Source organism: Brevundimonas sp. NIBR11, assembly GCF_027912535.1.
In the GTDB taxonomy this organism is placed as follows: domain Bacteria; phylum Pseudomonadota; class Alphaproteobacteria; order Caulobacterales; family Caulobacteraceae; genus Brevundimonas.
Map to the genome: position 1 here is coordinate 1,711,077 of NZ_CP115465.1, position 108,188 is coordinate 1,819,264.

Here is a 108,188-nt window from a genome sequence, read left to right on the forward strand (position 1 = left end):
GGAAATACTCGAAATGCGTCTCTAGGCGGGTGACGCGCTCTTCCATGCCATCAGAGGTGCCACTGCCACCTCCCGTTTTCAAGGGGCGGCGGGCGGTGTCGAACCAGTGAGGGGCCTTTCGGCGAATGTCGTCCTCTTCGATCATTGGCCAGCCTCATCAAGTTCGTATTTGTCCTCCAACGCCTGCGCTAATTTCAGAAGGTGATCGGGCACTTGGTCCGGATCAACTTCCTCTCCCTTGGATATCTTGTTGGCGATGATTGTCAGCTCAGACGCAGCAACCATCGCGAACTCGGCCAGATCGCGCACCGCCGAGCGTAGATCGCCCCATGTCACCGGGCTGTCGTCTAAACGATCGCTCAAGATGCTTCCCCCTGCCCCAGCATGAGAGGGGTCAATGCCGTTGAAGCGCCGCTATGCGCTGTTGGTATTCGTCCTGCAGCCTGTTGATCTCGTCGCCCTTGGCATTTGCTGCCTGCGTTGGTCCCGGCGCCCAACCGGCAGCCTCGGCGGCAGCCAGAAGGCTCTCGCGTTCCGCTGACAAGGGGGCGCGCTTCGCTTCCATCTCCAACTGAAGCCTGTTGACCTCGGCAATGTTTGCGTCGGCGCGATTAATGAGTTCGATCGCCTCGGCGACCGTTGATGGATCCTTGCCCGCCTCGTTTACGAGGGGCGGAATGCCCATAGCGTTACCCATTGCGCGGCCGGCCACATATCGAGTGAAGGCTGCCCGGTCGGTAGGCTCCAAACGGTTGGCGATCCGCTGAACTTGGGCGCCATCCTCAAGCAGCTCAGGCGTGATGGGCGTCGCTTTCGGGTCGCCTGCGCCAGATCCACAAGCCGCAAGCATCACCGTGAGCGCGATCGGTGCCAAGTATCTCATCCGTCGGTCCCCGTCCGTTTGAATACTCGAAGCATCTCTAGCGCCCTGGGCCTATCCTCTGGAGCAATGTCAGAGAAGAGTTCTGCCGCCTCAACGTTGACGTCGTCTGGGTCGGTCCTGAGCCGTCCCTGTCCCACCCCAAACGCATCGGCAAAACGGGCCAAGACCTTCGGTGAAAGCGGAATCTCGCCGGCCTCCACACCGCGGACGTAAGCCTCGTCCGATCCGATCTTCTCCGCGAGCTCTGCCTCGGTCCAGAAGCGCGACAGCCGCCAGGGGCGGATGAAGTTCGTGGGCGACGGGCTGCCAAATAGATCCTCGATCCGCAGTCCGACTGCGCTGGCTAGCTGGGCCTCGGTATCACCCCGGAGGCTACGCGTCGGCGAGCCGGACGACTTCGTGTAGCTATGCAGCGTCGTGTACGGGATGCCCGCGTGCTCAGCGAGCGACTTGGCGTTCCAGTCGGACGTGTCCAGCCAGTCAAGGAAATGCGCGCGCCGGCGCTCCGCGAGTTGCATGGACCATTCTATGGCATGCGCTACGACAAATCGTAACTTCGATGTTTCGTATTTCGCTTGCTTCAAAATACGAGCTTTCGTATTACTTGGCTTATGGACGACCTCAGCCGCCTTATCCGAACTATCGAAACCGTCGCGAATGAGGAGGGCCTGCCCGCTCTCTCTAAGCGAAGCGGCGTTCCGTACACGACATTGATCGACTGGCAGCGCGCTGGTTGGCGGCCGAAGGCGGTCCAGACGCTCGAACGTATCGTTGCTGCGGCCAAGGCTGACCCCGCCAACGACACCCTCCCCCAATCAGAGGCGGCGTGAGCCATGCCCCTCGCTGAGACGCGACACTCTTCCCGCCCCCTCCAGGGTGTCGCCAGCCCCGGCCGTCGACTAGCTCCCCACGGTCGGGGCTGCCTTCTCATGGGAGGCACCGGTGCGACGGTCTGAGGCCGCCGCCATCTTCAACGCGCGGGCCGCCTTTCACTGCCTTGTCCTGATCCAGGAGGCGTTTGTTGACGGCAACGAGGTGGGGGCGCGGGAAGCGCTCGCGCATCTCGCAAAAATTGTCGCTCCGTCGATACCGCTCCTGGACGAACTCCTCGCCCAGGATCAGGCCGCACAGGCTCTGCACCTCCAGAAGCGGCCCATGCGCGTCATCTGCGCCATCGGCATGCCCCAGCCACATCCTGACGCCGCGAACCCGCACGTCTCGCCTCCTGAACAACCCAATCCGTCTGTCGCCTGAGGGCGGCCCCGCCGTCACGCCAATAGAGCCTGAGAACAAAGCATGGCCGAACGTCTGACCTTCCTGGAGCACGCCGCGCTCGCCCGCCGGCTGATCGACAACCTGGGCGGACCTAAGAAGGCGGCGAAGCACTGCCGCGTCGGGGAGAGCGACCTGTCGCTGTATCAAAACCCCAATCGGCCCGACCGCATCATGCCGGCGGACGTCATCAGCGCACTGCAGATCGTCGGGGGCACGACCGAATACAGCGATGCGCTCACGGCGGAAGTCGATCAACCCGACCTGGTCGTCGCCGATCCGCTGCACCATGCCTGCGGCCTGATCCGTGAAGCCTCGGACGCCCTGAGCGCCATCGAGAAATCGGTCGCCGACGGCATCGTCTCTCCCGCCGAGTTCACCGTCTGCGAGACGGAGCTCGCCGAGCTAGAGGCCCGCCTCCCCATCATCCGCGCCGGCCTCCGCAGCAAGATGCTCGCTGCCCACGACGTTCGCCGCGCCGCCTGAACCACCAACGGGACCGACCGGCCCGCTGACCGGTCGAACAGGAGGGCCAGATGGCCAGGAAACTGAAAGAGACCCCGCCCGACGCCGGTTCGTCCCCGTCGATCCCCAATGCGAACGAGGAAGCGAACTTCCTGTCGCACCTCAACAAGCTGAGGGGCCAGGAGAACAAGGTCGCCATCGCCAAGGCCGCCTACGACGCCGAGAAGTCGACGATGACGGACATGTTCCGCGACGCGAAGGCCGATGGCTTCAAGCGCAAGGAACTGCAGTCCATCCTCGACGACGGCAAGGCCAGCCGACGCGACCTGGTGGCCGAGGAGGAGCGCCGGGCCCAACTCCGCATCTGGGCCGGTCTGCCGGCTGGAACGCAGCCCGATCTGTTCGGCCTGGGCGACACCGCCCGCGATGCCGTCGACGCCGACGCGCACGGCTATGCCATGGGCCGCCGGGGTGAGGACGAGATCCCGCCGGACTGGATCGCCCCGCCGCATCACCCCGACTTCTCGCAGGGCTGGAAGAGGGCGCAGGCCGAGCTTGCCGCCAACTTCACCAAAACGCCTGACACCGCCAACGACGACAGCGCCGCCCCGGAAGCCGAGGCCGCCTGATGTACCTCGCGCTCGACCTGGCCACCTGCACCGGCTTCTGCTTCGGAGAGCCCGACACCGGCGAACTGCCGACGATCGGTCATATCCGCCTGCCGAAGACCGGCGAGGACGTCGGCTCCTTCCTCATCGCCTTTGAGGTCTGGCTGACGGAGAAGGTGCGCCAGGTCGAGCCGAGCCTTCTGCTCTTCGAGGCACCCATCCTCGCCTCCAGCGTGACGACGCACGTCACACGCAAGCTCCACGCCCTCGCCGGCATCACCGAAATGGTCGCGAACCGCGCCAAAGTCGAATGCGCCGAGGTTTTCCCGGTCACGGTCAAAAAGGCCCTCACCGGCTCCGGTCGGGCGGACAAGGACGAAATGGTCCGCGCCGCCCGCGCCTACGGTTTCAACCCAGCCGTCCCCGACGAAGCGGACGCCTTCGGTCTGTGGCTCCACGCCGTCAGGACCCGGTTCCCCAAGGATGCCGGACGCTGGGATCCCCTGAACTTCACCCCGAGGGCAGCATGACGATCGTACACTGGACCAAAGACATGGACGACGTGCTCGATGAGCAGTGGGCGCTCCTGACACCAAGCGAAGCAATCGCCGCAATGATCGGCGTAAGTCCGGATCAACTCCGCTATCGCGCGCGCCGCCGCGAGCTGGCGAAACGCCCAGCCGGCAAGCCGAAGGTCGATCCCGAGAGCACCTGGGGCGACCCTGCTAAAGTGGCGGAGCTTTCCAAGATGTGGATTGCTGGTCTGTCCGCTTCGACTATCGGCGCAAAGCTGAAGGTCGGCCGGGCTGCTGTTATCGGCAAGGTTCACCGGCTCGGGCTGTCTCGCGTGGGCCGGGAGCCAGCTTCAGCCCCGTCACGCCTCCCGAAGGCTCCGATCGTTGCGCGTGACCGTCACGTCGGCAGGACTGGCGACCGATTCAAGCCCAAGGCCCCAAAGCCCGCCGATCAGTCGCCTTTCGCTGGCCGGGCTACATCACCCTCTGAGGCAGCAAAGAAACGAGCCGATGCCCAAATGGCCGGTCTCCAGTCCATCCTCCAGGCAGCCGAACCAGCGAACGACGACGCAATCCCCCTGATCAACCGCCGAGCCTTCCAATGCTCCTGGCCAGTCGGCGAGCCGGACCGCCGGGCTGAACAACTCTGCTGCGGCCAGCCTGTGATCGGCGAGCGCACCAAGTCCACCCAGACCTACTGCGACAGACACCGCCAGCGGGCTGCACCGAACGGCATCCCTATCGCACGCGACCTGATCCGCTCAGTTCGGAGGGCGGCATGACCGAGCCCGCTGCCCGCGCCAAGAACATCGCCGCGACCATTGTGATCGAGACCAGCCGCATCGAGGGAAGCCTCCGGGTCATCCGTGACGTCGGTGGCATCAGCGCCGCCCAGACGGCGGCGACCGTCGCTCTGCGTCGCATCACCCGCAAGGCCATGAACGACAACGAAGCCGAGGGGTGGATCGCATGAGCCGCGCCGAGAACCGCATCATCGACCGGATTGACCGCCGCCGGGAGCGAAAGGCCGAGACCCAAGTCCGCGAACTCCGCAGGCTCCAGATCGGAGAGGACGCCCGCGCCCGCGTGAACTGCGCCGCGCTGAACTTCGACGACCCGGCTGAACGGCTGGAGTGGCTCAAGGCAGCTGCCTGGAAAATCCGCGCGCTGTTCGTCTCCGTACAGGACGATGCCGGCGCCGTGGCGTTCTTCGGCTCTCTGGCCGCAGCGCACGATAGCGTCCTGCCTCGGGCGATCAGCAAAGCCAATGCAGAGCGGCTGTTCACCAAAGCGGCCAACGACGGAGGGCCGGAGTGAACCGGAAAGACCTCGTAGCCTTCGAACAGCACTACGCCTCGATGCTTCGCCGGGAGGCGAAGGCTCGGGCGAAGCGATACCCGGCGATCGCTGACCAGCTGACGCGCTGGGCGGACGCTGCTGTTGCCCGTGCTGAGACCGTCCGGTGTGGCCCCCTGTTCTCGGGAGCACCCGAGTAATGGATCCACGCGACCAGAACCCTGGCCTCTCTCTCCCGGCCAACCTTGAAGCGGAGCAGGCGCTGCTGGGCATCCTGCTCTATGAGCCGACCGCGCTCCGCGAGGTTCAGGACCGGGTGTCGGCGGCTGACTTCTCCGAACCGTTTTATCAACGCCTCTTCGCCGCGGCCTGCGAAGGCATCCAGCAGCAGGGCCAAGCCGATAGCGCTCTTCTGTCCGGCAAACTGGCCAACGATCCCGCCTGGGGTGACTTCGGCGGCGCGGCGGGTCTTGGTGACCTGATCGAAAAGGCCGGATCGCCGAAACTCGCCGCAGACTATGCTCTCCAGATCGCCGACGCGGCCATCCGACGGCGCTTGATAACCATGGGCCATGAGGCCGTGACGCGCGCCTATGCCGACTATCTGTCTGGGTTCGAGGCGATCGCCGCCACCCGTGCCGCGCTGGAAGACGCCGAGCGCGGCTCTGCCCCCGAGGACGCACTGTTCGTCAACGCCAACGATGCCGCCCTAGCTCGCATGGACCGGCTCGAGATCGAGGTCGCCACCGGGAAACCCAAGGGCATCCAGACCGGCCTCTCCAGCTTCGACAAGCGCCTCGGTGGCCTGATGCCGGGTTCGGTCATCGTCCTCGCCGGGCGGCCAGGCATGGGCAAGACTGCCTTGCTGGGCAACGTCCTCTACGGCGCCGCCATCATGAACTCGAACAAGCTGTTCGCGGGCTTCTCCCTGGAGATGGACACCGACCAGCTCAACGACCGTGCCCTGTCCCGCCTGACGGTCGACGAGGATCAGCCAGTGTCGTTTTCGGACATCGCCAAGGTGCGGCCGCTCACATCGTTCGACCTTGCCGCACTTCATCGCGCCAAGAACCGCATTCCTCGAAACCTCTGGCTCCGCGATCGGGCCGGGGTGTCCGTCGAGGACGTAGCTCGCGCCGTCTGGGCGATGAAGCGCCGCGGCGACCTTGGCGCCATCGGGATCGACTACCTGCAGCTGATGAAGCGCCCCGCCCTCGCCGGCCGGAACGAGGCTAGCGCCATCGCCGAGATGACCGGGGCCCTGAAGAACCTAGCACGCGAGGCCAAGATCTCGATCCTCCTGCTGTCCCAGCTCAACCGATCGGTCGAGAGCCGCGACGACAAGCGTCCGATGCTGTCGGACCTGCGAGAGTCGGGCTCCATCGAGCAGGACGCTGACGCCGTCCTCTTCCCCTATCGCGAGGTCTACTACCTTCAGAAGGCAGAGCCGAAGCCTGACCCGACCGGGATGAACGGCGCGCACTTCGAGTGGGAGATGCAGGTCGAGAGCTTGCGGACCCACATGGACGTCATCGTCGCCAAGAACCGCCACGGCTCGGAGGGCGCGGAGCCGCAGTCCTACCGCGCCGAGATCGACCTCATTGAAGACCGGAGGGCCGCATGAGCCTGAGCCTTGCAGCCCTCCGCGAGCTTGTGGACCTCGGCCTGACGGCCGAGCAGATCCTCCGCGTGGCCGAAGCCCAAGGCGAGCCAGCCGCTGCTGTCGCCCAGGTTCGCCAACGGTCGAAGGGTGCCGAGAGGCAGGCCCGTTACGAGGAGCGTCAGCGTCAGAAAGCGTCAGCGAGCGTCAGTTCTGACGTCAGTTCTGACGCGTCAGGCGAACCGGCCTCCCCCTCCCTCTCCCCTTCCCCCCAGACCCCCCAACCCCACACCCACCCCCGCGTAGATAATACCCCCCTACCCCCCGAGGGCCGTCAGCGGCGGAAGCCCGAAACGTCGTTGCCGTCCGGATGCCCGTCTGCCGAGTTGGTGTCGTTGATGCAGGCCGAGGCCCGAGAAGCTGGGGCTAACCTCGACCTGGCCCACGAAGCCCGCCAGTTCCGCGACTGGTGGACGGCAAAGGATGGCCGAAACCGGGATTGGGACGCCTGCTGGCGGACCTGGGCGCGCCGAGCCATCGCCAAGGCGCCGCGCACCGCCGCCGCGTCGCTGGCCGGTCGCCGGACGACGCCGGAAGCCGACCGCTGGCGCCGCTGGGTCCGGGAGTTTCGGTCGAACCGTTACTGGCCCACCGACGACGCTGGACCGCGCCCAGGCTCGCCCGACTGCCGTGTTCCGCCCGAAATCCTCGCCGAATTCGGGATCACCCCGCCGGCCGCCAACGACCCCAAGCCCACTGACCTGTTCGCCCAAGGAGCTGCAGCATGACCTCCGCCCGCCAACGCAAGAAGCGCCAGCACCGCAAGGGCCCGAGCGCACCTCGGGTCATCGGGGCGAACGACAACCACCTGTTGGGCGCGAACGATGACGAGGTGATCGTCGTCCGGGGCGTCTCGCTGACGAAGAACCAAGCCCTGCGGATGCTCAAGGCTGAAGCAGACCAGGCCTCGAATGACCTCGTCCGCCGCAAGGCCGGTCGTGACGCCATGGCGGCCTTGAACGCTGAGATCGACCTCGCCGCCTTGGTGGTGGAGCGAGGCGCCCAGGCTGACGAGACCGTGGCCCTTGAGAACCGTCGGGGCAACACAGCGTCGGTAGAGTGGGTCCAAGGCAAGGACGACAAAGGCAAGCTGGAGCCGCGCCCTCTCCCCCGTGTGAAAATCACGTCGCGCGACGGGCTGGAAACCCTGCGGACCTCGCAGTCCATCTCGGCGATCCAGCACGCGGCCGGCCTCCGCTACCGGACCGATTACGAGGCCATCGACCCGGAGAAAGGCCTGACGCCGCCGTCGATCGACCAGACGCGAAAGCCCAACCACGGCGGCGACGGATACGCGGCCAAGCGTCGGGAGATCGAAGAGCGGGTCTTCGGGATCCACTGCATGATCTGCGGGGTCGACGCGCCGACCGGGGAGCAACGGGCCGCCCTGCCCTCATTCCCGGCGGGCCACCCGGCCTCGCGCGCCATATTCGCGCTCAACTACATCGCAGGCCGAGGCGATAACCTGAGCGACATGACCACATCAGGTTCGGTGAAGGCGCGCATCCGAGAGGACTTGATCTTCGCGCTAGACGCGTGCGCTATCACTTACGGTTTAGAATAGGAGAAGAACCATGGCAGCTCACGACCCCGCGGCGATTGGTATTGCCGGAATGGCGCTCAATGCGGCGATACTCCGAGGCCTGATCAAGGCTGGCGCCCTCACCGAGGACCAAGCGAACGAGATCGCAAGGGACGCAATTTCTCAGGTGCAGGCGAACCCCAACGCCCTGACGCGCGAGCAGGTCTTGGAAGTTTACCGTGACGTTGGGATGCTGAAGCCTTGACGCCGGAACGGTAACCTGCGCAGAAGGCCATAGCGCAAGACGCGCCCCAGATCGGCCCCTCCCTCTCGGCGGGGCCTTTTTCGTTTCCGGCGCCGACCATGTTCTGACCTGCGGGGATGGCTGGATCAGTGCTTTCGACGAGGAGGCTAGTCGCCGGTGTAGAGGGGATCGCCTTTGCCGGTGACGAAGTCGAAGCCCGTAATGAACGACGACGTCCAGCTGTAGAGTTCCATCTCGTCAACTTCGGCCGGGCGCTCGCTGTTGCGGCGCGAATATTCGGCCTGATCGAGCCGAGCCAGGAATCGGCGCTGAAAAGTTGGATCAGTCTCGTTCATCGTATGGACGAGCGCTGTGATCATGGCGGCAATCCCGCGCTTGGTGTTGTCGAGTTCCGGGTTGATGACGCGGTTCATGGTGTCGCTCCAGTTGTGAAGCTCTCACCCTTTGCCGGAATCACCTTCGGCACAATGCACCGCACCGGACGATCCACAGCGAGGTCAGTATGGCGCGTCCCAGCCTCTTCAGCGAAGCAGTCGCCGACGAGATATGCATCCGCATAATGTGCGGGGACAGCCTAGCTGAAGTCTGCCGGGACGAGGAGATGCCGGCCTATCGCACAGTCATGCGGTGGCTGAAGGACAACGAGCCGTTTAGGCGCAACTACGCGTCCGCGCGCGAGGACCAGGGTCACGCCGATGCGGATGAGATCGGCGACATCGCTCGGCGCATCCTGAAGGGTGAAGTCGACCCGGCCGCAGGTCGGGCCGCTATCGACGCCCTCAAGTGGACCGCCGGCAAGCGGATGCCAAAGGTCTACGGGGACAAGATGGCCCTTGTCGGCGGAGGCAAAGACGACGCGCCCATCAGCCATTCGCACGCCTTCGACCTGAAGGACGCCAGCGACGAGGAGCTTGAAGTCATTGAGCGCTTCGTTCGCCGTCGAGCTGCCGACGCTGGAAGAGATCAGGGCGGAACGGGAGAGGCGGAGGGCTGAGACCGAACGTGCCCGCCTGATCAAGGACCAGGGCGCAATCCGGGCGCGATGCGACAGCCTTCACGGTTTCATCGAAGAGCACTGGTCCATCCTGGAGCCCAAACGCCCGTTTGTGACGGGCTGGGCATTGCAGGCCATGTGCCGGCATCTTGAGGCGGTCACCGACGGCAAGATCCAGTTCCTGCTGATGACAGTCCCGCCAGGGATGATGAAGTCCCTGCTGCTGGTCTTCTGGACCGCATGGGAATGGGGACCGCGGGCCCGGCCCGACCTGCAGACCTTGGCCACCTCCTATAGCCAGGCCAACGTCCTCCGCGACAACCTCAAGCTCCGGCGATTGATCGAGAGCGACCAGTACCGCGCGCTCTGGCCCCTGAACCTGCGGGCCGATCAGAACGCCAAGGGCAAGTTCGAGAACACCGATAACGGGTTCAGCGAGGCCCGCCCCTTCAGCTCCATGACTGGCGGCCGGGGTGACCGGGTCAAGGTCGACGACCCCCACTCGACCGAGAGCGCCGAATCCGACGCTGAGCGCGAGACCGCCGTCCGCATCTTCCGCGAAGGCATCTCCGACCGGATGAACGACGTCCAGACGTCGGCCATCGTCATCATCATGCAGCGCCTGCACGCAAAGGACGTCGCTGCCGTCGCGCTGGAGCTGGACATAGGCTTCGTCCACCTGAACCTCCCGATGGAGTTCGAGGCCGAGCGGGTCGGTGACGACGGCAAGGTGAGCGGTGGACCCTGCCGGACCTACGTCGACGGCGTACTGTTCTTCGAGGATCCGCGCACCAGGGAAGGCGAACTGCTCTTCCCCGAGCGCTTCCCCCTCGCCCAAGTCGCCAAGCTCAAGAAGGCCAAGGGCTCATACGCATGGGCCGGGCAGTATCAGCAGCGGCCCTCCCCTCGTGACGGCGGCATCTTCCTGCGGGAGTGGTTCAAGGTCGCGGCATTCCTGCCGGCCGGTCCGAAACGCACGGTCCGGGCATGGGACATCGGCGCCACGGAAGGCGGCGGAGACCCCAGCGCCGGCGTTCGATGCACCCAGGTCGGGACCGATGAGGAGGCTGGCTACTATTTTACGAATAGCCGGACCGGGCAGTGGAGCCCCGCCCAGCTTGAGGCAGAACTGAAGCTCACCGCTGCCGCCGACACCCAGGAGGTGACGGTCCGTCTTCCCCAGGACCCCGGCGCCGCTGGCAAGGGCTACGTCCAGACCTTGGTCAACAAGCTCCGAGGATATGCGGTCAAGACCGCCCAGCCGACCGGATCCAAGGTCACGCGCGCCACCGCCTTGGCGACCCAGGCCGAGGCCGGCAACGTTTTCATCCTGACGACCGGCGACCCGACCCGAGATGCCTGGATTGAGCCCTTCATCGAAGAGCTGTGCTCATTCCCCTCGGGCACTCACGACGACCAGGTGGACGCTGCGGCTGATGCCTTCAACGAGTTGGCGCTGAACGTCCCTGCGGTGCTCGACATCGACAGCCTGCTGTGAGGTCCGAACCATGGGCGACGTGATTTCCCTGAGCGACGGCCTGGCCAACACCCTCTCCGGCTTGAACACCGAGCGGGACAAAGCGGCGCACAGCTACTACGGCGAGCCAACGCTCGACGCGCACGAGCTGGTCAACGCCTATCGCGGCTCGTGGATGGCCCGGAAGATCGTGGACATCCCGGCGCTGGATAGCTGCAGGAACTGGCGCGCCTGGCAGGCCTCGCAGCCGCAGATCGAAGCCATCGAGGCCGAGGAGAAGCGCCTCAACGTCAGGGGTCGCGTTCTGGAGGCCCGGAAGAAGGCCCGTCTATTCGGCGGCGCCGCGATCTACATCGACCTGGGCGACGACGCGGCGCAGCCCTTGGACGTGACCAAGGTCAAGCAGGCCGGAATCCGCTTCCTCACGGTCTTCACCCCGCGCCAACTCGTGCCGGGCGAAATCGACACCGACCCGATGTCGGAGTTCTTCGGGATGCCGAAGGAGTTCACCGTTGCTGGCGGAGCCACCGGCCAAGCCCGTATTCACCCGTCCCGGCTGACGGTCTTCTACGGCAACGACCTCCCCGACCGGGACATCACCGCCAGCGCCTTCGGATGGGGTGACAGCGTCCTGCTCGCGGTCATGTCGGCGGTAAAGCAGGCTGAGAGCGCCTCGGCCAACATCAACAGCTTGATCTACGAGGCCAACGTCGATGTCGTGTCGATCGAGGGCCTAGCCGAAATCCTCAAGATGGCCGGCGGCGAGGACAAGGTCCGCGACCTGTTGAAGCTGAACCTTGACGCCAAGTCGAACCTGCGGGCGCTCGTCCTGGACGCCAAGAATACCTACGCCCGCAAGGCCGTGAGCTTCGCCTCCCTGCCCGACCTGATGGACCGCTTCGACCAGCACGCCGCCGGCGCCGCCGACATCCCAACGACCCGCTTCATGGGCATGTCGCCCGGCGGGATGAACAGCACCGGCGAGAGCGACCTCCGTAACTACTATGACCGGGTCTCCGCCGGTCAGACGCTCGAGATGGGCCCGGCCATGATGCGTTTCGATGAGGCGCTGATCCGATCGGCCACCGGGATGCGCGACGAGGTTATCCACTACGAGTGGAACCCGCTCTGGCAGCTTGGCGAGACGGAGAAGGCGACGATCTTCAAGACCAAGGCGGACGCGGCGCGCACCATCGCGGGCACGGGCGGTTCCTCGGAGCCTCTGATGCCGCTGGAGGCCCTGTCCGACGCCCTGGTCAACGAACTGATCGAAGACGGCACACTCGCCGGTCTCGAAGGCGCGATGGAGGAATACGGCAAGCTTTCAGAACAAGAGGAAGACCGTGAAGCTGAGGAGGCCGCTATGGCTTCTTCAATCCCCGAAGGCGATCGACCAAACTCTGATACTGATAAACAGCCTTGAGCAGTTCCTTGGCGAGCTCAACGGCGAGGCTGGCCTCTGCTTCGCCGATCTCGTCATAGGATTTGGCTTCAATGTGCGCGGCATCGTTCCCGAGCAGCCGGAGCTCGTCTGCGGCGTCGAGAAGTTCCTTTGGCACGACCACATTGGTGCCGAGGTTTCCTAAACGGTCTTTGAGTGTCTTGCCGGTAGCGGTTCGATCCTCGCATAGCTCTTCGAGAATCCTTCGCACCATCAGCGCTGTAGCCCGATGGGCTCCCGCGGCGTGGCAAGAGATAGCCTCCTCAAGCGAGCTCAGGATACGCGCGGGTAGAGCGGTTGCGTCGAAGTCTATCGTCTCAGGCGGATAGATATGTCGCCCGCCCCGCGGTCCATCTTGGATCATCACCACTCCGAGGCACTCTTGGTTCGGACACACTCTGGCACCTGCCCAGAACCCCGCCTGCGTCGTCTTCTGGCCTGTGGTGAGCGTGAACGGCTCGCTCCAACCCAAATCCGCAACGTTTCGGTTTCGCGCAAACGCGCCTTCGTGACGGCAGTGGGGGCACCTAACGCTGACTGTTCCCCCGTCAGACGCCTCGCCGCCATTTAGAACTTTTCTCATAGGGCCCCCCTTGAGCTCGTGAAGCTGTCGGGATTCGGCCGCAGCCACCACAGGTTAGCCATGCAACTGTTTGACGCCGTCACCCTCGGCGAGCCCAGGCTCACGCGGGACGGATACCTCGTGGCCGATGCCAAGATCGCTCGGACCGGAATCCAGATCTACTCGGGCAAGGAAGTCGATCCAGAGAACAAGCAGGGCTACCGCGACCGTGCGGTTGTGCGGGTCTTCCGGCCTGAAAGCGAGGTCTTCTCGACCGACGCTCTCGCCAGCTTTGCGCACCGCCCGGTCACAAACGACCACCCCGCTGAGGCCGTCTCCGCCGCCAACTGGCGCGACCACAGCGTAGGCATGACCGGCAACGAGATCGCCCGAGACGGCGACTACATCCGCGTCCCGATGGTCGTGATGGACTCCGCCGCTGTCGCCGCCTGGAAAGACGGCAAGCGCGAACTGTCCTGCGGCTACGAGAGCAAGATCGTCTTCGACGCAGGCACGACGCCCGATGGGCAGGCCTACGATGCCATCCAGACCAACATCCGAGGAAACCACCTCGCCATCGTGGCGCGAGGCCGGGCCGGATCGGAATGCCGCATCGGGGATCAGGACGCCCCCGAACGCGGTCGCTCCCCTGCGTCCCTCAACCATGGAGACCGTCATATGACGCTCAAGACCATTACCGTGGACGGCCTCCCGGTCGAGACCACGGACGCCGGCATCGCAGCGATCGAGAAGCTGCGCGGCCTGCTCACTGTCGCCGACACGGCCCGGGCCACGGCCGTCAGCGATCACGCCGCCGCCATAGCCGCCAAGGACAAGGAACTGGCGGAGAAGGACGACGAGATCGAGAAGCTGAAGAAGAAGGTGGTCGAAGACGCTGCCCTCGACGCTCTGGTCGCCGACCGCGCCGCTGTCGTCACCAAGGCAAAGGCGCTGAAGGCTGATGTCGTCACCGACGGCAAATCGATCGAGCAGATCAAGCGCGATGTCCTTGGCGACGCCGTCAAGGAGAAGTCGGCGGACTACGTCGATGCAGCCTGGGATCTGAAGGCGGCCGACACGGCCAACGACAGCATCCGTGACGCCGTCCGTCACCAGGACCAATCCACCAACGATGCCTGGAACGACAGCGTCTTCGCTGCGGCGGGCGTCGATCAGAAGAAGGCGGCCTAACCCATGGCTCTCATCGAAACGCGGGGCACCGCCAACTTCCTCGTCTCCGAGGCAAACGGTATGTATCGCTCGCGCGATGCGGTCACCGTCGCCGCCGGCGCCGCGCCTGGTCTCCTGGCCGGCACGATCCTTGGCAAGCTGACCTCGGGCGGCAACTACGTTGCCTATGCTCCGGGCGGCTCCGACGGCTCCCAGACCATCGCCGGCATCCTGTGGGAAGCCGCCGTCGGCACGGTCAAGAAGACCGTCGTCACCCGCGACGCCGAAGTGAACGGCGCTCATCTCATCTATCAGTCCGGCGCCAATGACGCTGCGAAGGCCACGGCCAACGCTGCGCTCAAGGCCCTCGGCATCATCGTCCGATAAGGGGGCCCACACCATGGCATCGATGGACATCTTCAACTCGTCTGCCTTCTCGATGACGTCCCTCACGGGCGCCGTCCGGAAGGTGGGCTTCAAGCCCCAGCTGCTGGGTGAGCTGGGCATATTCGAGCCCATGCCCGTCCGCACCCGCACGGTCTTCGTCGACCGCCGGGAGGACAAGCTGGTCCTGATTCCGTCCAGCCCGGTCGGCGCTCCGCCGAAGGAGCTGGTGGTCGATCCCCGCAACGCCGTGCCTCTGAAGACCACCCGCCTGGCTGAGGGCTTCACGCTCTACGCCGAAGAACTGCAGGGCATCCGCGCCTTTGGTACGGACTCCGAGTTCGCCCAGGTCCAAACCGAATACCTGAAGCGCATGGCGTCGGTTCGTGACGACATGGAACTGACCCACGAGTTCCACCGCCTCGGCGCCCTGCAGGGCCTGCTGCTGGACGCGGACGGCACCTCGGTGATTTACAACTACTTCACCGAGTTCGGCGTCGCCGAGCCGACCGAGATCGATTTCGATCTGGACAACGCATCCCCGGCCCAAGGCGCGATTCGTCTGAAGTCTGCGGCGCTGATCCGGTCGATGCGTCGTTCGGCGGGCGGTTCGTTCACCCCGGGCACCACGATCCACGCCCTGGCCGGCGATGCGTTCTTCGACGCGCTCGTCACCAGCGCCGAGGTCGAGAAGTCCTACCTCAACTGGGCTGCCGCCGCGGACCTCCGCACCGACAAGTCCTTCACGGCCTTCACCTACGCCGGGATCACCTACCACAACTACCAGGGCACAGACGACAACTCGACCGTCGCCATCCCCACCGACAAGGCGAAGTTCTTCCCCGTCGGCGCCAAGGACGTGTTCAAGAAGGCCATGGCTCCGGCCGAGTTCGGCCCTTACGTGAATACGCTGGGTCAGGACACCTACGCGATGAACATCGTGGACCGTGACCGTCAGGCGTTCACGCGCGGCGAGCTCTACAGCTACCCGCTGTACTTCTGCCAGCGTCCCGACGTCCTGCGCACCGCCCGGAGAACCTGATCATGACGACCTACACGATCGACAATCAGTCCCCGGTCGATAAGGCCTTCACCACGGTCGACGGCTTCCAGATCGTCGCGGCCGGCAAAAAGGCCGACGTTCACACCGCCCAGCCCCTCACCGACGAGTTCATCGCGGTGCTCGAGGCGGACAACGTCAAGGTCACCAAGGCCAAGGGTCAGAAGGACCCGCTGGACCACGATGACGACGGCAAGAAGGGCGGGGCCGCTCCGGCTCCCGCTCCGAAGCCCGAAGACCAGAAGGCCTGACCGATGGCCGGGCATGGAACACCAGAGGGCTTCACAACGTGGCTCGCAGCTCGCGGCCACGACCTGCCCGACGACGCCCCCAGCCCGGCCATTCTTCTCCAACGTGCCGACGACTATCTTGACGCGGTCTACGGCGCGCGGCTGGCAAACACCGAGCCGTCCGACGCCCTGAGCCTCGCCCTGGAGCGGGCAGCCTACGCCGCTGCATGGCATGAAGCCCAGAACCCCGGCTCCCTGTCGGTCTCCGTGGTCGCCTCCCAGCAGGTGAAGCGCGAGAAGATCGACGTCATCGAGGCCGAATATTTCCAAGGGACCGGCGGTGCGCTGGCCACGGCCACGCCGCAACTGTCGTTAGTGGACGGCATTCTCACCCCGTTCCTCGACAAGCCCGGCCTACCCACCATCTTCGTGGTCTGATGACCGCCTTCGAATATTCCCGCCCCCTCGCCACGGCGAACCGTCTAATCGAGCGCTTCGGCCAGCTTGGAGCCATTGAGAAGCCCGGCGAGCCTCTGGGCCCGACCTACGACCCCGGCGAACCGGTCCCCATCACCACCCCTGCCCGCTTCGTCATCATCGGCTTCGAGGCCAAGGAGATCGACGGGACACGGGTCCTCGCCACCGACAAGAAGGCTCTGGTCGCACCGGGCGTGCTGACCGCCGATCCGACGCCCGCTGACCGCTTGGTTGAAGCGAACGGCGTCTCGTGGTCCATTGTCGCCGTCGACACCCTTCGACCGGCGGAGACGACGTTGCTTCACACCCTGCAGGTCCGACGTTGAGCGAGCACAAAGCTCCGACGGAGCGCGCCACGGCAGCATTGCTCGAGATCATTTCGATCTCACAGCATTACCAGGCGGCGATCATCCGTGGCGGAAGCGCCGGGGAAGTCACTGCGATCAGAGGAAAGGCACATGACATGTTGGACGCCTTCCTCGATCAGAAGTCCGAAGCGGCAACCGTAGTCCGCGCCATGATCGCGGGCCACCCCGACGTAGATGGCCTTGCCCAAGAGGGCGCTCGCAGGCTGCTGGACGAATAACCTTATGGCCAGAACCCGGGCGCAACGGCAGGTCTATGCCGACCTGCTGGAGCGCTATGGGCGGGCCGTCGCTGATGCGTTCTTTCGGGCCATTGACGACATCCGGAAGGCCGCATCTCTCCAGGCGGTGACCGCAGCGATCGAAGCCGGCGACATCGAGGGCGCGCTCGACGCATTGGACATCGATCCGGCGGCGTTCAACGACATGCTGGACCGGATCAAGGACGCTCAGACCGCAGGAGGCAACGCCGCGACCGAGGCGATGCCGAAACGCGGGCGGGACGGAACAGCGCTGCAAGTTCGCTTCGATGGCCGGGCATACGCCGCTGAGGCCTGGCTCCGGCAGCACTCATCGGAATTGATTAGCCGGACCACGACCGACATGCGCGCCGCCGCTCGCGCCTCGCTCACCGACAATCTGGCCCGGGGTCGCAATCCCCGACAGGCCGCACTTGACATCGTCGGGCGCCTCAACCGGGTGACCGGCAAGCGCGAGGGTGGCGTCTTGGGCCTATCAGCACCTCAGGAGGCCTATGTCCGATCCGCCCGGGAAGAGCTGGCGTCCGCGGATCCTGCGGCCCTCCGGCACTATCTGACTCGGACCCGTCGGGATCGGCGCTTCGACCGGACCGTGACCAAGGCGATCCGCGAGGGCGTCGCCCCGCCGAAGGAGATCGCGGCGCGGGCGCTCACTGCCTACGAGCGTCGCCTCCTCCAGCTTCGCGGCGAGACCATCGCCCGGGTCGAGACCATGACCGCCCTGCAGCGCGGCAAGCGGCAGGCGTTCGAACAGGCGATCGCGGCCGGGAAAATCAGCGAGGCTGACGTTCGGAAGGCCTGGCGCTCGGCCGGCGACCTTCGCGTCCGCCACACCCACGTGATGCTCAACGGGGACAGCGCGGGCTTCAACGAGCCGTTCAGGTCTGCCTCGGGCTCGCTGATGCAGCATCCCATGGATCAAAGCCTGGGCGCCGGCCCTGACGAGATCGTGGGCTGCCGCTGCGACTGCGAATATCAGATCGACTTCTACGCCAACCTGAGGTGACGCTATGGCTCAGGGCTCGTTCTCGGCGCAGATGAGCGCATGGACCCGAGAGACCAAAGAGCGGATGCGCGCCGTTCACAGGGGTAGCGCTCAGGCCGTCGTGGAGCTGATGCAGACGCCTCGCGGCACCGGCGGCAACCTCCGGGTCGACACGGGCTTCCTCCGCGCCTCTCTCGTAGCGACCACAGGCGCGGCCCTGCCTGCCCAAACTTTCAAACCGGATGGGGTCAAGGCCTTCGCTTATGACGCGGGCCCGATCAACCTGGTCATCGCGAACGCCGACATCAAAGACCCCATCACGGCCGTCTATACCGCCAACTACGCCCGGCCCCGCGAATATGGGGCGCGAGGGCACGCCGCGGATCGCTGGGTCGCACTCGCCGCACAGCGCTGGCCGCAGGTAGTCCAACAGGAATGCGCGAAAGCCCAGGCCTCGGTCGCGTCGCGCTCGGGAGTATAGCCCATGGCCGATCCCGCCGTCGTCACAGCGCTCCTGCTGCAGCAATGCGAGTCCCTCGTTATCTCGTCGCCGGCCATGCCGATCGCCTACCCTGACGTCGCCTTTTCGCCGCCGGCTGATGGCAAGTACCTCCGCGTCGAACTCTTCAAGAATGCACCGTTCTGGGAGGGCCTCGCGTCCGGCCGGATCGACCAGGGGCTGCTTCAGATCATGGTCGTCTGGCCGCGCAATCGTGGGATCATCAAGCCCGCCGAAGTCGCCGCCCTCGTCGAGGAGCACTTCAAGAAGGGCACTCGGATGACGGGCTCTGGCGTGACCGTGAAGGTCAACCGGGAGCCCTACTCCAGCTCTCCGATCACGAGTCCGGACAAGTCCGAGACGCCCGTCACCATTCCGTGGATCGCAGTCTAGCGCCACGGCCCGCCCTATCCCGCGTGGGCTGCGGACCTCTGAAAACAGGAGCCACCCATGGCAATCGGCACGTCCGAGGGCTCGACCGTGTTCATCGGTCCGGTCACCACGGCAACATCGCAATCGGCGCTCGCCGCCCTCACCTACGTCGAGATCGGCAGCGTCGAGAGCATCGGCGAGTTCGGCCCCCAGGGTCAGGATGTCTCGTTCACGCCCCTGAAAGGCCCTAGCGTCCAGCATCTGAAGGGCGCGATCGACAACGGCATGCTGCCGATCGTTTACGCTGCTGATCCTCTGGATCCCGGCCAGATCGCCCTCAGCGCCGCCGCCGCGACGAAGTTCGAATACGCCATCAAGATCGAGCTCAACGACGAAGCCGACGGCAACGACACCCCGACGATCTTCTATGCGCGGGGCCCGGTCTTCGGAAAACGCATCAACGTCGGCGGCGCCAACGACGTCCGGAAGCGCACCTCGAACGTCGGCCTGAACGTCCTGGTCGAGGTCGCCGGCGCCGCGGTCACCTAACTCCTTCTCCCTAAACTTAACGCCGTGGGTCGCGCCCCGGCGTCCTTTTGCAGGACACTCCTATGGACCTCTCCACCCTCGACACCTCAGCCTTGGCCAACGAAGGCGCGGTGCTTCATCTGAACGGCCCCACCGGCCAGCCGCTATTCCAGGACGACGGCGAGACCCCCGTCACGCTGACCCTGCTTGGCGAGGACAGCGATGTCGTCACCAAGGCGAACAACGAGGCCGCCAATCGCTTCCTGACCTCGATGGGCAACGCCCAGGCCGTGACGGCCGAGGTCTCCAAGGCCAACGAGCTGAAGAAGTTCGCTGCGGCCACTGTGGCGTGGGACGGTGTCGTGGTCGAAGGCAAGCGCCTGGACTGCAACGCCGCCACGGCCGGCGCCCTCTACCGGCGCTTCCCGTGGATCGCCGATCAGGTCCGCGTCTTCATCCGTGACCGTGCCCATTTCTTGAAGGCCTCGCCGACGGCCTGATCAGCTTCGCCGAGGCGGTCTCTGGCGGGGTCGATCAAAAGAAACTGCCCCACCTCCCGCCAGCCGCTGCGCGGATTTGGCTCGCCTTCGTTGACCTGCAGGCGACCCGCGACCGGGGCATGGCTGTCGGGCCGATCACCTGGGCCGAGATCAATGCCTACGACGCCGCCACCTTCGCCATGCTGACGGCATGGGAAAAACGCCTGATCCGGCGCGCCGACGACGCCTACGAGGCCGTCCGCCTCGGCGTGAAGCCCAAGCCGACAAGCGTCGCGACGATGCGAGCCACGCTCCGGGCCGCCATCGCCGCGCGAAACGCTAAGAGCCCGCCAGGGGAGGCTTCGAATGACTGACCTCGCCAACCTCGGCATCCGCATCGAAAGCCAGGAAGCCGATGTCGCCGACAAGCGCCTCGACGACCTGGCGGCCTCGGCGGACCGGGCCGAGAAGAGCGTCGACTCCCTCGCGATGGCGGCTCGCCGGGCCGATGGTGCGACCTCGACCATGAACGTCGCCGTTCGGGAACAGGGCCGCATGCTCAACGTCTCGCGCAACGCCATGGGGCTGACGGCAGCGGAAGGCCTCAACCTGTCTCGCCAGTTCGCCGACATTGGCGTCACGGCCGCCATGGGCATGAACCCGCTGATGATCGCTCTTCAGCAGGGGCCGCAGCTGCTGGATATCTTCCAAGTCGCCGCCGTCCGAACGGGGATGACGGTTCGAGCCACGATGATGGCCGCAGCTACCGGCGCTTGGGCTCTGGTCGCACCCTTTGCACCTCTGATCGCCACGGTCGCTCTGGCGGGCGCTGCTATTGGCGGAGTCCTCGCCCTCTCTGCTCGCTCGGCGAACAAGGAGTTTGGCGACTTGAAGGACGGGCTGGGTCTGACCGACGACCAGCTGAAGAAGGTCAAGGACTCGACCATCAGTTTGGGGGACATCGTTGTCGCGACGTTCCAGGAAGTCGGCGAAGCGATCATGGACGCCTTCGACGGGCCGATTAAGTCAGCCCAGAAGCAGACGACATCTTTCCTTGACGAGCTGAAGGCGAACACGATCAAGGAACTGAAGGCCGTCGTCGGCGCATTCGTCGGATCCTACGATGTGATCCGGGGGACGTGGCGCATGCTCCCCGCCGCCATCGGCGATGCCGCGGTCACGGCGGCCAACATTGTGATCCGATCGGTCGAGGGGATCGTCAACGGCGCCGCGTCTGGCATCAACCGAGTCCTTGCGGGCATCCGCGCGCTCGGCGCGATCAACCCAACCTTCGCTTGGGCGTCGGCAATCCGGGACATCGGATCAGTGAGCCTGAACGGGCTGGCGAACCCCTATGGAGGGGCCATGAATGCCATCGGCGCTGCGGGCCAGAACCTCTACGCCGATGGCAATGCGCGGGGCGCGGGCTATGTCGATGCTGGGATCGACGCCGTCGGCAGGCGGGCTCGCGACAATGAGGTCGCGAACATCCGGCGGCAGGCTGGGGACTCCGGCGACACTGACGCCCAGCGGGCAGCGCGTGCTGCTCGGGAAGTCAGTGAAACGATGTGGGCGATGGAGCGCATCGACCTCCAACCCCTGAACATCCAACTGATCGAGCTCGTCGATCCTCTCAAGCTGATCGCCGACGAGGCTCGCCTGATCAATGGGCTGGCTCAAGAGTCGGCGCAGGGCCTGGCCGAGGCATTCGGTGAGAGCGGCCGCGCGCTGGGCGACCTCCTGGTCGGCATGACCGCGTATCAGTCTCGCATCGCTGAGATCAATCTGGCGGAGAAGGAGCACCACCTCAGCGCCATGCAGGCCGAGCGCGAGCGGGCTTATGCTCAGGTCGCCAACTACGGCGACATGCTGAGCGCGGCCAAAGGCTTCTTCCAGGAAGGTTCGGAGGGCTATCGGTTCCTGCAGGCAGCGGAAGCCGCCTACCGCGTCTTCCAGTTCGCGATGTCGGTTCAGGCGATGGCCCAGACCGCAGCGGAGACGGCGGCCAGCGTGGCGGCAAGCGGCACCAAGGCGGCAGCCTCGACGGCGGCCGGCGCTGCGAAGATGTTCGAAACGCTGGGCCCGTACGCCTTCCCGATCGTCGCCGCGATGGTCGCTCTCCTGGCCTCTCTTGGGATGCGTGGCGGCGGTGGCGGCGGCTCTTCCAAGGCAGTGAGCGCTTCGGTGGGCACCTCGCAGGGAATGAACCAGCAGGCCGATCAGAACCGGACCCTCTTCGCTTCGGCTGTGGCTCAACAGGTTGAGGTAAAAGTCACGGCCGACCGGGATGGTCTGAACGCCTACGTTCAACAGACGGCCGGCGAGGTTGCCCGCCCGATGATCGCGCAAGGCATGGCCGCCGCCGCCGGCGCCACCCGGGCCCAGGTATTCTCCGACCTCGACAAGAGCCGAACCTATGATCGAACGGCTGGCTGATGCCTAGGACGCTCCCCACCCCGCGCCTGATCAGCGCCGAGCCTACGATCATCTCCTCGAGCATCGACCAGAGGAGCGCGACCGGATCGAACCGGCAGAAGGGCATGCGGAAAGGCTCGCACTACAGTTACGAGTTCATCCTCGAGCCGACAGACCATGCCGAGGGGTTGGCATGGCTGGACCTGCGCACGGAAGCCGACACGGTCGTCGTCGCCATTCCGCAGATGGGGCTGGAGATTGGCACGCCGGGCACGGCGCTCGTCAACGGCTCCGGGCAGTCAGGCTCTTCGCTGTCCATCAAGGGCTTCGTTCCCGGCTACCAAGTCCGCAAGGGTCAGGCCTTCAACCACATTGGGTCTGATGGAGTTCGCCGGATCTACATCGCCGACGCCGCGGCCACGGCCAACGGCTCCGGCGTCGCGACGATCACTCTGGAGACCATGCTGAACTGGCCGCCGGCCAACAACGAGCCAGTCTCATTCAGCGACGTGCGCATCGAGGGCTTCGCGGCCGTGGAGCGGGGCTCGTTCCTGCAAGACGGCAACGGCTACTACAACATCCGTTTCACGGTCGAAGAGTCCGGCTGATGGATGCCGCCCTCTCTGCCGCCTACAGCCAGCGGGTTTGGACGCGGGCGCTGTTGGTGCGCTTGGACCTGCCCGGCGGGACTTATGCCCTGACCGACGGCGGCTTCGTCGTTCACGAGGGCCAACTGTATCTGGGCGCCGAACCCTCGCTGGGCCTGTTCATCGGTGTCTCCGGCCTGGCCAGCGGAACCGGCAACCAGACGACCCGTGTCGATCTCCGCATCGCGCCTAAGAACAACAGCGCCGCCTCCATCTTGGGGTCGCCCAGCACGCAAGGCAGCCGGGTCCGGGTCTGGCGCGGCGCCATCGACCGAAGGACCGGGCTCCTGATCGGCGAGCCCGTCCTGCGCTTCGACGGCGAGATCGATCAGCCTCGGTTCTCGGTCGGCTCGGATCGTCAGCTCACCATCGCCTGCGGCACGCAGTCCGCTCGGCAGCTTGAAGAGAACGCCGACTGGCGCGCCAACCACGGCTTCCACTCGACCCGTTGGGCCGGTGAGAACGGGATGGTCCGCGTCGCCGGCATTTCGAAGATCACTCAGGACCTGGGGACGTGGCGCACATGATCGACGACCGTCTCCGCCGGGCCGCCGCGGCCGAGGCCTGCCGCCAGCGCTTCTACGGCAAGGCCTATGACCCCGGCGTCCGCGACTGCGTGAAGCTGGCGACCCATGCCCTGGTCAAGATGGGGCACGGCTCGGGCCCGGTGAAGGGCCTCCGCTATGACACGGAGGCAAAGGGCTATCGGCTCTTGCTGAAGGCCGGTTTCAAGACCCTGCCTGAGGCGCTCGATGCGATGGGGCTGCCTCGGATCGCGCCGGCCATGGCCATGCAGGGCGATCTGATCGCGATGCACGCAGGTGACGACAACCCCTTCGGCGCATCCATGATGGTCGCCATGTCGGACGGCCTAGTCCTCGGCTTTAGCGAGGGCGTCTGTTCGACTTGGCGTCCCCTCGCCTATCAGGCCGCCTGGCGCCTCTGATGCCGCAGGCCATCCCCGCCGTCATCGCCGCGATTTCTTATGTCGGCACAGCGACGACGGCTGTGGTCGCGGGAACAGCAACCCTCGCCCAGATCGCGACGGTTGCTGCCGTGGGGATCGGAGCTGGTGTCGGCAGCATGGCGCTGTCGCAAGCGCTGACGCCCCAGATCGCCAGCCAGGGGGCTGCTGTTCAGTGGGAGGCCAACCCTGACGCTCCGTTGCGTTTCGCCTTCGGGCGGGTGGGCGTGAAAGGCAGCATCAAGGATGCGGCGGTTTATGGCCCGGACCGCATGTACGTCAGCTTCGCCTGCACAGTTTCCGCGGCGGGGCCCATCAAGAGCTTCGTCGCGTTCCGAGCTGGCGATTACTACATGTCCTTCAACGGCGCGGGCATGGCGACGACCGAGCCCTACGCGGGTGAGATGTGGCTTTCAACGCGTCTCGGTCTGCAGCCCGACACCGCGCTATCCCTGCCGTCCGGGCTCAAGAACGGAGCCACCTTCCCAGGCTGGAGCAGTGATCGAAAGCTTTCGGGATCGGCGGGCTACCTGATCACCCTCGGCGAGAACTCGAAGCGCACGGCCTACGACGGCAAGATCCCGGCGTTCGTCGCAACGATCGAGGGCCTGTTCTGCTACGACCCCCGCCTCGACAGCACCTATCCTGGCGGCTCCGGTTCCTGCCGGCTGAACAACCCCGCGACGTGGATCTGGACGCAGAACCCCATCTTGTTCGGGCTAAAGTGGGCGTTGGGCCTCTGGGAAGGCCCGACCGGCAAGGGCGCGCCGCAGATCGACTATCAGGTCGGCGGCATCGGCGCGAAGGTCGAGGGCATCCACCTCGCCTCGTTCGTGGCGGCGGCGAACGTGTCGGACGCCAATGGCTGGACCAGCGCCGCCTACCCCTCCACCGACGACGACAAAGCCCAAGTCCTGGACGGTTTCCTGAAGGCGGGCGGCGCCATGTACGCGGAGATCGCGGGCAAGATCGCCTGCATCCACCGCGCGGCTCCCCGGGCAACGGTCTTCACCGTGACCGTCCGCGACACCGCTGGCCCGGTCGAGATCGACACCGCCTCGTCCAAGCTCAACCGCATCAACACGATCCGGCCGCGATATTGGGCAGAGGATCAAGAGTGGGAGATGACCGCCCTTCCGGAGGTGACGTCCACTGTATGGCAGGAGGAAGACGGGCAAGGCGTCGCCGTGAAGCGCACCCGCGGCGCGGACTACACCTTTGTCCCTCAGGCCAAGCAGGCCCGTGAGCTGGCCAGTCTGGAGATTTCGAACAGTCGCGAGGGCATCCGGGGGCGTGTTCCGCTCCGCCCCTACATGGACCCGGAGCCCGGCAACTGCTTCATCTTCGACGAGCCCGACTTCGCCCTTTCGAATGTCAAATGCTTCGTCCTCAACGTCGAAGACGACACCGAAAACGACACGGTCATCGTCACCTTCGAGACCGAGACCGACGGCAAATATCCGTTCGCCTATGGCCAGACAGGCAGCCCACCGCCGCCGCAAGAGCTGGACCCGATCGACCCGCGAGAGGTCACCCCGCCCGCTCCTTTGGATTGGACCGTCGTCGTGCGCCCTCCAGCGCCAGGCGGCGGCCAGCTGCCCGGCTTCGACGTTGCAGGGGTCGTCAACAATGCGACAGCTCACCGGGTTCTTGTCGAAACCGGGCCCGGCGAGGACGGCCCGTGGACGCAGGCCTATTCCGGCCCGCCGACGGCCGAGCGGATCCAGATCACCGTTGATCCTGGCGTCGCCTACTACGTCGCTGTCAGCTACTTTAACGCGGCCGGAAACCAGTCCACGCGATCCGTCTATGGGCCCTATGTCGCCGGCAACCTTGTATCCGACGACACAGCCGGCGTCGGCGGAACGCCCGCGGCGGAGCTGATCAGCTTCTTCCGGGAGGCGCAGGGCCTGGTCGCCGAGACCGACAACGCCGCCGAGACCCTGATCCGGGAGACGCTAGACCGTCACGCGCGTGTGGTGGCGGAGAAGGAAGCGCGGATCGCCGACATCCTCGACGAGGAGACGGCGCGGATCGCGGCGATCACGGCCGAACAGGCGGCGCGGGTCGCGGGTCTGCTGGCTGAAGCCCAGGCGCGGGGCGAGGCCATCGTCGGGGTGTCGACCACGGTAACGGTCGTCGCGTCCGCTCTGTCCGCCGAAGTCACGACGCGGACGGAGCAATATGCGGCGACGGTCAACAGCGTCGCCCTGGTCGACGGCCGGGTCACGACCGTGGCCGGGAACCTGTCGGCGGAGACGGCGACGCGGCTGACGCAGATCAGCGCGGTGAACGCCTCGATCGCGGGCGTCGACAGCCGGGTCACGACATCGGCTAACGACCTCGCCTCGCTGACGTCGTCGGTGACGACGCAGTTCTCCTCGGTGAACGGCACGCTGGCGGAGGTGGTCACGCTGGCGAACACGGTCTCGACCGGGCTGGCGGCCGAGACCTCCACGCGCGCGCTGCAGATCAGCAGCGTGCAAGGCTCGATTGCCGGCGTTGATGCGCGGGTGACCACGTCCGCGAATGATCTGGCCGCCCTGACGACGTCGGTGACGTCCCAGTTCAGCACGGTCAACGGCACGCTGTCGGCGCACACGACGTCGATCACCACGAACGCCTCGGCTATCTCAGCCGAAACCACGGCGCGCACGTCCCAGATCAGCAGCATCAACGGCTCGCTGTCCGAGGTGATCACCCTGGCGAACACGGTCAGCACGGCGCTGGCGGCAGAGACGACGACGCGGAGCGGTCAGTTCAGCACCCTCGGTACGTCGATCGCGGGCGTGGACGCGAGGGTCACCACCAACGCGACGGACCTCGCCGCCCTCACCTCCTCGGTGACCAGCCAGTTCTCGTCGGTCAACGGCAACCTGTCCGCCGTCATCAGCCTGGCCAACACGACGGCGACGCTGAACGCCGCGCTGACCCAGACCGTGACCGATCTGACGGCCTCGACGACCGCAGGGCTGGCGAACGTTAACACCACCCTGACCGCGCTTTCGGACGCGGATCAGGTCCTCGCCTCATCGATCTCGACGGCCCAGACCACGGCCAACGGCGCAAGCGCCAGCGCAACCTTCGTGCTGTCGGCGCTGAATGGAAACCAAGCCTACGCCGCCCTGCTGACCGACGTGAACGGTCGCTTCACCGGCATGCGGATCAACGGCGCGACACAGGCCGTCGACTTCCTCGCGGAATATTTCAACGTCACGGCCGGGTCGGGCGGCGGCATCAGCTACAGCGCGGCCTCGAAGGTCTTCAAGATCTACGACGCGACGTCGAAGACGGTGCTGCGGGCCAGCGGCGACATCCGCATGTGGTCGGGGCCGGCGTCGGTCGCGGACGGCTCCGAGACCGCAGAGAACGGGGTCCTCGCCATCGGGCCGGGCGTCGCATCGGGAGGCCGCTTCAACGGTCAGACGCTATCCGGCCCTTTTGACTCCGGCGCACCGGGATCGGGGATCACCGACCTGACCACGACGTATCAGACACTCGCCTATGTCGAGCGGCCGATGCGGGACGGCGGCTACGTCACGCTGCGGGTGCAGGGCGAGGCCTCCGGCAACGCCAACCCGGACGGCGAGGGGGTTCGCAACTGGACCATCGACTATCGCCTCGTTTCGACCGCGCTCGACGGGTCGGACCTTGAAACGATCCTGACGGCCTCGTTCGGCGGATCGCACACCGGAACGATCAGCTTCGTCGACGCGGGGCTCAGCAGCTGGGACCCGTCGGTCACGGCGAAGAACGGCCAGCGCCGACTGGCGTGGCAGGCCCGCCGCGCCTCGGACGGCGTCACCACGGCGGCCAGCGTCCGCAACATGCGCATCAGCGGCTTCTACGCCGGCTGAAGCAGGGAAGCGCCAGAATGAGACGTGTAACGACGACGGAAGCCACCAATCTAACAGGTGTTCGCTGTGTCCGGGGGAGCTCCAGCCTATGGGGCCAGAGTGAGTTCGACGATACTGGCCTTCACATCGATGGTGAGGCTGAAGTTCCGGATGAAGTCCATTCCAAGGATCGCTGCGAAGGGATGGCCGGAACCGATAAGGTCGCTGACACACAGATGGCCCCGGTGTCGAACAGGTCCGACCAAAAGGACGCCATCGATCACGTCCTGACGGCCAAGGGCGTTTACACTCAGCGAGTTTAGGCTGTGGACCACTGCATGGCCGGCCGCCCAGCCCTTGTCGACAATCACGAACTCAGCTCCGGTATCGACCAGGGCGCGGCCACGATGTTGGCGACCGCCAGGGTCGCCGAAGATCACGTCGACCACGGGCATGAACTTCTCGCCCCCTGAACCCATCGTGGTCTTCAGAAAATAGCCTGTGATCCTGACTGACTCAGGCATTCGCCCCTCCGCGCAGTGACGGGCGGACACTGCCCGATGCGCACGACGTGCGCGAATTCATTGCCCAGGAGACTATCATGACCAAAGCCCCCACGGCCGAGGAGCGCCGCACCGCGCGCCAGGCCGAACTCGCCGAACAGGCCCGCCGCGCCGCAGAACAGGCGATCGACGATGCCGACATGAACCTGCCCGTGCTCAAGGCGGCGATGAAGGACGTCGAAGCGCTGGCCAAGCTGGTCGAGAAGCTGAAGGCGCACTCCGCCGATCTGCTGCCGTCGAACAACGGCGTCGCCACCTGGCAGTTGTCCGTCGAGACGCTGGCGCAGGTCCAGGGCAATCTGCAGACCATCGGCGAGGCGCTGGTCACCCACTGCAACACCGTCCTCGACGCGCCGGCGGCCTGATCCGATGGCCCTGACGGACGCGGAATGGTCGGCGGCGGCGGCGGACATCTTTGCGCGGCAGATCGCCGGCACGATCACCCAATCGCAGGCGGCGACCGAGCTAGCGGCGGCCACGGCCAACTGGCCCACGCGCACCCTGTCTAACGCCGACCTCTCGGCGCGGATCGTCGACCTCATCGCCTCGATCAACAATCCGCTGTCCGCTGTGAAACTCAGCGCCGGGGCGCCGGGGACCAGCTTCGGCGATCCGGGCGAGCTGGCGCTCGATTACGTCAATGGCGCGATCTACGGGCCGAAGGCGACTTCGGGGACGATCTGGCCGCTGCAGACTTCGCTGAAAGGGCCGAAGGGCGACACAGGTGCGACGGGCCCGCAAGGGCCACAAGGGGTGAAGGGCGACACTGGAGCCACCGGACCGCAGGGGGCGACTGGACCTCAGGGTCCAACCGGGGCGACTGGCGCACAGGGTCTCACAGGCCAGACGGGCGCGCAGGGTGAGCAGGGGCTGACCGGCCCACAGGGACCGGACGGACCGACCGGCCCACAAGGTCCGCAGGGGGAGGAAGGCGCGACGGGACCGACCGGCGCCACAGGTCCGCAAGGCCCGCAGGGGGACACCGGTCCGCAGGGCGCGGTCGGGCCGACGGGTGCGACAGGGCCGGAGGGACCGCAGGGCGAGAAGGGCGATCGAGGCGAGGCGTTCAGCGTGGATGCTACCGGCCCTCGCGCGGATCGCGACGACCACGATGCGGAGCCCGTCAACTTCGCCTATTTTGCCTCGGACGAAGGTCTTCTTTATTTCCGCCAGGGCGCAGCCGGGGGTTGGTCCGCCGGCATAGCCTTCGGCAAGGGCGACACGGGCGACACCGGGCCACAGGGTCCGGCCGGTCCGACCGGGCCGCAGGGTCCTGCCGGCAGCCAGGGGCCGCAGGGTGAGATTGGTCCGCAGGGTCCGACCGGCGCGACGGGGGCGACTGGCGCGCAAGGTCCGGCCGGGCCAACCGGTCCGACAGGCTCGACCGGTCCGACCGGAGCCACCGGCCCTGCGGGGTCGGATGCGACGGTGACCAGAGCTTCGGGCTCTGATCTTCGCGGCCTCTTCGATGACCAGAAGGTGCTGACGCCGAAGTCGGTCGCGGATGCGGCCGCGCTGGTGACCCTCACGGACGCCGCGACCATCGCCGTCGATCTGGCGACCGGTGTGAATTTCGTCGTCACCCTGGCCGGCAACCGAACCCTTGGCGCGCCGTCAAACGCGAAGCCGGGGATCACGGGGACGATCCTGGTCAAGCAGGACGCAACCGGTTCTCGGACGCTGGCCTTCGCCTCGGCCTGGATGCCGTTCGGCTCGACGCCCAGCCTGACCACCACTGCCAACGCCGTCGATCTGCTGACCTTCATCGTGGAGACCAGCGGCAAAGTCCGGTTCAGCTTGGCCAAGGGCGGGGCGGCCTGATGCTGCATATGCCCTCCCCGACGCTGATTGTTCCTGAAATGGCGACCCCTACCGGCCAGGCGCTCTTCTCCGCGAACAGCAGCTGGGTCGTTCCGGCGGCCGTTACCCTCATCTGTGGGGTCGCGGTCGGAAATGGCGGCGGCGGGTCAGGGACCGGGGCCGGCGGCGGGGCCGCCCTCGCGTGGTCCAACGACATCGTCGTCGTTCCGGGCGAGACGCTGACCCTCTCCATGTCCACCGCTTACGAAGGCCGGGTGGGGGCGGCGATCATTCGAGCTTCGTCGGGCGAGGTGCTGCTGTTCGCTGAGCGGGGCGGGAGTACGTTCGACAGCAGCGGCGCGGCCGGCGGCTCATACATATTCGGCGCAGGCGCGACCTCCGGCGGCGGCGCTGGCGGATACGGCGGCAACGGCGCGGGCTCTGCCAACGAGGGCGGCGGCGGCGGAGCGGGCGGCTATTCAGGTCCTGGCGGCAACGGCGGGTTCAGTGGGGCTCCTACGGGTGGCGCAGGTAGTGGCGGCGGCGGTGGCGGCGGCTCCTACGGCGGGTTCGGCACGCGCGGCGGCGGCGTCGGACTGCTGGGCCAAGGCGCAAGCGGCGGGCCGGGCGAGAACGGCTCCGGCGGCGATTTCGGCGGCGGCGGCAACAGAAACATGAGTGCATCCGGGGCGGGCATCCGCCTGATCCACGGACCCGGTCGGGCCTTCCCCACTACTAACACAGGAGACCTGTGATGCCCTTTGTCCTCGACGGCCAAACCCTGCCGCCGGGCCAGCCTTTCACGACGGGCGACGTGCAGTATCCGGCAAATGTGCTGGACCTTTGGACGGCCGAGGAACTGGCCGAGATCGGCGTGGTCTGGGTCGAGCCGGAGCCGCAGCCCTTCGACCGGCTCGGCCCCGCCAAATCGGCGCTGGCCGCCTCGGACATCACGGTGCTGCGCTGCTTCGAGCAGGGCCAAACCGTTCCGCCTGAATGGGTCGCCTATCGCGAGATCCTTCGCGCGATCGTGAGCGGCGGAGACAACCCTCAACCGACCCGTCCGGACTGGCCCTGAGCCGTCCTAACTGGCCCAAGCCCGCGCCCTGCGTCGGCTGCCTTGTATCGGCTGACCATCTTGGAGGGGCGGATGATCGACCCGCGTGACTACGCCGCCTTCTGGGGCCTTTGCGGCGGGCTGTTCTACGGCGCCATCGGCCTGATCACCGCCTATTCGGCGAAGGTCGGAAACCCCGTCGCCCGCCGGAAGGCGTGGCTGGAGATGATGATCGCACCGGTGTTCGGCCCGATCTGCGCCGAAGCCGTGACGGTCGCCGTCTTGGCCGTCATGCCCGGCCTCGGCATGCCCGCCGTCGCTCTGACGACCGGGTTTCTCGCCGTGCCGTGCGGCCCTGTCCTCTTCAACCGGCTGAAGGAAGCGGTCCTCAAGCGCCTCGGAGCCAACGACCAATGACCCTGCAACACACTCTGGCCCTGTACTCGGGGCTGACGTATCTCGCCGCCGCCGGCGTCTGCATCCCGATCCTGAAGGTGCTGGGGCCGCTCTACCCGTCGCGGGTAACCGCGCCGAAATGGCTGCTCATCTGCGGTGCGGTCTACATGGCGGTGTTGGTCTTTCGGGGCGTGACCATCCTATTCCCCGGCCAGATCGTGACCCTGTCGGCGATCAGCTGGGTCTCGCCGCTAAAGGCGTCGGCGGACCTGGGCCTGATGCTGATCCTGCTGGACGCCGTGCTCCGCTGGCGGTCGCCTCCGCCGCTGATCTCGCGCCTGCTGGCCATCGCGGCACGCAACGGGGTGTCGGACAAGGGGCTGGTCCAGATGGGGTTCGAAGCCCCGGCCGTGGCGGCCGCCGATTATTCCGCCAGCGAAGATCCCCACCACGCCAATCTAGGGCCGCGCTGGATGCGTCTGACGACGTTGATCGGGGCGGTGGCGCTGATTGCGGCTATCGTCGCAACGATCGTCCTGAACAGTTCGGCGGCCACGTAGGCGCGAACCGGGTTCGCCAGTCTTCCACTCGGCGGCCCGCATTGGAGGTTCAGGAGATCTCCAACGCGAGCCGCCTCTTGGGATTCCAGAGCCGAGGCTCTGATTGGAAGACGGCACCCGCGCAGCATCACCTCAAAAATCGGCGGACGCGAGGTCGCTTTGCTAGGGCCAGATCGCGACGAGAGCGATCACAGCGGCGCCGACCATGACGCAGGCCCAGAAGATTTCCCGCTTCGAGAACATGACTACGGAAGCCCGACCGGCTTCCGTAGTTGCGTTAAAACGCCGACAGGTCAGGGACCGTCAGCCCGCGATGGAAGTCCAGAGCACGGCGGCCGCCCAGGCGATGCCGACGACGACCAGAGCGACGATCACGACGCGAGGCCGGTGCGACGACGCTGAAGGTACAGAGCCGCACCGCCCGCGAGCACCGTGCCAAACAGGATCATAGCCCATTCGGACATGGTCGGGACGGCTGCAGCTGCCGTGATCAATGTCGGACCCGTACCGCTCGTCAGAGCGCCGTTTCGGAATGTCCAGGTTGAGCGGTACGCTGCCGCGCCGGCCGGGAACTGCGCAACCCCGGCGCGGCCCGCGTTCGCGTTGTCGATAATGAACTGCCCGCCCGCATTGGATGCTCGATTTAAGCCCTGGGTGTTGACCTCAACGTCGAAATCGCCTGCGGCCAAATCGGATCGATCAATCAGAACGAACTGAACGCTCGACCGCCTCCCGTCGACACCGCAGCAAAGACCAACGTTGGCGTACGTGGCAATGAAAGCGGGTCTGCCGCCCAACGTCGAAGTTCCGTAGTTGGCCTGCCCCGTCTCCGATCTGGCCTCGAGATCGTCGAAAAACGGCACGATCGTATCGGTATTGTCGGCTTTGAGCAGTGTTGCATTCTGGGTGATCAGACCGTTCGTATATGACGCCTCCGCTCCAACCTTTATGGCGAACGGCAGGGTGACAGCCATGGTGTTGTCATCACCCAAAGGCAGCGGAGTAGTTACGGTTGGAAGAGGCCGGAATGATTGGGCCGTGGCGCCCGTCGCGATGAGAGAGGTCGCCAAAGCGACAACGGTGTACAGCTTCATGCAATAGTCCCCGGAATGAGACCAGGGTTCTGGCAGTAACCGGCGCGCCCAGCAAGCGTCTCTTTTAACAATACTTTTTCCAACGGGCTGGTTTTGGTGGTCTAAGCCCAAGGTTGTCAGAGCAGCGGCCACACCGTCAGCCCGACCATCGCCGCCACGGCCACGATCATCAGAGCGATCCAGAACCATTCCTCGCGGTCGCGGCGTCGGCTCATGCCATCGTCCGGCTGATCAGTTGGTCGGTCAGGTCTAGGTGCGCTTCCAGCGCGGCGATCGCGTCGTTGCGCGCACGTTCTGCCGCTGCGCGATCGCCAGCCATCAGGTGCGCCCCGAACTCGGTGATCTTCGCCGACATCAGTTGTTCGGCGCCCATGGCGCGCCGCTCCAGCATCCCGTCGTCCATCCGTCGTCCCGTGACCTGACCAGCCCCGCGACACCTTAGCCATAAGCGCACGCCGTGCGCATCCCCTGACAATGGAGAGAGACCATGACCACCACGCCAGCGGCGGGGTTCGATCCCGCGCGCTTCTTCGCCGGGGTGCGCAGGCGCTTCGGCCGCCTGTCCCAAGGACAGGTCGAAGGCTTCAACACCCTGCTGACCGCGCTCTCGGACTGGCCCGTCAGCTGGGTCGCCTATGCTTTGGCGACGACCTGGCACGAGACGGCGATGACGATGCAGCCGGTGAAGGAAAATGGCGGCCTCGCCTACTTCCGGCGCATGTACGACATCGATGGCGACCGGCCGGCCAAGGCGCGCGAGCTAGGCAACCTGACGCCGGGCGACGGGGCCAAGTATGCGGGACGCGGCTACGTCCAACTGACCGGGCGGACGAACTACGCCCGCTATGGCCTCGCCGATCGGCCGGACGACGCGATGAAGCCGGACGTGGCGGCGTCGATCCTGAAGGACGGGATGGCGCACGGCCGGTTCACCGGCAAGGCGCTGAAGGACTATCTGCCCGGTGACTATGTGAAAGCCCGTCGGATCATCAACGGGACCGACAAGGCCACCGAGATCGCCGGACACGCCGTCGGCTTCGAGGCCGCGCTCCGGGAGGCAGGGCGGTGAACGTCCGTCCCGTCCTGCTGCTGATCGCAGGCCTCGGCGTCATGCTGCTCCTGCTGCTCGCCTACTGCACGGTCACCGGCCCCTCGCGCCAAGCCGCTCGCCAGTCCCGCGATAACGCCACCATGGCCCAGACCCGCACCGAATCCGCTCTTGAGGCCATCACCGAGATCGGTCGCCTCGATGATCGCGGCCAAGCCACCTCCACCCAAGTCCAAGAGGCCCAGAATGCGATACGCCAAGCTCCTCCTGCTGACCGCGACCGTGTCGCTCGCTTTCAGCTCTGCCGCCTGCAGCACCGTGCCGATTGCGACCGGCTGCTCGGAACTGGCCCGGTCGGTCCTGACGCGGTCAACCCCGCACGCTGAGATCGGCGACAGCGGAGACCCGACGCTGGACTGGCAGCTGTACGGGGCGGCTGAGACCGGCCAGCTGAACAAGGCCAACGACGACAAGGCGACGGGCTTCGCGATTATCAACGCATGCGAGGTCAGGGATGCGGAGGTGACCGCGAGGCTCGCCCGGCCGTGGTATCGACGGCTTTTGCCGGGCTAGCGCATCGCTCAGACCACCTCTCTTCGCGTCGAGCCTCGGCTTCGCCATCACAGTCCGCCGGTCCTTCGGGGCTAGCGGACTTTCGTCGGTTTGCGACACAGGTCGTCTGCACCTTGTGCGTCGCTTTCTACGTGTTATCCCATCGTCGTCTTGAAGGGGGATTCCATGAAACGCATTGCAGCTGTTGTCGTCGGCGGATGCCTAACTTTCTTGAGCAGCGGGGCGTTGGCGCAGACTGCCGACCTCGCCGTGACGGTGACCGACAGTCCTGACCCTGTGACGGCAGGAACGAACCTTGCTTATTCAATCACGCTGATCAACAACGGTCCCAACCCTGCTACGACGGTGCAGATCTCTGACAATCTGCCGGCAGGTACAACTTTTCAGTCTATTTCTGCGCCGGGCTTGTGGAACTGCACCGTCCCGGCAGTTGGAACCGGCGGCACCGTTGCCTGTACAAGCGCCTCGCTGGCCTCAGGATCCCAAGCGGCATTCACTCTAACAGTTCAGGTCAGCAACTCACTCGCGAACGGCACCGTTATCTCCAACACGGTCATGGGTTCAGCGGCCGAATTGGACGGAAACCCGGGTAACGAAATAGCCACAACGACGACCACGGTGTTCGCTCCGCCGCCCCCAGCCCCCGTTCCTACACTGACCGAGTGGGCCATGATCCTGTTCGGCACGATGCTCGCCGGCGGCGCAGCGGTCTATCTCCAGCGCCGGCGCCAGCTCATCTAGATTAGCGCGGTCTGCCATCAGAGCCCCGTCGTCCCCTCACCAGGGCGGCGGGGCTTTTGTCGTTCCAGCGACACAGGAACGGCGCCACCTTGCCCGCATTGATCCATCGGAGCCGGCCTATGAGGAAGGTGGCCCGGCGTATGCGCCTCCCCATCCTCTGATTGTTGAAACCGGGGACCCCCGTTGGCCTAACACTGGTGGGGGTCTTCGTTCGTTAGGCAGTCAAAATTTCCAACATCCCGTCAGGCAAGGGCCGCTGGAGCGCCTTCGCCTCATCCCACGGCGCCCGCATCCAGACGTCGCGCTCCTCTTCGGTCAGCAGGATCACGGGCATGGCCTTGCGGTGATAGGTCATCACAGGCTCGGCGCTGTCGGTCGTCAGGAAGGCGAACAGGTCGCAGGTTTCGGGACCGGTCTTCACCTTGCGCACGCAGGTCCAGGACAGGGCGTGAACTCCAGCGAAGAAGGCCAGCGGCTGATCCTGTGTCAGAGCGAACCAGATGGGTTTCTTGGTGCCCTGATAGTCCTGGTCCGGTTCGCTGAAGGCGTTGAACGGTACCAGGCAGCGATTGGCCGGGGAGAGCCACGGCTTCCAGTGCGGCGATGCGACGTTGCGGACGTTCGTGGTGCCCTTGTCCGGCTCCAACTCCAGATATCGTCTGAAGCCTTCGTCATCGACGACTGTGCCCTTGGCGCGGATTTTCTCGACGCGCTTTACCGTGGCGTCGAACAGTGCCTTTTTCGACGACGGCATCCCCCAGCGTGCTGTCGTCAGGATGCGCTCGCCACCTTCGTTCAGCCGGACGATCGGCGCGGCGTAGTCCGGGTAGATGTCGCGGGGCTCGAGGTTGCCGACGTCCGAGACCATCGCCCGCGTCATGGCGAGAATGTCGCCGGGGCCGGACTTCGCGCGGTACAGGTTGCACATGGGCTGACGCTGGCCCGGACGTCAGTCCTTGTCCAGCCTAACCCTTCAGCCCTGACGAAGGCCCTCATCCTCGTGAGACTGCTCGTTCGGGAGCTTATCTTCCATCGGTTGCTGGTGCTTGGGCTTGCCGATCGTTGCGCCGTCACCAGTGCCGGGCCCTCCGGCCGAAGGAGGCAGATGAGGCTGGCGCGGGTCCACGCCGGGATCGGTCACATCCACTTGGCCGATCCCCCGATTGGCTTCCCCGGCATCGCCTAGAATTTTCGTCATCAGTCGCTCGTTGATCGGGATCGGGAAAAGATCAAAACGTCCTGGCGCCGTACCTCGACACCGCGGCGGCTGGGCATCGCCATCAGCTCCCTGACCCCACGAATGATTGCCAGGGCGTCGTTACTATAATCGGCTCTCTCGATGGCGGGGGCCATCGACTGCCCGTACTGAAAGCGGAACTCGTATTGCATCACAGTAGGCTAAAGGGTCGAGAGCGATGTCGTTCCTATGTCGGTGCGCCGACCCCCGGCCGACTTCTATCCTTTGACGTCGTTCATCGGACGGGCCCTGATTTGGAGGGTGGTAACGGTTAGTCACGGGGCTCATCGGGCGGCCGCAGCGGCGGCCGAGCTTCATTCTCCATGCTGGAGGTGATCACTCGAGTGGCGAACCAGCCCATCGCCACGAGAGCAATGATGGCGATAACGTAGTGCCAGCGCAGGACCCGTTTCATGCGCAAAAGCCTGCCACGATGAGCCGGTCCAAAATTAGCCCGTCAGGGTCCTCCGGCGATCGCCCCGATAACAGCCATCGCTAGCGCTTCCATGTCGACACGACCACTGACCTGCAAAGCGTCCGGGAGTTCGGAGACGGTGAGCTCCCCGGGAGCCGCTTCGGCCTGGCGACGAAACTCGGAGCGCATGGCCTCTGCCACCTGGGCTTCGGCGTCCATCAGCGACTACCATTCAGGTCCGCCTCGACGTCAGCCGCACGGTTGCCAACCCGCGCGACAGCTTCCCGTAATCCATCCTCGGTCACACCGAACTTCTTTGCCCAGTCTCGGACCTCGTAGTCTTCAGAAAGGCTGATCAGCTCGCGGTCTCGGCCGCCGGATTTGGATTTGTCGTCGCTCATTGGGTGGCCCTCCGCTGACCAGTTGTTGATCCGCCCTTTCGGCCAGCTTCACGCGCGAGCTCAGAGTTCTGCGAAAAACTACGCTTCTCGGAAGGTACTGCGGCCCCGCCCTTACGTGCGATCTCGCGCTGACGTTCGGGGTTCATCGAGCCAAACCCTCTTTGTGGGATACGGTTAGAACCGGTGTCGGGATTGTCCATGGCATCCTCCACTTTCACTGAGTGGCGAATCCCGAAGCGCCGACGTCAGTTCCTGTGTCGGGTCGCCGACGCCAGCTGGTATGTCGGCAATCCGATTGACTGAACTCTGCCGTTTCTGGGACGTTCAGTTCTATCGCGAGCTGGACAGGGCGTTCGCGACTGGAAGAGATCGGTAGCGTACGCCGCAAACTCCCGCCCGCCTGCGAGGAGAGCGACATGGCTTCTGGAAACTATCTCATCGACGGTTTGGATACGGCGACGAGCGACGCTCTGCGCGCGATCCTCAAACCGTGCCGCATCACAGCCGGCGAAGTTCTGATCGACCAAGGGGAGCGGATCGAAACGATTCACTTCCCGACGACCGCCTACCTCGTCAATCGCATCAGCAACGGGCGGGGTCAGACCCTACAGGTCACCTTCGTCGGCAGAGAGGGCGTCTCGGGTTTGGCGCCGTTCCTGGCGGACGCACCGTGCAGTTGGTCAGTGGTCGGACAAGGCGATGGCGACGGCTTCTCTGGTTCGGCGCAGGCCGTACGCCAGCTCGCTCAGGAGATGCCCTCGCTCCTGCACAGACTGCTGCAACTCAGCCACTTTTATCAGGCTGAGGCGCATCAGTTGGCGCTGGCGGCGACGTATGAGTCTATCACCGCTCGTCTCGCATCCTGGCTGCTTACCGCCTTCGACGCAGCCGGGCGGAATGAGATCAAGGTCACCCAAGATGAGATCGCTCATCATCTGGGCGTACAGCGTACCAGCGTCGTCAGTTCCTACTCGGAACTGTTCAGGATGGGTGCGGTCAAATTGATGAGAGGTCGCGTTACCCTTACGAACGAAGGCTCACTTCGTCGTGCGTCCTGCGGAAGCTATGAGCTGATCCAGTCCATGGGAAGGGATCTCGGAGTCCTGCCGCGCGAGGATGAGCAAGCGGCCTAACGCGACTTTTCACCGACCTTGGACGGTAAGCCGCCAAATCTCTTGGCCGACCCCGTTGGTCACCACCACGGAGAAGGGGCCGCCTTTTACCACATAGGCGGAGTGCTCACGCAGTGTCTCAAAGATCACCGCCACAGCCGACCGCCTTGCGGCCTCATCGTCGGCAAGTTCCTCGCCGTCGGGGTCAGGACGGTTTTCGCCGTCCAAGACATTGAAGAAGTACCGGGGCACCAGCCGCTCTCCCAATCTGAAGCCCCATCCACCAACACCATATCGTCTAGCCAGTTCCTAAGTCGTTTTGCGGACGGTGTTTTTCCTCATTACCGAGCTAATACTCAGGATTCAGACCGACGGTGAGCCAGAGTTAATCCGAGTTTACGGAACCGTACAAAAGCCGGAGCGCTTAGGTTCACAGGGCGGAACAAAAACCATGGCCGATACTGTCTGCGTCTTCGTCGTCGATGACGACCCTCTTATTGCCATGACAATCGAACATGCGTTGGAGGACGGCGGCTTCGAGGCACGCTCGGGGAACTCGGCTGCCGATGCGACCATCCTATTCGAGCAGCATGGAGACGCGTGCCGAGCTCTGATCACAGATGTGAACCTCGGTCCCGGACCCAAGGGCTGGGACGTCGCCCGCGAGGCCCACGCTCGATTGCCGGACTTGCCAGTTGTCTACGTGACCGGCGATAGCGCCCACGAGTGGACAGCTCAGGGCGTACCCAACAGCATCCTGGTCACCAAGCCGTTTGTCGGCGCACAGATCGTCACGGCAGTGACTACGCTCCTAAACGGCGGTTGAGCTGCGCCTAGTGAAGCGATGGCGCCCGCTGAAGCTCCTCCACAAGCTGGTCCGATATCCGCCTGCCCGACAAGTGTTCCAGCTCGTCTCGACTATAACCCTCCCGCGCGAGAGCCTGCGCAATCTCCCGCTTGGAGCGGCAGCGGCCTGACTGGGCGAGCTCGAACGCCCGGGCGACGACGTGAGCAGGCTTGATCGTATGACTGATGCTCATACGTAGACAAAACGTGGTCTTAAATGGCCTCGTTCCTGTGCTCGCTACGCGACATTGAAACTAGTTAGCGCATTTGCCTTCCTTGCCCGATAAGCGATTCAAATGAATCACTTAATCGACGGATCGAATCACTTCGCGCGGGGTTCGACTCGTCGCCATGCCCCGCAGAAAGCAGGACCTGGAGCGGACGCCGAGGATGCCGGCGAGCTTCCAACCGTTGTCGCATCCGACGCTCGAGGCGAAGCCGCCGGCAGGGCGCGGGTGGATTCACGAGATCAAGTTCGACGGCTGGCGGGTGCAGCTGAACGTCTCGGGCGGGGTGGCGACCTGGTGGAGCCGGAACGGCAACGACCTGACCGAACGACTACCTCGGCCATCGGCTGATGCGGCCGGGCTGGAAGACTGCATCCTCGACGGCGAGCTGTGCGCGGTCGACGCAGACGGGAACCCAAACTTCTCCCTGCTGAAAGGCTCGATGAACGCGCGGGGCAGCGGCAAACTGGTCTACTTCGCCTTCGACATCCTGTGGCGCGGGGAGAGCGACCTTCGGCCTTACGCCCTCTCGACGCGGAAGAAGGCGCTCTCCGCCGTGCTGGAGGGCGGGACCGAGGCGGCCCGCAAACGCATCCATTACGTCGACCATTTCGAGGGCATCTCCTCGGCCGATCTGATCAAGGCCGCCTGCAATATGCGGCTGGAGGGGATCGTCTCCAAACAGCTGGGCGAAAACTACCGCGCCGGTCGGACGTCGGTCTGGATCAAGTCGAAGTGCCGGCCGGGCCAAGAGGTGGTAGTGGGCGGCTGGAAGTCCGGTTCGGACGGCCGGTTCAAGAGCCTGCTGACCGGTGTCTATGAGCGGGGTGAGCTGCGCTATGCGGGGTCATTGAAGAACGGCTTCCGCGATCGGGACGTGTCGGACCTGCGGCCCCGACTGAAGGCGCTGTCGCGCGCGCGCACGCCGTTCGCCGGCGAACAGCCCAAGGCGACGGGCGGTGATCGTCTGCACTTTGTCGAGCCCGAGTTGGTCGCCCAGGCAGAGATCGCCGAATGGACCGGCAGCGGGCGACTGCGTCAGGCGAGCTTCAAGGGCCTGCGCGAGGACAAGGCGCCGACGGATGTCCGTCGTGAAGGTTGAGCCCGCCATCATCGGCCGGCGGGTGCTGGGGCTGGTCGGCCAAGGATTGCCGGACCATCAGATCCGCTGTCCGGATTGTCGGCAGGTCATCCACATGCGGGATCTGGCGGCGGTGCTGTCGCACGAGCGGCGGCACATAGCGGACGTCGCCAACGTCCGCTGAGGGTGGGAAGCGGACTGCAAACGGCCCCGCCATCGCCAGCGGAGCCGTTTAATTCAGGATTAAGTCGTCAGGCGATGAGGCGGCGACGCTGGATGTAGAGGGCCGCGCCACCGGCCAGGACTGTGCCGAACAGGATCATCGCCCACTCCGTCATTGTCGGGACGGGGACAGGGTTTAGCTCCTCGTAAACTTGGAAGGGCGCGTCGCAGCAGGACCAGCCTCCGCCTTGATTGGTGAAGCCGGAAAGCGCCGTACCGCCAGCATAGTCGTTGGTGAAGGTGATGGCGGTATTGCCAGCGCCAAACACGACCGAATAGGTCTGGCCTGCGATCACCGGGAAGGGCGTGGTCAGGTTGATCGTGGTGAAGCCCGTGTTGTTATCAACAGACTGGGTCAGCGTGACGGCCTGCTGGTAAACGGGGGTGCCCACCATGCCATTCACGCCGCTGCCGTTCGAGCCGTTGTAGATGTACATGGTCGTATTGACGTTGGACCGGGACCTGAAATCGATCCTCGTGATCCGCCCGGTCAGCGTCGCAGTGAAAGACTGACCGACGCCTGGGCCAGGGAGCCCGGTCGCCCCGTTGGGCTGGCTGATAGTCTGCGCGTTGGCGAAGCCGGGCACAGCGGCGATCGCACACAAGGCGAGAAGAAGCGCGGCAAAGCGCGCCGAAAGCTTATTGAACAAGGCGTCCCCCAAAATCAAAGCAGGGACGAAGGTCCGTGCGCTCTTTGTCCGCCGGATTTCGCGAAGATGGTCAACTGACGAAGCGTGACAGGCGAACACCGGGGGCGGACCTATGAACGCCAGATGACCTAGGAACGGCAGGCCGGGCACCCCGTTAACCCTGGGGCGCCGGCCATGGAGCGGTGGCCCGGCATGATGCGCCGCTCCGTCCTCTGAGATGTTGAAACCGGGGACCCCCGTCGGCCTGACAATGGCGGGGGTCTTCGCACTCAGCCATGAAGGACGCGGGCCAGCTGCAGGCCCGCCACGACAAAGCCGACTACGATCACGGCGCTCAAGACCCAGCCCCGGAGCCGATGGAGGACTGTCAGGACCTCGGCCAGCATCAAGGCAACGCCTTGGCGGTCATCACATATTCCATGATGGCTCCCCGGGGCCGCAGGATGAAGTGGACCCGGCCGATGCAGCCGATCCGGCGACAAGCGGTCTCCGCGCCCCACAGCGAGTAGTCCGGCCCCATCACTTGGGCGATCCGTCGCACGTCCGCTTCGATTCGGAGGTCGCACACCGGACATTCGGCGATGACCGGCCAGCGGTTGCGCAGGATCTGATCCACGGTCTGAGAGGCCTCGCGCCAGTCCGCCTCGCGGTAGCGGTCGAGGTTCTTACGACCCATGGGGAAGGATGCCGGCGGCGGCGAGGTCGGGCCCCGCCGGGCAGTCTCTCAGCACATCGAGATACCCGAAAACATCCTGACCAATCTCAGCGAGCCAAGTGTTCAGACGACGACACCATTGCAGGCGCGCGTCGTTCTCCAACTCCTTGCCGAAGCCGTCTGCGTTCGGATCGTTGGCGGTCCGGACCAGCAGTCGTCGGCCGCCGCATCCGCTGCACCGCAGGGCGGACACGAAGCGGCCGATGCTCCCTCTGAGGTGCTGGGTGAACTTGACCGTTATCCGGCGCCCGGAAATCTGTCCCTCACGGCCGCAGGACAGGCAGCGGATCGCAAGCTGATTGGCGCGGTGCGGAAGATCGATCAGCGGCCCCTCGCCCTCGCCGCGACCCGTCATCCGGGGGAATTCATCGTCGGGCAGATCCGGGAAGGGATCGTGCAGCATGGTCAGGCCCCGGCGTAATCGAGCGCGTCGAGGCCGGCGAGCGGCTCTAGCCCAAGGCGTCGGCGCTGCTGACGAGCGTGCTCCCGGTCGATCGATCCCGGCCGCATGCGATCCAGCTGGCGCAGAAGCTCATGATGGCTGGCCAACCCATCGGGGCCCGGGCTGAGGTTCGCGACCAGGTTAGCGATCATGGCCTTGTGTTCTGCGAACGGCGGGAGCGGGGTGTCGTCGTTCATCGTTATCATCCAGTCGGTCGGGATGCGAAGGGGATCACCTGCCCCGACCTGCCCATGCAGAAGTCAGCCCAGGCGATCATGAGGGCCCGGCGCTTCTCCAGCGCGTCGCTCCGACGGTAGGCCCGCTCCACGGCGTTGCCGACCTGGTGGGCAAGCGCTTCTTCGATCAGCTCGCGCGGGTAGCCGGTACAGTCCCCAGCCCAGTCTCGGAAAGCCGAGCGGAAGCCGTGCGGCGTGGCGTTCTGGATGCCGTTGACCTTCAAAACTTTGCCGATGGTGGCGTCGCTGAGCTGACCGTTCATCCCGGGAAACAGGTAGGACTGCTGACCAATCGCCGGGACCGCAGCGATGGCGGCGAGGGCATCGTCGGTTAGAGGCACGCGGTGCTCTTTTCCGGCCTTCATGCGGGAGGCAGGCACCACCCATAGACCACCATGAATCTCGCCTGGGGCTGCGCCGCGAACCTCACCGGAGCGAGCGGCAGTGAGGATGAGGAAGCGAAGGGCGGCGGCGGAAACGCTCTGCCGGGTAGCGAGCAGCTTCATAAGATCAGGCACCTCGCCATAGGGCAGCGCGGCATGGTGGCTTTTCGCCCGCTTTGCTCCAGTGAGCAGGCTGGATAGATGACCGCGCCAGCGAGCCGGGTTTTCCCCTTCCCGCAATCCACGCACCTTCGCGGCATCGAGCACGCGCTCCAACCTAGAGCGAACCCGTCCGGCGGTTTCAGGCAGCGCGGTCCAGATCGGCCGAAGCGCATTCAGCACCATTTCGGTATCGACCTCGGCCACGTCAGAGGACCAGATGGCCGGACAGTGCTGGGAAAGCGAGGCTTCCCATTGAGGGCGGGACTTCTTCGACTTCCAGCCCTTCTCGAGGTCGTCCATGAGGGCCGATGCGACCGCTGAGAACTTGCGATCGGCTGGGGCCAGGGAGTTTGCTTTCCGTGCCGTGATCGGATCGAGCCCGTCCTTGATCTGGCGCCGGGCTGCCTCGGCCGCGTCCCGCGCATCGGCGAGCTTCACCTTCTCGATGCTGCCCAAGCCCATTTCACGGCGCCGGCCGCCGTGGTGATAGATCAGAACCCATCGCCGCGCCCCTGTCTGGTCGATGCGCAGATAGAGACCTTGGCCGTCGGCATGCATGCCGGGCTCGCGCAGGGCTTTCACGCCCAGGGTCGTCAGTCTGTTGATCGCTCGTGCCACTCGGGCCTCCGTGAACGGAAAGAGAACATAGGGCAACGTCAGGATCGGTCGCCACCCTAAGTCCGCCCTAACTTCCGCCCTAAGACCAAGTGTCGGCTATCGGCGGAGGTCCATGGAGGTAAGCGGACTGAAACGCCCGCCAGCAATGGCCCGAGCGATTTGGCTGTGGATGCCCAAAGAGGCCCGTGGAGGTAGGTCGCACGGACTCCGTCTCCGCCAGACCTTTCGCAGGGTGTCGTTTCAACACAGCAAAGGTTCAGCCGCCGAAATCCTCGTGGACGACGGGCCGGCGACGAAGCTTTGCAGATGTGCCGGCCGACGGGGCCCGCGTCTTCGGTGACGGCTGGCCGACTGAGGCCTGGACGTCCGATGGCGGACCGCCTTTCCCATGCAAAGGCGGCAGGAACAGCCCCCGGGCCCGACGGGTCAGGCCGCCAGCCGCGACAGGACCTCGTTCGTAATGCTGTCGGGCGAGGACGGTCGCGGCGCCACGACGCCGCCGGCTTTCCGCTCAAGGCCACAGCCGCCGCCGCTGGCAGCGCGACCTCTGTCGTGCCGAAGCCGGTATCGCCGCACACCAGCCTGTCAATCGCCTTTCCGCTCTCCAAGGTCGCCCAGCACGTCATTGATCGCGGACGCCTGATCGACGGATTCGGGGGAGGGAAACCGGCTGACGAAGGCGGCTTAGGCCTCGCGCCGGGGTACGATCGGGTCGGTCTGGACGGCGGCTCTGGCCAGCGCCATCTTCACCAGTCGCGCAGCCTCTCCGACCTTCACCTCGAACAGAGCGCTATTTACGTCTCTAGGCGGCAGGCGCTGCATGTTCGCCTCAGGCGAGAGCACCAGCACCTGGCGCCTGTCATCGCCCGAGGCCAATCGAGCGAGCACCGGCAAACGCCGCCCCTGGCTCTCCCGAGAGGGCGAAGCGTGATCGTAGGGCAGACAGTCCCAAGACGGGAGGACGAGCACCTCCCTCGGCGGCGAAGGGCCATCAACCGGAAGAGCGGCGCCGGCCGGGTCCGAACCCGATGGGAATGTCATGCCCTGAACTCGCGAGAACAAATCACGCTGGGCCGCCGCCCGGCTCGGCCTGCTTGCGATGCATCTCCGCCAGCGCCGTCTGCGGCATGACGGCGGCCGAGGCGGCCTGTAGCTTGTTCATCAGGCCTGCGACCACATCACCGTCGCCGCGCTTCATGGCGGCGTAGCCGATTTCGGCGACCTTGCCTGCGTCCATCTTCTTGCCCTGTCCGACGACGGTGTCGTCCATTCCGGCGCGGGAGAAGAACTCCGTGTCCGTGGGTCCCGGCATCAGGACCGTCACGCTCACGCCAGTGTCTTTCAATTCGTTGCGCAGGGCGAAGGAGAAGCTGTCCACGTAGGCCTTCGACGCATTGTAGACGGCCTGGAACGTGCCCGGCATCAGCCCCGCGATGGAGCCGGTCAGCAGAATCTGGCCCTTGCCTCGCGCCCGCATGTCCCGGCCCACGAGATGCAAGAGCCGCGTCGTGCCGGTGATGTTGGTGTTGATGACATGCAGAATGTCGTCGAAGCTCTGATCCAGGAAGGCCTGGCCCAGGCCGTGCCCAGCGTTGGCCGCCAAAACGTCCACGGGCCGTCCCGCGACGAGGTCGTACAGCGACCGAACCCCGGCATCGGTCGACAGGTCCGCCTGTAGGATCTCGACCTTCGCCCCGAGGCTTTCAAAGGCCTGTCCGGCTTCCGCGAGCGATGTGTCCGCCGCGACGACGAGGTCGAATCCATCGGCCGCCAAAAGCTTGGCCAGCTCGTAACCGATGCCGCTTGAGGCTCCGGTCACCAGGGCCAGAGGGCGCAGGGTGTCAGCAGGGGTCATCGTGGGATCGCTCATGTTTCAGCTCCTTGAGATGGGCTGAGAATGCCACTCCCGGCCCGATGTTCCGGCGGAACAACAAGGGTGTGAGCGTCTTCTGCAAGTAACGGCCCTGAGGAGCTAACCCTATGTCTGATAACCGACTTTCGACAGATGCAGACGTTGCATCGCCTGCTTTCGTGAACAAGAACAACGTGGAAGGAGACTACGATTCTTCAAGCATCCGGGCTGCGATGATCAACCGTCCCCGCGAGGAACTGTACGCCTATTGGCGCGACTTCTCGAACCTTCCGACCTTCATGGAGAACGTCAAAGCCGTGGTCGATCTGGGCGCCGGCCGTACAGAGTGGACCATCGCCGGCCCGGGCGGCGCCGATGTCCAACTGACGTCGGAAATCACCGAAGACATTCCCGGCGAGAAGATCGCCTGGACGTCCAGCGACGGATCCGATGTCGATCACGAGGGCTGGATCGAGTTCAAGGACAACGCCTTCGGTCGCGGCACCGAGACGAGAATCTTCATCAGCTACGATCCGCCGGCGGGTGCGGTCGGCAAGGTCGTCGCCAAGGTGCTTCAGCGCGAGCCCCGCGTGCAGGCCCGGCGCGAGCTGCGACGCTTCAAACAGCTCATGGAAACGGGAGAAATCTCAACCTCCAAGGCGCCTGACGCCGCGCCTCGCGGCGACCGCCATTTCTGACCCCGGCTCCGGCCTCCCCCTTATCTGAAGACGAGACCCCCATGCGCGCATTGACCTGGCACGGCAAACACAACGTTCAGGTGGACACGGTCCCCGACCCCCAGATCGTCAACCCCAGAGACGCGATCATCAAGATCACCGCGACCGCCATCTGCGGCTCTGATCTGCACCTCTACGACAGCATGATCCCCGGCATGTCGAACGGCGACATCCTGGGTCACGAGTTCATGGGCGTCGTCGAGGAGGTCGGACCCGCGAACACGACGCTGAAGCGCGGCGACAGGGTCGTGGTCCCCTTCGTCATCGCCTGCGGAAAATGCTTCTTCTGCGATCACAAGATGCCGGCGGCCTGTGACAACTCGAACCCGGCCGAGAAGGCCGATGCGTCCGAGATCGCCTATGGCTATTCCATGCCGGGGGCCTTTGGTTATTCGCACCTGACGGGCGGCTACGCCGGCGGCCAGGCCGAATACGCCCGGGTCCCCTACTCCGACTATGGCCCGATCAAGATCCCCGACGGAATCGAGGACGAGCGGGTGCTGTTCCTCTCCGACATCTTCCCGACCGGCTGGATGGCGGCCGAGAACTGCCAGATCCAGCCCGGGGACACCGTCGCCATCTGGGGGTGCGGACCCGTCGGCCTGTTCGCGATCAAGAGCGCCATCCTCCAGGGCGCCGGCCGGGTCATCGCCATCGACCATCATCCGCGCCGCCTTGAACTGGCGAAACAGAACGGGGCCGAGGTCCTGAACTACCATGAGGTCAAGGTGCGCGAGGCCCTGATGGAGATGACGGCCGGCATCGGCCCAGACAGCTGCATCGACGCCGTCGGCATGGAGGCCCACGGCTTCTCGCCCGACAACATCGTGGATGCCATCAAGCAGGAGACCAAGATCCTGGGCACGGATCGTCCCCACGTCCTGCGGGAGACGATCATGGCGGTGCGCAAGGGCGGCACGGTTTCGGTCCCCGGCGTGTACGGCGGCTTCGCCGACAAATGGCCGATCGGCGCCTTCATGGAGAAGGGGCTGACGCTCAAGACCGGCCAGACGCACGTTCAGAACTATCTGCCGGATCTGCTGCAGCTGATCCTGGACGGCAAGATCGACACGACCGATTTGATCTCGCACCGGCTGCCGCTCGAACAGGCCGCCGACGGCTACAAGAACTTCAAGGAAAACCAGAACGAATGGACCAAGGTGGTCCTGCTTCCTCACTGACCCCGCTGACGCGGCGTCGTTCTGACGAGGCCGCGTCATTCTCAAACCGGAGACTGACATGAGCGACACGAACCCCAATCCCGCGACACCCAACGATGATCCCAAGGACGCCAACGGCTCGGGCGTTCTGCGGCCCGACCAGGGCGGCACGACCCAGCCGGGCCAAAAGCCGGAAGGTCCGGCAAGTGGCGGCGAGGGCGCAGCCGGCGCCGGCGGCCCCGACGGCTTCGGGACCGGCAAGTGATGCGGTTCTTCAAGGTCGTTCTGGCCCACGAAGGTCAGACCCGCGAGGTGCGTGTCCCGTCCCTGACGGGTGTGCAGGCGGGCGACGCCGCCGCCTCCCTTGCCCGGCCCGGCGAAGCCATTCAGTCCATCGAGGAGGTCGAGGACGACGGCCTCCAGCAGGTCGACGGACCGCCACCCAAGTCGCAGGCGGCTGAGCTGGCTTCCGTCACACCCGGTGCGGCGGCAGCTCCCGCGCCTCCGGAAACACGCTGAAGGCGTTGCCGAGGGCGGCGTTGTCGATGTCGTCTGCCCCGCCGTCACGACGCGCGCGGCGTGGCCCTCCTTCGCGACGCAATGGGCGCCTTTAACTCGATCCAGACCGGGGCATGGTCGCTCGTCTTGTCCCAGCCGCGAACATGGCGATCCACCCCGCCGCTCTTGAGCCGTTTCTTGAGTGACGGGCTGAGCAGAATGTGATCGATCCGCAGGCCGGCATCGCGAACGAAGGCGTTCCGGAAGTAGTCCCAGAAGGTGTAGATGCGCGCCGTCGGGTGCAGGGTTCGGATCCCGTCGGTCCAGCCCTGCGCCACCAGCCCAGAAAACGCATCGCGCACCTCGGGCCGAAACAGGGCGTCGTCCAACCACCGCTCGGGCTTGTAGACATCCAACTCGGTCGGCATCACGTTGAAGTCGCCGATGAGAACCACCGGCGCACCGGTCGCGAGTAGACTGGCCGCATGGGCGGTCAGGGCCTCGAACCACCGCATCTTGTAGTCGAACTTGGGTCCGGGCGTCGGATTGCCGTTGGGCAGGTAGAGGCAGCCGATCAGCACGCCGTTGACGGCCGCCTCGATGTAGCGGCTCTGGCTCGGGTCCGGGTCGTGGGGCAAACCGCGCCGCGTCCCATGGATGTCGCGGCCCCGCGCGAGGATGGCCACGCCGTTCCAGCTTTTCTGACCGTGCCAGTAGGCCGTGTACCCCGCCGCTTCGAGAGCAGCCTTGGGAAACTTCTCCTGCGGCGCCTTCAGCTCCTGCAGGCAGACGATGTCGGGCTGCGTCTCCTCCAGCCACCGCAGAAGGACGGCGAGGCGACCATTCACGCCGTTCACGTTGTAGGTCGCGATTCTCACCTCACGGCCGTGTCCAGCCCGTCGCCGCCAGATCGACGGGAGACGACCCGATCGCTCGGGGCAGGCTCACACTAGCGGTCTTGCGACTATGGCCGGGCACGAAGTCGAGCGTTACCGAGGCGGTCTCGCCGTTCATCGCAGTCGCTTCGACCTCCACGGCCGCCGCTGTCCGGTCGCCCGTGTTTCTGACCGCGATATCGAGAACGATGCGGTCGCCGACCGCGCTGCGCCCCGCCTCAGTCACTTCGAACGTCGGAGGCGTCGCTGGACCAAGCGCGCCATGAAGCACGACCCCGAGCGCCCCGAACAGCAGCGCGGCCCCCAGCCCGGCCATGACAATCTGCAGGAGGCGTTCGTTTCGGGACAGCGTCGGACCGCTGGCCTTGGAGGTTTTTCGCGCCATCAGACCACCAGCCGGGCAAGCGCCGCCCCGAGCGCGGCCGGGAAGGCGAGCACCACCACCGCCGCGATCATCTCGCCCGCCGACAGCCCGTCGAACCGGCCGAAGGACCACAGCACATAGGCGCTGACGATCATGGCGATCGCATAGCCAGGCAAGGTGAAGTCGAAGAAGGCCTGCCGGGCGTTCTCGTGCGCCTCCTGACCCGCAAAGCCGAGGCGGAAGACGACCAGATGCAGGGTCAGCAGGGTGGCGATGATCAGAAGAGCCGAATGCCAGGGCGTCATCAGGAAGCCGATCAGGATCATCTCCTCGGTCGGAGCCACGTTGAACGCGAGAAACAGAGCGCCCGCCGTCATCAGGAACAACTCGCCGCGATAGGTCGCTGACGCCTCGTTATCCCCTGAGCCTTCGCCGCCCTGTCCTGCAAACTGCTTCCTGGCGAGGACCGCCCCCATGGCGGCCGGGACGCCCTGCAAGGCCACCATGCCGACGTTGGCTTCGAAAGGCTTGTGTGGACCGATCAGACCGAAGACGGCCATCGCGACGGCCGAGATCACAAAGCCGACCGCGAGTGCGGCGAAAGCGTCCATCATATCGTCCCGCCGGCTCTTCGTTCTACGGAAGCCCGCGTAGTAGGTCAGACCGTAGATCAGCGGCAAACCCAGGCAGAGGAAAAGCGCCAGACGCCAGGCCGGCATGTAGAAGCCCAGTTGCCACATCTCCATCGTCATCAGGAGCGGGAACCCGAACAGCAGCGCTCCGCCACAGGCGCGGCCAAGCCCCGAGGCGTAGGATTCCGACGTCACCGTCACGCTGAAAGCTCATCACGGCCTCTGCGCCGCAGTGCGATATCTGCGAAGACAGCCCCTGGAAAAAAATGAGATCCACTCGACCGATCCGCCGAGGCCCGGATCTGGCCGGGCACGATCGTGACGCTCGCTTCGCTGCACGCCGACTTGCGCACTGGTGGAGTGTCGTCGGGGCTATGGCCCATCGTATCGCCCCCGTTCTTTGTTAGCGGCTAACGCTGGGTCTTCGCCGCCGTTCCCGCGTGGTGAGTCCGACAGTCGCGGAGCGGCCTAAACGCCCGAATCTCGCTGTCGGACAGCTAGGCTCGGGCGCAGTCGGGCAGCGGATCCCTGATGCAGCCCGAGGTTGACGCACCGCGTGACCCCGCTATGGCTTGCGGGTGCTCCTGACCGCCCGCCTCCCCGTGCAGCAGAACACCGACCCGGCGCCTGACACGCTGGCGCAGGCGCATTCCAGGCTCATCGCCGACGACCGGCTGCAGTTCGACCGCACCGGCTTCACGCCGCCGGAGGTCCCAGGCTGGCTGAACTGGGTCGGCGAGGCCCTGCGTGCGATCGCGCCTCTGCTGGAGATCGTCTTCTGGGTAGGACTGGCCGTGGTCGTCGCGATGATCGCCTGGTTCATCGTCCGCGAGATCCTGCGTCTGCGCATGCCGCGCTCGAAGGCCGAGGCGGTCGTCGCGGTCGACCAATCGGAATGGCGACCGGACGAGGCGACCGCGCGCAATCTGCTGGCTGGCGCCGACGATCTGGCGGCAGAGGGACGCTACGCCGAGGCAGCGCACCTGTTGCTGATGCGTAGCGTCGAGGACATCGAGAAGCGCGCGCCCCGGGCCATCAAGGTTTCCCTGACGACGCGCGAGATCGCCGGGACCTCGTCCCTGCCCGAGGCCGCCCGTCCGGCCTTCGTCCACATCGCCCAGGTGGTGGAGCGCAGCCTGTTCGGCGGCCGCCCCGTCGACGCCCGCGATTTCGCCGACTGCCGACGCGCCTATGAGGACTTCGCCCTGCCCGCCGGATGGCGGTCATGAGTCTGCCGACAAGGGGAAGCAGCGCCTTCTCGCCGCTGACCGTGATCGTGGTCCTGATCGTCGGGGTCGTCGCCCTGGCCGGGCTTGGGGTTCTGTCCGCCTATGCGCCGGAGCTCAAGTCGGGCGACGACGGCGAGGCCCACGCCCTGTCACGCTCCTTGATCGGCTACGCCGCCCTGCCCCGTCTGCTGCGGGCGACAGGGACGCCGGTCGTGCTCAGTCGCGGACCTCTGGGATACGGCGCGATCGACAGCCTTTTGATCCTGACCCCGACAGTCGGAACGCCGCCCGAGCGGATCGAGGACATTCGGCACGAGGGTTCGGTCCTCGTCGTCCTGCCCAAATGGAGCCACGCCCCGCTGCCCGATCACAAGGGGTGGGTCTCCACCCTCGGCGTGGTTTCGCCGGAACAGGCGCTGTCGGTGCTGCCGGATGAGGTCCGGAGCGGCACGACCCTGTCCGATGCCACCGGCAGCCGTCGTGTTCTGCTGCGACGCGCCGGCGATACGCCTCTCACCGACGAGCCCGTCGTCATCGACACCCACCGCACGCTCGGCGGCCCGCAGTGGATGGCGGTCATCACCGACGACGAGGGCAGGACGGTCCTGGCCGCCCATCGAGAGACCGGCCTCTATGTGCTGGCGGACGCCGACCTTCTGAACACGCAGGGCCTCAAATCCCTTGCGGGAGCGCGCACGGCGATCGCGATGCTGGACGCCCTGCGCGCGCCCGACGGACCGGTCGTGTTCGACCTCACGCTGCATGGCTTCCAGCGCACCCGCAACCTCGGCCGGTTGCTGCTGGAGCCGCCGCTGCTCGGCATGACCCTGGTGCTGCTGGCGCTGACGCTCCTGGCCGGCTGGCAGGCGGCGGTTCGCTACGGCCCGGCGCGCCGGAACCGCCGCGTCGTCGCTCTGGGCAAGCGCGCCCTCGCCGACAATACCGCAGCCCTCGTCCGCATGGCGAAGCGTGAACATCACATGGGCGCGCCCTACGCCCGTCTCGTCCGGGCCGCCGTCGCCCGCGCGATCGGAGCGCCGCGCGATCTGGCCGGAGACGCCCTCGACGCCTTTCTCGACCGGGTCGGCGTCCTCGCCGGCGTAAGCAAGCCCTACACCGCCCTGGCGATGAACGCCCAGGCCGCCAAGACCCGGGGCGACCTGATCCGCGTCGCCCGTGACCTCCACCGCTGGACCCAGGAGATGACCCGTGCACGTCAATGAAGTGAAGACCGTCGCGGACCGCATCCGCGCCGAGATCGGCAAGGCGGTGATCGGTCAGGACGGCGCGGTCGACCTGCTGCTGACCGCCCTGATGGCCGGCGGCCATGTCCTGCTGGAGGGTCCTCCCGGCACGGCGAAAACTCTGCTGGCACACAGCTTCGCGCGCAGCGTGGGCCTCGACTACGGCCGCATCCAGTTTACGCCCGACCTGATGCCCGGTGACATCATCGGGTCCAACCTGTTCAACTTCCAGACGTCCAGCTTCACCCTCACGCGTGGCCCGATCTTCTGCGAGCTGCTGCTGGCCGACGAGATCAACCGCACCCCGCCGAAGACCCAGGCAGCCCTGCTCGAGGCCATGCAGGAGCGTCAGATCACCATCGACGGACAGCCGCACGCGCTCGGTGACCGCTTCATCGTCGTCGCCACCCAGAACCCGATCGAGCAGCAGGGCACCTATCCTCTGCCCGAGGCCCAGTTGGACCGGTTCCTGTTCAAACACGTCCTGTCCTATCCGACGATCGAACAGGAGCGCGCCATCATCGCCGCCCAGGGCGCGCGGACCGGCCAGATGGATCCCGTCTCGCTCGGAGTCGAGATCGTCGCCGACGGGGCGACCATCGATGCGGCGGGCCAGACCGTGGCCGGGGTCCGGCTGACCGACGAGGTCGTCGCCTATGTCGCCGACCTGATCCGGGCGACGCGAGACTCCGCCGACGTCGAGACCGGCGCCTCGCCGCGCGCCGGGGCCATGCTGGCCGCCGCCGCCCGAGCCCGCGCCGCGCTGGACGGCCGCGACTATGTCATCCCCGACGACGTGAAGATCCTCGCCGTCCCGGCCCTGCGTCACCGTCTGGTCCTTTCGCCGGCGGCCGAGATCGAAGGGCGTCGCGTGGATCAGGTCCTGACCGGTCTGGTCGAGCGAGTGGCCGCACCCCGGTGATCTATCCGACGCGGCGAGCGGTGATCCTGATGGCGGCGGGCGCGCCCGTCGCCCTGCTGCTCGGCGTGCTGATGCCGCAGGGTTGGCAGGTCGCCGTCGTATGGATCCTCGCCGTCGCCGCCCTGACCGCCATCGACGCGGCGCGCGCGGGGTCTCGCAAGGCTTTGCGGCTGGATCCCCTGCCCACCGTCCTCGCCGCCGTGGGCCGTCCCGGGTCGGCGGAACTGGTCGTCCGCTTCGACGACACGGGTCCGCGCCCGCGCGAGGTGGAGGCCGCAGTCTCCGCCGACGCCCGCCTCGGCCTGACCGACCGCACCGTCCGCACGGCGCTGCAGGAGGGCCGAGCCGGGTTCGACTTTCCCTTCAAGCCCGAACGGCGCGGCGCCGTCGATCTGGAGACCCTGTGGGTGCGCTGGGTCGGTCCGCTCGGCCTCGCGACCAAACAGAAGGCCTTCGCCCTCAACCTGCCGGTCGCTGTTCTGACCGATATCCAGCTGGTCCGCGACCAGGCCATCCGCCTGTTCGCACGCGACGCCATGTTCGGCGCCAAGTCTCAGGTCCAGCTCGGCGAAGGCTCCGAGTTTCAGGCCCTGACCGACTATCAGCCCGGCGTCGACCGCCGCGCCATCGACTGGAAACAGTCCGCCCGCCACGCCTCGCTTCTGGCGAAGGAGCATCATACCGAACGCAATCACAACGTCATCATGGCGCTGGACTGCGGCCGCGTGGCCTCCGAACCGGTCGGCGGCATGCCGCGCATGGACCGGTTCATCCATGCGGCGCTGCTGTTGAGCTACGCCTGCCTCCGATCAGGCGACCGGGCCGGCCTGTTCGCCTTCGACAATGTCGCCCGCGTCGATACCGGCCCGCTCTCGGGCCTGAACGCCCAGCGCACGCTCCAGACCGTCGCCGGCCGGATCGACTATTCGACGCACGAGACCAATCACACCCTGGCCCTCGCCACCCTGGCCAGCGGGCTGAAGCGACGGTCGCTGGTCGTGGTCTTCACCGATTTCGCCGACTCGACCTCCGCCGAGTTGATGATCGAATCCCTGGGTCGGCTGCTGCGTCGCCACCTCGTCCTGTTCGTCGTCATGCGTGACGAGGAACTCGAAGGTCTGACCGCCGCCGAGCCCGTCGCGCCCGAGGACGTCGCCCGCTCGGTCGTCGCCGGCGGACTGCTGCGCGAGCGCGAGCTGGTCCTGAACCGTCTGCGTCGCATGGGCGTCCACATCGTCGAGGCGCCCGCCGACCGCATCGGTCCGGACGTTCTCAACGCCTATCTCGACCTGAAGCGCAGGGACCTGTTGTGACCGACGTTTCCTCTCCCCACACCCTGCGCAGCCAGCGGTTCCGGCGCGAGCGCGAGGCCGACTGGGCGCGCCTGGAAAAGCTGATGGACCGGGTCGAAAAGGGCTCGGCCGCCAAGCTGACCGACGAGGAAATCCTCGCCATCCCCGTCCTGTATCGCTCGACCCTGTCGGCTCTGTCGGTTGCGCGCGAGACCTCGCTGGATCAGGGACTGGTCCAGTTCCTCGAGACCCTGTCGGCCCGCGCCTACTTCTTCGTCTACGGGTCGCGAGCGACGCTGCAGGACCGCCTCGGCCGCTTCTTCACCAACGACTGGCCGGCTTCGGTGCGTGGCCTGTGGCGCGAGACCCTGGCCTCGGGCGCCCTGATGCTGCTGGGCGTCGTCGTCGGCGCCTGGTTGGTCACCGTCGAGCCCGACTGGTTCTATGCCTTCGTGCCCGCCGATCTCGCCGGCGGTCGCGACCCCGCCGCCTCGACCGAGACCCTGCGCGCCACCCTCGACGGATCGGAGGCGCAGGACGGCCTGTCGGTCTTCGCCGCCTATCTGTTCACCCACAACGCCCAGGTGGCGATCCTGGCCTTCGCCCTCGGCTTCTCCCTGTGCATCCCGACCGCCCTGCTGATGGTCTACAACGGGACCATGATCGGGGCCTTCGTCGCCCTCTTCGCCAGCCGGGGTCTGGGGGTCGAGATCGGCGGCTGGATGCTGATCCACGGGGTGACCGAGCTGTTCGCCGTGACCCTGGCCGGGGCGGCGGGATTGAAGATCGGATGGGCCGTCGCCTTTCCCGGCGACCGGTCGCGCCTGGACGCCGCCGTCGCCGCCGGACGCACCGCCGCCGTCTGCATGGGCGGGGTGGTCGTCATGCTGTTCGCCGCCGGCCTGCTGGAAGGGTTCGGGCGACAACTGATCGTCGATACCGGGGTCCGCTACGCCGTGGCCGCCGTCACTGCCATGGTTTGGGCCGCCTATTTCTACGGTCCGCGCGGGAGGGCCTTCCGTGGCGACTGAACCGATGGCGGCGTCGACCGAGCGCGTCTTCGTCACTCCGGAGGGCGTCGATCTGCGCCTGAACATCGGCGATGCCGGCCAGCGCGCGGCCGCCTTCCTGATGGACGCCGCGATAATCATCGCCGTCCTGATCGGCATCACCATCGCAACCGTCCTGATGGGCATCGGCGCCGGCGCCGCCAGCGGGATCGGCGGCGTCGAGGTCATGGCCGTGATCTGGCTGCTGGTCTTTTTCCTGCTACGGAACTTCTACTTCACCGCCTTCGAGCTGTCGGCCGCCGCCGCCACGCCCGGCAAGCGGATGTTCGGCCTCCGGGTCGCCTCGCGCGACGGCGGAAGGCTGAGGGCGGAATCGGTCTTCGCCCGCAATGCGATGCGCGAACTGGAAGTGTTCCTGCCCCTGTCGCTTCTGGTCAGCCGGGCGGGTCAGGGCGGCGCCGAAAGCTGGATGTGGCTGTTGGGCGTCGTCTGGGCCGGAATTTTCGTCTTCTTCCCCCTGTTCAACAAGGATCGGTTGCGGGCCGGCGACCTGGTCGGCGGCACCTGGGTGGTGCGCACGCCGCGCCGCAAGCTGGCCCGCGACATGGCCGACGATGGCGCGGAACGGCTAGACCAATTCGCCTTCGAACGCGCCCAGCTCGAGGCCTACGGGGCCAAGGAATTGCACGTGCTGGAGACGGTTCTGCGTCAGCGCGACCGCAAGACGATGCGGGCCGTCGCCGACCGGATCGTTACCAAGATCGGCTGGCGAAGAGATTTCGACCACCGCGACGAGGACTTCCTCGCCGCCTACTACGCCGCCCTGCGCGGGCGGCTGGAACAGCGTCTGCTGATGGGCGTCAGACGCCGCGACAAGCACGACGTCTGACGGGGCGCCTCAGTCGAACACCGAAGCCAGTTCTTCCGGCCCCACGCCTTCCTTGACGCTTCGCAGCTCGTAATACAGGGCCGCCACGCCGGCTGCGCCGACAACGCTGGTCAGGATGTTGCTGATCGCGGTGGTCGCCATGTTCAGGCCCATGTTCACCGGTCCGGTCATGAACCCGCCGCCCGTCGCGGCGCCTATGCCGCCGACCAGCAGGCCGATGATCATCGAGACCACGAACAGGATGACGGCCAGGCCGAAGATCGACCAGCGGTGTCCCTTCGTCAGTTCGCGGCTGCGCTGCATGCTCTCGGTGACGCCGCGACTCTCGACCACGACCGCCGCAGTCGCCACCGACCACATCACCGCGAGGATGATCCCGGGAACGATCAGCAGGAGGGCCCCGAGGAAGGTGCCGAACCCGACCAGGATGCCGACGCCCAGCAAGGGCAGGAACAGTTTGATCCCCGCCGCGAACGCTGTCCCAATGCTCATCGCCTTGCCATTGAATCCGGCCACTGTGACCTTCACCACCATGCCCTGAAGAACGTAGGCGCCGATGATCCACAGCACCCAGCTGATCGCCATGATCGTGAACCCCTCCATGGACTGGGCCTGGACGAGCAGCGACTGGCCATAGACCTGCATCACGCTGGGAAGGCCGACCAGGATGACCGATGCGATCAGGAAGGTCACGCCGTTCTGGCTGATGGCCTTGAAGGTTCGCTGGATCACCCGCCCCAGATCGAAGTCCCCATAGGCCGACGCCGGCTTGGCGGCCGGCGGTCCGTCCATGGCGAATATCTGGGTCGCGACGCCTTCATGGGCGATGAAATCGACCCTTTGCCGGGCGACGAGAGGCGGGGCCGAGCGGACCGAGCCTGCGCTGAACCGATAGACCTCGCCATTGTCGCCGGTGATGGTCCCTCCGTCGGCGCCTTCTTCGAATGTGGTCACATGGCCGCGCATCTCGCCTCCCGTCGATTGCCGGCGAGGATCACCCGGCGATCCGGCAGGCACAACCCCTCGTGGCGCGGGAACGGCGCGGCGGCGGAACCGCCGTTCGGGCAGGCCACCTGAGGGATCGCCCGCCGCCGGCATCGGGCCTCAACCATGGTGGGCGAAGCCGCTTCAGACCGTCGGCACGGTGCCCCCGTCGACGACCAACTCCGAACCGTGGATCGACGAAGCACGATCCGAGGCCAGGAAGGCGATGGCTTCCGCAACCTCGAAGGGTTCGGCTCCGCGACCGATCGCGATGCCGCCAAGGCCGGCCAGAACGAGCTGGCGGGCGTCTTCCAGCGTTCCGCCGTTGGCCTCCTGGATGCGCTTGAGGAAGACATCGGTCCCCTCGGTCATGATCCAGCCGGGGGAAACCGTATTCACACGCACGCCCTTGGGACCAAGCTCCTTAGAGATGGATTTGCTGTAGGTCCTGAGCGCCGCCTTCGCCGAGGCATAGGCGGTGGTGGCGTCGGGCAGAGGCAGAACGGACTGGATCGAAGTGACATGCACCACCGCGCCCACCCCTCGTTCGATCATCTGCGGGATCAGAAGGCGGTCCAGACGCACGGCGCCCAGAAGGTTCAGATTCAGCTCGGAAAGCCAATGTTCGTCGGTCAAGGCGACGAAGCCGCCGCCCGGCGTGGCGGACCCGCCCATCACGTGGACAAGGACATCGATGCCGTCGAAACGTTCCAAGGCCGCCTTGGCCACGGCTTCGCCTCCCTCGGCCGTGGTGAGGTCCGCCTGAACGAACTCGACACCCCCAATCGGGTCGGGATTCGAGCGGGCCGAGGTGATCACCCGCGCGCCGCCGGCCAGGAACCGTTCGACGGTGGCGCGGCCCAGACCCTTGGTTCCACCCGTAACGAGCACGCGCTTGCCGGCAAATTCGGCAGGATCGATCATGCCGCTCATGCCGTGATCTCCAGGGCCTTGATGATATCGTCCTGGAGCGTGAAGGCGTAGGTGAAGCGGATCGGGCTGCCCGGGAAATCGCCGTGGGCCGGCCCTTCGACCACGACCTTGCCGTTCTCGTGACGGGCGGTCTCGGGGGAGAAGATCGCCTTTACCGGAACCATCGCCTTCTCGAACAGAGCGCGCAGTTCGGCGTGGCCCTCGAAACGTTGGCCGTTGTCCAGCACGACAGTATCGGCGGCGAAGGGTTTCAGCATGCCGTCGACGTCCAGTCGGGCGTTGGCCGAGACGAAGTCGGCGATCGGGGCAGGAAGGTCGGGCGACATCGAGGTATGGTCTTTCGGCTGCGGCCGCGGCCGGAACGGCTGCGATCTCGATGCCGCCAAGATAGGACTGGACAGTTCGCATGATAATCGGGACAAGACGGCACGCGTAATCTCGAAAATCGGGACAATGGCCAGGAACAGCCTGTCGGATCTGGACGCCGTTCTGATGGTGGCTCGCTACGGGAAATTTCGCCCTGCGGCGCTGGAACTCGGCGTTTCAACGACCGCCCTCAGCAACGCGGTCGGGAAGCTGGAGCGGGCACTCGGCGTGCGCCTGTTCAACCGGACGACGCGAAGCGTCTCTCTGACGGAGGCGGGCCAGCAGTTCGTCGCCCAGATCGCTCCGGCCATGCGGGACATCCATGAGGCCATGGACGGCGTGCGGTCGCGACAGACCACCCCGTCGGGCACGCTGCGCATCAACGCCTTTCCGACAGCGGCGCGGGAAATCTTCTCCACCCTGATTCTGCCGTTCATACGCGAGCACCCCCAGGTTCACGTCGACGTGGTGACAGAGGGCCGGATGGTCGACATCGTCGCCGGGGGCTTCGACTTCGGCGTGCGGAGCGCCGACCGTGTGCCGGTCGACATGATCGCCCTGCCTCTGGGGTTCGCGCGGCGAAATGTCGTCGTGGGCGCCCCCGCCTACCTCGGAGCGCGAGGCGCGCCTCTCATCCCCCAGGATCTCGCGCGGCATTCCTGTCTCCGCGTCCGGCTTCCCAACGGCGCAATCCTTCGCTGGCCATTCGAGAAGGACGGGCATCTGGTTCAGATCGACGTCCAGGGCCCCCTCACCCTCGATGAGGCGGGCTTGGCACGCACCGCGGTGCTTGCATCGGTCGGTCTGACGCTGGCGATGGAATCCGACGTGCGGGACGACATCGAGGCTGGCCGGCTTGTGCGCGTTCTCGAGGATTGGACGCCGGTCCAGTCGCCGCTCAGCCTCTACTATCCGAGCCGGCGCAATCCGACCGCTGCGTTCAGGGCCTTCATCGACTTCGCGCGAAGCCAGGTCTGACCGCGATCGCCCAAGGCTGGCACTTCGGATTGGCTCTCAAGATGCTGAGAAAAGCTCGGACGGGGCCGAGGCGACCAGACGGAGATGCTTGACCCTCTTGTCCTACACCGCTCACGCGCACGACTGGATACGATCGACATTGTCCAGCGCTCGCTTCCGTGATGCCGTAGATTGACCCAATGTCGTCGCGAAGACGCAAGGCAGGAAGCCCGCATGACCGACACCGCATCGCCCAAGCCCGCCTGGCCCGCCATGAGCCTCGTCCAGGCCACGGCCCTGCTGACCGCCCCCGGGTCGCTGCTGGAGGTCGTCGACGCCGAGATCGACGGCCGTCCCCAGAAGATCTGGAAGAACGGCCCGCCGACCCTGATACACACCTTCCTTGCCGGTCGCGCCTACGGCGACCGCACCTTCCTCGTCTACGGCGAGGAGCGGGCCACGTTCGAGGCCTTCGCTCGCGCGACCCTTGCCCTCGCCGCCGATCTTCAGGCGCGCGGCGTCCGGCCGGGCGACCGTGTCGCCGTCGCGATGCGCAATCTGCCCGAATGGCCCGTCGCCTTCTTCGCCGCCGCCCTCGTCGGCGCCGTCGTCACGCCGCTGAACGCCTGGTGGAGCGGGGCCGAGCTGGCCTATGGCCTGAAGGATTCCGGCAGCGTCGTCGCCCTTCTCGACATCGAGCGGCTGGAGCGGATCGGCGCCGCCCTGACGGACCTTCCCGACCTCCGCCACGTCCTCGTCTCTCGCGGTGAGCCGGCGACCGCCGACCCGCGCATCGCCCGCCTGGAAACGATCATCGGCGAGAGCGCGACCTGGGCCGCCCTGCCGCCCGGCGACATGCCCGCCGTCCCGCTCGCCCCCGAGGACGCGGCGACCATCTTCTACACCTCCGGAACCACTGGCTCGCCCAAGGGTGCGCTTGGGACCCATCGAAATGCGGGCTACAGCGTCATGGCCGGCGTCTTCTCCCTCAGCCGCTCCCACCTTCGGCGCGGCGAGACGCCCCCGGCGCTCGATCCGGCCGCGCCGCAGAAGTCGGGTCTCGTCTCCATCCCCTTCTTCCACACCACCGGCTGCAACGCTGTGCTGATCCCCGCCCTTGTGACCGGCCAGAAGCTCGTCTGTCAGCGACGCTTCGACGCCGAAGAGGCGCTGTCCCTCGTTCAGCGCGAACGCATCACCATGATCGGCGGCGTCCCGACCGTGGCCATCCAGATCCTTCAGCACCCCAGGCGCGGCGATTACGACCTGTCGTCGCTTGAGACCGTCGCCTACGGCGGAGCAGCGGCCCCCACCGATCTCGTCCGCCAGATCGAACAGGCGACACCCGCCAAGGCCGGTTCCGGATGGGGCATGACCGAGACCTCCGCCACCCATACCCACCATCTCGGCGAGGACTATCTCAACCGCCCCGACAGCTGCGGCCCCGTCCTTCCGGTCGGCCGGATCAAGGTGGTCGACGCCGATGGCCGCGACCTGCCTGTCGGCGAGGTCGGCGAACTACTGGCCTATGGTCCCAACGTCGTGCGCGAATACTGGAACAAGCCCGAGGCGACGGCCGAAACCTTCGTCGACGGTTGGGTCCGCACCGGCGACCTCGCCCGCATCGACGAGGAGGGTTTCTGCTTCATCGTCGACCGCGCCAAGGACATCATCATCCGGGGCGGCGAGAACATCTATTGCCAGGAGATCGAGGCCGTCCTGTTCGAGCATCCGGCCGTCGCGGAGGCCGCCCTCGTCGCCAAGCCCGACGCGGTGATGGGCGAGGTTCCCATCGCCTTCATCTCCCTCGCGCCCGGTGAGACGGTCGATCCGGCGACCCTTCGCACCTTGGTCGCGTCCCGCTTCGCCGCCTTCAAGGTCCCCACGGAGATCATCATTACCCCTGACCCCCTGCCCCGCAACGCTGCGGGCAAGGTGGTGAAGCCGGAACTCAAGACGTGGCTGGCCGCTCGCGGGTGAGTCCGCAAAACGCCGGACGTTAACGCGACATCCACGGCCCCTGTGCAGGATGCCGCTCATGACAAGCGCCATCGATATCGGCCGTGCGACGGCGCTTTCCGACGCAGGCGACACGCCAGCACGCCTTGACGCGCCGGGACTTCAGGCCCTCGCAGCCCGATCCGTGGCTGAAGCGAAAGCCGACGGCGCCGCCCGTCGCGGCCCCTTCCGGCCCGAGGTCTGGCTGAACGCACGCCAGCGTCACGCCTCGCGTTTGGCCGTCCACTGGTTTCGCAGCGCCGATGTCGCCGTCGTCGCGGCCATCACCGTCGCCATGGTCTGGGCCATGACGCCGGGCGGCCTGCTCTCCGCCTCCTTGGCGGCCGCCCTGCCTTTCGCGGTCGGCGCCGCCCTGGTGCTGGGGCTGATGCGCTCGCTCGGCTTCTATCGATTCATGCGGGGTCAACAGACGCCGCTGCATCTCGCCGCAGTCGCCGGGGTCACCGTCGCGGGCGGGATCGGCGCCGTCGTCATGGACGCCATTCTCGCGGGCGGAGCGGACCTGGCCGTCTACATCGTCTGGACCGCCCTGATCACGGTCAGCCTTTATGTCCTGCACATGGGCTGGTCTGACCTCGTCGCGGGCTGGCGGGCCAAGGGCGCCCTGACGCCCAACATCGTCCTGGTCGGTGCGACCCGCCACGCAGAGACCCTGATCAAGGACGCGCTGAAGCGACGCGACATCAATGTCCTGGGCGTGTTCGACGACCGTCTGGCCCGCAATCCCGACAGCGTCGTCGGCGTCCCAGTGCTGGGCGACGCCGAGGCCCTGATGACGCACCGGATGACGCCCTATGTCGACAAGATCGTCCTGGCCATCGACCCCAAGGCCGAAAAGCGCGTCCGCGAACTGACGTCCCGCTTGTCCGCCCTGCCCAACGAGGTCACCCTGCTGGTCGATCCGGTCGATGAGCGCGAACGCGGCGCCGCCCTGGACCGCCTTGCCAGCGCGCCCCTCGCCTCGCTGGACGGCCGTGTGGACGACGACCGTCGCGCCTTCAACAAGCGCATCCAGGACCTCGTCATCGGCACGCTCGCCCTGATCCTTCTGGCCCCGATCATGGCCCTGACGGCGCTGGCCATCCGCCTCGACAGCCCCGGCCCGATCTTCTTCCGCCAGCGTCGCCACGGCTTCATCCACGAAGAGATCGTGGTCTGGAAATTCCGCTCGATGCGCCAGGAGGCCGCCGACGCCACCGCCAGCCGTCAGGTCACCACCGACGACGACCGCGTCACCCGCGTCGGCAAATTCATCCGCTCGACCAGCCTCGATGAACTGCCCCAGATCTTCAACGTCCTGAAGGGCGAAATGTCGCTGGTCGGCCCGCGCCCCCACGCCATCGGCATGAAGACCGGCGCGGTCGAGTCAGCCCGCCTCGTCGCCGAATACGCCCACCGCCACCGCATGAAGCCCGGCATGACCGGCTGGGCCGCCATCAAGGGCTCGCGAGGCCCCTTGCACAGCGCCCAGGACGTCCGTCGCCGGGTTCAGCTCGACATCGAATACATCGAGCGCCAGTCCCTGTGGCTCGACCTCTGGGTGATGTTCGTCACCGTTCCCGTCCTGCTGGGCGACCGCGCGGCGATCCGCTGATGTTCTGGCGCGGCGTCTGGGGCTATCTGCCTGCCAACATCATCCAGGGCTTAGTGGGCTTCGGCGCCATCGTGGTCTTCACCCGCCTGCTGTCGGCCGAGGACTTCGGCCGATACGCCATCGCCTTCTCGGTGATGACCCTGTTCCACGTCGTGACCTTCAGCTGGCTGGAAGCCGCCATGGCGCGCTTCTGGGCCGCCGAGGAAGGCCAGTCTCTCGCCGACCACTTCCTGACCCTGTACCGCTCCGCCGCGGTCATGAGCGCCGCTGTCCTCCCGATCGCGGCGGTCATGCTGTGGATCTCCCCCATCGGCGAGGGGCTGAAGCTGGCCATCGCCTCCGGCCTCGTCGGCATGCCGATCCGCTGCCTCGCCAAACTGGCCCAGGAGCGCTTCCGCGCCGCCGGTGAGGTCACGAAATCCGCCGGCATGGACATCGCGGTGACGCTCGGCGGCTTCGCCATCGGCGCCTGGTGCGCTTTCCACGGCGTCGGCGCGGCATCGCCCCTGATCGGCCTCGCCGTCGGCCCGCTGCTGGTCCTGCCCTTCGTCCTGCCCAACGAGCTGAAACAGGCGCGCGGCGGGGTCCTCTACCGTGACCGCCTCGGCGCCTACGCCCGCTATGGCTATCCCATCGCAGCGGGTCTGGGCCTTTCATTGATCATGGCCTCGACCGACCGCTTCCTGCTCGAGATCTACATGGGCCCGGCCGCCGTCGGGGCCTATCACGCGGGCTACAGCCTCGCGAACCGCACCCTCGACGTCCTCTTCATCTGGCTCGGCGCCGCCGGCACGCCCGCCCTGATCATGGCGTGGGAGCGCGGCAGCCGCGAGGCCTTCATGAAGGCCGCCCGCGAACAGGCCTCGACCTTCATCCTGATCGGCCTGCCCGCTGCGGTCGGCGTGGCCCTGGTCGCTCGCCCGCTGGCGGACTTCATGATCGGCGAGGATCTTCGGTCCGTCGCGGCCTCCGTCACCCCCTGGATCGCTCTGTCCGCCTTCCTGTCGGGCTGCACCGCCTACTATCTCAGCCAGTCCTTCGTGCTGGGCCGTCGCACCGACCGCCTGCTGCTGACGCTATGCATTCCGGCCGCGTCGAACGTGATCCTGAACCTGATCCTCGTGCCCCGAATGGGCGTCCACGGGGCCGCCCTCGCCACGGCGATCAGCTTCGCCATCGGCATCGCCGCCTCCATCGGCATGGGTCGCAAGATCGTCGCCATGCCCATCCCCTGGGATACCCTGATCCGCTGCGGCGTCGCCTGCCTCGCCATGACCGCCGCCGTCCTGCCCCTGCCGGCGCTTGGCGGCGTGCCCGAGCTCATCCTCAAGGCCGGGGTCGGAGCCGTGGTCTACGGCGTCGTCGCCATGACCCTGAACGCCGCCGGGGTCCGCGACCTCGCCCAACGCCTGATCGGCGCCCGCCTGAACCGGAGTGCGACCGCATGAGCCGCCCCATCCTCACCGACAACGCTGCACGCCGGCGGGCGAAACCCGCCGTCTCGGTCCTGATCCCCTTCCTGTGCGACGACCCGTCCGAGCTGCTCCGACTGCTCGACGAGGAGGCCGCGTCCGTGTCCGGCGCCGTCGAGGTCATCGTCATGGACGACGGCACCAATGACCCCGACCTGACCGCCCGCCTGCAGGCCCAGATCAAGGCCATGGCCCTCCCTGCCCGCCTGATCACCCTGACGAAGAACGAAGGCCGCTCGAAGGGCCGCAACCGCCTCGCAGACTCCGCACGCGGCGGCTCGCTGCTGTTCCTCGACAGCGACATGCGCCCCGACCATCGCCGCTTCGTCTGGACCTGGGCCGACCTGGTCGCACGCGAAGACCCGGCCGTCGCCTTCGGCGGCTTCTCCCTCCTGCAGGCCCCGACCGACGCCCGCTTCTCGGTCCACCGCTCCATGGCCCTGAAGAGCGACTGCGTCCCGTATCAGGAGCGCGCCCGCACGCCCGAAAAATACGTCTTCACCTCCAACCTCCTGGTCCGCCGCGACGTCTTCGAGGCGGAGACCTTCGACGCCGAGTTCTCCGGCTGGGGCTGGGAGGACGTGGAGTGGGCCATGCGCGTCTCGCGCCGCTTCACTGTCGTCCACGTCGACAACCCGGCCACCCACATGGGCTTGGACACCGTCGAGGCCCTCGCCGGCAAGTACGAACAGTCCGCCGGAAACTTCGGCCGCGTCGTCGCCCGCCATCCCGACATTGTCGGCGGCTACCCCAGCTACAAGGCCGCACGGCTGCTTAAGAAGGTTCCTGTCCTCGACCGCATCCGCCCCCTGATGAAGCGGGCCGCGACGACGCCCTGGGTCCCGACCAAGGCCCGCGCATTCTCGCTCCGCCTCTACCGCGCCGCCCTCTACGCCGAGGCCGTCTGATGCCGTTCGTGTCGGTCATCGTGCCGACCCTGCGCAGGCCCGAGAGCCTGGAGCGCGCCCTGCGGTCCCTGTTCTCGCAGACCGCCCCCATCGCCTCCATCGTCGTCGTCGACAACGACCCCCAGGCCACGGCCCGCGACACGGCCACGCGCCTGACCGCCGAGAGCCCCTGCCCTCTGATTTACCGGCACGAGCCCCACCCGGGCGTCGCCACCGCGCGCAACGCGGGTCTGCAAGAGACCGACGCCCCCCTGATCGCCTTCCTCGACGACGACGAGGCCGCATCGCCACAGTGGCTCGCCGCCCTCTTGACCGCCCTCGACCGGACAAACGCCGACGTTGTCTTCGGCCCCATCTCCGGTCGCGTGCCCGCGGACACCGGCTGGGCGACCTCCTATCTGGAGGCCTTTTTCGGCCGCGCAGGCCCCTCGACCACCCAGCGCATCGACAAGCCCTGGGGCTGCGGCAACTCACTGATGGTTCGCGCCACGGCGCTTCCCGGTCCCGCCCCCTTCGACGCTTCGGCCGATCAGTCGGGCGGAGAGGACGACGCCCTGTTCGCGGCCCTGGGAGCGCGCGGGGGAACCTTTGGCTGGGCCGCCGACGCCTGGGTGGAGGAGTTCGCTCCGCCCCACCGCGCTACCATGCGCTACGCCCTGTCGCGCGCCTTCGCCTATGGCCAAGGCCCCAGCCAGACCGCCGCCAAAGCCCGCGATTGGCCCGCCGTCGCCAAATGGATGATCGTAGGCGCCGTCCAGACCGCCCTCTGGGGCCTCGCCGCCATCGCTGCCACCGTGATCGCCCATCCCTCGCGCGCCGAACTGATGGACAAGGCCGCTCGGGGCCTCGGAAAGATCTTCTGGATGAAGGGGTTCGAGCCCCACTTCTACGGCACGCGCGAACTCGCCCGCCTGGACCGGCTCAGCCCGTCAGCCGCCTGAGGAAGGCCGGCGGCCTGTAGGTGGAGCGGTTCACCACCACCCCCGCGATCCGCCCGCCGACCGCCTCGATCTCGTCGCGCAGAATGACCGGCTCGTTCGCCGCCGTGCTCTCGGCCGCCACGATCAGGACCGTCGCATCGACATAGGGCGCGAGCGTGATGCACAGGTCGCTGCGATCCGCCGCCGGGGCGTCGATCACCACCGTGTCGGCATGCTTCCTCATGGCGTCCCAGTAGCGCGGATCCGGCAGCGGCTCGGCCCGCTGTCCGGACCGCAACACCTCGGCCCGGAACCGCGTGACCCACAGACGACCGCCCAGGCACGGCCGCGCCGTCATCAATCGCGCCGGGCCGATAGGCTTCCTGTCCTGCCCCGTGACCGGAGGCGTCACGGCATAGAAGCTCGATCCGTCCGGCGATGAGGCCGCCGCCGCACCCAGCCTTCCGAACCGCTCGGGCTCCGCCGCCACCGCTTCCTGCTGCCACGGCTGGGCCAGGTCGGCGTCGACCAGCCAGACGGGCTTCCTAGCCCGCACCGCCGCTAGCCGCGCGAACTCGCGGGCGACCGTGGAGGCCCCCTCGCCGGTATTGGCGCAAGCGAACTGGATGACCCGTCCGCGGTGAGCGGGGGCCGATCCCAGCGCCGCCCAGAGGCTCGCCATTTCAGATGTGAGATCGACCATACGAATCGGTACGCGTTGAACTTTCGCCTATCACGCTAACACGGCGATCTCAGACCGCCTTCATCGGAGCGACGGCCAGAACCGGCATCTCCAGCGTCCGTCCGGCGATGGCCGGCGTCGCATAGCCCCGGCGTGTGAACACCCGCAGCAGACCGACGCACAGGGCGGTGAACCCGGCGAACAGAACCACCAGAGCCAGCAGCGGCAGCTTGAGGCTGGTGCCCCGCGTCGGCGCCGCCGCTCGCTCGATGACCCGCACATTGTCGGCGCCCGCCGCGACCAGACCGTTGTCGGCACGGCTCTGGGTCTCGCGCTGCTGAAACTCCCGGATCGAGGCCGTCAGCACGTCGCGGTTCGACGTCAGGGTCGCGTTCTGGCTCTCCTCGCGCGTCAGCCGCGCCTGACGGTCCAGAATTTCGGCCAGTTGCCGGTTCACCGACGACAACCGCGCCGTCAGCGAATCCCGCTCCGCCACGGTCGTGATCCGCGTCGATTCCAGCTCCGTCCAGACCGGATTCGGCCCCAGACGGACCTCTTTGGCCCCCACGGTCGTACCCGACGCCACATATTGCTGCAGCCCGGCGATGCGCGCCTCGATGTCCTGCACCGGCTGGCTGTCGGGTTGATAGCGCGCCAGCAACTGCTCCCGCTCGGTCCGAAGTTGCAGGATCTGGTCCTGAGCCGAAACATTCAGATCCTGCTGCAACGTCACTTCTGCCGGCGTGCGCTCCTGCTGGGCCTCCAGCGTCACCAGCCGCCGCGCGGCCTGGTTCAGCTGATTCTCGACCGAGAATTTCTCCGTCAGGGTCGACTGATAGGTCGCCGCCAGAGCCGCCTTGGAGGCCGCGAAGTCACCGATGTCGTTCGATGCCAGGAACTGTTCATAGGCGTTGTCGGCGTCGGCCAGTTCGTCCTCGAAAACCCGGCGCTGGGTCTGGATGGCCTCAGTCGTGCCGTCGCGGAACACCTCCCGGCGATAGATCTGATACTGGTCGATGATGGCGTTCAGCACCCGCGCCGACTTCTCGGCATTATCGCTCTCGAACTGCAGTCCGATGATCGCGCCCTGAGGTGTCGTGGAGACGGTCAGGCCGTCGTTGATGAATTTGATCGCGTCGCCCTCCTGCTTGGCCACAGGATCGGTGTTCACCTTGCCCGGCTTCTGGAAGAACGGCAGGCCCAGCGCACGAACGGCCCTCAGCTTCACCTCGCGCGAGCTGATGATGTTGGCCTCGGCCTGCGCCACCTCTCCCACGGCGGGCGGCTGCGACTGACGATCGGTCATCCCGCCCACGCGCGGCTGATAGACGTACTCCTGCCCCGGACTGACCAGCAGGCTCGCTCCGGCGGTATAGGTCTTCTTCAGCGTCATCACGGCCGCTGCCCCGATGCCCAGCACCAGCACGAACACCAGGATCATCAGCAGCAGTTCGCGGAACAACAGGCCGACGACATCGAACAGCCCATAGCGTGGCCGGGCCGAGACATAGGCTGTCGTAGTGGCCGACGAACGCATGAGAACTGGCGAATCCGTTGCAAGTGAACCGTTTGCGATCCTTCGCCTGTCGGCGTTAACCAGCCGTTACCCATAACGGGTAAGGTTCCCCTCATGTTCGATCGGCGTCAGATTCTGTGGACCATGGGCGCCGCCCTCTTCGCCTCCTCCACGGCGGGGTGCGCCAGCGGACAGAGTTCCTTGGCGCCGAACCGCATCCAGCGCGGCGACTTCGACGACATCGCTTTCGCCGACTGGACCGAGGAAGAGCCGGAGTACCTGCTCTATCCGGGCGACGAGATCGAGGTCGCCACCCCCACGGCCACCGAGCTGACCCGCACCCTGCGGGTCGGCCCCGACGGCCGCATCGCCCTGCCTCTGATCGGTCAGGCGATGGCGGCGGACCGGACGATCTCGGAACTCGAATACGAACTCAGCGCGGCCTACGCCTCCCAGCTGGTGCGGCCTGTGGTCGAGGTGACGCTGAAGACGGCTGGACCGATGAAGGTGTGGGTCGCCGGCGAGGTTCGCACCCCCGGCGTCTACGACATGAACGGCGACATCGACGCCTACCAGGCCATCGTCCAGGCCGGCGACTTCCTGCCCAGTGCTCGCCCGCAGCAGGTCGCCCTGATCCGTCGCGGCCCCGGCGGGATTCGGATGATGCGGGTGGTGGATCTGCGCCAGCGGCGCGGAGAGGTCGTGGCCCTGCGGCGCGGCGACCTTCTTTACGTCCCGCGCTCGACGCTGGGCGAGTTGGCCAACTTCTTCACCCAGGTGAAGGCGGCCCTGCCGGTCGGCTTCAACTACACGATCAACGGCCAGTATCAGCAGTTCTGACCCGAGCCCGGCGTCCAGTCCGACGGCCGGATTCCTGTCGAAGATAAAAATATTCTAGCATCGCCAAACACGGCCACGCCTGATTTGAGGTCCATTTCGGCCCTCGAACGCGCCCTGGTCTCCGGCTGGGGTATACTGCTCCCCACGGTTCGCGGAGAGTGCGAACACGACCACGGATTTCGTCCGTTTCGTCACGGTTCGTCATGTTTCGTCACGATGCATTCGACATGACGAAACGGACGAAACCTCCCCGGCGCCACGCTCAAGCAGCGAGACGCGGCGCGTCGAGCGATAGCGCGCTAAGAAGGCGTCAGGCCGCCAGCGTCACCACGCCGGCGTCGATGTAGCGACGGGCGGCGCGTTGGGCTTCGGCGATCTCGTCGCGTTCCATCTCTTCGGACATCTCGCGGCGATAGACGCGCGCTTCGATGGAGCCCTTCATGGCCGCCAGGTTGAAGATCATGTGAGCCGAGACCCGGTCCATCGGGCAGCCGCCCGATCCCGACGAGTACATCATGCCCAGCCGGAACAGGGCGTCGCCGTCCATGTCGGCGGTGGGCAGGGGCAGCGGAGCCGCCTCGACCTCGTTTTGCAGTTCCGGCGCGGTTTCTTGCGCGTTCATCACGGTCGTCCTTTGCGATGGCGGACGTCCGTTCTGGACCCGCCCCTCGATCGTGATCAAATACCCCCGGTTTGAAGTTAAAGTTAACAGCGGCGCGGGACGCAAAGTCTTTTCAGTAAAGGGAAAATGAATACTGCGAAGTCGATTCAGACCTGCGAAATATACCGTCAAGGCGGCGTTTACCTTGATGCTGTGAAGCTTAACGCGCCCGTTGCCCGAACAGCACCTTGCGAGCCTCTTCCGCCGCCTTGCCGGAGGCCGCCAGATTTCGCCGCATCTCGTCGCCAAGCGCCCGCCCGGCCTTGACCGCTGGCCGTTCCCCGACCCGCTCGACCCAAGCCTTCAGGTTTGGGAAATGGTCCAAATCCTGCCCCTGAAGCTGCGGCAGGATCCATGGCCAGGCCGCCATGTCGGCGATGGAATAGTCCCCCGCCAGATAGTCCCGGTCCTTCAACCGTCGGTCCATGACCCCATACAGCCGGTGCGTTTCGTCGGTGTAGCGGCGAACCCCATAGGCGATCTGCCTCTGGTCCGGGACGATGGCCGGGGCGTACTGGCGGAAGTGGTGGGTCTGGCCCGCCATCGGCCCGAGCCCTCCGACCTGCCAGAACAACCACTGGTCGATCTCGACCCGTTGCCGCACATCAGTCGGGTAGAAGCGGCGCGACTTGTTACCGAGATACTGCAGGATCGCCCCGCTCTCGAAGATCGAGATCGGCTTGCCTCCCGGCCCGTCCGGATCGACGATGGCGGGCATCCGGCCGTTCGGACTGATGGCCTGGAACTCCGGCGTGAACTGCTCGCCGGCGCCGATGTTGACCGGCTTCATCTCATAGGCCAGCCCCATCTCTTCCAGGGCGATGGAAACCTTCCATCCATTAGGCGTGGGCCAGTACCAGAGCTCGATCGGGGCGGTCATGACGGCGTCTCCGGCAGGTGAAATCAGACCTTCGATCTGGGCGCGAGCGAATGTGGCCGCAAGCCCGTCACATGCCGTCAGAAGCGCCCGAGAGATCGTTCAGCCGCCGTTCATGGACAAAGTCCGACCTTGCTCGAGAGCCGCCGGAGTATCGGCGTGCGGGGAAGAAACGAAATGAAATCGATGCTGACGGCCTTCGTGGCCTTCACGGCCCTGGCCCTCCCGGCCGGCCTGCCTGCCCTGGCGATGGCGCAGGACGACGCGGCCGTGGTGGCCGACGCTCCGCCTCCGCCCCCGTCCAACGACGCCGGCGGGCGCTACCAGCCCGACGAGAACACGCCCCCTCCCACTCCGGTGCGCTTCGAACAACCTCGCCCCCAGGTGCAGGACGTCCAGGACCGTCGCGGCGGCGGCGACCGTGGCCCACGCGGCGGCGACCGTGGTGGTGACCGAGGCGGCAACAATGGCGGCGGCTGGAACGGCGGCGGCGATCGCGGTGGTGACCGAGGCGGCAACAGCGGCTGGAGCGGTGGTGGCGATCGCGGCGGCGACCGGGGCGGCAACACCGAGACCGGCAACGGTCCTGGCCGCTGGAACCACAACAACCCTCCCGTCGTGACGCCTCCGGCTCCCACGCCGGGCCAGGACCGTGGCGGCCGGGGTCGCGACAACGACGGCCGAGGCTGGGATCGGGACAACGACGGTCGCGGCCGGGACAACAATGGCGGCTGGAACCGTGGTGACCAGGATCGCGATGGACGCGGTCGCGACTGGAACCGTGGCGCCGACGGCCGTGGCAACGGCGGCTGGAACAACGGCGGCGCCTGGAACAACGGCCAGAACTGGGACCGCAACCGCAACAACAACGGCAACTGGCGGAGCGACCGCAACGGCCGCCGCGATTACAACGGTTGGAACAACCGCTGGAACCAGGACGCGTGGCGCCGCGACTGGAACCGGGGTCGTTCGAACGACTGGTGGCGCAACGATCGCGGCTTCCGGGGCTACAGCGGCTATCGCTTCGGCTTCTATTTTGCGCCGAACTACGGCTACTACTCGGTTCCCCGGAACTACTGGGGCCAGCGCTGGTATCGGGGCGACTACCTGCCTTCGATCTTCTGGCGCTACAGCCTGAACGACTACCGCACCTTCGGCCTGGGCTACCCGCCTCCGGGCACCCAGTGGGTCGCCGTCGACACCACGATCTACCTGATCGACCAGTTCGACGGCTACATCATCGAGGTCATCTACGACGCCTGGCGCTGGTAGCGTCAAGCGGGCAGGCCGGGGTCAGCCGCAGTCAACGCTGCGGATGATCCCGGTGGCCTCGTCGAAGCGGATGTTCAGCCGGTCAGGGCGGTAGTCCTCAGTGGCCGAACAGGTCGTGCAGACGAACCGGACGTTCGCTCCGGGGGCGAAATCGACCGCTCCCCGGTGGCTTCCAATCAGGGATTTGGAGGCCTCGGCGTCGCAACGCTGAGGCGCGGTCGGTTCCGGGGGCGGTGTGGGCGCGCAGGCTCCCAGCAAAGCCCCGCCCAGCATCAGCCCTGCGATCACCCGCATCGGACCTGCTCCACGATCTCGGTCTGGGCGTTGTAGAAGATGTTCAGCCGGTAGGCCGAATAGTCCATCGTCACCGGGCAGGTGGTGCAGGTCACCCGGCGATTGACCACCTCGACCGGGACCGGGATCTCGTTCCGATGCTTGCCGACCAGATACTGGAAGTCCGCCGCCTTGCAGAGGTCGGCCTCGCCGTCGGGCATGTGCGACCCCACAGGCCGGTTGGCCTCGGCATCCGCGATCACGGCGGGCGCGGGAGCCTCGGCGACCGGAGACGACGTCGACGAACAGGCCGTCAGGAACAACAGGCCGATCAGGCCGCCTTTTCCCACCGCCCCTCGTCCGACTGCTTCCAGTAGGCGAGGTTGGCTCCCTGATCCTTCAGCGCCTTCCAGCGCGCCCGCGCGCCCTGAAGCGCCGCGTCGTCCCGACCGTCGAAGATGATGAAGCATCGCTCGAACTCCTCTGTGGGGCTCATATCCGAGCCATCGACGATGAACAGCGCCTGAGACCCGTTCGGGTTCTCGTCTCCCGCCGTCAGCAGGATCGGCTGGCGCTCCGCATGCGGCTGGTCGGAGACACCGTGGGCCAGGAAACTCTCGTCTCTCCAGGTCCAAAGCCGCTCGTCAATGGCCTCTCGCGCATCCGCATCCGCGACCCGTACGCGCGCCTTCCAGCCGCGTTGAAGGGTGCGGTCCAGCAGTTCAGGCAGGACCTGATCCAGCGTCGACCGCTCCAGATGGTAGAACCAGATTTCCCCGGCTCCGCTCACTTGATCAGCCTTCGTAGGTGTCGGCCACCATGCGGTCCAGAAGACGCACGCCCCAGCCCACCGGGCCGTCGGGCACGGTCGGACGCGTGGACTTCGACACCCAGGCCGTTGGCGCGATGTCGATATGGGCCCACGGCGTGCCGTTGACGAAGCGCTGCAGGAACAGGGCGGCGGTGATCGAACCGCCGTCGCGCCCGGCCGAGTTCTTCACGTCGGCGTTCACGCTGTCCATGATCTTGTCGTACTGGGGCGGCATCGGCATCCGCCAGACGTTCTCGTTGACCTTCGGACCGGCGGCCAGAATGGCGTTCGCAACCCCGTCGTCGTTCGAGAAGACGCCCGCATAGTCCAGGCCCAGAGAGATGATCATGGCGCCCGTCAGCGTGGCCAGGTCGATCATCATCTTCGGCTTGAAGCGGTCCTGCGTGTACCAGAGGGCGTCGGCCAGGACGAGGCGGCCCTCGGCGTCGGTGTTGATCACCTCGACCGTCTGGCCGGACATCGACTTGACGATGTCGCCCGGACGCTGGGCGTTGCCGTCGGGCATGTTCTCGACCAGGCCCAGGACCCCCACGGCGTTGACCTTGGCCTTGCGGCCCGCCAGCGCGTGCATCAGGCCGGCCACGGCGGCGGCGCCGCCCATGTCCCAGATCATGTCTTCCATTCCGGCGGCCGGCTTGATCGAGATGCCGCCCGTGTCGAAGCAGACGCCCTTGCCGACGAAGGCGATCGGCGCGTCGCCGGCCTTGCCGCCGTTCCACTGAATCACGGCCAGCTGGCTTTCGCGGACTGAACCCTGACCGACGCCCAGAAGGACGTGCATGCCGAGCGCTTCCATCTCCTTCTCGCCGAGGATCTCGACCTTCAGGCCCAGGCGCTCCAGCTCCTTGACCCGGCTGGCGAACTCGGCCGGGTAAAGAATGTTGGCGGGCTCGGCGACCAGATCGCGCGAGAAATAGACTGCCTCGGCGACGGCGTTCAGGCCTTCAGCGGCGGCATTGGCGCCTGCGACGTCCTTGGTGACGATGCGGACGGTCTTTATCGACGGAATCTTGTCGGCCTTTTCCTTGGTCCGGTATTTGTCGAACCGGTAGGCGGCCAGGCGGACGGCGAAGGCAGCGCGCGCGGCGTCGGCGCCCGACAGATGGCCCAGGTCGATCGTCAGCGTCTCGGCGCCCGACAGCTTCACGGCGTTGTAGGCGGCGCCCGCGGCGGTCTCGAGCGCCAGGTCGTCGAACTTGCCGGCCTCGCCCGCTCCGACCAGCACGATCGAGTCAGCCGTCACGCCCGACGGCGCGGCCACGACCAGCGACGAGTTGGCCCCGCCGGTGAACCGGCCGGCCCCCATCGCCTTGGTCAGAGCGCCGCCCGTTGCGGCGTCATGAGACGCGCCCTCGCCGGCCAAAACGCGGCCGTCGTTGACGAAAATGGCGAGCGCGCCGGATGCGCCGGCCTCGGCGACGAAATCGATCTTCATGAAAACGCAGACTCCAGCCGGGATGGACTCCCGGTCATTGAACTGTGGGTGGTCACGCCCGCCATTGTCGGCGGCGCGCCCGGATGTGTATTAGATGCGCCGCAACGACCGCGCCCGCAACCGGGTGATTTTCATCGCCCGCATGACCCTGATCCAACGCTACCTTTTCCGACAGATCAGCCTGCCCGTCCTGGCGGCGTGCGGATCGTTGGTCGGAATCGGCCTGTTGAGCCAGAGCCTCGACCAGCTCGAGGTGATCGTGGAGCGCGGTCAGAGCGTTTGGGTGATGCTGAAACTAACGCTTCTGGCCGTGCCGCAACTGTTCGCGGTCATCCTGCCGATCGGCCTGTTCGTCGGCGCCCTGATCGCCCTGACCCGTCTGCAGCGGGAACAGGAACTGACCGCCGCCTACGCCAGCGGCATGTCGCGCTGGCAGATGATCGCGCCCTCGGCCCGGCTGGCGCTCATCGTCGCCCTCGCGGCCCTGGCGACCAACGTCCTGATCCAACCCTGGGCCCAGCGGGCTTCGCGAGAACAAGCGTTCGCCATCCGCACCGACCTCGCCGCCCTGCTGGTCGAGGAAGGCCGCTTCGTGCAGGGCCCCAACGGCCTGACGGTATACGTCCAGCAGATCGAGCAGAACGGCCTGCTGAAGAACCTCTTCATCTACATCCAGGACGGGGACAAGGTGACGACCTGGGATGCGACCGAGGCGCGTTTCGGCCGCGTCGACGGGCAACCGGTCCTGACCATGAAACAGGGGTCGTGGCAGGAGTACGATTCCAAGGGCGTGCTGAACCAGCTGTCCTTCGACGGCTGGGTCTTCCAGCTCGCGCCCTACGTCAGCAACGACGAACACATCCGCTACAAGCCCGCCGACCTGTGGATCACCCAGCTGTTCGATCCCTCGGCAGAGATCCTCCGAGACACTGCCCCGCGCGGCGAACTGCTGGCCGAAGCGCACAGCCGCCTGTCGTCGCCGCTCTACGCCCTGACGGCCATGGCCATGGCGCTGGCCGCGATCCTGGGCGGCGCCTTCAGCCGGACAGGCTATAGCCTGCGCATCGCCAAGGCTTCGGCCGCCTTCCTGCTGGTCCGCATCTTCGGCTACGCCATTGTCGCCGCCAGCGCCTGGAATAGTTGGCTGAACGTCTTCCAATATCTGCTGCCCATCGCCGCCACCGCCTTCGCCCTGCGCCTGCTGTTCCGGGCGCTGAAGCCCCGACGGTCGAAGGGTCGCTCGCCCTTGGCCCAGTTTAAGGCGCGGTTCGCATGAGCAGCCTGGGCTCGCTCGCCGACGCGCCGCGTCACATCCTCAGCGCCCTGCGTCTGGGGCGGATCGAACGCTATGTGCTGATCCAGCTGGCCCGTTCGCTGGCCGTGGCCCTGGCGGTCATCGCCGCCCTGGTCATGCTGATCGACTTCGTGGAGATTTCGCGCGGCCTGGGCTCGGACACCGACCTGTCGGGTCTGCGCATCCTTGGCCTGATGCTGCTGAAGTCGCCGGCGGTGATCGTTCAGCTTCTGCCCTTCGTCTTTCTGTTCGGCACTCTGGCGGCCTTCGTCGGCCTGAACCGACGTTCAGAGCTGGTTGCGATGCGCGCGGCGGGGGTTTCCGCCTGGCGGTTCGTCCTGCCGGCCGCGGGGGCCGCCCTGGTGCTCGGCGTCCTGACGGTGACTGTCATCGGCCCGATGGCCGCGTCGGGAGACGGCCTGTTCCAGCGCGAACGCGCCCGCATCTCGGGCTCGGTCGTCAGCGGCGAAGAGCAGGAAGCGATCTGGCTTCGCGAAGGCGACGGCCCACGTCAAATGGTCATTCGCGCCGGCCGGCAGGACCGCGCCAACGCCCGGCTGCTGGACGTGACCTTCTTCATCTACGCCACCGACCCGGAAGGTCGTCGCGCCTTCACCGAGCGAATCGACGCGCCCTCGGCCAGCCTCAGCGCCGGCCGCTGGCGACTTGTGAACGCTGTGGGCGCACAGACCGGCCAGCGCGCGGTGCGCTACGCCACCCTCGACCTTCCCTCGGCCCTCGCCGACGAAGAGGCCTTCGAACGCTTCGCGCGACCTCAGTCGACGCCCTTCTGGTCCCTGCCCGGTCAGATACAGCGCATCGAGGACGCGGGCTTCTCCTCGACGGCCTACCGGCTGCGGCTCCAGTCGCTCCTGTCCACGCCCCTCGCCTTCGCGGCCATGACCATTCTGGCCGCCGCCTTCTCGCTGCGGCTCATGCGACTTGGCGATCTGGCGCGAATGTCGGTGGCGGCGGTGGTGCTCGGTTTCGCCTTCTTCTTCCTGAACCAGTTTTCCGCCGCCATGGGCTCGGCCGAGGTCGTGCCGCCGTTCGTGGCGGCCTGGTTGCCAGCCATCCTCACGGCGCTCGCGGCCTTCACCTTGCTGTTCTATACCGAAGACGGCTAAGCGGACCCCGGCGGGGGCCTGAAGGAACGGTTGGATTTCATGCGGGCTGAAGGCGCCGTTTCACGCAAGAGCACACGACGCGGACGCCTGCTGGCGGGAGCCGCCCTTCTGGCCTGCGTCCCCGTTTCGGTTCTCGCCCAGACCGCACCTTCTCCTATCCCGCCGGCGGCGGTCCAGGACGGACTGGCGCCGGACGCCATCTACATCGAGGCGGACAACGCCGGACGCGAGGGCGACGTCATCAGCGCCACGGGCGAGCGCGACCGCGTCTACGCCCGCTTCCAGGGGCACAGCCTGCGCGGCCGCGCCGTCACCTATGATCTGGCGAAGGGCATCGGCACGGCCGACGGCGACGTCGAACTGGTCGATCCGGACAGCAATACCGTCTTCGCCAGCCACCTCGAGCTTGATTCGGACCTGCGGGCCGGCGTCGCCGTTGATTTCGCGACCCGCACGGCGAACGGAGCCAGCCTGATGGCCGCGACCGCCGTGCGCCGGTCCGAGAACGTCAACGAGCTCAACTATGCGCTCTTCACCCCCTGCCCCATCTGCGACGACGCCGGTAACCCCAAGACGCCTTCGATCGCGATCCAGGCCGAGAAGGTCGTGCAGGACGAGGAGTTGCGAGCGGTCCTCTACCGCAACGCAGTCTTCAAAGTCGGCGGCGTGCCAGTCTTCTGGACCCCCTTCTTCGCACACCCGGATCCGACCGTGGACCGGGCATCCGGCCTTCTGGTTCCGATCTTCAACTACGACGACGGGCGGGGAGTCTCGGTGGAAACCCCTTATCTACAGGTCATCTCGCCGTCCGAGGACTGGCTGATCAGCCCGCAGTTCAACACCCGGGTCCTGCCGTTCCTGAACCTGCAATGGCGCCGGCGCTTCGCCAACGGGATGATCGTTGCGCGCGGCGGCTTCACCTATGCGCAGAACTTCGGCAATTTCGACCTGAACGGCGACGGCCAGGCCGAGTCCAACGTCGACTTCGGCGACCGCACCAGCCGCAGCTACATCCTGGCCCACGGCAGGTTCGACCCCGAGGGCCCGTGGCGCTTCGGCTTTACGGCCGAGCGGACCTCGGACAAGACCCTGTTCGACCGTTACGACGTCATCGACCCCTACCAGGACAACGGACTGTACTACGGCGATCAGCGTCGTCTGATCAGCCAGCTCTACGCCGAGCGCCAGACGGCCCGGTCCTATCTGTCGATCGCCGCCTTCTCGATCCAGAGCCTGCGCGTCGCCCAGTTCAACGACGTCACCCCGGCTTTGAACATCTTCGAATCGGACGGCGCCCTGCCTCTGGTCGCGCCGCTGATCGACGCACGGTGGGAGCCTTCCGGCCCCGTGCTCGGCGGACGTCTGCGCCTGCGAGGCTCGGCGGTGTCCCTGTACCGCGACGAGTATTTCGGAAGCCCGGTGTTGCGGCCGGAGATCATCCCGACGACGGCCAGCCCCTTCGGCCTGCCAGGCGTCGACAGCCGCCGCGTCACCGGCCAGATCGACTGGCGTCGCACCCTGATCTCCCCCTCGGGCATCCGCTACGAGCCGTTCGTAGACGGCCGTTTCGACGTGTATTCGGTCGCCGACCTGCCGCCGGTGCTCGGGCTCGAGGACGAAACGATTACCCGCAGCCGCGCTACGATCGGCCTGGACGTCAGCTATCCCCTGATCCGGCGACTGAGCGACGGTGCGGACATCATCGTCGAGCCGCTGGGCCAGATCTCCGTCTCGACCGACCCGGATCTCGATCCCCGCATCCCGATCGAGGACTCCCAGACGCTGGAGCTCGACGAATCGTCGCTGTTCCGGATCGACCGGTTCCCGGGCTACGACCTGCTCGAAGGCGGAGTGCGGATCACCGCCGGAGTTCGCACGACCCTGCGCTGGGCTGAGGGTCGCACCGCCAGCCTGTTCGTCGGCCGCAGCATGCGGGACGCCGAACAGAGCGCCTTCCGCATCCCGATCCCCGATGCGCCGAATAGCCTCTACGATCCGTCCGGTCTGGCGGCGCAGACATCCGACTGGGTCGTCCAGGCCAGCTTCCAGCCGTCGGACCGCATCCGGGGCTGGGGTCATGCCACTGTCGATGGATCCGGCGACATCCGCCGCGCCGAGATGGCCGTCGATGGTCGCTGGGGCCGACGCAATCTGGCGACGCTCAGCTACATCGTCGATCGCTCGAACCCGCTGGATGGACCAGGCAACCGGAACTACGAGTTCGTGCAGCTGGCAGGCCAACAGTTCATCGCCGGTAACTGGGGCGTGGCCGTCGCCGGCATCGCCGATCTGGAGCGCGACCTGATCACCCGATCCGAAGTCGGGATCGTCTTCGACGACGACTGTTTCCGCGTCGAGGTCGGCTATCGCCGAGACAACACTCGTGTCAGCCCCACCGGCCCGTCGGACGGCGCCTATTTCCGTCTAAACCTCGCCACTTTTGGAGGGTCAGGCTATGGATCAAACGGTCTGCGTTAGGCATGACGCGTAATTGCGTGCGCCAACCCGGTGGGGAACCGGGGCTGCAGGCTCGAAGGAACCAGGACTGACCATGCGTTTGATGCGTTTTACGACCGGGGTCGCTATGGCCGCTCTGGTCGCGGGTTCCGCGATCGCCCAGACCGCGCCGACAGGACAGGCTGCGGGCACGCTCGATCCCGCCGCCGAACAGGCGCCCGCCACGGCGGCTGCGGCCACGCCCCAGTTCACCTTGGCCGACGGCATCGTCGCCACGGTCAATGATCAGGTCATCACCGGCTTCGACCTGCGTCAGCGAATGCTCTCGGTCATCGCCATGAGCCAGGTCCAGCCGACCGAGGAGAATATTCCGGCCATCCAGCAACAGGCCTTGCAGGCTTTGATCGAGGAGCGTCTCCAGGCCCAGGAGATCGCCAAGTACGAGACGCTCAAGATTTCCGACGAGGACGTGGATCGGGAGATCGCGGGCATGGCGCAGGACGCCGGCACCACGCCCGAGAACTACATGGCCTTCCTGGCCCAGGGCGGCATCCGTCCCGATGCGATGCGCGAACAGCTCCGCACCGAGATCGGCTGGCGTGAACTGGTCGGGGGCCGTTTCAACAGCCGCGCCCGCGTCAGCCGCGCCCAGGTCGAGCAAGCCGTCCGACAGCTGACCGAGGCCGCGTCCAAGCCCCAGTACCTGATCGGCGAAATCTACCTCGAAGCCAACCGCGTGGGCGGCCAGCAGGCGGCTATCAACGGCGCCGAGCAGCTGGTGGCCCAGATGGTCCAGGGCGCGCCTTTCCAGGCCGTCGCACGTCAGTTCTCGGCGGCCCCCTCGGCGGCGCGCGGCGGAGACGCCGGCTGGGTCGTCCAAGGCACGGTGCAGCCCGCGCTTCAGACCGCGCTCGACGCCCTTCAGGTCGGCCAGCTGTCGCGCCCGATCCCTGTCGAGGGCGGCGTCTACATCATCTACATGCGCGACAAGCGGGCTGGAGCCTCGACCAGCCTGGTCACGCTGAAGCAGGCGATGATCGAACTGCCGGAAACGGCGAGCGACGCCGAAGTCGCGGCGGCGACCCAGCGTCTGGAGGCCCTGCGCCCCAGCCTGACCTGCGACAACATCCTGCAGCGCGCGACGTCGGAGGCGGGCCTGCTGGGTTCGGACCTTGGCGAGAGCGATGTGGCCAACCTGGCGCCGCAGTTCCAGCAGGTCGCGCGTTCGGCCGAGGTGAACACGGTCTCCAACCCGGTCCGCACGCCCCTGGGCATCCATCTGCTGGCGGTCTGCGGCCGTCGAGTGGGCGGCGTCGACGTGCCGTCGGCGCGCGAGGTCGAGGGTCGTCTCCAGAACCAGAACCTGGCCATGCTGGCGCGCCGATACATCCGCGACCTGCGTGCGGACGCCCTCATCGAGATGAAGTGATCGGGTGGCCGCGGCCCCTCTGATCCTGACGCTGGGCGAGCCCGCCGGCGTCGGCGCGGAGATCATCGCCAAGGCCTGGACCGCGCTGTCCGAAGACGCCCCCTTCGCCGTCATCGGGGACGCCCGCCTGCTTGAGCGCCACGGCGTGCCGGTCCGCGAGATCGGCGACCTGTCGGATGCGGCAACGGTCTTCGGCCGCGCCCTCCCCGTCCTGAACCACCCCGCCCCCGCGCCCATCGAGGCGGGCAGGCCCGATCCCCGCAACGCCGGGGTCGTCGCCGACTGGATCGAGCGCGCCGTCGCCTTGGCGCTGTCCGGTGAGGCGTCGGGCGTGGTCACCGCCCCGATCGCCAAGGCCCCGCTGTACGCCGCCGGCTTCCGCTTTCCGGGGCATACGGAGTTCATCGCCGAGCTGACCGCCGACGCGCCCTATGTCGGAACACGGGGGCCGGTCATGATGCTCACGGCCAGGGATCTGCGGGCCTGTCTGGTCACGATCCATGTGGCGCTGGACCAGGTGCCCGAGCTTGTCACCGAGGAGCGGGTCGCCAGAACGGCGCGGGTGGTGCATGAGACGCTGAGGCGCGACTTCGGCATCGCCCGCCCCCGGCTGGCGCTGGCGGCCCTCAACCCGCACGCGGGCGAGGGCGGGGCGTTGGGGTTGCAGGAGATCACGGTCCTCAAGCCCACGGCGGAAGCGCTTCGCGCCGAGGGCATCGACATCACCGATCCCCTGCCCGCCGACACACTGTTCCACGAGGAGGCGCGAGCCGGCTACGACGCCGCCATCTGCCTGTATCACGACCAGGCGCTGATCCCGGTGAAGACGCTGGACTTCTGGGGCGGGGTCAACGCCACGCTCGGCCTGCCCGTCATCCGCACCTCGCCCGACCATGGCACCGGGTTCGACATCGCGGGCAAGGGGATCGCCCGGCCCGACAGCCTGATCGCGGCGATCCGTCTGGCCTCGGAGATGGCGGCGAAGCGCGCGGCGAGTTAAAGCCGCCCGGTGACCGACCTCCCGACCCTGCGCGAATCCCTCGAAGCCCACGGCCTGCTGGCCAAGAAGAGCTTCGGCCAGCACTTCCTGCTGGACCTGAACATCACCCGCAAGATCGTGCGGCTGGCCGGGCCGTTCGAAGGGCGGGCCGTGATCGAGGTCGGCCCCGGACCCGGAGGCCTGACCCGAGCCCTTCTGGAAAGCGACGCCGGCAAGGTGGTCCTGATCGAGAAGGACCCGCGCTTCCTGCCCCTGCTGGGCGAACTGGATACGGGCGACGGCCGTCTGACCATCGTCGAGGCAGACGCGCTGAAGGTCAATCAGTCCAGGCTGGTCGAGGGGCCGGCTCATGTGGTTTCCAACCTGCCCTACAACGTCGGCACCCCCCTGCTGATCGACTGGCTGACCGGGGCCTGGACGCCGGTGGCGATGACGCTGATGTTCCAGAAGGAGGTCGCCGAGCGGATCGTGGCCGAGCCGGGCGACGACGCCTATGGCCGTCTGGCGGTCATCTCCCAGGCCGTAGCGGACGCGAAGATCGTGATGCATTTGCCGGCCGCCGCCTTCACCCCGCCGCCCAAGGTGGCCTCGGCGGTGGTGCATGTGGTCCCCCGCGCGGATCGACCTGATGCGCCGACCCTGAAGCGGCTGGAGCGGGTTACGGCGGCCGCCTTCGGCCAGCGCCGGAAGATGCTGCGGTCCAGTCTGAAGCAGCTGGGCGGGGGCGCGCTGTGCGAGGCCGCGGGGATCGACGCGGATGCGCGGGCCGAAACCATAGACATCGACGGCTTCCTCCGTCTGGCCGGAGCCCTCGCATGAGCGCGATCGAGCCCTTTCGCGCCATCGCGATCAGCCGGCTGGCCCATGCCATGAAGGCCGAAGGGCGGTCGGTGATCCATATGGAGTTCGGCCAGCCCTCGACCGGGGCGCCGCCGGCCGCCATCGCCGAGGCGCACCGGGTGCTGGACGCCGACAGCATGGGCTACTGGGAGAGCGCGCCGCTGAAGGCCCGGATCGCCCGGCTGTATCAGGAGCGTTATGGCGTCACGGTCTCGCCGGACCAGCTGCTGCTCACCAATGGCGCCTCGCCGGCCCTGGTGCTGGCCCTGTCCAGCCGGTTCGGGCCGGGCGACCGGATCGCCATGGCCCGGCCGGGCTATGTGGCCTATCGCAACACGGTGAAGGCGCTGAAGATGGTCCCGGTCGAGATCGGCTGCGGGCCTGAGGAGCACTACCAGCTGACGGCCTCTGCGCTTGAGGCGCTGGAGCCCACGCCCGCTGGTGTCATCATCGCCAGCCCGGCCAACCCGACCGGCTCGATCATTCCGCCGAAGGAGCTCGAGGCCATCGTCGGCGTCTGCGTGCGGCGGGGCATCGTCATCGTCTCCGACGAGATCTACCACGGCCTCAGCTACACGGGCCGGACGCCCTCGGTGCTGGAGTTCGCGCCCGAGGCGTTCGTCATCAACAGCTTCTCCAAATACTGGAGCATGGCCGGGTGGCGGCTGGGCTGGCTGCTGGTTCCGCCCCAGCACATCGAGCGGGCCAAGGCGTTCATCGGCAACCTGTTCCTGACCCCGCCGTCGCTGAGCCAGCACGCGGGTCTGGTGGCGATGGACCAGCACGCGGTGCTGGAGAGTCATATCCGGACCTATGCGACGAACCGCGACCTGATGCTGGCGGCCCTGCCCGCCCTGGGTCTGAAGTCGATCGCCCCGCCGGATGGAGCCTTCTACATCTGGGCCGATATCGGCCATCTGACCGACGACAGCGTGGCCTTCTGCGAGCAGTTGCTTCGCGACACCGGGGTGGCGACGGCGCCGGGGGTGGACTTCGATCCTGTCGATGGTCCCCATTTCATGCGCTTCAGCTTCGCGGTCTCGACGGCCGAGGTCGAGGAGGCGCTGAGACGGATTACGCCGTGGTTCGAGGCGCGCGCCGGGACCTGAACCTTTTCGTCCGTTTCGTCATGACGCGAGCAACGTGACGAAAGGTGACGAAACGGACCAATTCCACCGAAGTCCGCTCTCTCCGCGAACCCAAGTCGCCATTGTAGGGCGCCCAGATACCAAGGCGAGCAAATAGCGCGAAACGGGCCTCCAGATCAGGCGGGACGGTGTTTCGGACTGTCGAATTGATTTTTATCTTCGACAGGCATTCGCCTCTCGATGGGTCTCAAACGTCCTCGGCCAGCAGGGCGGACTGGTAGCCGCCGACCCAGGTGTTGCGGAAGCGACGGCTGCGCTCGGCGTGATAGATGTGGGCCAGTTCGGCGTAGGAGCGGTCGAAGTCGTCGTTGACGAAGACGTAGTCGAACTCCGTGCAGTGCTCGATCTCGCCCTTGGCGTTGGCGATGCGGCGCTCGATGACGTCGTCGGCGTCCTGGGACCGGGTCACCAGGCGGCGCTTCAACTCCTCCAGGCTGGGCGGAAGGATGAAGACCCGGACGGCGTCTTCCGGGCATTTCCGGGCGATATCGCGCGCGCCCTGCCAGTCGATGTCGAACAGGACGTCGCGGCCCTCTTCCAGGGCCTTGTCGACCGGGGCGCGCAGGCTGCCGTAGCGATTGCCGTGGACGTCGGCCCATTCGAGGAAGGCGTCGTCGTCGATGCCCTTCTGGAACTCCTCGGCGCTGACGAAATGGTAGTCGCGGTCCGCGACCTCGCCTGGCCTCCGGTCGCGCGTGGTCATGGAGATCGACAGCTCCAGCCCGCCATGGTCGGCCATCAGGCGACGGCACAGCGAGGTCTTTCCGGCGCCTGACGGGCTGGCGACGATCAGGAGGACGCCCCGGCGGGGCGTGCGTTCATTCGACATTCTGCACTTGCTCTCGAAGCTGCTCAATGACCGCCTTGAGGTCGAGGCCCGTCGCGGTCAGGGCCGTCGTAGCCGATTTCGAGCAGAGTGTGTTCGCTTCGCGCATGAACTCCTGCATCAGGAAGTCCAATTTGCGGCCGGCGGGCGGCTGATCCAACAGGGCGCGCGCCGAGGCGACGTGGGCGGTGAGCCGGTCCAGCTCCTCACGGACGTCGGCCTTGGTCGCCAGCGCTGCGGCCTCCAGCACGATCCGGTCTTCGAGACCCGGCGCATCGGGGGCCAGTTCGGCCATGCGGCGGGCGAAACGGTCGCGGACGGCGGCGGTCTGGGCGGCGGCCTCGGTCTCGGCCTTGGCGACCAGGGCTTCGATGCGGCCGACGAAATCCTCGATGACGGGACGCAGCTGGGCGCCCTCGCGTTCGCGTGACAGTTTCAGGGCGTCGAGCGCCTGTTCGACCGTGGCGGCCATGGCGGCCTCGACGGGCGCGCGGGCCTCGGCGTCGTCGACCTCCTCGTCGGCGTCGAGGACGCCGCGCAGGGCCAGCAGGCCGTCGGCGGACGGCGGCGTCGCCCCCTCCATCGCCAGCTGGTTGGCCAGCTCGAGGTAGCGAGCGAGGACCGCCTCGTTGACCTTCAGGATCGAGGCGTCGCCCGGGGCGCGGCGGGCCTGGACGCCGAGCGTCACCTGACCCCGGCTAAGACGCGCCTGACCGGCGGCCTTGGCGAGGCGTTCGAGGTTGTCGAAGCCGTTGGGGCCCCGGAAACGGACCTCCAGATTGCGGCCGTTGACCGAGCGCGCCTCGACCGACCAGCTCCAGCCGTCCAGCGCGCCGTCGGCCCGGCCGAAGCCGGTCATGCCGGAGAGGATGGTCACTGACCGGCCGCCGGGGCGTTCGGACGCGGGGCCGCACGTTGCGGCGTGACCGTGCCCGGAGCCTGCATGGTGATGACGGCCTCGCCGGTCAGTGGCGGGGCGGCGGCGTCCGTCGCGGCTGTTCCCGGCGGTGGCGCGCCGGGAACAGCGCCCGGCGGCAGGGCCTCGGCTGGCGGAGCCTTGCCAGCCTCGATAGCGCGCCAACGGGAGACGTTGGCCAGGTGCTCGGCATAGGTGCGGGCGAAGACGTGGCCGCCCGTGCCGTCCGCGACGAAGAACAGGTCCTGGGTCGCAGGCGGGTTGAGCACCGCCTCCAGCGCCTGGCGGCCAGGGTTGGCGATCGGCGTCGGCGGCAGGCCGTCGATGAGATATGTGTTCCAGCCCGTGTCGCGCTGAAGCTCCGACAGGCGGATGCCCCGGCCCAGCGGACGGCCCTTGGTGATGCCGTAGATGATGGTCGGGTCGCTCTCCAGCCGCATGCCGATGCGCAGCCGGTTGGAAAAGACTGCGGCGACGCGCGGTCGTTCGCGGGCCAGACCCGTCTCCTTCTCGACGATGGATGCCAGGATCACCGCTTCCTCGGGCGTACGGGCCACGGTGTTGGGGCTGCGGGCGGCCCACAGGCGCGCCAGATTGTCGGCGGCGTCGCGCTGCATCCGGGCGATGACCGAGGCGCGGGTCTCGCCGCGAGAGACCTCGTAGGTGTCGGCCCAGAGCGAGCCTTCCTCGGGGATTTCATCGATCGTGCCGACCAGCACCGGCTCCGCGTTCAGGATGTCGACGGCCTGGGCCGAGGACCAGCCCTCGGGAATGGTCACGAAATGGCGGACCACGCGTCCGTCGGTCAGTAGAGCGATGACGGCCTTGAGCGAGGCGCGGGACGGGACCTCATACTCGCCGGCGCGCAGCTTGCGGTCGGCGCCGCTGAGGGTCGCGGCGGCCTTGAACATGTCGGCCGAACGGATGACGCCGGCGTTCTTGAGCGTGGCGGCGATGGCGGAGACACCCGAGCCGCTGGGCAGGGTCACGACCGTGGTGTCGCCCTCGCGCGCCGTCGGTCCCGGCGAATAGTAGACGCTCCAGCCCCAGGCCAAAGCGGCGATCAGGAACAGACTGAAGGTCGCGGACGCCGCCAGGAGCGCCACGACCAGACCCTTGCGTTTCGGTTTCGGCGCCCCCTCGCCTTTCGCCACGTCAGGTCACCTTGCGGAAGATGATGGAGGCGTTCGTGCCGCCAAACCCGAAGCTATTGGACATGGCCACATCGATCTCCATCGGTTTGCCCTTGTGTGGCACGAGGTCGATGGCGGTTTCGTGTTCCGGGTCGTCGAGGTTGATCGTCGGCGGAGCGATCTGGTCGCGGATGGCCAGAACCGAGAACACAGCCTCGATGGCCCCGGCGGCGCCGAGAAGGTGGCCGGTCATCGACTTGGTGGAGGACATGGCCATGTCCTTGGCGTGGTCCCCGACCAGCCGCTCGACCGCGCGCAACTCGATCCAGTCGGCCATGGTCGAGGTGCCGTGGGCGTTGACGTAGTCGATGTCGGTCACGTCGATTCCGGCCCGCTTCACCGCCGCCTTCATGGCGCGATAGGCGCCGTCGCCGTCCTCGGACGGGGCGGTGATGTGATAGGCGTCGCCACTCATGCCGTAGCCGATCACCTCGGCGTAGATCTTCGCGCCGCGCGCCTTGGCGTGTTCGTATTCTTCCAGCACCAGGACGCCCGCGCCCTCGCCCATGACGAAGCCGGCGTGGCCCCGGTCGTAGGGACGTGAGGCGGCCTCGGGCGTGTCGTTGTAGGCGGTGCAGAGGGCCTTGCAGGCCAGGAAGCCGGCGATGCCGATGGGGACGATGGAGCTTTCCGCACCGCCCGCCACCATCACGTCGGCGTCGTCCAAGGCGATCATCCGGGCCGCATCGCCGATGGCGTGGACGCCGGAGGCGCAGGCCGTGACCACCGCGTGGTTCGGACCCTTCAGCCCGTGGCGGATGGAGATCTGGCCCGAGGCGAGGTTTATGAGGGCGGACGGGATGAAGAAGGGGCTGATCCGGCGCGGACCGCTGTCCTGAAGGATCAGGGCGTTCTCGGCGATGGGACCCAGGCCTCCGATGCCCGCACCCATCATGACGCCGGTGCGTTCCTTGTCCTCGTCGGATTCAGGATGCCAGTTCGCGTCGTTCAGCGCCTCGTCGGCGGCCGCGATGCCGAACAGGATGAAGTCGTCGACGCGCTTCCGGTCCTTGGCCGACATGACCCTGTCCGGATCGAACATGCCGGGCGTATCGGGCGAGCCGCCGCCGCGCCCGTCCACGCTGGGAACCTCGCCCGCGATGGTGCAGCCGTAGCCCTCGGTGTCAAAGGTCGTGATCTTGCCGATGCCCGAGCGGCCTTCGACGATCCCCTTCCAGCTGTGTTCCACGCCATTTCCCAGGGGAGTGACGAGGCCGAGACCCGTTACGACGACACGGCGCATGCGTTGGCGCTCCAACTCCGAAAACCTGATTCAGAAACAATAATGGCCGCCGGGCGTCTCCGCTAGGAGCGCCGGGCGGCCATCGATTGCCGGTGGGACTGTGGCTTAGGCCGCGGTCTTTTCGGTGATGAACTTCACCGCGTCGCCGACGGTCTGAATGTGCTCAGCGGCGTCGTCGGGGATCTCGATGTCGAACTCTTCTTCGAAGGCCATGACCAGTTCGACGTTGTCGAGCGAGTCAGCGCCCAGGTCGTCGATGAAGCTGGCCTTTTCGGTGACCTTGTCCGGATCGGCGTCCAGGTGGTCGATGACGATCTTGCGGACGCGTTCCAGGATGTCGGACATGTGTGTCTCTGCCTTCTAGGGCCGCCGGGGCGGCAAATGGTGGTCTTGCCGTCTCACGACGGCTCCGCTTGCGCAAGAGGCAACGCCTCACTGACCCAACCGGTTGCCGGGCCTTTAGCACACCCGTTTCAAAGAGAAATAGGGCGTAACTCTCCTTGATCGGCTATCGCGCGGTCGCGCTCCTTGAGCCGAAGGGCCTGTGATCGATCAAATCATGGCCATGCCGCCGTTCACGTGCAGGGTCTGGCCCGTGACGTATGCAGCCTCCTCCGACGACAGATAGACGGCGGCGGCGGCGATCTCGTCGCCCGTGCCCAGACGTCCTGTCGGGATGTTCTTCAGGATGGTCTCGCGCTGCTGGTCGTTCAGCACGTCGGTCATCGGTGAGGCGATGAAGCCCGGGGCGATGCAGTTCACCGTGATTCCCCGCGAGCCGACTTCCTGGGCCAGCGACTTGGAGAAGCCGATCATGCCAGCCTTCGACGCCGCATAGTTGGTCTGGCCTGGGTTGCCGGTGACGCCGACGACCGAGGTCACGCCGATGATCCGGCCCGACCGACGCTTCATCATCCCCTTCATCGCGGCGCGCGACAGGCGGAAATAGCTCTCCAGATTGACGGTCAGGACGGACTGGAAGTCCTCGTCCTTCATCCGCATCAGAAGACCGTCCTTGGTGATGCCGGCGTTGGCCACCAGGATGTCGAGCGGAGAACCGGCAGCCTCTTCGGCGGCCGCGACCAGATTGTCGACCAAGGCGGGGTCCGACAGGTTGGCGGTGGCGAAATGGGCGCGCTCGCCCAGCTCGGCCTTGATCTCGGCCAGGACGGCCTCGCGCGTTCCGCTGAGAACGACGGTGGCGCCTTGGGCGTGCAGGGCGCGAGCGACGGCCCCGCCGATGCCGCCCGTGGCGCCGGTGACGAGGGCGGTCTTGCCGGTGAGATCGAACATTTGAACCTCCTTCCTTCTCCCTTGGAGGAGAAGGTCGCCCGTAGGGCCGGATGAGAGGTCGCGCGGACCTCTCAGGTTGAAGTTGGAGGGGGCAGACCGGTTGCGTCGGTGTGACCCCTCATCCGTCAGGCTTCGCCTGTCACCTTCTCCCGCAAGGGGAGAAGGAAATCAAAGCGACTGTGCGAACGCCTCGATGTCTTCGGGCGTGTTGAGCGCCAGGCTCTCGGCGTCGGGAGCGATCCGCTTGGCCATGCCGGTCAGGACCTTGCCGGAGCCGATCTCGACGAAGCGGGTCACGCCGCCTTCGGTCGCCATCCACTCCATCGATTCGCGCCAGCGGACGCGGCCGGTGACCTGTTCGACCAGCAGGCGGCGGATCGTGTCGGCCTCGGTTTCGGGGCGGGCGGTCACGTTGGCGACCACCGGCACGGCCGGGGCGACCAAGGCGGCGGTGGCGAGCGCCGTGGCCATCTCGTCGGCGGCGGGCTGCATCAGAGGGCAGTGGAAGGGCGCCGAGACGTTCAGCGGGATGGCCCGCGCGCCGAGTTCCTTGGCCTTCTCGATGGCGCGGTCGACGGCGGCCTTCTCGCCCGAGATGACGACGTTGCCGTTGTTGTTGTCGTTGGCGACGACACAGACGCCGACTTCAGCGCCGGCGGCCGCTGCGGCCTCGGCCAGGGCCAGATCGGTCTTCGGTCCGATCAGGGAGGCCATGGCCCCCTGCCCCACCGGCACGGCGCGCTGCATGGCCTGACCGCGCAGCTTCAGCAGGCGGGCTGTGTCGGCGATCGACAGGGCGCCCGCGCCTGCGAGCGCCGAATACTCACCCAGGGAGTGACCGGCGACGAAGCCCGCCTTGTTCATCGTGACGCCGAACTCCTTTTCGAGCACCCGCATGACGGCCAGGGACACCGCCATCAGGGCCGGCTGGGCGTTCTCGGTCAGGGTCAGCTGGTCCTCAGGCCCGTTCCGCATCAGGCCCGACAGATCCTGTCCCAGCGCCTGGTCGATCTCGGCGAACACGTCGCGGGCCGAGGCGAAGGCGTCGGCCAGCGCCGCTCCCATGCCGACCGCCTGGCTGCCCTGTCCGGGGAAGAGAAGTGCGAGGGTCATGGCGTTCCGGTCCAAGTTGAAGGGGACCGATGGCTAGACCCTTCGACGCGATCCGGGAAGTCGGCTGCCGCCTTCGACTTCAGAATGAGGTTGGCCGGGGTGCGGGCCACGATCTCATAAGTCGCGAGCACCTCTTCGGTGACCGGCAACTGGGTCAGGGCCGAGATGGCGTAGTTCAGGCAGGCTTCGATCACGACGTAGCGGGGCCGGTAGCCGAAGGCGACGACGTCATTCAGCACCTTGACGTCCACTCCCTCGATATCCAGCGACAGCAGATCGAAGACGGGCGGGACGCCGTGTTCGGCCAGCAGGCCGCCGAGCCGGCGCACCTGTACCCGCGTCTGGCCGACGGGTTCGCCCCAGACCGCCGCACTGTGATATTGAAGTGAAGAGACGTCGTCGTTGATTCCGAAGAAGAAGTCCGCCTCTCCGTCGAAGTCGGATATGGCGCAGTTGACCACACGGGCGTCCAGGCCGTGGAATTCCTTGTGGATCGACGGGATGAGGTTGGGATTGGCCTCGACCAGAATGCCACGCCACCCGAAGGTCTTCATCAGGTCCCAGGAGTTCGACCGTTCCTTGCCCCGGGCGCCCACGTCGACGACCAGACAGTCCCGCCCGTCGTTGACCATAAAGCGCAGCAGGTGTTCGAGCTCGCCGAACTGGGTCTGGTCGTTCAGCAGGCTCTGACTTCCGGTGATGCGGGCGGCGTACTCGGGGGACTCGAGGAAGTCGTTGACCAGGTCGCCGAACGCCCGGCCGTTGTTGAACTTCTGGATATGGCCTTCGATGCCGACGTCGGGTTCGCGGCCCAGAATGCCGCGATACAGCCCCTCCAGAGCGCGTCGAATATCCTGCTCAGTGCCCCGGATCGTCATGCCCTCACCCGACTCAGCCCCAAGCCCTATATTTGCAGAGCCGTGGGGCGCACAACCGCTGCGCGGCCTTTTGGTCGCGCAGACAACTCTGCCCCCCCGCCTTGCCCTGTCGCGGGTTTTCCCCTATACGCGCCCGCTTTCCAGGGCTTCGGTCCCGGTGCGGAGTTCCAAAGGGTTCGGGAAATCATCCCGGCCGCCGCCTCGGGAACCATCGTGGTCAGGACTTACCCGGTCCCCCGCGCCGACGCCCTACAAGGGAGACTTACCTATGGCTCTTTACGAGCACACGGTCATGTCGCGTCAGGATATCTCCGCGCAACAGGCCGAAGCCCTCAACGACACCATCAAGGACCTGATCGTGGCCGGCGGCGGTTCCGTCGCCAAGATCGAGTACTGGGGCCTGCGCAACCTGACCTACCGGGTCAAGAAGAACCGCAAGGCGCACTACTCCCTGCTGGCCATCGATTGCCCGCCGGCCGCCATGGCCGAAGTCGAGCGTCAGCTCGGCATCAACGAAGACGTTTTGCGCTGGCTGACGGTCCGCGTCGAAGAGCTGGACCTGGAGCTGTCGCCGCTGCTGGCCCGTCGTGAGCGCGAGCGTGAACGCGACCGCGAACGGGGTCCGCGTGAAGACGCCGAAGTGGCCGCGTAAGGAGATCTGGACACATGACTGACACCACCTCCTCCGCCAACGTCCCCGGCACCCCCGCCGGCTCGGGCGGCTCCGGCCGTCGTCCCTTCTATCGTCGTCGCAAGGTCTGCCCGTTCTCGGGCGAAGGCGCGCCGAAGATCGACTACAAGGACGTCAAGCTGCTGCAGCGCTACATTTCCGAACGCGGCAAGATCGTGCCCTCGCGCATCACCGCCGTGTCCCAGATCAAGCAACGCGAATTGGCCAAGGCCATCAAGCGCGCTCGCTATCTGGCCCTCCTGCCCTACGTGGTGAAGTAAGATGAAGGTCGTTCTGCTGGAACGCGTCGAGAACCTCGGCGCCATCGGCGACGTCGTCACTGTCAAGGACGGCTTCGCGCGCAACTTCCTGCTGCCCCGTGAAAAGGCGTTGCGGGCCACCTCCAAGAACCTCGAGAAGTTCGAACTCGACCGCGCGGCCATCGAGGCCCGCAACGACAAGAACAAGGCCGAGGCTCAGAAGATCGCCGACAAGATCGACGGTCAGTCCTACGTCATGATCCGCCAGGCCGGCGAAACCGGCCAGCTCTACGGATCGGTCGCGGGCCGCGACATCGCCGAAGCCATCCAGGCTGAAGGCGGCAAGGTCGAGCGTTCGCAGATCGCCCTGAACACGGCGATCAAGACCTTGGGCGTCCACGAAGTCGTCGTGCGTCTGCACGCCGAGGTCTCGGCCACGGTCAAGATCAACATCGCCCGTTCGGCCGAAGAAGCCGAGCGTCAGGCGAAGGGTGAGGACGTGATCAAGTCGGCCTACGACGAAGATCGCGAACTGGCCGCCGAGCAGGCCCGTGACATGGTCGAGGGCGGCGCCGGTCAACAGGACGGTCTCGGCTCCGAAGCCTGATCCCTTCAGTTCGGTTCGCCGGACTGACAGAGAACCTAAAGGGCGCGTCCTCCGGGGCGCGCCCTTTTTGCTGCGCCGACCGAAAGTATGTCAAAATTGCAACGAGGTCAGTCGCTTGCATTAACGCTAGCTTGACCGTCCCCCTGAACGCTCGCAGCTTGCATGACAGGGGGCGTACGCGCCGGTCCGCGCAACAATCTTGCGCGGCAGTGCGAGCGATCACCACACACGGCGGTCAACGCCGGACTTCGGACCTTCTCATGCGCGCCGCGCGCTCCGCGCGGGCTCAACCTCGTCAGGCTCGTCATGCACGTCAGAAATCCTCGTTCCATCCTTCTCGGCTTCGCCTCCGTGGCGACCCTGCTCGCCTGCCCGCTCGCGGCCGCCGCCCAGACCGCCCCGCAGGATGAAGCGACCGCCGTCGACGAGGTCGTCGTCACCGGCACCCGCGTCGCCGGCCGTTCGCGCCTGGAGACGGTGGCCCCCGTCGACGTCATCTCCGGCGAGACCCTGACCCGTCAGGGCACGGGCACGGAACTTGCCGCCGCCCTGGCCTCCACCGCCCCGTCGATCAGCTTCCCGCGCCCGGCCATTTCGGACGGTTCGGACTCGGTGCGCCCGGCGACCCTGCGCGGCCTCGCCCCCGACCAGACCCTGGTGCTCATCAACGGCCAGCGCGGTCACATCGGCGCGCTTCTGAACGTCAACGGCAGCCTGGGTCGCGGGTCGACGGCCTTCGACCTGAACACCATCCCGTCGATCGCCCTGGGCTCGGCCGAAGTGCTGCGCGACGGCGCCTCTGCCCAGTACGGCGCCGACGCCATCGCCGGCGTCATCAACCTGCGTCTGCGCCAGGCCGATCACGGCGGCGGCCTGACGGTCAACTACGGTCGCTACGACACCGAATACACGACCGCGCGCGGCAGCCACGAAGCCACCGACGGCGCCCAGACCTCGATCGCGGGCTGGGTCGGCCTGCCGCTGTTCGGCGAGGGCTTCCTGACGCTGTCGGGCGAGTTGCAGCAGCGCGACCCCACCAACCGGTCCGACTACGCCGCGACCACGGCCGTCAGCAACGGCTCGGCCACCACGGTCATCGGCCGCTTCGGCGATCCGGAGATCGAGGCAGGCTCGGCCTGGTTCAACGCCGGCGCGCCCCTGTCGGGCGAATGGGAGGCCTACTCCTACGGCGGCTACCACCACCGTGTGTCGGAATCGGCGGCGACCGCGCGCGCGTTCAACAACGCCAACAACGTCCTGTCGATCTACCCGCAGGGCTTCCTGCCCAAGATCGAAGCCACGATCGACGACTACAACATCTATGGCGGCATCCGGGGCCCGGCGGGCGGCATCGACTGGGATCTGTCGTTCGGCTACGGCCGGAACACGCTGGACTACCGCGTCAACGACAGCCTGAACGCCTCCTACGGCGCGGCCTCGCAGACGTCCTTCGACGCCGGCAACCTGGGCTACGACCAGCTGACCATCGACATCGAAGGCGTGAAGGCGGTCGAGGCCGGACTGTTCGAGCCGATCAACGTGGCCTTCGGCATCGGCTATCGCGCCGAGTCGTTCGAAGTCGGGGCGGGCGAGCCGACCTCCTACAACAAGGGCCCGGTCGCGGCCGGGGGCGCGGGCTCGCAAGGATTCCCGGGCTTCGCGCCCTCCAACGTGGTGGATGAGGACCGCAGCAACGTCAGCGCCTACATCGACGCCGAGGGCCGGTTCACCGAGCAGTTCACCCTGGGCGGCGCGGTTCGCTACGAGGACTATTCGGACTTCGGCGATACCCTGACCGGCAAGCTGTCGGCCCGCTACGACTTCTCGCCGAACTACGCCATGCGCGGCGCCATCTCGACGGGCTTCAAGGCCCCGGCCCTGCAGCAGCAGTTCTTCAGCTACGTGGCCACCAACCTGGTCGCGACCTCGAGCGGCGTCGTCCTGCAGCAGAACGGCTCGTATCGCGTCAACGATCCGATCGCGATCGCCCTGGGGTCGAAGCCGCTGGAGCCCGAACACTCGACCAACTACTCGCTCGGCATGGTCGTTCGGAACGGCGGGTTCGAGCTGACCGTCGACGCCTATCGCATCGAGGTCACCGACCGGATCATCTACTCGGAAACCCTCGGCGTCGCCCGTCCGAGCCAGTCGGCGGCCACCACCGCCGCGGTCCTGGCCCTGCTGGCGCCGCAGGGCGTGACCGGGGCCCGCTTCTTCCTGAACGGCGTGAACAACAACACCATCGGCCTCGACGCCGTGGCGCGTTACCGCACCGAGTGGGATATCGGACGCTTCGACTTCACCGTGGCGGCCAACTTCAACAAGACCGAGGTGACGCGCATTCCGCAGACCCCGGCGACCCTGGCGGTGCCGCCGTCGCCGAACTTCCTGTTCGACCGCGCCAACATCCTGCAGTTCGAGCAGGGCACGCCCGAGCAGAAGATCGTCGCCAGCGTCGACTGGAGCAACGGCGACTTCGGCGCGACGGCCAAGGTCACCACCTACGACAGCGTCCTGGTGGCGAACAACAACCCGACGCTGGACTATGTGACCGGCGCCGCGGCCCTGCTGGACCTGGAAGGCCGCTACGAGTTCCCGATGGGCGTTTCTGCGGCCGTCGGCGTGAACAACCTGACCGACGAGTATCCGAACGCCACGCCGACCACGATCAACGGCGCGACGGGTTCGGTGGGCTTCCCGCAATACTCGCCCTACGGCTTCAACGGTCGCTTCATCTACGGCCGCCTGAGCTACAAGTTCTAGGATCGGTTCGGCTACGAACGGCGCGACGGCGCGGAGAGCGATCTCCGCGCCGTTTCGCATTCGGCGCCATGCTTCCGCCACGAGCAGAGGTTGAACCTTGGCCGTCAACCGGAGGGGTCCGATATGAAACTCATCGCCATCACGGCGGCCGTCGTCGCCATCGCCTCGGCCGCGCCGGCCTTCGCCCAAACAACTGGGACGCTCGACACCTTCGTCGCCCGGGCGAACCGGGTTCCCATGAACCCGCTCGGCGCGGTCATGCCCGATGCCCGCAGGCTGATGAACGAGGCCAATACGGCCTTCAGGACCGTCGGTGCCGAGAACCGCGCGGCTCGTGACGCCGGGCGTCGGCCGGCGGCCTGTCCGCCCGCGCGGATGGAGGTCAACCCGCGCCAGTTGCTCGCGTTTCTCAACGGCATTCCGCAGGCGCGACGCACGCGGATGACACTGAATGACGGCGTCCGCGAATGGATGGCGAACCGCTATCCCTGCCCCGCTTCGTGAGCCGGAACTGATCCGTCTAGGGATTTTCCAGAAGTCCACAGACGTGCGGATTCGATCCCCGACCAAGGGTGCGTCCGGGCATGTCGTGGGGGCGTGCGACGGGTAAGCGTTAACCCGATGAACGCCTTCGCCCCCTTCTCCGCCGACGCTGTCGCCCTGCCCTCGCTGCCTCACAACCTCGAGGCGGAGCAGGCGCTGCTGGGCGCCCTGATGTTCGACAACGCCATCTTCGAGCGGTTGAGCGACCGCCTGCGCGGATCGCATTTCTACGAGCCCTTCCACCAGCGGCTCTACGACGCCATCGAGGACCATATCCGCCAGGGGATGCTGGCCGAGCCGACCATTCTGATGGAACGGTTCAAGCAGGATCCGGCCTTCGCCGAGTTCGGCGGCCTGCGCTATCTGGCCGACCTGATGGACCGCGCGCCCCCGGGGGCCAATGCGCCGGACTACGCCCGGCTCGTCTACGACCTGGCCCTTCGTCGCGACCTGATCCGCATCGGCGGCGACATCATCAAGGAGGCCCCCGATCCCGAGCGCGCGGCGCTGGAGCAGATCGAACAGGCCGAACTGACCCTCTATTCGCTGGCCGAGACCGGTGCGCCGTCGTCCGGCTTCGTCAGCTTCTCGACGGCGCTGGCCGGCGCCGTGCAGATGGCGGGCGAGGCCTATCAGCGGGACGGCAAGCTGGCCGGTCTGGCGACCCACCTGGACGATCTGGATTCCAAGCTCGGCGGCATGCATCCGTCGGACCTTCTGATCCTCGCGGGCCGTCCGTCGATGGGCAAGACGGCGCTGGCGACCAACATCGCCTTCAACGTGGCGCGCAACTATCGCTGGGAGCCGACGCCGGACGGACGCAAGACGGTGTCCGGCGGGGTGGTCGCCTTCTTCTCGCTGGAAATGAGCGCCGAACAGCTGGCCATGCGTATCCTGGCCGACGCCTCCGGGGTTTCGTCCGACCGTCTGCGCAAGGGTGAGATCGACGCCTCGGACTTCGGCAAGGTGCGCGACGCCGCCATCGAGATCGGCGAGAGCCCCCTCTACATCGACGCCACCGGCGGCCTGGCCATCTCCAAGCTGGCGGCCCGCGCGCGCCGCCTGAAGCGGATGGACCACGGCCTGGATCTGATTATCGTCGACTACCTCCAGCTGATCACCGTCGGCGAAGGCGGCGGCCAGAAGAACCGGGTGCAGGAGGTCTCGGAGATCACCGGCGGCCTCAAAGCTTTGGCAAAAGAGCTGAACGTCCCGATCATCGCGCTGTCGCAGCTGTCGCGTCAGGTCGAGAACCGCGAGGACAAGCGGCCGCAGCTGTCCGACCTGCGGGAATCCGGCTCGATCGAGCAGGACGCCGACTGCGTGATGTTCGTGTATCGGGAAAGCTACTACCTGGGCCGCACCGAGCCGCGCGAGGGCACGGAAGAGCACCTGAAGTGGCAGGAGGACATGGACATCCTGCAGCACCAGGCCGAGGTCGTCATCGGCAAGCAGCGCCACGGTCCGATCGGCATCGTGAAGCTGAGCTTCGACGCCGACACGACGCGCTTCGGCAACCTGGCGCGGTCAGGCTACGGCAACTTCAGCGACATTCCGGAATAGGCGATCAAGAAAAACGCCCCCGTCGCGCTGCGAGGGGGCGTTTTGCCTTTTCAATCGTCCCGGTGAACCCGCTCGCGGCGCTCATGGCGCTCTTGCGCTTCCACCGACAGGGTGGCGGTCGGACGGGCCTCCAGGCGGCCGAGGCCGATCGGTTCGCCAGTGTCTTCGCAGTAGCCGTAGGAGCCGTCCTCAATCCGCCGCAGGGCGTCCTCGATCTTGGAGATCAGCTTGCGCTGGCGGTCGCGCGTGCGAAGCTCCAGCGCCCGGTCCGACTCCGACGACGCCCGATCAACCAGATCCGGATGGTTTTCCGTTTCCGCCTTCAGGTTCACCACCGTGCCCTTGGACTCGCGAAGGATTTCATCCTTCCACGCCATCAGCTTGTGTTTGAAATAGGCGAGCTGACGTTCATTCATGAACGGCTCGTCGTCGGAAGGTCGGTAGGCGACCGGTTCGTCAGACACGATCGAGGCCAATGCGGTCATCGCACTCACACTCTTAGAACAACGCCCCCGTGGCGTAGGACGGCGTATGGCGTGTCTGGAGAGTCGCGGCAACCGGGTTCGCGCGTCCGTGATCACGGCCAAGCTCGCTTGCCGCCTGCACCGTGACATTTCGCCCTCACCTTGTTCCCGGAACGGGGAAATAGAGCGCGTTTACCAGCGTTTATGCTGCACTGCGGCGAACTTCGGCCTTGGCCAGTTCGACGGCGGCCCGCAGATCGATCTGCTCCAGAAGCCCTGTCAGGCTCGCATCGTTGTCCTCCGGGCGTTCCTCGCGCAGGGTCCGTCCCAGACGTTCCAGAGCGGCCTCGCCCGCCTCGCCCGAAAGCATGGCGAGTTTCAGCTCTTCCAGACGGTCCAGCAGGGTCCCGCCGCGACGAATGGCGCGACGGCGGCGCTCGGTGGCCGTTTCAACGCCTTGCAGCGCCATCAGGGCGGAGACGTCCGCAACCGCCGAAGCCGGCGCCGTGGCGGCGGCGGCCGTCGCCGGAGCCGCGCCCGAGGTCTGTGGCATGGAGAAGCCGCCGGCCGAGCGCACGGGGCGCTGGCTGCCGGCGGACGGCGTCCCTGACGGGCCGTTGACCTTCATGGAAAGACACTCCGAACCATGGCCCACCTTTCGGCGGCGACCGTCACTGTTTGGTTAACGGCGAGGCAGGATTTGCCGGGCTGCGCGGGAGGTCTCGCGGCGCGCCCTCTGATTTCGCTGACGTTTCCGTCCGGCATGATCCTCGCAACGCGTGTGGCTGACCCTTCGCGGAAAGACGGCCCAGTGCAAAAGTTTCTCACCGCCCTACTCGTTCCCTTCGCCGTCGGCGCTCTGTTCGCCGGCGAGGCGTCGGCACAGTCGCGGATCAAGGACATCGCCTCCATCGAGGGCGTGCGCACCAACCAGCTGGTCGGCTATGGCCTGGTGGTCGGTCTGAACGGCACGGGCGACTCCTTGCGCAACTGCCCCTTCACCCGCCAGTCGCTGGAAGGGATGACCGAGCGTCTGGGCGTCAACATTCGCGGGACCAACGCCAACTCCAAGAACCTGGCCGCCGTCATGGTGACGGCCGAACTGCCGCCCTTCGCGACGCCCGGCTCGCGCGTCGACGTCTCGGTCTCCAGCATGTGCGATTCCAAGAGCCTGCTGGGCGGCACCCTTCTGGTCACCAGCCTTCAGGGCGCGGACGGCAGCGTCTATGCGGTGGCGCAGGGATCCATCCAGACCGGCGCCGTGTCGGGATCGGGCGGCTCTGGCTCGTCGGTGACGCGCGGCGTGCCGACCGCCGGCCGCATCGCCTCGGGCGCCACGGTCGAGACGGAGACGGCCTTCCATCTGGATTCCATGCCCGAGGTTCGGCTGAACCTGCGCAACCCCGACTTCACCACGGCCCAGCGCGTCGCCGCCGCCATCAACGCCTCCTTCCCCGCCTCGGCCCTGGCCGAGAACGGCAGCGTCATCACCCTGCGCGCGCCGGCCCAGCTGGGCATGGCGGCCTTCATCAGCCGGGTCGAGAACATGCCGGTCGCGGTCGACACTCCGGCGCGCGTCATCATCGACGAGGTCAACGGCGTCATCGTCATGGGCGAGAACGTCCGCATCTCCACCGTGGCCATCGCCCAGGGCAATCTGACCATCTCGGTCCAGGAAAGCCCCCAGGTCAGCCAGCCCGCGCCCTTCAGCCAGGGCCAGACCACGGTCGTCCCGGACTCGGCCGTGACGGTCGAGGAGGAACTGGGTCGCGAGATCCGCCTGGTGAACGGGGCGACGTCCCTGTCGACCCTGGTCAACGGGCTGAATGCGCTGGGCGTCTCGCCGCGCGACATGATCTCCATCCTTCAGGCCATCAAGGCGGCGGGCGCGCTGCAGGCCGATATCGAGGTGCTGTGATGAGCGACCTGGCCGTCTCCCCGTCCCTGCTGACCCCGACCGTCGCGACGCCGGGCGCCGCCGGGACCGCCCGCATGCGCGAGACGGCGGAACGGTTCGAGGCCTCCTTCCTGTCGCAGATGCTCAAGCCCATGTTCGAGGGCATCTCGACCGACGGTCCCTTCGGCGGCGGCGAGGCCGAAGGTCAGTGGCGCAGCTTCATGATCGACGAGATGGCCAAGCAGACCGTGCGTCACGGCGGCATCGGCCTGGCCGACACCGTCATGTCCGAGATGATCCGCATGCAGGCCGAACAGTCCCAGGCCCAGACGCTTCCGGGAGCCACGGCATGAGCGACGCCACCACCGCCACCGCCTATCTGCGCCAGCTGACCGCCCTGACGGACCGGCTGACCGCCCGTCTGGAGATGGAGACCGACGCCTTCGCCAGCCGCCGCGCCGCCGATGTGGCGGCCGGTCTCGCCGAGACGCAGGAGCTGGCCAACCAGTACCGCAAGGAATCCGGGCACCTGAAGGCCAACAAGGCCATCCTCATGGCCGCGCCGGCCAGCGAGCGCATGGCCCTGGTCAGGGCGACAGAGGCGTTCGAGGCGGTCCTGGCCATCCACGCTCGCACCGTCGAGGCCGCGCGAACGATCTCCGAAGGCCTGGTTCGCACCATCGCCCAGGAAGTCGCCGGCGCTCGGGCCATGGGCACGGGCTACGGAGCCTCCGGTCAGGCCTATGGCGGCGACAGCCGGGCCGTGACGTTGAACCGTACGGCCTAAGCCTCCGGGAGCTGCAAGGGGCCCGCATTTTCTCGTCATTAAGGACGTACTTGCGGTCAAGTTTAAGAGGTGGCGGCGCAAGATTGCGGCATGATCCGCAAGCGCCTCCTCGGTTTCGCCTTCGCCTCGGCCGATCTTCTGCTGGAACTCGACGGCGAGGGTGCGACGGTCTTCGGCATGGGGTCGGGGCCGGCGGCGGGTCTTTCGGCCGAGAGCTTCTGCGGCGCCGCCCTGTCCAGCCGCATCGATCCGATCAGTATCGACAAGCTGGATGACGTTCTGAAGAGCCTGCGTCCCGGCGCGCGCACAGCGCCGGTCGAACTGCTGTTCCTCGCTGGCGAAGGCCGGATGCGGCGGGCGACCGCGCGCTTCTTCCTGCTGCCAGACCTCGCGCCGAACATCTCCTGCTCGATCACTTGGGAAGGGCCGGCCTTCGCCCTGCATGATCCCGAGGCCGCCCCGGCCCTGACGCCGGAGGCCTTCCTGCGACGCGCGCGCGAGGTCATGGCCCCGCCCGCCCAACCGCGCGACCTGGCCGTCGCCTTCGTCGATGTCGAGGGTCTGGCCGCCGCCCAGGCGATGGGCGAGGCTGGCGAGCGACTCAACGCCCGGGTCGAGGCCGCCTTGCAGGCCGCCTCCGTCGGCGGCGCCACGGCCGGCAAGCTGGGGCCCGAGCGTTTCGCCCTGGTTCGCGACCGCGACGACGACGTCGACATCGCCGGCGAGATGAACGAGATCGGCCGCAGCGAGGGCTTCGAGCTGACAGCGCGCGCCGCCGAGTCCGACCTGACCGCGGGCGGAGAATCGCTGAGCGCCCTACGCGCCCTGCGTGTCGCCGTCGAGGGTTGCCTGAAGGAAGGGGGCGCCGCGCCCGAGCTGTCGTTCACCGCCGCCCTGTCGCGCACACTGAACGACGCCCACGCCTTTCAGGCCATGGTCCGCGACCGCCGCTTCGACCTGCACTACCAGCCGATCGTCGACCTCAAGACCGGCGCCGTGCATCACTTCGAGGCCCTGGCCCGCTTCAAGGGATCCGCCAGCCCGGCCAACGCCATCCGCATGGCCGAGGAAATGGCCCTGATCGACAGCTTCGACGTGGCCGTGGCCGAGAAGGCGCTGAGCCGTCTGCGTCAGCAGGGCGCGGGTCTGCTGAAGTTCGCGGTCAATGTTTCGGGCGCCTCCCTGGCCGACGACCGATATGTCCAGGCGCTGCTGCGCATGACGTCCGGGCGGCCGGAAGAACGCAGGCGGCTGATCGTCGAGGTGACGGAATCCGCCGCCCTCTCGGACGTCGAGGCCGCCAACCGTCGGTTGGGCGCGCTGCGGGCGGCCGGGATCAAGGTGTGTATAGACGATTTCGGAGCGGGCGCGGCCAGCTACGACTATCTGCGCCGCCTGTCGGTCGACACGGTCAAGATCGACGGGTCCTTCGTCCAGGGGCTGGAGGCCGATCCCAAGGCGCGGACCCTCATCGGCCATCTGGTCGAACTGTGCCGCTCGCTTAAGGTCGAAACCATCGCCGAGATGATCGAGACACAGGGCGCCGCCGATATCCTCAGGGAAATAGGGGTCGATCAGGGCCAGGGCTGGCTGTTCGGCAAGGCCGAGGCCGAGCCGCGCACCCATCTCGCCGCCAACGAGCCGGTCGCCCGCCGTATGGGCGCGGTCGCCAGCTGGGGCTGACGAAACGACGCTCGGTGTGTCACTCTCCGGTTCGTCATCCCGGAGATCGCCATGCAACGCCTCGCCTTCGTCGCCGCCTTGGTAAGCAGCTCCATCGCGGTCACCGGTTGCGCCAGCCTGTCGGACGCCGGCCCCGCGGCCGCGCCAGACTACACGCCCATTCAGACCCAATCGCATCCGCGAGCGGCGCTTTATGTCGACTGCATCGCCCAGGCGACCGCAGCTCGCGCCTATGGATACGCGGAAGACGACGGCAATGTCCGACTCCTGTTCACCTGCACGGGCGCCCCGGCGCGCGCCTTCTACAACGGGCTCGCCGCTCGCAGCGCGGCCATCGGATCCGAGATCCAGACCGGCGGTCGGACCTTCAGAATGACCGAGCGCGTGGAACGCGACATGTTCGGGGTAGACTATTGCTCGACCGGCGGCGCCAACGACTTCACCTGCGTCGTCAGCCTGAACACGGGCGCCGCCCTGCTGGAATGACAGCGTCTGTCAGCAGCGCCTTGATGTTCCCACATTGTTCTTGCTGAATCGGGGCGATCAGTTCCCATATAGCGTCGTTGCACCGGACACCTGTCCGGCCTTCCCGCGTTCCCGGACAGCATGACCGAAAAGCACAACTTCATTCGCGTGCGTGGCGCGCGCGAGCACAATCTCAAGGGCGTGGACGTCGACATCCCGCGCGAGAAGCTGGTCGTGATGACCGGCCTGTCGGGGTCGGGCAAATCCTCGCTCGCCTTCGACACCATCTACGCCGAGGGCCAGCGGCGCTACGTCGAGAGCCTATCTGCCTATGCGCGTCAGTTCCTGGAGCTGATGGGCAAGCCGGACGTCGACCTGATCGAGGGCTTGTCGCCGGCCATTTCCATCGAACAGAAGACGACGTCCAAGAATCCGCGCTCCACGGTCGGCACGGTGACCGAGATCCACGATTACATGCGCCTGCTGTGGGCGCGCGTCGGAGTGCCCTATTCGCCCGCGACCGGCCTGCCGATCGAGAGCCAGACCATCTCCATGATGGTGGACAAGCTGACGGCCCTGGACGAAGGCGAGCGGCTGCTGCTGCTGGCCCCCGTCGTTCGCGGCCGCAAGGGCGAGTACAAGAAGGAGATCGCCGAGTGGCAGCGCGCGGGGTTCCAGCGCCTGAAGATCGACGGCCAGTTCTACGCCATCGAGGACGCCCCGACTCTCGACAAGAAGTTCAAGCACGACATCGACATCGTCGTGGACCGGATCGTCACCAAGGCGGGGCTGGAAGCGCGCTACGCCGACAGTCTGCAGACCGCCTTGGGTCTGGCCGACGGCATCGCGGTCGCGGAGTGGGCCAATGCCGCCGAGGGCGAAGAGCCGCGCCGGATGACCTTCTCCGAGAAGTTCGCCTGCCCGATGTCCGGCTTCACCATCGCCGAGATCGAGCCGCGGCTGTTCTCGTTCAACAACCCGTTCGGCGCCTGTCCGGTCTGCGACGGCCTGGGGGTCAAACTGGCCTTCGACGCCGATCTCGTTGTGCCGGACCGTGATAAAACCTTGCACAAAGGCGCGGTCGCCCCGTGGTCGCGTGGGCCGTCGCCCCTTTATACGCAGACGCTTCAGGCGTTGAGCCTGCACTACGGCTTCTCGATGGACGTGCCGTGGCGCGACTTGCCGAAGAAGGCGCAGGACGTCATTCTGCTCGGCACCGGGACCGAGAAGATCAAGTTCGTCTACGACGACAACGCCCGGAAGTACGAGGTCTCCAAGCCGTTCGAGGGGGTGATCCCCAACCTCGACCGCCGCTGGCGCGAGACGGACAGCGCCTGGGTCCGCGAGGAACTGGGCCGCTTCCAGTCCGAGACCCCCTGCGACGCCTGCCACGGCAAGCGCCTCAAGCCCGAGGCCCTGGCGGTCAAGGTCAGCGGCAACGACATCGCCGAGATCTCGATGCTGTCGATCAAGAAGGCGTTCGACTGGGTTTCGGCCCTGCCCGACCAGCTGACCGACAAGCAGATGGAGATCGGCCGCCGCATCCTGAAGGAAATCTCGGACCGGCTGCGCTTCTTGAACAACGTCGGCCTCGACTACCTCAGCCTGTCGCGCTCCTCCGGCACCCTCTCCGGCGGCGAAAGCCAGCGCATCCGCCTGGCGTCCCAGATCGGGTCCGGCCTGACCGGCGTCCTCTACGTCCTCGACGAGCCCTCCATCGGCCTGCACCAGCGTGACAACACCCGGCTGCTGGAATCGCTGATGGGCCTGCGCGACCTCGGCAACTCGGTCCTGGTGGTCGAGCACGACGAGGAGGCGATCATGACCGCCGACTACGTCATCGACATGGGCCCCGCCGCGGGCGTCCACGGCGGCCAGATTTGCGCCGAAGGCACCCCCGCCGAAGTCATGGCCAATCCGAAGTCGCTGACCGGCAAATACCTGACCGGCGAACGGGAGATTGAGATCCCTCGTGACGGCCGCCGTCCGATCAATCGCAAGAAGCTGCTCAAGGTCTCCGGCGCCAGCGGCAACAACCTGAAGAATGTCACCGGCGAGATTCCGGTCGGGGTCTTCACCTGCATCACTGGCGTGTCGGGCGGGGGCAAGTCGACCTTCACCATCGAGACCCTCTACAAGGCCGCGGCCCGTCGTCTGAACAACGCGTCGGACGCCCCCGCCCCCTTCGACCGGATCGAAGGCCTGGAGCATTTCGACAAGGTCATCGACATCGACCAGTCGCCGATCGGCCGCACTCCGCGTTCGAATCCGGCGACCTACACCGGCGCCTTCGGGCCCATCCGCGATTGGTACGCGGGCCTGCCGGAATCGAAGGCGCGCGGCTATGGTCCCGGCCGGTTCAGCTTCAACGTCAAGGGCGGGCGCTGCGAGGCCTGTCAGGGCGACGGTCTGATCAAGATCGAGATGCACTTCCTGCCGGACGTCTACGTCACGTGCGATGTCTGCAAGGGCAAGCGCTACAACCGCGAGACGCTGGAGATCGTGTTCAAGGGCAAGTCCATCAGTGACGTGCTGGACATGACGGTCGAGGAGGCCGCCCGCTTCTTCAACGCCGTCCCGCCGATCCGCGACAAGATGCAGACGCTGGAGCGTGTGGGTCTGGGCTACGTTCAGGTCGGCCAGTCGGCGACGACCCTGTCGGGCGGCGAGGCCCAGCGGGTCAAGCTGTCGAAGGAGCTGTCGAAGCGGGCGACCGGCAAGACGCTCTACATCCTGGACGAACCCACCACCGGCTTGCACTTCGAGGACACCCGCAAGCTTCTGGAAGTGCTCCAGGAGCTGGTCGAGAGCGGCAACACCATCGTGGTGATCGAGCACAATCTCGATGTCATCAAGGTCGCCGACTACCTGTTGGACTTCGGGCCCGAGGGCGGCGACGGCGGCGGCGAGATCGTCGCGGTCGGTACGCCGGAAGAGGTGGCGAAGAACGACAAGTCCTGGACCGGCAAATACCTCAAGGACGTGCTGGACCGGCACGAGACGCGTCGCAAGGCGCGGGTCGCGGCCCTGACCGCCGAGGCTCCGAAGAAGACGAAGGCCAAGGCGAAGGCCGACGCCTGATCGTGATCAGGTCGCGGGCGTCTCGGAGGTCTCAGCAAGCCTGGGCGCGACCGGCTCCGGCGTCGCATGGCCGTTGAACGGGCCGCGCATCACGACCCAGAGGCTGGCGCCCAGCAGGATGACCGTCGTCACCACGCTGGCCTCAGGCCCGAAGGTCGCGCCCGTCAGCCACCAGGGCGCACCGTCGGCTGCCGTCAGATCGACGACCAGCGGCTTCACGTCCATCACATGGCCGGACACCTCCAGGCCGAAGCCGAGGCCCAGCAGCCAGTTCCAGGCCGCGTGCCAGCCGCACACGCCCCACAGCGACCCCTCGCGCGCGGCGTAGAGGCCGATGAAGGCGCCGAACAGGACGATGTTGACGACTCCCAAGGCCAGCTCCTTCGTCGGCTCGATGTTCCCGGCATGGACCAGGCCGAACAGAACGGCGTTGACGATCAGGGCTATGACCAAGCCGTGGCGCGAGGCGATCAGCTGCATCAGCCAGCCCCGGAAGACGATCTCCTCGGTCGAGCCCTGGACGATGAAGCCCAGCAGGAGCGCGCCGATGGGAAGGAGGGCGGCCACGGCGCCTTCCGAGGCGAAGACCCCGCCGGCCTCGCTCCGATAGCCGCCGGCGACCCAGATCACGCCGATTATGGCCACAAGGAAGGCCAGCCCCACGGCATAGCCGCTCAGGAAACGCTTCAGTCCGTTCTCGTTGAAGCCGATGGTCGACAGCGGCCGCCGCTCGAACCACAGGACCCAGCCGCTGACCATCAGGGCCGCCAGGCCAAACATGACGACCAGCATGTAGAAATCGCCGAGCCAGCCCGAGCTGGTCCCCTCGGTGTCCATCAGGCCCAGAGCGACGCCGGGGATCACGCCGAGGATCTGTCCGGTGATCATGAAGGCTATGCCCAGCACGACCGCGGCCACGCTCCAGGTGCGGCGATGGCGCGCCGGTCTCGGCGCGTAGAGTTCGATACCGGCCATCCAATCCCCTTGTGGCTTTGGCGTCAGCGCGCCGTCACTCGTGCGGCAGGCCCTTCAGGTCGCGGTAGGCGGCCGAGAACGGCGCATACAGCACCGCCAGTTGCAGAGCGCCCTGCAAGGCATTGACGAGAACCCAGACGATCACGACGGGCGCCGCCTGCTGAAGGATTTCGAGCGTCGAACGTCCAGCATAGGCC

Annotated in this window: 130 protein-coding genes (2 of these 130 cut by a window edge); 82 read left to right on the plus strand and 48 right to left on the minus strand. The window is 66.6% G+C overall.

The features are described from left to right. The 4 genes in view from O5O43_RS08635 to O5O43_RS08650 are tightly spaced (at most 31 nt apart) and all read right to left on the minus strand, a layout consistent with a single transcriptional unit that may run on beyond the window. On the minus strand, positions 1-145 hold the 5' portion of the coding sequence (locus O5O43_RS08635) for a hypothetical protein (RefSeq protein WP_271083479.1). Its footprint begins 224 nt before the window's first position; only the first 145 of its 369 coding nucleotides appear in the window; it begins with the start codon at positions 143-145; its stop codon lies off the left edge, out of view. Further along, positions 142-363 carry a hypothetical protein gene (locus tag O5O43_RS08640; protein WP_271083480.1) on the minus strand — a complete coding sequence of 74 codons (222 nt, stop codon included), beginning with the start codon at positions 361-363 and terminating at the stop codon, positions 142-144. Before O5O43_RS08640 ends, O5O43_RS08635 begins: the two co-directional genes overlap by 4 nt. Before the next feature lie 31 nt (positions 364-394). Then, positions 395-874, minus strand: coding sequence for a hypothetical protein (locus O5O43_RS08645; protein ID WP_271083481.1), 480 nt, complete (start codon positions 872-874; stop codon positions 395-397). 5 nt (positions 875-879) lie between these two features. Further along, entirely contained in the window at positions 880-1,401 is a 522-nt protein-coding gene (locus tag O5O43_RS08650) for a helix-turn-helix transcriptional regulator (RefSeq protein WP_271083482.1), read from the minus strand. A 424-nt stretch (positions 1,402-1,825) separates the two neighbouring features. Between O5O43_RS08650 and O5O43_RS08655 the strand changes: the two genes are divergently transcribed. From O5O43_RS08655 to O5O43_RS08705, 11 genes are all read left to right on the plus strand, one after another. Next, positions 1,826-2,137, plus strand: coding sequence for a hypothetical protein (locus tag O5O43_RS08655; protein WP_271083483.1), 312 nt, complete (start codon positions 1,826-1,828; stop codon positions 2,135-2,137). A 42-nt stretch (positions 2,138-2,179) separates the two neighbouring features. Continuing rightward, complete coding sequence (locus O5O43_RS08660) at positions 2,180-2,641, plus strand: hypothetical protein (RefSeq protein ID WP_271083484.1); 462 nt, start codon at positions 2,180-2,182, stop codon at positions 2,639-2,641. A 50-nt stretch (positions 2,642-2,691) separates the two neighbouring features. Beyond that, positions 2,692-3,249, plus strand: coding sequence for a hypothetical protein (locus O5O43_RS08665; protein ID WP_271083485.1), 558 nt, complete (start codon positions 2,692-2,694; stop codon positions 3,247-3,249). Next, positions 3,249-3,758, plus strand: coding sequence for a hypothetical protein (locus tag O5O43_RS08670; RefSeq protein WP_271083486.1), 510 nt, complete (start codon positions 3,249-3,251; stop codon positions 3,756-3,758). The genes O5O43_RS08665 and O5O43_RS08670 overlap by 1 nt, the downstream gene beginning before the upstream one ends. Then, on the plus strand, positions 3,755-4,525 hold the full coding sequence (locus tag O5O43_RS08675) for a GcrA family cell cycle regulator (protein WP_271083487.1): 771 nt from the start codon (positions 3,755-3,757) through the stop codon (positions 4,523-4,525). The genes O5O43_RS08670 and O5O43_RS08675 overlap by 4 nt, the downstream gene beginning before the upstream one ends. Further along, positions 4,522-4,716 (plus strand): hypothetical protein, encoded by a 195-nt coding sequence (locus O5O43_RS08680; protein WP_271083488.1) that lies wholly within the window; start codon positions 4,522-4,524, stop codon positions 4,714-4,716. The genes O5O43_RS08675 and O5O43_RS08680 overlap by 4 nt, the downstream gene beginning before the upstream one ends. Beyond that, positions 4,713-5,060, plus strand: coding sequence for a hypothetical protein (locus O5O43_RS08685; protein WP_271083489.1), 348 nt, complete (start codon positions 4,713-4,715; stop codon positions 5,058-5,060). Before O5O43_RS08680 ends, O5O43_RS08685 begins: the two co-directional genes overlap by 4 nt. Before the next feature lie 178 nt (positions 5,061-5,238). Further along, positions 5,239-6,663 (plus strand): DnaB-like helicase C-terminal domain-containing protein, encoded by a 1,425-nt coding sequence (locus O5O43_RS08690; protein WP_271083490.1) that lies wholly within the window; start codon positions 5,239-5,241, stop codon positions 6,661-6,663. A 374-nt stretch (positions 6,664-7,037) separates the two neighbouring features. Beyond that, positions 7,038-7,427, plus strand: a complete 390-nt coding sequence (locus tag O5O43_RS08695; protein WP_271083491.1) for a hypothetical protein — start codon at positions 7,038-7,040, stop codon at positions 7,425-7,427. After that, entirely contained in the window at positions 7,424-8,263 is an 840-nt protein-coding gene (locus O5O43_RS08700; RefSeq protein WP_271083492.1) for a hypothetical protein, read from the plus strand. The genes O5O43_RS08695 and O5O43_RS08700 overlap by 4 nt, the downstream gene beginning before the upstream one ends. 10 nt (positions 8,264-8,273) lie before the next feature. After that, positions 8,274-8,486: a hypothetical protein gene (locus O5O43_RS08705; RefSeq protein ID WP_271083493.1), complete on the plus strand. Its 213-nt coding sequence runs from the start codon at positions 8,274-8,276 to the stop codon at positions 8,484-8,486. Positions 8,487-8,632: 146 nt separating this feature from the next. On the opposite strand, the gene O5O43_RS08710 is transcribed toward O5O43_RS08705, so the two are convergent. After that, a complete protein-coding gene (locus O5O43_RS08710; protein WP_271083494.1) occupies positions 8,633-8,899 on the minus strand; it encodes a hypothetical protein in 267 nt (88 codons plus the stop codon). An 89-nt stretch (positions 8,900-8,988) separates the two neighbouring features. Between O5O43_RS08710 and O5O43_RS08715 the strand changes: the two genes are divergently transcribed. From O5O43_RS08715 to O5O43_RS08725, 3 genes are read left to right on the plus strand one after another with little or no spacing between them, the layout of a single operon-like run. Then, positions 8,989-9,480, plus strand: a complete 492-nt coding sequence (locus O5O43_RS08715; protein ID WP_271083495.1) for a hypothetical protein — start codon at positions 8,989-8,991, stop codon at positions 9,478-9,480. Further along, a complete protein-coding gene (terL, locus tag O5O43_RS08720; protein WP_271083496.1) occupies positions 9,407-10,978 on the plus strand; it encodes a phage terminase large subunit in 1,572 nt (523 codons plus the stop codon). Before O5O43_RS08715 ends, terL begins: the two co-directional genes overlap by 74 nt. A 10-nt stretch (positions 10,979-10,988) precedes the next feature. Then, on the plus strand, positions 10,989-12,380 hold the full coding sequence (locus tag O5O43_RS08725) for a phage portal protein (RefSeq protein ID WP_271083497.1): 1,392 nt from the start codon (positions 10,989-10,991) through the stop codon (positions 12,378-12,380). Here the strand turns inward: O5O43_RS08725 and O5O43_RS08730 are convergent. Further along, complete coding sequence (locus O5O43_RS08730) at positions 12,319-12,762, minus strand: DUF4145 domain-containing protein (protein ID WP_271083498.1); 444 nt, start codon at positions 12,760-12,762, stop codon at positions 12,319-12,321. The two genes, O5O43_RS08725 and O5O43_RS08730, sit on opposite strands and share 62 nt — an antisense overlap. A gap of 279 nt (positions 12,763-13,041) precedes the next feature. On the opposite strand from O5O43_RS08730, the gene O5O43_RS08735 reads away from it, so the two are divergent. The 18 genes from O5O43_RS08735 to O5O43_RS08820 all read left to right on the plus strand — a co-directional run bounded on the left by O5O43_RS08735 (position 13,042) and on the right by O5O43_RS08820 (position 27,652). Further along, positions 13,042-14,151, plus strand: a complete 1,110-nt coding sequence (locus O5O43_RS08735) for a DUF2213 domain-containing protein (protein ID WP_271083499.1) — start codon at positions 13,042-13,044, stop codon at positions 14,149-14,151. A gap of 3 nt (positions 14,152-14,154) precedes the next feature. After that, the gene (locus O5O43_RS08740; RefSeq protein WP_271083500.1) at positions 14,155-14,517 is read left to right on the plus strand and encodes a head decoration protein; all 363 of its coding nucleotides are present in this window, start codon (positions 14,155-14,157) and stop codon (positions 14,515-14,517) included. 13 nt (positions 14,518-14,530) lie between these two features. Further along, on the plus strand, positions 14,531-15,556 hold the full coding sequence (locus O5O43_RS08745) for a major capsid protein (RefSeq protein WP_271083501.1): 1,026 nt from the start codon (positions 14,531-14,533) through the stop codon (positions 15,554-15,556). A 2-nt stretch (positions 15,557-15,558) separates the two neighbouring features. Next, entirely contained in the window at positions 15,559-15,825 is a 267-nt protein-coding gene (locus O5O43_RS08750; RefSeq protein ID WP_271083502.1) for a hypothetical protein, read from the plus strand. Between the two features lie 3 nt (positions 15,826-15,828). Continuing rightward, positions 15,829-16,242 carry a DnaT-like ssDNA-binding protein gene (locus O5O43_RS08755; RefSeq protein WP_271083503.1) on the plus strand — a complete coding sequence of 138 codons (414 nt, stop codon included), beginning with the start codon at positions 15,829-15,831 and terminating at the stop codon, positions 16,240-16,242. Further along, entirely contained in the window at positions 16,242-16,607 is a 366-nt protein-coding gene (locus O5O43_RS08760) for a hypothetical protein (RefSeq protein ID WP_271083504.1), read from the plus strand. The genes O5O43_RS08755 and O5O43_RS08760 overlap by 1 nt, the downstream gene beginning before the upstream one ends. After that, positions 16,604-16,867: a hypothetical protein gene (locus O5O43_RS08765; protein ID WP_271083505.1), complete on the plus strand. Its 264-nt coding sequence runs from the start codon at positions 16,604-16,606 to the stop codon at positions 16,865-16,867. Before O5O43_RS08760 ends, O5O43_RS08765 begins: the two co-directional genes overlap by 4 nt. Before the next feature lie 4 nt (positions 16,868-16,871). Then, positions 16,872-17,912, plus strand: coding sequence for a phage minor head protein (locus O5O43_RS08770; RefSeq protein ID WP_271083506.1), 1,041 nt, complete (start codon positions 16,872-16,874; stop codon positions 17,910-17,912). A gap of 64 nt (positions 17,913-17,976) precedes the next feature. Continuing rightward, positions 17,977-18,372: a hypothetical protein gene (locus O5O43_RS08775; protein WP_271083507.1), complete on the plus strand. Its 396-nt coding sequence runs from the start codon at positions 17,977-17,979 to the stop codon at positions 18,370-18,372. Positions 18,373-18,375: 3 nt separating this feature from the next. Then, positions 18,376-18,783, plus strand: coding sequence for a phage tail terminator-like protein (locus O5O43_RS08780; protein WP_271083508.1), 408 nt, complete (start codon positions 18,376-18,378; stop codon positions 18,781-18,783). 57 nt (positions 18,784-18,840) lie between these two features. Then, on the plus strand, positions 18,841-19,311 hold the full coding sequence (locus tag O5O43_RS08785) for a hypothetical protein (protein ID WP_271083509.1): 471 nt from the start codon (positions 18,841-18,843) through the stop codon (positions 19,309-19,311). A 62-nt stretch (positions 19,312-19,373) separates the two neighbouring features. Beyond that, a complete protein-coding gene (locus tag O5O43_RS08790; protein WP_271083510.1) occupies positions 19,374-19,790 on the plus strand; it encodes a hypothetical protein in 417 nt (138 codons plus the stop codon). A 119-nt stretch (positions 19,791-19,909) separates the two neighbouring features. Beyond that, a complete protein-coding gene (locus O5O43_RS08795; RefSeq protein ID WP_271083511.1) occupies positions 19,910-20,143 on the plus strand; it encodes a hypothetical protein in 234 nt (77 codons plus the stop codon). Continuing rightward, positions 20,136-22,205: a phage tail length tape measure family protein gene (locus tag O5O43_RS08800; protein WP_271083512.1), complete on the plus strand. Its 2,070-nt coding sequence runs from the start codon at positions 20,136-20,138 to the stop codon at positions 22,203-22,205. Before O5O43_RS08795 ends, O5O43_RS08800 begins: the two co-directional genes overlap by 8 nt. Next, positions 22,205-22,792, plus strand: coding sequence for a hypothetical protein (locus O5O43_RS08805; protein WP_271083513.1), 588 nt, complete (start codon positions 22,205-22,207; stop codon positions 22,790-22,792). Before O5O43_RS08800 ends, O5O43_RS08805 begins: the two co-directional genes overlap by 1 nt. After that, on the plus strand, positions 22,792-23,358 hold the full coding sequence (locus O5O43_RS08810; RefSeq protein WP_271083514.1) for a hypothetical protein: 567 nt from the start codon (positions 22,792-22,794) through the stop codon (positions 23,356-23,358). The genes O5O43_RS08805 and O5O43_RS08810 overlap by 1 nt, the downstream gene beginning before the upstream one ends. Then, positions 23,355-23,777 carry a hypothetical protein gene (locus O5O43_RS08815; RefSeq protein WP_271083515.1) on the plus strand — a complete coding sequence of 141 codons (423 nt, stop codon included), beginning with the start codon at positions 23,355-23,357 and terminating at the stop codon, positions 23,775-23,777. Before O5O43_RS08810 ends, O5O43_RS08815 begins: the two co-directional genes overlap by 4 nt. Continuing rightward, positions 23,777-27,652 carry a hypothetical protein gene (locus tag O5O43_RS08820; protein WP_271083516.1) on the plus strand — a complete coding sequence of 1,292 codons (3,876 nt, stop codon included), beginning with the start codon at positions 23,777-23,779 and terminating at the stop codon, positions 27,650-27,652. The genes O5O43_RS08815 and O5O43_RS08820 overlap by 1 nt, the downstream gene beginning before the upstream one ends. Positions 27,653-27,738: 86 nt before the next feature. Here the strand turns inward: O5O43_RS08820 and O5O43_RS08825 are convergent, their stop codons facing one another. Next, positions 27,739-28,155 carry a hypothetical protein gene (locus O5O43_RS08825; RefSeq protein WP_271083517.1) on the minus strand — a complete coding sequence of 139 codons (417 nt, stop codon included), beginning with the start codon at positions 28,153-28,155 and terminating at the stop codon, positions 27,739-27,741. A gap of 77 nt (positions 28,156-28,232) precedes the next feature. Here O5O43_RS08825 and O5O43_RS08830 point away from each other — a divergent pair, with 77 nt between their 5' ends. The 6 genes from O5O43_RS08830 to O5O43_RS08855 all read left to right on the plus strand — a co-directional run bounded on the left by O5O43_RS08830 (position 28,233) and on the right by O5O43_RS08855 (position 32,007). Further along, complete coding sequence (locus O5O43_RS08830; RefSeq protein ID WP_271083518.1) at positions 28,233-28,559, plus strand: hypothetical protein; 327 nt, start codon at positions 28,233-28,235, stop codon at positions 28,557-28,559. 4 nt (positions 28,560-28,563) lie between these two features. Next, positions 28,564-30,015 (plus strand): hypothetical protein, encoded by a 1,452-nt coding sequence (locus O5O43_RS08835; RefSeq protein ID WP_271083519.1) that lies wholly within the window; start codon positions 28,564-28,566, stop codon positions 30,013-30,015. 38 nt (positions 30,016-30,053) lie between these two features. Then, entirely contained in the window at positions 30,054-30,749 is a 696-nt protein-coding gene (locus tag O5O43_RS08840; protein WP_271083520.1) for a hypothetical protein, read from the plus strand. Further along, on the plus strand, positions 30,749-31,072 hold the full coding sequence (locus O5O43_RS08845) for a hypothetical protein (RefSeq protein ID WP_271083521.1): 324 nt from the start codon (positions 30,749-30,751) through the stop codon (positions 31,070-31,072). Before O5O43_RS08840 ends, O5O43_RS08845 begins: the two co-directional genes overlap by 1 nt. A gap of 72 nt (positions 31,073-31,144) precedes the next feature. Beyond that, entirely contained in the window at positions 31,145-31,468 is a 324-nt protein-coding gene (locus O5O43_RS08850; RefSeq protein WP_271083522.1) for a hypothetical protein, read from the plus strand. Further along, complete coding sequence (locus O5O43_RS08855) at positions 31,465-32,007, plus strand: hypothetical protein (protein ID WP_271083523.1); 543 nt, start codon at positions 31,465-31,467, stop codon at positions 32,005-32,007. The genes O5O43_RS08850 and O5O43_RS08855 overlap by 4 nt, the downstream gene beginning before the upstream one ends. A gap of 371 nt (positions 32,008-32,378) precedes the next feature. On the opposite strand, the gene O5O43_RS08860 is transcribed toward O5O43_RS08855, so the two are convergent. Next, positions 32,379-33,101 (minus strand): IPTL-CTERM sorting domain-containing protein, encoded by a 723-nt coding sequence (locus tag O5O43_RS08860; RefSeq protein WP_271083524.1) that lies wholly within the window; start codon positions 33,099-33,101, stop codon positions 32,379-32,381. A gap of 211 nt (positions 33,102-33,312) precedes the next feature. After that, positions 33,313-33,504: a hypothetical protein gene (locus tag O5O43_RS08865; protein WP_271083525.1), complete on the minus strand. Its 192-nt coding sequence runs from the start codon at positions 33,502-33,504 to the stop codon at positions 33,313-33,315. A gap of 84 nt (positions 33,505-33,588) precedes the next feature. Between O5O43_RS08865 and O5O43_RS08870 the strand changes: the two genes are divergently transcribed. From O5O43_RS08870 to O5O43_RS08880, 3 genes are all read left to right on the plus strand, one after another. Further along, on the plus strand, positions 33,589-34,170 hold the full coding sequence (locus O5O43_RS08870; RefSeq protein WP_271083526.1) for a hypothetical protein: 582 nt from the start codon (positions 33,589-33,591) through the stop codon (positions 34,168-34,170). A gap of 225 nt (positions 34,171-34,395) precedes the next feature. After that, positions 34,396-34,722, plus strand: coding sequence for a hypothetical protein (locus O5O43_RS08875; RefSeq protein WP_271083527.1), 327 nt, complete (start codon positions 34,396-34,398; stop codon positions 34,720-34,722). Between the two features lie 165 nt (positions 34,723-34,887). Beyond that, positions 34,888-35,463: a DUF11 domain-containing protein gene (locus tag O5O43_RS08880; protein WP_271083528.1), complete on the plus strand. Its 576-nt coding sequence runs from the start codon at positions 34,888-34,890 to the stop codon at positions 35,461-35,463. A 214-nt stretch (positions 35,464-35,677) separates the two neighbouring features. Here O5O43_RS08880 and O5O43_RS08885 read toward each other — a convergent pair whose 3' ends face one another. The 5 genes from O5O43_RS08885 to O5O43_RS08905 all read right to left on the minus strand — a co-directional run bounded on the left by O5O43_RS08885 (position 35,678) and on the right by O5O43_RS08905 (position 37,716). Then, complete coding sequence (locus O5O43_RS08885; protein ID WP_271083529.1) at positions 35,678-36,391, minus strand: SOS response-associated peptidase family protein; 714 nt, start codon at positions 36,389-36,391, stop codon at positions 35,678-35,680. A 45-nt stretch (positions 36,392-36,436) separates the two neighbouring features. Beyond that, a complete protein-coding gene (locus O5O43_RS08890) occupies positions 36,437-36,661 on the minus strand; it encodes a hypothetical protein (RefSeq protein WP_271083530.1) in 225 nt (74 codons plus the stop codon). Between the two features lie 496 nt (positions 36,662-37,157). Then, complete coding sequence (locus O5O43_RS08895; protein WP_271083531.1) at positions 37,158-37,334, minus strand: hypothetical protein; 177 nt, start codon at positions 37,332-37,334, stop codon at positions 37,158-37,160. Beyond that, positions 37,334-37,516, minus strand: a complete 183-nt coding sequence (locus O5O43_RS08900) for a DUF3606 domain-containing protein (protein WP_271083532.1) — start codon at positions 37,514-37,516, stop codon at positions 37,334-37,336. The genes O5O43_RS08895 and O5O43_RS08900 overlap by 1 nt, the downstream gene beginning before the upstream one ends. Beyond that, on the minus strand, positions 37,513-37,716 hold the full coding sequence (locus O5O43_RS08905; protein WP_271083533.1) for a KGG domain-containing protein: 204 nt from the start codon (positions 37,714-37,716) through the stop codon (positions 37,513-37,515). The genes O5O43_RS08900 and O5O43_RS08905 overlap by 4 nt, the downstream gene beginning before the upstream one ends. A 216-nt stretch (positions 37,717-37,932) precedes the next feature. Between O5O43_RS08905 and O5O43_RS08910 the strand changes: the two genes are divergently transcribed. Next, positions 37,933-38,649, plus strand: coding sequence for a Crp/Fnr family transcriptional regulator (locus O5O43_RS08910; RefSeq protein WP_271083534.1), 717 nt, complete (start codon positions 37,933-37,935; stop codon positions 38,647-38,649). 9 nt (positions 38,650-38,658) lie between these two features. Here O5O43_RS08910 and O5O43_RS08915 read toward each other — a convergent pair whose 3' ends face one another. Further along, positions 38,659-38,880, minus strand: coding sequence for a hypothetical protein (locus O5O43_RS08915; protein WP_271083535.1), 222 nt, complete (start codon positions 38,878-38,880; stop codon positions 38,659-38,661). 199 nt (positions 38,881-39,079) lie between these two features. Between O5O43_RS08915 and O5O43_RS08920 the strand changes: the two genes are divergently transcribed. From O5O43_RS08920 to O5O43_RS08930, 3 genes are all read left to right on the plus strand, one after another. Then, positions 39,080-39,454: a response regulator gene (locus O5O43_RS08920; RefSeq protein WP_271083536.1), complete on the plus strand. Its 375-nt coding sequence runs from the start codon at positions 39,080-39,082 to the stop codon at positions 39,452-39,454. Positions 39,455-39,825: 371 nt separating this feature from the next. Continuing rightward, positions 39,826-40,803 carry a non-homologous end-joining DNA ligase gene (ligD, locus tag O5O43_RS08925; protein WP_271083537.1) on the plus strand — a complete coding sequence of 326 codons (978 nt, stop codon included), beginning with the start codon at positions 39,826-39,828 and terminating at the stop codon, positions 40,801-40,803. Continuing rightward, a complete protein-coding gene (locus tag O5O43_RS08930; RefSeq protein WP_271083538.1) occupies positions 40,793-40,966 on the plus strand; it encodes a hypothetical protein in 174 nt (57 codons plus the stop codon). Before ligD ends, O5O43_RS08930 begins: the two co-directional genes overlap by 11 nt. A 67-nt stretch (positions 40,967-41,033) precedes the next feature. On the opposite strand, the gene O5O43_RS08935 is transcribed toward O5O43_RS08930, so the two are convergent. The 7 genes from O5O43_RS08935 to O5O43_RS08965 all read right to left on the minus strand — a co-directional run bounded on the left by O5O43_RS08935 (position 41,034) and on the right by O5O43_RS08965 (position 46,080). Further along, complete coding sequence (locus O5O43_RS08935; RefSeq protein ID WP_271083539.1) at positions 41,034-41,654, minus strand: hypothetical protein; 621 nt, start codon at positions 41,652-41,654, stop codon at positions 41,034-41,036. Between the two features lie 385 nt (positions 41,655-42,039). Beyond that, a complete protein-coding gene (locus tag O5O43_RS08940) occupies positions 42,040-42,330 on the minus strand; it encodes a hypothetical protein (protein WP_271083540.1) in 291 nt (96 codons plus the stop codon). Further along, complete coding sequence (locus O5O43_RS08945) at positions 42,320-42,772, minus strand: hypothetical protein (protein WP_271083541.1); 453 nt, start codon at positions 42,770-42,772, stop codon at positions 42,320-42,322. Before O5O43_RS08945 ends, O5O43_RS08940 begins: the two co-directional genes overlap by 11 nt. A gap of 2 nt (positions 42,773-42,774) precedes the next feature. Beyond that, entirely contained in the window at positions 42,775-43,008 is a 234-nt protein-coding gene (locus O5O43_RS08950; RefSeq protein ID WP_271083542.1) for a hypothetical protein, read from the minus strand. Between the two features lie 5 nt (positions 43,009-43,013). Continuing rightward, entirely contained in the window at positions 43,014-44,210 is a 1,197-nt protein-coding gene (locus O5O43_RS08955) for a site-specific integrase (RefSeq protein WP_271083543.1), read from the minus strand. A gap of 684 nt (positions 44,211-44,894) precedes the next feature. After that, positions 44,895-45,098 carry a hypothetical protein gene (locus O5O43_RS08960; protein ID WP_271083544.1) on the minus strand — a complete coding sequence of 68 codons (204 nt, stop codon included), beginning with the start codon at positions 45,096-45,098 and terminating at the stop codon, positions 44,895-44,897. A gap of 175 nt (positions 45,099-45,273) precedes the next feature. Continuing rightward, a complete protein-coding gene (locus tag O5O43_RS08965) occupies positions 45,274-46,080 on the minus strand; it encodes an SDR family NAD(P)-dependent oxidoreductase (RefSeq protein ID WP_271083545.1) in 807 nt (268 codons plus the stop codon). Positions 46,081-46,295: 215 nt separating this feature from the next. On the opposite strand from O5O43_RS08965, the gene O5O43_RS08970 reads away from it, so the two are divergent. From O5O43_RS08970 to O5O43_RS08985, 4 genes are read left to right on the plus strand one after another with little or no spacing between them, the layout of a single operon-like run. After that, the gene (locus O5O43_RS08970; protein WP_271083546.1) at positions 46,296-46,760 is read left to right on the plus strand and encodes an SRPBCC family protein; all 465 of its coding nucleotides are present in this window, start codon (positions 46,296-46,298) and stop codon (positions 46,758-46,760) included. 41 nt (positions 46,761-46,801) lie between these two features. Next, positions 46,802-47,980 (plus strand): zinc-dependent alcohol dehydrogenase, encoded by a 1,179-nt coding sequence (locus tag O5O43_RS08975; protein ID WP_271083547.1) that lies wholly within the window; start codon positions 46,802-46,804, stop codon positions 47,978-47,980. Between the two features lie 58 nt (positions 47,981-48,038). After that, positions 48,039-48,224: a hypothetical protein gene (locus O5O43_RS08980; protein ID WP_271083548.1), complete on the plus strand. Its 186-nt coding sequence runs from the start codon at positions 48,039-48,041 to the stop codon at positions 48,222-48,224. Next, a complete protein-coding gene (locus O5O43_RS08985; RefSeq protein ID WP_271083549.1) occupies positions 48,224-48,478 on the plus strand; it encodes a hypothetical protein in 255 nt (84 codons plus the stop codon). Before O5O43_RS08980 ends, O5O43_RS08985 begins: the two co-directional genes overlap by 1 nt. Before the next feature lie 44 nt (positions 48,479-48,522). Here the strand turns inward: O5O43_RS08985 and xth are convergent, their stop codons facing one another. From xth to O5O43_RS09000, 3 genes are read right to left on the minus strand one after another with little or no spacing between them, the layout of a single operon-like run. Continuing rightward, a complete protein-coding gene (gene xth, locus O5O43_RS08990; protein WP_271083550.1) occupies positions 48,523-49,335 on the minus strand; it encodes an exodeoxyribonuclease III in 813 nt (270 codons plus the stop codon). Position 49,336: 1 nt separating this feature from the next. Next, complete coding sequence (locus O5O43_RS08995; RefSeq protein WP_271083551.1) at positions 49,337-49,738, minus strand: hypothetical protein; 402 nt, start codon at positions 49,736-49,738, stop codon at positions 49,337-49,339. Next, positions 49,738-50,550 carry a TIGR02587 family membrane protein gene (locus O5O43_RS09000; RefSeq protein ID WP_271083552.1) on the minus strand — a complete coding sequence of 271 codons (813 nt, stop codon included), beginning with the start codon at positions 50,548-50,550 and terminating at the stop codon, positions 49,738-49,740. Before O5O43_RS09000 ends, O5O43_RS08995 begins: the two co-directional genes overlap by 1 nt. Positions 50,551-50,927: 377 nt before the next feature. Here O5O43_RS09000 and O5O43_RS09005 point away from each other — a divergent pair, with 377 nt between their 5' ends. The 6 genes from O5O43_RS09005 to O5O43_RS09030 are packed head-to-tail and all read left to right on the plus strand — an operon-like array spanning position 50,928 to position 56,935. Then, positions 50,928-51,578: a DUF4129 domain-containing protein gene (locus tag O5O43_RS09005; RefSeq protein WP_271083553.1), complete on the plus strand. Its 651-nt coding sequence runs from the start codon at positions 50,928-50,930 to the stop codon at positions 51,576-51,578. Beyond that, a complete protein-coding gene (locus O5O43_RS09010) occupies positions 51,575-52,801 on the plus strand; it encodes a DUF4350 domain-containing protein (protein ID WP_271083554.1) in 1,227 nt (408 codons plus the stop codon). The genes O5O43_RS09005 and O5O43_RS09010 overlap by 4 nt, the downstream gene beginning before the upstream one ends. After that, positions 52,788-53,744, plus strand: a complete 957-nt coding sequence (locus tag O5O43_RS09015) for a MoxR family ATPase (RefSeq protein ID WP_271083555.1) — start codon at positions 52,788-52,790, stop codon at positions 53,742-53,744. The genes O5O43_RS09010 and O5O43_RS09015 overlap by 14 nt, the downstream gene beginning before the upstream one ends. Next, positions 53,741-55,057 (plus strand): DUF58 domain-containing protein, encoded by a 1,317-nt coding sequence (locus O5O43_RS09020; protein WP_271083556.1) that lies wholly within the window; start codon positions 53,741-53,743, stop codon positions 55,055-55,057. The genes O5O43_RS09015 and O5O43_RS09020 overlap by 4 nt, the downstream gene beginning before the upstream one ends. Next, positions 55,054-56,067: a stage II sporulation protein M gene (locus O5O43_RS09025; RefSeq protein ID WP_271083557.1), complete on the plus strand. Its 1,014-nt coding sequence runs from the start codon at positions 55,054-55,056 to the stop codon at positions 56,065-56,067. The genes O5O43_RS09020 and O5O43_RS09025 overlap by 4 nt, the downstream gene beginning before the upstream one ends. Beyond that, positions 56,057-56,935: an RDD family protein gene (locus O5O43_RS09030; protein ID WP_271083558.1), complete on the plus strand. Its 879-nt coding sequence runs from the start codon at positions 56,057-56,059 to the stop codon at positions 56,933-56,935. Before O5O43_RS09025 ends, O5O43_RS09030 begins: the two co-directional genes overlap by 11 nt. 9 nt (positions 56,936-56,944) lie before the next feature. Here the strand turns inward: O5O43_RS09030 and O5O43_RS09035 are convergent, their stop codons facing one another. From O5O43_RS09035 to O5O43_RS09045, 3 genes are all read right to left on the minus strand, one after another. Continuing rightward, positions 56,945-57,889 (minus strand): hypothetical protein, encoded by a 945-nt coding sequence (locus O5O43_RS09035; RefSeq protein WP_271083559.1) that lies wholly within the window; start codon positions 57,887-57,889, stop codon positions 56,945-56,947. A gap of 174 nt (positions 57,890-58,063) precedes the next feature. Next, the gene (locus O5O43_RS09040; RefSeq protein WP_271083560.1) at positions 58,064-58,852 is read right to left on the minus strand and encodes an SDR family oxidoreductase; all 789 of its coding nucleotides are present in this window, start codon (positions 58,850-58,852) and stop codon (positions 58,064-58,066) included. Next, positions 58,849-59,178, minus strand: coding sequence for a nuclear transport factor 2 family protein (locus O5O43_RS09045; protein ID WP_271083561.1), 330 nt, complete (start codon positions 59,176-59,178; stop codon positions 58,849-58,851). The genes O5O43_RS09040 and O5O43_RS09045 overlap by 4 nt, the downstream gene beginning before the upstream one ends. A gap of 127 nt (positions 59,179-59,305) precedes the next feature. On the opposite strand from O5O43_RS09045, the gene O5O43_RS09050 reads away from it, so the two are divergent. The 6 genes from O5O43_RS09050 (at position 59,306) to O5O43_RS09075 (ending at position 67,109) form a co-directional block, all read left to right on the plus strand. After that, positions 59,306-60,196 (plus strand): LysR family transcriptional regulator, encoded by an 891-nt coding sequence (locus O5O43_RS09050; RefSeq protein ID WP_271083562.1) that lies wholly within the window; start codon positions 59,306-59,308, stop codon positions 60,194-60,196. A gap of 213 nt (positions 60,197-60,409) precedes the next feature. After that, positions 60,410-62,155 carry a class I adenylate-forming enzyme family protein gene (locus tag O5O43_RS09055; protein ID WP_271083563.1) on the plus strand — a complete coding sequence of 582 codons (1,746 nt, stop codon included), beginning with the start codon at positions 60,410-60,412 and terminating at the stop codon, positions 62,153-62,155. Between the two features lie 58 nt (positions 62,156-62,213). Continuing rightward, on the plus strand, positions 62,214-63,788 hold the full coding sequence (locus O5O43_RS09060) for an exopolysaccharide biosynthesis polyprenyl glycosylphosphotransferase (RefSeq protein ID WP_271083564.1): 1,575 nt from the start codon (positions 62,214-62,216) through the stop codon (positions 63,786-63,788). Continuing rightward, the gene (locus O5O43_RS09065) at positions 63,788-65,236 is read left to right on the plus strand and encodes a lipopolysaccharide biosynthesis protein (RefSeq protein WP_271083565.1); all 1,449 of its coding nucleotides are present in this window, start codon (positions 63,788-63,790) and stop codon (positions 65,234-65,236) included. Before O5O43_RS09060 ends, O5O43_RS09065 begins: the two co-directional genes overlap by 1 nt. Continuing rightward, the gene (locus tag O5O43_RS09070) at positions 65,233-66,168 is read left to right on the plus strand and encodes a glycosyltransferase family A protein (RefSeq protein WP_271083566.1); all 936 of its coding nucleotides are present in this window, start codon (positions 65,233-65,235) and stop codon (positions 66,166-66,168) included. The genes O5O43_RS09065 and O5O43_RS09070 overlap by 4 nt, the downstream gene beginning before the upstream one ends. Beyond that, positions 66,168-67,109, plus strand: a complete 942-nt coding sequence (locus tag O5O43_RS09075) for a glycosyltransferase family 2 protein (RefSeq protein ID WP_271083567.1) — start codon at positions 66,168-66,170, stop codon at positions 67,107-67,109. The genes O5O43_RS09070 and O5O43_RS09075 overlap by 1 nt, the downstream gene beginning before the upstream one ends. Here O5O43_RS09075 and O5O43_RS09080 read toward each other — a convergent pair. Both O5O43_RS09080 and O5O43_RS09085 read right to left on the minus strand, forming a co-directional pair. Then, the gene (locus O5O43_RS09080) at positions 67,090-67,770 is read right to left on the minus strand and encodes a hfsB (RefSeq protein ID WP_271083568.1); all 681 of its coding nucleotides are present in this window, start codon (positions 67,768-67,770) and stop codon (positions 67,090-67,092) included. The two genes, O5O43_RS09075 and O5O43_RS09080, sit on opposite strands and share 20 nt — an antisense overlap. Before the next feature lie 70 nt (positions 67,771-67,840). Next, positions 67,841-69,307: a Wzz/FepE/Etk N-terminal domain-containing protein gene (locus O5O43_RS09085; protein ID WP_271083569.1), complete on the minus strand. Its 1,467-nt coding sequence runs from the start codon at positions 69,305-69,307 to the stop codon at positions 67,841-67,843. A 93-nt stretch (positions 69,308-69,400) separates the two neighbouring features. Here O5O43_RS09085 and O5O43_RS09090 point away from each other — a divergent pair, with 93 nt between their 5' ends. After that, on the plus strand, positions 69,401-70,126 hold the full coding sequence (locus O5O43_RS09090; protein ID WP_271083570.1) for a polysaccharide biosynthesis/export family protein: 726 nt from the start codon (positions 69,401-69,403) through the stop codon (positions 70,124-70,126). A gap of 310 nt (positions 70,127-70,436) precedes the next feature. Here the strand turns inward: O5O43_RS09090 and O5O43_RS09095 are convergent, their stop codons facing one another. Next, a complete protein-coding gene (locus O5O43_RS09095; protein WP_271083571.1) occupies positions 70,437-70,748 on the minus strand; it encodes a sel1 repeat family protein in 312 nt (103 codons plus the stop codon). A 199-nt stretch (positions 70,749-70,947) separates the two neighbouring features. Then, complete coding sequence (locus O5O43_RS09100) at positions 70,948-71,667, minus strand: glutathione S-transferase N-terminal domain-containing protein (protein ID WP_271083572.1); 720 nt, start codon at positions 71,665-71,667, stop codon at positions 70,948-70,950. Positions 71,668-71,841: 174 nt separating this feature from the next. Between O5O43_RS09100 and O5O43_RS09105 the strand changes: the two genes are divergently transcribed. Further along, entirely contained in the window at positions 71,842-72,936 is a 1,095-nt protein-coding gene (locus tag O5O43_RS09105; RefSeq protein ID WP_271083573.1) for an RcnB family protein, read from the plus strand. Positions 72,937-72,957: 21 nt separating this feature from the next. On the opposite strand, the gene O5O43_RS09110 is transcribed toward O5O43_RS09105, so the two are convergent. From O5O43_RS09110 to O5O43_RS09125, 4 genes are read right to left on the minus strand one after another with little or no spacing between them, the layout of a single operon-like run. Continuing rightward, a complete protein-coding gene (locus O5O43_RS09110) occupies positions 72,958-73,230 on the minus strand; it encodes a hemolysin (RefSeq protein WP_271083574.1) in 273 nt (90 codons plus the stop codon). Then, a complete protein-coding gene (locus O5O43_RS09115; protein ID WP_271083575.1) occupies positions 73,221-73,559 on the minus strand; it encodes a hypothetical protein in 339 nt (112 codons plus the stop codon). The genes O5O43_RS09110 and O5O43_RS09115 overlap by 10 nt, the downstream gene beginning before the upstream one ends. Further along, a complete protein-coding gene (locus O5O43_RS09120; protein ID WP_271083576.1) occupies positions 73,541-73,999 on the minus strand; it encodes a DNA polymerase III subunit chi in 459 nt (152 codons plus the stop codon). The genes O5O43_RS09115 and O5O43_RS09120 overlap by 19 nt, the downstream gene beginning before the upstream one ends. Positions 74,000-74,003: 4 nt before the next feature. Beyond that, the gene (locus tag O5O43_RS09125) at positions 74,004-75,476 is read right to left on the minus strand and encodes a leucyl aminopeptidase (protein WP_271083577.1); all 1,473 of its coding nucleotides are present in this window, start codon (positions 75,474-75,476) and stop codon (positions 74,004-74,006) included. A gap of 94 nt (positions 75,477-75,570) precedes the next feature. Between O5O43_RS09125 and O5O43_RS09130 the strand changes: the two genes are divergently transcribed. The 7 genes from O5O43_RS09130 to O5O43_RS09160 all read left to right on the plus strand — a co-directional run bounded on the left by O5O43_RS09130 (position 75,571) and on the right by O5O43_RS09160 (position 84,732). Next, positions 75,571-76,752 carry an LptF/LptG family permease gene (locus tag O5O43_RS09130; protein ID WP_271083578.1) on the plus strand — a complete coding sequence of 394 codons (1,182 nt, stop codon included), beginning with the start codon at positions 75,571-75,573 and terminating at the stop codon, positions 76,750-76,752. Further along, a complete protein-coding gene (gene lptG, locus O5O43_RS09135) occupies positions 76,749-77,897 on the plus strand; it encodes an LPS export ABC transporter permease LptG (protein WP_271083579.1) in 1,149 nt (382 codons plus the stop codon). Before O5O43_RS09130 ends, lptG begins: the two co-directional genes overlap by 4 nt. A 39-nt stretch (positions 77,898-77,936) precedes the next feature. Next, complete coding sequence (gene lptD / locus O5O43_RS09140) at positions 77,937-80,375, plus strand: LPS assembly protein LptD (RefSeq protein WP_271083580.1); 2,439 nt, start codon at positions 77,937-77,939, stop codon at positions 80,373-80,375. 82 nt (positions 80,376-80,457) lie between these two features. Continuing rightward, complete coding sequence (locus O5O43_RS09145) at positions 80,458-81,783, plus strand: peptidylprolyl isomerase (protein WP_271083581.1); 1,326 nt, start codon at positions 80,458-80,460, stop codon at positions 81,781-81,783. Between the two features lie 4 nt (positions 81,784-81,787). Beyond that, on the plus strand, positions 81,788-82,783 hold the full coding sequence (gene pdxA, locus O5O43_RS09150; RefSeq protein WP_271083582.1) for a 4-hydroxythreonine-4-phosphate dehydrogenase PdxA: 996 nt from the start codon (positions 81,788-81,790) through the stop codon (positions 82,781-82,783). A 9-nt stretch (positions 82,784-82,792) separates the two neighbouring features. Beyond that, entirely contained in the window at positions 82,793-83,602 is an 810-nt protein-coding gene (rsmA, locus tag O5O43_RS09155; RefSeq protein WP_271083583.1) for a 16S rRNA (adenine(1518)-N(6)/adenine(1519)-N(6))-dimethyltransferase RsmA, read from the plus strand. Continuing rightward, entirely contained in the window at positions 83,599-84,732 is a 1,134-nt protein-coding gene (locus O5O43_RS09160; protein ID WP_271083584.1) for an aminotransferase class I/II-fold pyridoxal phosphate-dependent enzyme, read from the plus strand. Before rsmA ends, O5O43_RS09160 begins: the two co-directional genes overlap by 4 nt. Positions 84,733-84,958: 226 nt before the next feature. On the opposite strand, the gene gmk is transcribed toward O5O43_RS09160, so the two are convergent. From gmk to O5O43_RS09200, 8 genes are all read right to left on the minus strand, one after another. After that, entirely contained in the window at positions 84,959-85,600 is a 642-nt protein-coding gene (gene gmk, locus O5O43_RS09165; protein ID WP_271083585.1) for a guanylate kinase, read from the minus strand. Beyond that, positions 85,590-86,456: a YicC/YloC family endoribonuclease gene (locus O5O43_RS09170; RefSeq protein ID WP_271086414.1), complete on the minus strand. Its 867-nt coding sequence runs from the start codon at positions 86,454-86,456 to the stop codon at positions 85,590-85,592. The genes gmk and O5O43_RS09170 overlap by 11 nt, the downstream gene beginning before the upstream one ends. Positions 86,457-86,470: 14 nt before the next feature. Beyond that, positions 86,471-87,667, minus strand: a complete 1,197-nt coding sequence (gene mltG / locus O5O43_RS09175; protein ID WP_271083586.1) for an endolytic transglycosylase MltG — start codon at positions 87,665-87,667, stop codon at positions 86,471-86,473. Position 87,668: 1 nt separating this feature from the next. Beyond that, positions 87,669-88,949, minus strand: coding sequence for a beta-ketoacyl-ACP synthase II (gene fabF / locus O5O43_RS09180; RefSeq protein ID WP_271083587.1), 1,281 nt, complete (start codon positions 88,947-88,949; stop codon positions 87,669-87,671). A gap of 105 nt (positions 88,950-89,054) precedes the next feature. Beyond that, a complete protein-coding gene (locus O5O43_RS09185) occupies positions 89,055-89,294 on the minus strand; it encodes an acyl carrier protein (protein WP_271083588.1) in 240 nt (79 codons plus the stop codon). 207 nt (positions 89,295-89,501) lie between these two features. Beyond that, on the minus strand, positions 89,502-90,242 hold the full coding sequence (gene fabG, locus O5O43_RS09190; protein WP_271083589.1) for a 3-oxoacyl-[acyl-carrier-protein] reductase: 741 nt from the start codon (positions 90,240-90,242) through the stop codon (positions 89,502-89,504). Positions 90,243-90,410: 168 nt separating this feature from the next. Then, positions 90,411-91,355: an ACP S-malonyltransferase gene (gene fabD, locus O5O43_RS09195; RefSeq protein ID WP_271083590.1), complete on the minus strand. Its 945-nt coding sequence runs from the start codon at positions 91,353-91,355 to the stop codon at positions 90,411-90,413. Then, complete coding sequence (locus tag O5O43_RS09200; protein ID WP_271083591.1) at positions 91,352-92,233, minus strand: FkbM family methyltransferase; 882 nt, start codon at positions 92,231-92,233, stop codon at positions 91,352-91,354. The genes fabD and O5O43_RS09200 overlap by 4 nt, the downstream gene beginning before the upstream one ends. Before the next feature lie 268 nt (positions 92,234-92,501). On the opposite strand from O5O43_RS09200, the gene rpsF reads away from it, so the two are divergent. The 6 genes from rpsF to O5O43_RS09230 all read left to right on the plus strand — a co-directional run bounded on the left by rpsF (position 92,502) and on the right by O5O43_RS09230 (position 98,639). Then, positions 92,502-92,885 (plus strand): 30S ribosomal protein S6, encoded by a 384-nt coding sequence (gene rpsF / locus O5O43_RS09205; protein WP_271083592.1) that lies wholly within the window; start codon positions 92,502-92,504, stop codon positions 92,883-92,885. Positions 92,886-92,899: 14 nt separating this feature from the next. Continuing rightward, positions 92,900-93,184 (plus strand): 30S ribosomal protein S18, encoded by a 285-nt coding sequence (gene rpsR / locus O5O43_RS09210; RefSeq protein WP_271083593.1) that lies wholly within the window; start codon positions 92,900-92,902, stop codon positions 93,182-93,184. Position 93,185: 1 nt separating this feature from the next. Then, entirely contained in the window at positions 93,186-93,770 is a 585-nt protein-coding gene (gene rplI / locus O5O43_RS09215; RefSeq protein WP_271083594.1) for a 50S ribosomal protein L9, read from the plus strand. 351 nt (positions 93,771-94,121) lie between these two features. After that, the gene (locus O5O43_RS09220) at positions 94,122-96,533 is read left to right on the plus strand and encodes a TonB-dependent receptor (protein ID WP_348637138.1); all 2,412 of its coding nucleotides are present in this window, start codon (positions 94,122-94,124) and stop codon (positions 96,531-96,533) included. A gap of 123 nt (positions 96,534-96,656) precedes the next feature. Next, a complete protein-coding gene (locus tag O5O43_RS09225) occupies positions 96,657-97,037 on the plus strand; it encodes a hypothetical protein (protein WP_271083596.1) in 381 nt (126 codons plus the stop codon). Positions 97,038-97,154: 117 nt separating this feature from the next. After that, entirely contained in the window at positions 97,155-98,639 is a 1,485-nt protein-coding gene (locus tag O5O43_RS09230; RefSeq protein WP_271083597.1) for a replicative DNA helicase, read from the plus strand. 50 nt (positions 98,640-98,689) lie between these two features. On the opposite strand, the gene dksA is transcribed toward O5O43_RS09230, so the two are convergent. Together dksA and O5O43_RS09240 are read right to left on the minus strand one after the other, a co-directional pair. After that, positions 98,690-99,124, minus strand: a complete 435-nt coding sequence (dksA, locus tag O5O43_RS09235; protein ID WP_271083598.1) for an RNA polymerase-binding protein DksA — start codon at positions 99,122-99,124, stop codon at positions 98,690-98,692. 181 nt (positions 99,125-99,305) lie between these two features. After that, on the minus strand, positions 99,306-99,731 hold the full coding sequence (locus O5O43_RS09240) for a flagellar assembly protein FliX (RefSeq protein ID WP_271083599.1): 426 nt from the start codon (positions 99,729-99,731) through the stop codon (positions 99,306-99,308). Positions 99,732-99,914: 183 nt separating this feature from the next. Between O5O43_RS09240 and O5O43_RS09245 the strand changes: the two genes are divergently transcribed. From O5O43_RS09245 to uvrA, 6 genes are all read left to right on the plus strand, one after another. Continuing rightward, a complete protein-coding gene (locus O5O43_RS09245; protein ID WP_271083600.1) occupies positions 99,915-101,021 on the plus strand; it encodes a flagellar basal body P-ring protein FlgI in 1,107 nt (368 codons plus the stop codon). Beyond that, the gene (locus tag O5O43_RS09250; protein WP_271083601.1) at positions 101,021-101,353 is read left to right on the plus strand and encodes a rod-binding protein; all 333 of its coding nucleotides are present in this window, start codon (positions 101,021-101,023) and stop codon (positions 101,351-101,353) included. The genes O5O43_RS09245 and O5O43_RS09250 overlap by 1 nt, the downstream gene beginning before the upstream one ends. Next, positions 101,350-101,787, plus strand: a complete 438-nt coding sequence (locus O5O43_RS09255) for a flagellar basal-body protein FlbY (RefSeq protein ID WP_271083602.1) — start codon at positions 101,350-101,352, stop codon at positions 101,785-101,787. The genes O5O43_RS09250 and O5O43_RS09255 overlap by 4 nt, the downstream gene beginning before the upstream one ends. Positions 101,788-101,877: 90 nt before the next feature. Continuing rightward, entirely contained in the window at positions 101,878-103,470 is a 1,593-nt protein-coding gene (locus O5O43_RS09260) for an EAL domain-containing protein (protein WP_271083603.1), read from the plus strand. A 51-nt stretch (positions 103,471-103,521) separates the two neighbouring features. Continuing rightward, a complete protein-coding gene (locus O5O43_RS09265; RefSeq protein WP_271083604.1) occupies positions 103,522-103,956 on the plus strand; it encodes a hypothetical protein in 435 nt (144 codons plus the stop codon). A gap of 120 nt (positions 103,957-104,076) precedes the next feature. Further along, positions 104,077-107,016, plus strand: a complete 2,940-nt coding sequence (uvrA, locus tag O5O43_RS09270; RefSeq protein WP_271083605.1) for an excinuclease ABC subunit UvrA — start codon at positions 104,077-104,079, stop codon at positions 107,014-107,016. A 6-nt stretch (positions 107,017-107,022) separates the two neighbouring features. Here uvrA and O5O43_RS09275 read toward each other — a convergent pair whose 3' ends face one another. After that, positions 107,023-107,991: a CPBP family intramembrane glutamic endopeptidase gene (locus tag O5O43_RS09275; protein WP_271083606.1), complete on the minus strand. Its 969-nt coding sequence runs from the start codon at positions 107,989-107,991 to the stop codon at positions 107,023-107,025. A gap of 34 nt (positions 107,992-108,025) precedes the next feature. Next, positions 108,026-108,188: the end of a hypothetical protein gene (locus O5O43_RS09280; protein WP_271083607.1), read on the minus strand. 728 nt of this gene lie beyond the right edge of the window; only the last 163 of its 891 coding nucleotides appear in the window; the start codon falls outside the window, past its right edge; the stop codon is at positions 108,026-108,028.

Coding starts and splice junctions, on each gene's coding strand:
- O5O43_RS08650 (WP_271083482.1), bottom strand. CDS start 1,401: ATGCAACTCGCGGAGCGCCGGCGCGCGCATTTCCTTGACTGGCTGGAC.
- O5O43_RS08660 (WP_271083484.1), top strand. CDS start 2,180: ATGGCCGAACGTCTGACCTTCCTGGAGCACGCCGCGCTCGCCCGCCGG.
- O5O43_RS08665 (WP_271083485.1), top strand. CDS start 2,692: ATGGCCAGGAAACTGAAAGAGACCCCGCCCGACGCCGGTTCGTCCCCG.
- O5O43_RS08670 (WP_271083486.1), top strand. CDS start 3,249: ATGTACCTCGCGCTCGACCTGGCCACCTGCACCGGCTTCTGCTTCGGA.
- O5O43_RS08675 (WP_271083487.1), top strand. CDS start 3,755: ATGACGATCGTACACTGGACCAAAGACATGGACGACGTGCTCGATGAG.
- O5O43_RS08680 (WP_271083488.1), top strand. CDS start 4,522: ATGACCGAGCCCGCTGCCCGCGCCAAGAACATCGCCGCGACCATTGTG.
- O5O43_RS08685 (WP_271083489.1), top strand. CDS start 4,713: ATGAGCCGCGCCGAGAACCGCATCATCGACCGGATTGACCGCCGCCGG.
- O5O43_RS08690 (WP_271083490.1), top strand. CDS start 5,239: ATGGATCCACGCGACCAGAACCCTGGCCTCTCTCTCCCGGCCAACCTT.
- O5O43_RS08695 (WP_271083491.1), top strand. CDS start 7,038: ATGCAGGCCGAGGCCCGAGAAGCTGGGGCTAACCTCGACCTGGCCCAC.
- O5O43_RS08700 (WP_271083492.1), top strand. CDS start 7,424: ATGACCTCCGCCCGCCAACGCAAGAAGCGCCAGCACCGCAAGGGCCCG.
- O5O43_RS08705 (WP_271083493.1), top strand. CDS start 8,274: ATGGCAGCTCACGACCCCGCGGCGATTGGTATTGCCGGAATGGCGCTC.
- O5O43_RS08710 (WP_271083494.1), bottom strand. CDS start 8,899: ATGAACCGCGTCATCAACCCGGAACTCGACAACACCAAGCGCGGGATT.
- O5O43_RS08715 (WP_271083495.1), top strand. CDS start 8,989: ATGGCGCGTCCCAGCCTCTTCAGCGAAGCAGTCGCCGACGAGATATGC.
- O5O43_RS08725 (WP_271083497.1), top strand. CDS start 10,989: ATGGGCGACGTGATTTCCCTGAGCGACGGCCTGGCCAACACCCTCTCC.
- O5O43_RS08730 (WP_271083498.1), bottom strand. CDS start 12,762: ATGATCCAAGATGGACCGCGGGGCGGGCGACATATCTATCCGCCTGAG.
- O5O43_RS08735 (WP_271083499.1), top strand. CDS start 13,042: ATGCAACTGTTTGACGCCGTCACCCTCGGCGAGCCCAGGCTCACGCGG.
- O5O43_RS08740 (WP_271083500.1), top strand. CDS start 14,155: ATGGCTCTCATCGAAACGCGGGGCACCGCCAACTTCCTCGTCTCCGAG.
- O5O43_RS08745 (WP_271083501.1), top strand. CDS start 14,531: ATGGCATCGATGGACATCTTCAACTCGTCTGCCTTCTCGATGACGTCC.
- O5O43_RS08750 (WP_271083502.1), top strand. CDS start 15,559: ATGACGACCTACACGATCGACAATCAGTCCCCGGTCGATAAGGCCTTC.
- O5O43_RS08755 (WP_271083503.1), top strand. CDS start 15,829: ATGGCCGGGCATGGAACACCAGAGGGCTTCACAACGTGGCTCGCAGCT.
- O5O43_RS08760 (WP_271083504.1), top strand. CDS start 16,242: ATGACCGCCTTCGAATATTCCCGCCCCCTCGCCACGGCGAACCGTCTA.
- O5O43_RS08770 (WP_271083506.1), top strand. CDS start 16,872: ATGGCCAGAACCCGGGCGCAACGGCAGGTCTATGCCGACCTGCTGGAG.
- O5O43_RS08775 (WP_271083507.1), top strand. CDS start 17,977: ATGCGCGCCGTTCACAGGGGTAGCGCTCAGGCCGTCGTGGAGCTGATG.
- O5O43_RS08780 (WP_271083508.1), top strand. CDS start 18,376: ATGGCCGATCCCGCCGTCGTCACAGCGCTCCTGCTGCAGCAATGCGAG.
- O5O43_RS08785 (WP_271083509.1), top strand. CDS start 18,841: ATGGCAATCGGCACGTCCGAGGGCTCGACCGTGTTCATCGGTCCGGTC.
- O5O43_RS08790 (WP_271083510.1), top strand. CDS start 19,374: ATGGACCTCTCCACCCTCGACACCTCAGCCTTGGCCAACGAAGGCGCG.
- O5O43_RS08795 (WP_271083511.1), top strand. CDS start 19,910: ATGGCTGTCGGGCCGATCACCTGGGCCGAGATCAATGCCTACGACGCC.
- O5O43_RS08800 (WP_271083512.1), top strand. CDS start 20,136: ATGACTGACCTCGCCAACCTCGGCATCCGCATCGAAAGCCAGGAAGCC.
- O5O43_RS08805 (WP_271083513.1), top strand. CDS start 22,205: ATGCCTAGGACGCTCCCCACCCCGCGCCTGATCAGCGCCGAGCCTACG.
- O5O43_RS08810 (WP_271083514.1), top strand. CDS start 22,792: ATGGATGCCGCCCTCTCTGCCGCCTACAGCCAGCGGGTTTGGACGCGG.
- O5O43_RS08815 (WP_271083515.1), top strand. CDS start 23,355: ATGATCGACGACCGTCTCCGCCGGGCCGCCGCGGCCGAGGCCTGCCGC.
- O5O43_RS08820 (WP_271083516.1), top strand. CDS start 23,777: ATGCCGCAGGCCATCCCCGCCGTCATCGCCGCGATTTCTTATGTCGGC.
- O5O43_RS08825 (WP_271083517.1), bottom strand. CDS start 28,155: ATGCCTGAGTCAGTCAGGATCACAGGCTATTTTCTGAAGACCACGATG.
- O5O43_RS08830 (WP_271083518.1), top strand. CDS start 28,233: ATGACCAAAGCCCCCACGGCCGAGGAGCGCCGCACCGCGCGCCAGGCC.
- O5O43_RS08835 (WP_271083519.1), top strand. CDS start 28,564: ATGGCCCTGACGGACGCGGAATGGTCGGCGGCGGCGGCGGACATCTTT.
- O5O43_RS08840 (WP_271083520.1), top strand. CDS start 30,054: ATGGCGACCCCTACCGGCCAGGCGCTCTTCTCCGCGAACAGCAGCTGG.
- O5O43_RS08845 (WP_271083521.1), top strand. CDS start 30,749: ATGCCCTTTGTCCTCGACGGCCAAACCCTGCCGCCGGGCCAGCCTTTC.
- O5O43_RS08850 (WP_271083522.1), top strand. CDS start 31,145: ATGATCGACCCGCGTGACTACGCCGCCTTCTGGGGCCTTTGCGGCGGG.
- O5O43_RS08855 (WP_271083523.1), top strand. CDS start 31,465: ATGACCCTGCAACACACTCTGGCCCTGTACTCGGGGCTGACGTATCTC.
- O5O43_RS08860 (WP_271083524.1), bottom strand. CDS start 33,101: ATGAAGCTGTACACCGTTGTCGCTTTGGCGACCTCTCTCATCGCGACG.
- O5O43_RS08865 (WP_271083525.1), bottom strand. CDS start 33,504: ATGGACGACGGGATGCTGGAGCGGCGCGCCATGGGCGCCGAACAACTG.
- O5O43_RS08870 (WP_271083526.1), top strand. CDS start 33,589: ATGACCACCACGCCAGCGGCGGGGTTCGATCCCGCGCGCTTCTTCGCC.
- O5O43_RS08875 (WP_271083527.1), top strand. CDS start 34,396: ATGCGATACGCCAAGCTCCTCCTGCTGACCGCGACCGTGTCGCTCGCT.
- O5O43_RS08880 (WP_271083528.1), top strand. CDS start 34,888: ATGAAACGCATTGCAGCTGTTGTCGTCGGCGGATGCCTAACTTTCTTG.
- O5O43_RS08885 (WP_271083529.1), bottom strand. CDS start 36,391: ATGTGCAACCTGTACCGCGCGAAGTCCGGCCCCGGCGACATTCTCGCC.
- O5O43_RS08890 (WP_271083530.1), bottom strand. CDS start 36,661: ATGACGAAAATTCTAGGCGATGCCGGGGAAGCCAATCGGGGGATCGGC.
- O5O43_RS08895 (WP_271083531.1), bottom strand. CDS start 37,334: ATGGACGCCGAAGCCCAGGTGGCAGAGGCCATGCGCTCCGAGTTTCGT.
- O5O43_RS08900 (WP_271083532.1), bottom strand. CDS start 37,516: ATGAGCGACGACAAATCCAAATCCGGCGGCCGAGACCGCGAGCTGATC.
- O5O43_RS08905 (WP_271083533.1), bottom strand. CDS start 37,716: ATGGACAATCCCGACACCGGTTCTAACCGTATCCCACAAAGAGGGTTT.
- O5O43_RS08910 (WP_271083534.1), top strand. CDS start 37,933: ATGGCTTCTGGAAACTATCTCATCGACGGTTTGGATACGGCGACGAGC.
- O5O43_RS08920 (WP_271083536.1), top strand. CDS start 39,080: ATGGCCGATACTGTCTGCGTCTTCGTCGTCGATGACGACCCTCTTATT.
- ligD (WP_271083537.1), top strand. CDS start 39,826: ATGCCCCGCAGAAAGCAGGACCTGGAGCGGACGCCGAGGATGCCGGCG.
- O5O43_RS08940 (WP_271083540.1), bottom strand. CDS start 42,330: ATGGGTCGTAAGAACCTCGACCGCTACCGCGAGGCGGACTGGCGCGAG.
- O5O43_RS08945 (WP_271083541.1), bottom strand. CDS start 42,772: ATGCTGCACGATCCCTTCCCGGATCTGCCCGACGATGAATTCCCCCGG.
- O5O43_RS08950 (WP_271083542.1), bottom strand. CDS start 43,008: ATGAACGACGACACCCCGCTCCCGCCGTTCGCAGAACACAAGGCCATG.
- O5O43_RS08965 (WP_271083545.1), bottom strand. CDS start 46,080: ATGAGCGATCCCACGATGACCCCTGCTGACACCCTGCGCCCTCTGGCC.
- O5O43_RS08970 (WP_271083546.1), top strand. CDS start 46,296: ATGATCAACCGTCCCCGCGAGGAACTGTACGCCTATTGGCGCGACTTC.
- O5O43_RS08975 (WP_271083547.1), top strand. CDS start 46,802: ATGCGCGCATTGACCTGGCACGGCAAACACAACGTTCAGGTGGACACG.
- O5O43_RS08980 (WP_271083548.1), top strand. CDS start 48,039: ATGAGCGACACGAACCCCAATCCCGCGACACCCAACGATGATCCCAAG.
- O5O43_RS08985 (WP_271083549.1), top strand. CDS start 48,224: ATGCGGTTCTTCAAGGTCGTTCTGGCCCACGAAGGTCAGACCCGCGAG.
- O5O43_RS08995 (WP_271083551.1), bottom strand. CDS start 49,738: ATGGCGCGAAAAACCTCCAAGGCCAGCGGTCCGACGCTGTCCCGAAAC.
- O5O43_RS09010 (WP_271083554.1), top strand. CDS start 51,575: ATGAGTCTGCCGACAAGGGGAAGCAGCGCCTTCTCGCCGCTGACCGTG.
- O5O43_RS09040 (WP_271083560.1), bottom strand. CDS start 58,852: ATGAGCGGCATGATCGATCCTGCCGAATTTGCCGGCAAGCGCGTGCTC.
- O5O43_RS09045 (WP_271083561.1), bottom strand. CDS start 59,178: ATGTCGCCCGACCTTCCTGCCCCGATCGCCGACTTCGTCTCGGCCAAC.
- O5O43_RS09050 (WP_271083562.1), top strand. CDS start 59,306: ATGGCCAGGAACAGCCTGTCGGATCTGGACGCCGTTCTGATGGTGGCT.
- O5O43_RS09055 (WP_271083563.1), top strand. CDS start 60,410: ATGACCGACACCGCATCGCCCAAGCCCGCCTGGCCCGCCATGAGCCTC.
- O5O43_RS09060 (WP_271083564.1), top strand. CDS start 62,214: ATGACAAGCGCCATCGATATCGGCCGTGCGACGGCGCTTTCCGACGCA.
- O5O43_RS09065 (WP_271083565.1), top strand. CDS start 63,788: ATGTTCTGGCGCGGCGTCTGGGGCTATCTGCCTGCCAACATCATCCAG.
- O5O43_RS09070 (WP_271083566.1), top strand. CDS start 65,233: ATGAGCCGCCCCATCCTCACCGACAACGCTGCACGCCGGCGGGCGAAA.
- O5O43_RS09075 (WP_271083567.1), top strand. CDS start 66,168: ATGCCGTTCGTGTCGGTCATCGTGCCGACCCTGCGCAGGCCCGAGAGC.
- O5O43_RS09080 (WP_271083568.1), bottom strand. CDS start 67,770: ATGGCGAGCCTCTGGGCGGCGCTGGGATCGGCCCCCGCTCACCGCGGA.
- O5O43_RS09085 (WP_271083569.1), bottom strand. CDS start 69,307: ATGCGTTCGTCGGCCACTACGACAGCCTATGTCTCGGCCCGGCCACGC.
- O5O43_RS09090 (WP_271083570.1), top strand. CDS start 69,401: ATGTTCGATCGGCGTCAGATTCTGTGGACCATGGGCGCCGCCCTCTTC.
- O5O43_RS09095 (WP_271083571.1), bottom strand. CDS start 70,748: ATGAACGCGCAAGAAACCGCGCCGGAACTGCAAAACGAGGTCGAGGCG.
- O5O43_RS09100 (WP_271083572.1), bottom strand. CDS start 71,667: ATGACCGCCCCGATCGAGCTCTGGTACTGGCCCACGCCTAATGGATGG.
- O5O43_RS09105 (WP_271083573.1), top strand. CDS start 71,842: ATGAAATCGATGCTGACGGCCTTCGTGGCCTTCACGGCCCTGGCCCTC.
- O5O43_RS09110 (WP_271083574.1), bottom strand. CDS start 73,230: ATGCGGGTGATCGCAGGGCTGATGCTGGGCGGGGCTTTGCTGGGAGCC.
- O5O43_RS09125 (WP_271083577.1), bottom strand. CDS start 75,476: ATGAAGATCGATTTCGTCGCCGAGGCCGGCGCATCCGGCGCGCTCGCC.
- O5O43_RS09130 (WP_271083578.1), top strand. CDS start 75,571: ATGCGCCGCAACGACCGCGCCCGCAACCGGGTGATTTTCATCGCCCGC.
- lptG (WP_271083579.1), top strand. CDS start 76,749: ATGAGCAGCCTGGGCTCGCTCGCCGACGCGCCGCGTCACATCCTCAGC.
- lptD (WP_271083580.1), top strand. CDS start 77,937: ATGCGGGCTGAAGGCGCCGTTTCACGCAAGAGCACACGACGCGGACGC.
- O5O43_RS09145 (WP_271083581.1), top strand. CDS start 80,458: ATGCGTTTTACGACCGGGGTCGCTATGGCCGCTCTGGTCGCGGGTTCC.
- O5O43_RS09160 (WP_271083584.1), top strand. CDS start 83,599: ATGAGCGCGATCGAGCCCTTTCGCGCCATCGCGATCAGCCGGCTGGCC.
- gmk (WP_271083585.1), bottom strand. CDS start 85,600: ATGTCGAATGAACGCACGCCCCGCCGGGGCGTCCTCCTGATCGTCGCC.
- O5O43_RS09170 (WP_271086414.1), bottom strand. CDS start 86,456: ATGACCGGCTTCGGCCGGGCCGACGGCGCGCTGGACGGCTGGAGCTGG.
- fabF (WP_271083587.1), bottom strand. CDS start 88,949: ATGCGCCGTGTCGTCGTAACGGGTCTCGGCCTCGTCACTCCCCTGGGA.
- O5O43_RS09185 (WP_271083588.1), bottom strand. CDS start 89,294: ATGTCCGACATCCTGGAACGCGTCCGCAAGATCGTCATCGACCACCTG.
- fabG (WP_271083589.1), bottom strand. CDS start 90,242: ATGTTCGATCTCACCGGCAAGACCGCCCTCGTCACCGGCGCCACGGGC.
- fabD (WP_271083590.1), bottom strand. CDS start 91,355: ATGACCCTCGCACTTCTCTTCCCCGGACAGGGCAGCCAGGCGGTCGGC.
- O5O43_RS09200 (WP_271083591.1), bottom strand. CDS start 92,233: ATGACGATCCGGGGCACTGAGCAGGATATTCGACGCGCTCTGGAGGGG.
- rpsF (WP_271083592.1), top strand. CDS start 92,502: ATGGCTCTTTACGAGCACACGGTCATGTCGCGTCAGGATATCTCCGCG.
- rpsR (WP_271083593.1), top strand. CDS start 92,900: ATGACTGACACCACCTCCTCCGCCAACGTCCCCGGCACCCCCGCCGGC.
- rplI (WP_271083594.1), top strand. CDS start 93,186: ATGAAGGTCGTTCTGCTGGAACGCGTCGAGAACCTCGGCGCCATCGGC.
- O5O43_RS09225 (WP_271083596.1), top strand. CDS start 96,657: ATGAAACTCATCGCCATCACGGCGGCCGTCGTCGCCATCGCCTCGGCC.
- O5O43_RS09230 (WP_271083597.1), top strand. CDS start 97,155: ATGAACGCCTTCGCCCCCTTCTCCGCCGACGCTGTCGCCCTGCCCTCG.
- dksA (WP_271083598.1), bottom strand. CDS start 99,124: ATGACCGCATTGGCCTCGATCGTGTCTGACGAACCGGTCGCCTACCGA.
- O5O43_RS09240 (WP_271083599.1), bottom strand. CDS start 99,731: ATGAAGGTCAACGGCCCGTCAGGGACGCCGTCCGCCGGCAGCCAGCGC.
- O5O43_RS09250 (WP_271083601.1), top strand. CDS start 101,021: ATGAGCGACCTGGCCGTCTCCCCGTCCCTGCTGACCCCGACCGTCGCG.
- O5O43_RS09255 (WP_271083602.1), top strand. CDS start 101,350: ATGAGCGACGCCACCACCGCCACCGCCTATCTGCGCCAGCTGACCGCC.
- O5O43_RS09260 (WP_271083603.1), top strand. CDS start 101,878: ATGATCCGCAAGCGCCTCCTCGGTTTCGCCTTCGCCTCGGCCGATCTT.
- O5O43_RS09265 (WP_271083604.1), top strand. CDS start 103,522: ATGCAACGCCTCGCCTTCGTCGCCGCCTTGGTAAGCAGCTCCATCGCG.
- uvrA (WP_271083605.1), top strand. CDS start 104,077: ATGACCGAAAAGCACAACTTCATTCGCGTGCGTGGCGCGCGCGAGCAC.
- O5O43_RS09275 (WP_271083606.1), bottom strand. CDS start 107,991: ATGGCCGGTATCGAACTCTACGCGCCGAGACCGGCGCGCCATCGCCGC.